Annotated in this window: 88 protein-coding genes, 6 pseudogenes and 1 riboswitch (2 of these 95 only partly in view); of the genes and pseudogenes, 33 read left to right on the top strand and 61 right to left on the bottom strand. The window is 71.3% G+C overall.

Annotated features, from left to right (window positions below):
• The 6 genes and pseudogenes from AB0N81_RS12440 to AB0N81_RS12415 all read right to left on the bottom strand — a co-directional run.
• Positions 1-808, bottom strand: a pseudogene (locus AB0N81_RS12440) (MFS transporter) (its annotated part extends 719 nt beyond the left edge of the window); the annotation flags it as partial.
• Positions 809-965: 157 nt separating this feature from the next.
• Positions 966-1877 carry an aromatic prenyltransferase gene (locus AB0N81_RS12435; protein ID WP_365357727.1) on the bottom strand — a complete coding sequence of 304 codons (912 nt, stop codon included), beginning with the start codon at positions 1875-1877 and terminating at the stop codon, positions 966-968.
• 142 nt (positions 1878-2019) lie between these two features.
• The gene (gene sigJ / locus AB0N81_RS12430) at positions 2020-2964 is read right to left on the bottom strand and encodes an RNA polymerase sigma factor SigJ (protein ID WP_365357726.1); all 945 of its coding nucleotides are present in this window, start codon (positions 2962-2964) and stop codon (positions 2020-2022) included.
• Between the two features lie 182 nt (positions 2965-3146).
• Positions 3147-3599 carry a hypothetical protein gene (locus tag AB0N81_RS12425; RefSeq protein WP_365357725.1) on the bottom strand — a complete coding sequence of 151 codons (453 nt, stop codon included), beginning with the start codon at positions 3597-3599 and terminating at the stop codon, positions 3147-3149.
• A 130-nt stretch (positions 3600-3729) separates the two neighbouring features.
• Positions 3730-5322 carry a prenyltransferase/squalene oxidase repeat-containing protein gene (locus AB0N81_RS12420; protein ID WP_365357724.1) on the bottom strand — a complete coding sequence of 531 codons (1593 nt, stop codon included), beginning with the start codon at positions 5320-5322 and terminating at the stop codon, positions 3730-3732.
• A 499-nt stretch (positions 5323-5821) separates the two neighbouring features.
• Positions 5822-6679 carry an aromatic prenyltransferase gene (locus tag AB0N81_RS12415; protein ID WP_365357723.1) on the bottom strand — a complete coding sequence of 286 codons (858 nt, stop codon included), beginning with the start codon at positions 6677-6679 and terminating at the stop codon, positions 5822-5824.
• Positions 6680-6965: 286 nt separating this feature from the next.
• Here AB0N81_RS12415 and AB0N81_RS12410 point away from each other — a divergent pair, with 286 nt between their 5' ends.
• Complete coding sequence (locus AB0N81_RS12410) at positions 6966-8021, top strand: ArsR family transcriptional regulator (protein WP_365357722.1); 1056 nt, start codon at positions 6966-6968, stop codon at positions 8019-8021.
• Positions 8022-8484: 463 nt separating this feature from the next.
• A complete protein-coding gene (locus AB0N81_RS12405; RefSeq protein ID WP_365357721.1) occupies positions 8485-9966 on the top strand; it encodes a multicopper oxidase domain-containing protein in 1482 nt (493 codons plus the stop codon).
• A 103-nt stretch (positions 9967-10069) separates the two neighbouring features.
• Here AB0N81_RS12405 and AB0N81_RS12400 read toward each other — a convergent pair whose 3' ends face one another.
• From AB0N81_RS12400 to AB0N81_RS12350, 11 genes are all read right to left on the bottom strand, one after another.
• A complete protein-coding gene (locus AB0N81_RS12400; RefSeq protein ID WP_365357720.1) occupies positions 10070-11164 on the bottom strand; it encodes a polyprenyl synthetase family protein in 1095 nt (364 codons plus the stop codon).
• 485 nt (positions 11165-11649) lie between these two features.
• On the bottom strand, positions 11650-12024 hold the full coding sequence (locus tag AB0N81_RS12395; RefSeq protein ID WP_365357719.1) for a DoxX family protein: 375 nt from the start codon (positions 12022-12024) through the stop codon (positions 11650-11652).
• Positions 12025-12154: 130 nt separating this feature from the next.
• Complete coding sequence (locus tag AB0N81_RS12390) at positions 12155-13057, bottom strand: aromatic prenyltransferase (protein WP_365357718.1); 903 nt, start codon at positions 13055-13057, stop codon at positions 12155-12157.
• 207 nt (positions 13058-13264) lie between these two features.
• On the bottom strand, positions 13265-14182 hold the full coding sequence (locus tag AB0N81_RS12385) for an aromatic prenyltransferase (protein WP_365357717.1): 918 nt from the start codon (positions 14180-14182) through the stop codon (positions 13265-13267).
• Between the two features lie 137 nt (positions 14183-14319).
• Positions 14320-16251, bottom strand: a complete 1932-nt coding sequence (locus AB0N81_RS12380) for a chorismate-binding protein (protein ID WP_365357716.1) — start codon at positions 16249-16251, stop codon at positions 14320-14322.
• Positions 16248-16871, bottom strand: a complete 624-nt coding sequence (locus AB0N81_RS12375; RefSeq protein ID WP_365357715.1) for an isochorismatase family protein — start codon at positions 16869-16871, stop codon at positions 16248-16250. Before AB0N81_RS12375 ends, AB0N81_RS12380 begins: the two co-directional genes overlap by 4 nt.
• A gap of 95 nt (positions 16872-16966) precedes the next feature.
• The gene (locus tag AB0N81_RS12370) at positions 16967-18142 is read right to left on the bottom strand and encodes a 3-deoxy-7-phosphoheptulonate synthase (protein ID WP_365357714.1); all 1176 of its coding nucleotides are present in this window, start codon (positions 18140-18142) and stop codon (positions 16967-16969) included.
• 47 nt (positions 18143-18189) lie between these two features.
• Complete coding sequence (locus AB0N81_RS12365) at positions 18190-18678, bottom strand: PhzA/PhzB family protein (protein WP_365357713.1); 489 nt, start codon at positions 18676-18678, stop codon at positions 18190-18192.
• A 664-nt stretch (positions 18679-19342) separates the two neighbouring features.
• Positions 19343-21046 carry a cytochrome bc complex cytochrome b subunit gene (locus AB0N81_RS12360; protein ID WP_365357712.1) on the bottom strand — a complete coding sequence of 568 codons (1704 nt, stop codon included), beginning with the start codon at positions 21044-21046 and terminating at the stop codon, positions 19343-19345.
• 344 nt (positions 21047-21390) lie between these two features.
• The gene (locus AB0N81_RS12355; RefSeq protein WP_365357711.1) at positions 21391-22959 is read right to left on the bottom strand and encodes an FAD-dependent oxidoreductase; all 1569 of its coding nucleotides are present in this window, start codon (positions 22957-22959) and stop codon (positions 21391-21393) included.
• Positions 22960-23373: 414 nt separating this feature from the next.
• Positions 23374-24450: a polyprenyl synthetase family protein gene (locus tag AB0N81_RS12350; RefSeq protein WP_365357710.1), complete on the bottom strand. Its 1077-nt coding sequence runs from the start codon at positions 24448-24450 to the stop codon at positions 23374-23376.
• Between the two features lie 610 nt (positions 24451-25060).
• On the opposite strand from AB0N81_RS12350, the gene AB0N81_RS12345 reads away from it, so the two are divergent.
• Both AB0N81_RS12345 and AB0N81_RS12340 read left to right on the top strand, forming a co-directional pair.
• Positions 25061-25687, top strand: coding sequence for a hypothetical protein (locus tag AB0N81_RS12345; protein WP_365357709.1), 627 nt, complete (start codon positions 25061-25063; stop codon positions 25685-25687).
• On the top strand, positions 25684-25866 hold the full coding sequence (locus tag AB0N81_RS12340; protein ID WP_365357708.1) for a hypothetical protein: 183 nt from the start codon (positions 25684-25686) through the stop codon (positions 25864-25866). Before AB0N81_RS12345 ends, AB0N81_RS12340 begins: the two co-directional genes overlap by 4 nt.
• Here the strand turns inward: AB0N81_RS12340 and AB0N81_RS12335 are convergent.
• The 21 genes and pseudogenes from AB0N81_RS12335 to AB0N81_RS12235 all read right to left on the bottom strand — a co-directional run bounded on the left by AB0N81_RS12335 (position 25857) and on the right by AB0N81_RS12235 (position 55993).
• Positions 25857-27284: an adenylosuccinate lyase family protein gene (locus AB0N81_RS12335; protein WP_365357707.1), complete on the bottom strand. Its 1428-nt coding sequence runs from the start codon at positions 27282-27284 to the stop codon at positions 25857-25859. The genes AB0N81_RS12340 and AB0N81_RS12335 overlap by 10 nt on opposite strands.
• A gap of 700 nt (positions 27285-27984) precedes the next feature.
• Positions 27985-29883, bottom strand: a pseudogene (locus tag AB0N81_RS12330) (FAD/NAD(P)-binding protein); the annotation flags it as partial.
• Between the two features lie 353 nt (positions 29884-30236).
• Positions 30237-31226, bottom strand: a complete 990-nt coding sequence (locus AB0N81_RS12325) for a ketoacyl-ACP synthase III (RefSeq protein WP_365357706.1) — start codon at positions 31224-31226, stop codon at positions 30237-30239.
• 88 nt (positions 31227-31314) lie between these two features.
• Positions 31315-32490 carry a hydroxymethylglutaryl-CoA synthase gene (locus tag AB0N81_RS12320; RefSeq protein ID WP_365357705.1) on the bottom strand — a complete coding sequence of 392 codons (1176 nt, stop codon included), beginning with the start codon at positions 32488-32490 and terminating at the stop codon, positions 31315-31317.
• Positions 32491-32576: 86 nt separating this feature from the next.
• Positions 32577-33584, bottom strand: coding sequence for a mevalonate kinase (gene mvk, locus AB0N81_RS12315; protein ID WP_365357704.1), 1008 nt, complete (start codon positions 33582-33584; stop codon positions 32577-32579).
• 736 nt (positions 33585-34320) lie between these two features.
• Positions 34321-34461 (bottom strand): hypothetical protein, encoded by a 141-nt coding sequence (locus AB0N81_RS12310; RefSeq protein ID WP_365357703.1) that lies wholly within the window; start codon positions 34459-34461, stop codon positions 34321-34323.
• A 60-nt stretch (positions 34462-34521) separates the two neighbouring features.
• On the bottom strand, positions 34522-35427 hold the full coding sequence (gene metF / locus AB0N81_RS12305) for a methylenetetrahydrofolate reductase [NAD(P)H] (protein ID WP_365357702.1): 906 nt from the start codon (positions 35425-35427) through the stop codon (positions 34522-34524).
• A 679-nt stretch (positions 35428-36106) separates the two neighbouring features.
• Positions 36107-37090, bottom strand: coding sequence for a carbohydrate kinase family protein (locus AB0N81_RS12300; protein ID WP_365357701.1), 984 nt, complete (start codon positions 37088-37090; stop codon positions 36107-36109).
• 203 nt (positions 37091-37293) lie between these two features.
• Positions 37294-38508 (bottom strand): methionine adenosyltransferase, encoded by a 1215-nt coding sequence (metK, locus tag AB0N81_RS12295; protein ID WP_365357700.1) that lies wholly within the window; start codon positions 38506-38508, stop codon positions 37294-37296.
• A 1426-nt stretch (positions 38509-39934) separates the two neighbouring features.
• Positions 39935-40936 (bottom strand): AvrD family protein, encoded by a 1002-nt coding sequence (locus AB0N81_RS12290; RefSeq protein WP_365357699.1) that lies wholly within the window; start codon positions 40934-40936, stop codon positions 39935-39937.
• 240 nt (positions 40937-41176) lie between these two features.
• Positions 41177-41656: a hypothetical protein gene (locus AB0N81_RS12285; RefSeq protein WP_365357698.1), complete on the bottom strand. Its 480-nt coding sequence runs from the start codon at positions 41654-41656 to the stop codon at positions 41177-41179.
• 535 nt (positions 41657-42191) lie between these two features.
• On the bottom strand, positions 42192-42815 hold the full coding sequence (gene wrbA, locus AB0N81_RS12280; protein ID WP_365357697.1) for an NAD(P)H:quinone oxidoreductase: 624 nt from the start codon (positions 42813-42815) through the stop codon (positions 42192-42194).
• A gap of 23 nt (positions 42816-42838) precedes the next feature.
• On the bottom strand, positions 42839-43834 hold the full coding sequence (locus tag AB0N81_RS12275; protein ID WP_365357696.1) for a methyltransferase: 996 nt from the start codon (positions 43832-43834) through the stop codon (positions 42839-42841).
• The gene (locus AB0N81_RS12270; RefSeq protein ID WP_365357695.1) at positions 43831-45045 is read right to left on the bottom strand and encodes a DegT/DnrJ/EryC1/StrS family aminotransferase; all 1215 of its coding nucleotides are present in this window, start codon (positions 45043-45045) and stop codon (positions 43831-43833) included. The genes AB0N81_RS12275 and AB0N81_RS12270 overlap by 4 nt, the downstream gene beginning before the upstream one ends.
• A 122-nt stretch (positions 45046-45167) precedes the next feature.
• Positions 45168-45677: pseudogene (locus tag AB0N81_RS12265) on the bottom strand (cupin domain-containing protein); the annotation flags it as partial.
• A 194-nt stretch (positions 45678-45871) separates the two neighbouring features.
• Complete coding sequence (locus AB0N81_RS12260) at positions 45872-46939, bottom strand: type III polyketide synthase (RefSeq protein WP_365357694.1); 1068 nt, start codon at positions 46937-46939, stop codon at positions 45872-45874.
• Between the two features lie 3524 nt (positions 46940-50463).
• Positions 50464-51405 carry an SRPBCC family protein gene (locus AB0N81_RS12255; protein ID WP_365357693.1) on the bottom strand — a complete coding sequence of 314 codons (942 nt, stop codon included), beginning with the start codon at positions 51403-51405 and terminating at the stop codon, positions 50464-50466.
• Positions 51406-52522: 1117 nt separating this feature from the next.
• Positions 52523-53389 (bottom strand): GNAT family N-acetyltransferase, encoded by an 867-nt coding sequence (locus AB0N81_RS12250; RefSeq protein ID WP_365357692.1) that lies wholly within the window; start codon positions 53387-53389, stop codon positions 52523-52525.
• Between the two features lie 747 nt (positions 53390-54136).
• Entirely contained in the window at positions 54137-54616 is a 480-nt protein-coding gene (locus AB0N81_RS12245) for a carboxymuconolactone decarboxylase family protein (protein WP_365357691.1), read from the bottom strand.
• A gap of 71 nt (positions 54617-54687) precedes the next feature.
• Positions 54688-55089 (bottom strand): annotated as a pseudogene (locus tag AB0N81_RS12240) (SgcJ/EcaC family oxidoreductase).
• Between the two features lie 55 nt (positions 55090-55144).
• Positions 55145-55993, bottom strand: a complete 849-nt coding sequence (locus AB0N81_RS12235; protein ID WP_365357690.1) for an NmrA family NAD(P)-binding protein — start codon at positions 55991-55993, stop codon at positions 55145-55147.
• A 95-nt stretch (positions 55994-56088) separates the two neighbouring features.
• Here AB0N81_RS12235 and AB0N81_RS12230 point away from each other — a divergent pair, with 95 nt between their 5' ends.
• Entirely contained in the window at positions 56089-56760 is a 672-nt protein-coding gene (locus AB0N81_RS12230; RefSeq protein ID WP_365357689.1) for a helix-turn-helix domain-containing protein, read from the top strand.
• 929 nt (positions 56761-57689) lie between these two features.
• Positions 57690-58157 (top strand): hypothetical protein, encoded by a 468-nt coding sequence (locus AB0N81_RS12225; protein ID WP_365357688.1) that lies wholly within the window; start codon positions 57690-57692, stop codon positions 58155-58157.
• A 14-nt stretch (positions 58158-58171) separates the two neighbouring features.
• Here AB0N81_RS12225 and AB0N81_RS12220 read toward each other — a convergent pair whose 3' ends face one another.
• Positions 58172-59242 carry a protein kinase family protein gene (locus AB0N81_RS12220; protein ID WP_365357687.1) on the bottom strand — a complete coding sequence of 357 codons (1071 nt, stop codon included), beginning with the start codon at positions 59240-59242 and terminating at the stop codon, positions 58172-58174.
• Between the two features lie 500 nt (positions 59243-59742).
• On the opposite strand from AB0N81_RS12220, the gene AB0N81_RS12215 reads away from it, so the two are divergent.
• Positions 59743-60276 carry a transposase family protein gene (locus AB0N81_RS12215; RefSeq protein ID WP_365357840.1) on the top strand — a complete coding sequence of 178 codons (534 nt, stop codon included), beginning with the start codon at positions 59743-59745 and terminating at the stop codon, positions 60274-60276.
• 370 nt (positions 60277-60646) lie between these two features.
• On the opposite strand, the gene AB0N81_RS12210 is transcribed toward AB0N81_RS12215, so the two are convergent.
• The 5 genes from AB0N81_RS12210 to AB0N81_RS12190 all read right to left on the bottom strand — a co-directional run bounded on the left by AB0N81_RS12210 (position 60647) and on the right by AB0N81_RS12190 (position 68038).
• Positions 60647-61468, bottom strand: a complete 822-nt coding sequence (locus AB0N81_RS12210) for an AfsR/SARP family transcriptional regulator (RefSeq protein WP_365357686.1) — start codon at positions 61466-61468, stop codon at positions 60647-60649.
• A 1590-nt stretch (positions 61469-63058) separates the two neighbouring features.
• On the bottom strand, positions 63059-63886 hold the full coding sequence (locus AB0N81_RS12205) for an AfsR/SARP family transcriptional regulator (RefSeq protein ID WP_365357839.1): 828 nt from the start codon (positions 63884-63886) through the stop codon (positions 63059-63061).
• Positions 63887-64258: 372 nt separating this feature from the next.
• Positions 64259-64870 (bottom strand): ScbR family autoregulator-binding transcription factor, encoded by a 612-nt coding sequence (locus AB0N81_RS12200; RefSeq protein ID WP_365357685.1) that lies wholly within the window; start codon positions 64868-64870, stop codon positions 64259-64261.
• Between the two features lie 974 nt (positions 64871-65844).
• Positions 65845-67437, bottom strand: a complete 1593-nt coding sequence (locus AB0N81_RS12195) for an acyl-CoA carboxylase subunit beta (protein WP_365357684.1) — start codon at positions 67435-67437, stop codon at positions 65845-65847.
• A gap of 424 nt (positions 67438-67861) precedes the next feature.
• A complete protein-coding gene (locus AB0N81_RS12190) occupies positions 67862-68038 on the bottom strand; it encodes an acyl-CoA carboxylase subunit epsilon (protein ID WP_365357838.1) in 177 nt (58 codons plus the stop codon).
• A 409-nt stretch (positions 68039-68447) separates the two neighbouring features.
• Here AB0N81_RS12190 and AB0N81_RS12185 point away from each other — a divergent pair, with 409 nt between their 5' ends.
• Positions 68448-69218 (top strand): glucose 1-dehydrogenase, encoded by a 771-nt coding sequence (locus AB0N81_RS12185; protein WP_365357683.1) that lies wholly within the window; start codon positions 68448-68450, stop codon positions 69216-69218.
• An 89-nt stretch (positions 69219-69307) separates the two neighbouring features.
• Here AB0N81_RS12185 and AB0N81_RS12180 read toward each other — a convergent pair whose 3' ends face one another.
• Positions 69308-69970 carry a ScbR family autoregulator-binding transcription factor gene (locus AB0N81_RS12180; RefSeq protein ID WP_365357682.1) on the bottom strand — a complete coding sequence of 221 codons (663 nt, stop codon included), beginning with the start codon at positions 69968-69970 and terminating at the stop codon, positions 69308-69310.
• Between the two features lie 735 nt (positions 69971-70705).
• A complete protein-coding gene (locus AB0N81_RS12175; RefSeq protein WP_365357681.1) occupies positions 70706-71587 on the bottom strand; it encodes an HAD family hydrolase in 882 nt (293 codons plus the stop codon).
• A gap of 483 nt (positions 71588-72070) precedes the next feature.
• Between AB0N81_RS12175 and AB0N81_RS12170 the strand changes: the two genes are divergently transcribed.
• The gene (locus AB0N81_RS12170) at positions 72071-73096 is read left to right on the top strand and encodes a ScbA/BarX family gamma-butyrolactone biosynthesis protein (protein ID WP_365357680.1); all 1026 of its coding nucleotides are present in this window, start codon (positions 72071-72073) and stop codon (positions 73094-73096) included.
• A 238-nt stretch (positions 73097-73334) separates the two neighbouring features.
• On the opposite strand, the gene AB0N81_RS12165 is transcribed toward AB0N81_RS12170, so the two are convergent.
• On the bottom strand, positions 73335-74069 hold the full coding sequence (locus AB0N81_RS12165; RefSeq protein WP_365357837.1) for an SDR family oxidoreductase: 735 nt from the start codon (positions 74067-74069) through the stop codon (positions 73335-73337).
• Between the two features lie 388 nt (positions 74070-74457).
• Between AB0N81_RS12165 and AB0N81_RS12160 the strand changes: the two genes are divergently transcribed.
• From AB0N81_RS12160 to AB0N81_RS12145, 4 genes are all read left to right on the top strand, one after another.
• Positions 74458-75066: an HPP family protein gene (locus AB0N81_RS12160; RefSeq protein WP_365357679.1), complete on the top strand. Its 609-nt coding sequence runs from the start codon at positions 74458-74460 to the stop codon at positions 75064-75066.
• Between the two features lie 103 nt (positions 75067-75169).
• A complete protein-coding gene (locus AB0N81_RS12155; RefSeq protein ID WP_365357678.1) occupies positions 75170-75757 on the top strand; it encodes a carboxymuconolactone decarboxylase family protein in 588 nt (195 codons plus the stop codon).
• Complete coding sequence (locus AB0N81_RS12150; protein WP_365357677.1) at positions 75754-76605, top strand: RNA polymerase sigma-70 factor; 852 nt, start codon at positions 75754-75756, stop codon at positions 76603-76605. Before AB0N81_RS12155 ends, AB0N81_RS12150 begins: the two co-directional genes overlap by 4 nt.
• Before the next feature lie 488 nt (positions 76606-77093).
• A complete protein-coding gene (locus AB0N81_RS12145) occupies positions 77094-78281 on the top strand; it encodes an alanine--tRNA ligase-related protein (protein ID WP_365357676.1) in 1188 nt (395 codons plus the stop codon).
• Here the strand turns inward: AB0N81_RS12145 and AB0N81_RS12140 are convergent.
• Positions 78254-79141, bottom strand: a complete 888-nt coding sequence (locus AB0N81_RS12140) for an SDR family oxidoreductase (RefSeq protein ID WP_365357675.1) — start codon at positions 79139-79141, stop codon at positions 78254-78256. The two genes, AB0N81_RS12145 and AB0N81_RS12140, sit on opposite strands and share 28 nt — an antisense overlap.
• A gap of 19 nt (positions 79142-79160) precedes the next feature.
• On the opposite strand from AB0N81_RS12140, the gene AB0N81_RS12135 reads away from it, so the two are divergent.
• A complete protein-coding gene (locus AB0N81_RS12135) occupies positions 79161-79418 on the top strand; it encodes a hypothetical protein (RefSeq protein WP_365357674.1) in 258 nt (85 codons plus the stop codon).
• On the opposite strand, the gene AB0N81_RS12130 is transcribed toward AB0N81_RS12135, so the two are convergent.
• From AB0N81_RS12130 to AB0N81_RS12120, 3 genes are all read right to left on the bottom strand, one after another.
• Positions 79402-79950: a TetR/AcrR family transcriptional regulator gene (locus AB0N81_RS12130; protein WP_365357836.1), complete on the bottom strand. Its 549-nt coding sequence runs from the start codon at positions 79948-79950 to the stop codon at positions 79402-79404. The genes AB0N81_RS12135 and AB0N81_RS12130 overlap by 17 nt on opposite strands.
• A gap of 68 nt (positions 79951-80018) precedes the next feature.
• The gene (locus AB0N81_RS12125; protein ID WP_365357673.1) at positions 80019-81467 is read right to left on the bottom strand and encodes an amidase; all 1449 of its coding nucleotides are present in this window, start codon (positions 81465-81467) and stop codon (positions 80019-80021) included.
• On the bottom strand, positions 81454-81666 hold the full coding sequence (locus AB0N81_RS12120; protein ID WP_365357672.1) for a hypothetical protein: 213 nt from the start codon (positions 81664-81666) through the stop codon (positions 81454-81456). The genes AB0N81_RS12125 and AB0N81_RS12120 overlap by 14 nt, the downstream gene beginning before the upstream one ends.
• Positions 81667-81798: 132 nt before the next feature.
• Between AB0N81_RS12120 and AB0N81_RS12115 the strand changes: the two genes are divergently transcribed.
• Complete coding sequence (locus tag AB0N81_RS12115) at positions 81799-82734, top strand: MBL fold metallo-hydrolase (RefSeq protein WP_365357671.1); 936 nt, start codon at positions 81799-81801, stop codon at positions 82732-82734.
• A gap of 407 nt (positions 82735-83141) precedes the next feature.
• Positions 83142-83304, top strand: a riboswitch (cyclic di-AMP (ydaO/yuaA leader).
• Between the two features lie 4 nt (positions 83305-83308).
• A complete protein-coding gene (locus AB0N81_RS12110) occupies positions 83309-84043 on the top strand; it encodes a LysM peptidoglycan-binding domain-containing protein (protein WP_365357670.1) in 735 nt (244 codons plus the stop codon).
• On the opposite strand, the gene AB0N81_RS12105 is transcribed toward AB0N81_RS12110, so the two are convergent.
• The 3 genes from AB0N81_RS12105 to AB0N81_RS12095 all read right to left on the bottom strand — a co-directional run bounded on the left by AB0N81_RS12105 (position 84040) and on the right by AB0N81_RS12095 (position 87396).
• A complete protein-coding gene (locus AB0N81_RS12105; RefSeq protein WP_365357669.1) occupies positions 84040-84894 on the bottom strand; it encodes a hypothetical protein in 855 nt (284 codons plus the stop codon). The genes AB0N81_RS12110 and AB0N81_RS12105 overlap by 4 nt on opposite strands.
• 141 nt (positions 84895-85035) lie before the next feature.
• Positions 85036-85272 carry a hypothetical protein gene (locus AB0N81_RS12100; protein WP_365357668.1) on the bottom strand — a complete coding sequence of 79 codons (237 nt, stop codon included), beginning with the start codon at positions 85270-85272 and terminating at the stop codon, positions 85036-85038.
• Between the two features lie 42 nt (positions 85273-85314).
• Positions 85315-87396 (bottom strand): BTAD domain-containing putative transcriptional regulator, encoded by a 2082-nt coding sequence (locus tag AB0N81_RS12095; RefSeq protein ID WP_365357835.1) that lies wholly within the window; start codon positions 87394-87396, stop codon positions 85315-85317.
• A gap of 148 nt (positions 87397-87544) precedes the next feature.
• Between AB0N81_RS12095 and AB0N81_RS12090 the strand changes: the two genes are divergently transcribed.
• Positions 87545-88423 (top strand): alpha/beta hydrolase, encoded by an 879-nt coding sequence (locus AB0N81_RS12090; protein WP_365357667.1) that lies wholly within the window; start codon positions 87545-87547, stop codon positions 88421-88423.
• Between the two features lie 100 nt (positions 88424-88523).
• Complete coding sequence (locus tag AB0N81_RS12085) at positions 88524-91181, top strand: tetratricopeptide repeat protein (protein WP_365357666.1); 2658 nt, start codon at positions 88524-88526, stop codon at positions 91179-91181.
• Between the two features lie 35 nt (positions 91182-91216).
• On the opposite strand, the gene AB0N81_RS12080 is transcribed toward AB0N81_RS12085, so the two are convergent.
• Positions 91217-92560 (bottom strand): hypothetical protein, encoded by a 1344-nt coding sequence (locus AB0N81_RS12080; protein WP_365357665.1) that lies wholly within the window; start codon positions 92558-92560, stop codon positions 91217-91219.
• A gap of 416 nt (positions 92561-92976) precedes the next feature.
• Between AB0N81_RS12080 and AB0N81_RS12075 the strand changes: the two genes are divergently transcribed.
• The 5 genes from AB0N81_RS12075 to rox all read left to right on the top strand — a co-directional run bounded on the left by AB0N81_RS12075 (position 92977) and on the right by rox (position 100031).
• On the top strand, positions 92977-93831 hold the full coding sequence (locus AB0N81_RS12075) for an alpha/beta hydrolase (RefSeq protein WP_365357834.1): 855 nt from the start codon (positions 92977-92979) through the stop codon (positions 93829-93831).
• 197 nt (positions 93832-94028) lie between these two features.
• Positions 94029-96701 carry a LuxR C-terminal-related transcriptional regulator gene (locus AB0N81_RS12070; protein WP_365357664.1) on the top strand — a complete coding sequence of 891 codons (2673 nt, stop codon included), beginning with the start codon at positions 94029-94031 and terminating at the stop codon, positions 96699-96701.
• A gap of 125 nt (positions 96702-96826) precedes the next feature.
• A complete protein-coding gene (locus AB0N81_RS12065) occupies positions 96827-97057 on the top strand; it encodes a hypothetical protein (protein WP_365357663.1) in 231 nt (76 codons plus the stop codon).
• Entirely contained in the window at positions 97050-98285 is a 1236-nt protein-coding gene (locus tag AB0N81_RS12060) for a sigma-70 family RNA polymerase sigma factor (protein WP_365357662.1), read from the top strand. The genes AB0N81_RS12065 and AB0N81_RS12060 overlap by 8 nt, the downstream gene beginning before the upstream one ends.
• A gap of 297 nt (positions 98286-98582) precedes the next feature.
• The gene (gene rox / locus AB0N81_RS12055; protein ID WP_365357833.1) at positions 98583-100031 is read left to right on the top strand and encodes a rifampin monooxygenase; all 1449 of its coding nucleotides are present in this window, start codon (positions 98583-98585) and stop codon (positions 100029-100031) included.
• Positions 100032-100139: 108 nt separating this feature from the next.
• On the opposite strand, the gene AB0N81_RS12050 is transcribed toward rox, so the two are convergent.
• The 3 genes from AB0N81_RS12050 to AB0N81_RS12040 all read right to left on the bottom strand — a co-directional run bounded on the left by AB0N81_RS12050 (position 100140) and on the right by AB0N81_RS12040 (position 102624).
• Complete coding sequence (locus AB0N81_RS12050; RefSeq protein WP_365357661.1) at positions 100140-101081, bottom strand: cytochrome c oxidase assembly protein; 942 nt, start codon at positions 101079-101081, stop codon at positions 100140-100142.
• Positions 101078-101635: a DUF2243 domain-containing protein gene (locus AB0N81_RS12045; RefSeq protein WP_365357660.1), complete on the bottom strand. Its 558-nt coding sequence runs from the start codon at positions 101633-101635 to the stop codon at positions 101078-101080. Before AB0N81_RS12045 ends, AB0N81_RS12050 begins: the two co-directional genes overlap by 4 nt.
• Positions 101636-101844: 209 nt before the next feature.
• Entirely contained in the window at positions 101845-102624 is a 780-nt protein-coding gene (locus AB0N81_RS12040) for a VOC family protein (RefSeq protein ID WP_365357659.1), read from the bottom strand.
• Between the two features lie 251 nt (positions 102625-102875).
• Here AB0N81_RS12040 and AB0N81_RS12035 point away from each other — a divergent pair, with 251 nt between their 5' ends.
• The 4 genes and pseudogenes from AB0N81_RS12035 (at position 102876) to AB0N81_RS12020 (ending at position 107291) form a co-directional block, all read left to right on the top strand.
• On the top strand, positions 102876-103667 hold the full coding sequence (locus AB0N81_RS12035) for a VOC family protein (RefSeq protein ID WP_365357658.1): 792 nt from the start codon (positions 102876-102878) through the stop codon (positions 103665-103667).
• A gap of 145 nt (positions 103668-103812) precedes the next feature.
• Positions 103813-104367 (top strand): hypothetical protein, encoded by a 555-nt coding sequence (locus AB0N81_RS12030; RefSeq protein ID WP_365357657.1) that lies wholly within the window; start codon positions 103813-103815, stop codon positions 104365-104367.
• Between the two features lie 38 nt (positions 104368-104405).
• Positions 104406-106307, top strand: coding sequence for a tetratricopeptide repeat protein (locus AB0N81_RS12025; protein WP_365357656.1), 1902 nt, complete (start codon positions 104406-104408; stop codon positions 106305-106307).
• A gap of 110 nt (positions 106308-106417) precedes the next feature.
• Positions 106418-107291, top strand: a pseudogene (locus AB0N81_RS12020) (IS5 family transposase).
• A gap of 9 nt (positions 107292-107300) precedes the next feature.
• On the opposite strand, the gene AB0N81_RS12015 reads toward AB0N81_RS12020, so the two are convergent.
• Positions 107301-107762 (bottom strand): MarR family transcriptional regulator, encoded by a 462-nt coding sequence (locus tag AB0N81_RS12015; protein WP_365357655.1) that lies wholly within the window; start codon positions 107760-107762, stop codon positions 107301-107303.
• 1044 nt (positions 107763-108806) lie between these two features.
• Between AB0N81_RS12015 and AB0N81_RS12010 the strand changes: the two genes are divergently transcribed.
• The 4 genes from AB0N81_RS12010 (at position 108807) to AB0N81_RS11995 (ending at position 111552) form a co-directional block, all read left to right on the top strand.
• The gene (locus AB0N81_RS12010) at positions 108807-109220 is read left to right on the top strand and encodes a pyridoxamine 5'-phosphate oxidase family protein (RefSeq protein ID WP_365357832.1); all 414 of its coding nucleotides are present in this window, start codon (positions 108807-108809) and stop codon (positions 109218-109220) included.
• A complete protein-coding gene (locus AB0N81_RS12005; protein WP_365357654.1) occupies positions 109220-109354 on the top strand; it encodes a hypothetical protein in 135 nt (44 codons plus the stop codon). The genes AB0N81_RS12010 and AB0N81_RS12005 overlap by 1 nt, the downstream gene beginning before the upstream one ends.
• Positions 109355-110395: 1041 nt before the next feature.
• The gene (locus tag AB0N81_RS12000; protein WP_365357653.1) at positions 110396-110623 is read left to right on the top strand and encodes a hypothetical protein; all 228 of its coding nucleotides are present in this window, start codon (positions 110396-110398) and stop codon (positions 110621-110623) included.
• A gap of 359 nt (positions 110624-110982) precedes the next feature.
• The gene (locus AB0N81_RS11995) at positions 110983-111552 is read left to right on the top strand and encodes a DinB family protein (RefSeq protein WP_365357652.1); all 570 of its coding nucleotides are present in this window, start codon (positions 110983-110985) and stop codon (positions 111550-111552) included.
• 216 nt (positions 111553-111768) lie between these two features.
• Here the strand turns inward: AB0N81_RS11995 and AB0N81_RS11990 are convergent.
• A pseudogene (locus AB0N81_RS11990) lies at positions 111769-111900 on the bottom strand (transposase family protein); the annotation flags it as partial.
• Between the two features lie 889 nt (positions 111901-112789).
• On the opposite strand from AB0N81_RS11990, the gene AB0N81_RS11985 reads away from it, so the two are divergent.
• A complete protein-coding gene (locus AB0N81_RS11985) occupies positions 112790-113536 on the top strand; it encodes a hypothetical protein (RefSeq protein WP_365357651.1) in 747 nt (248 codons plus the stop codon).
• A 212-nt stretch (positions 113537-113748) separates the two neighbouring features.
• Complete coding sequence (locus AB0N81_RS11980) at positions 113749-114198, top strand: nuclear transport factor 2 family protein (RefSeq protein ID WP_365357650.1); 450 nt, start codon at positions 113749-113751, stop codon at positions 114196-114198.
• An 860-nt stretch (positions 114199-115058) separates the two neighbouring features.
• Here AB0N81_RS11980 and AB0N81_RS11975 read toward each other — a convergent pair.
• Positions 115059-115343: the 3' portion of a tetratricopeptide repeat protein gene (locus tag AB0N81_RS11975; RefSeq protein WP_365357649.1), read on the bottom strand. It continues 1308 nt past the right edge of the window; the window shows 285 of its 1593 coding nt (coding positions 1309-1593); its start codon lies off the right edge, out of view; it ends in the stop codon at positions 115059-115061.

The raw sequence follows: 115343 nt of genomic DNA, 5'->3' as shown, positions 1-115343 counted from the left end.
GCAGCAGCGGGTTGGCGGCGCGTGTCTGCCAGGCCCAGAAGGCGCTCAGCAGCACGACGCCGGCCACCAGGAAGCCCCACGTGGAGATTCCGCTCCAGCCGTCCTCGGCGTTGGCGAAGCCGTAGACCAGGCAGAACAGGCCGGCGGATGCGGCGACCATGCCGGGGACGTCCATCTGGGCGCCCTGCTTGGGCTGCTTGGTCAGCAGGGCCGCGCTGCCGATGAAGGCGACGCCGGCGAAGAGCAGGTTGATGTACATGCACCAGCGCCAGTCGAGGCCGGACGTCAGCGCACCGCCGATGATCAGGCCCATGCTGCCGCCGATGGCCATGACGCCGCCGACCGCGCCGAAGGCCTTGCCGCGCTCGTTGGGGCTGGTGAAGGTGGTGGCCACCACCGACATGCAGGCCGGTGACAGCAGCGCGGCGAAGACGCCCTGCAGGACCCGGGCCGCCACCAGCAGGCCGAAGCTGTTCGCGGCGCCGCCCAGGGCGGAGGCGACCGCGAAGCCGATCAGCGCGAAGAGAACGGCCTGCTTGCGGCCCATCACGTCGGTCAGCCGTCCGCAGAACAGCAGCAGGCTGCCCATCGGCAGCGCGTACCCGGTGACGATCCACTGCCGGTCGCCGTCCGAGAAGCCCAGGTCTGCTTGCGCGTCGGGAAGTGCGACGTTCATCACGGCCAGGTCAAGACCGATCATGAGGTAAGCACAACAGACGGCGGCGAGGATGAGCCACCGTTTGGGGTCCGCAGCCTTCCCTGAGCCCGGCCCAGCCGTGGAAGCTGCGCTCTGTGTTGCCATGATCTTCTCCTCGTTCCGGTTCTCGAACTCTCAAGGCCTCACTGCTACGACGACGCAGCGCCCGGCTTTGTGAGGTCGCGGCACGCCCCGGGGAGGAACGCCGTGTCGCGCCGAGGGCCGGGGCCGTCCGGCCGGGCCGCCGCCGGGGCGGGCGGGCGGCTGTTCAGCTGTCCTGGTCCTCGGCGATGTCGGACTCCAGCATCGGGTTCAGCCAGGGCTTGAACCGGTAGTACGACTGGATCTTGTAGATCTCCTCGCCGGTCGATGACGCGGCGGCGTAGTAGAAGAACTTGTCGTCGGCGGCGCGGTGGCGGATTCCGGTCAGGAACTTCTCGATCTCCGGTTCCATCGGAACGGGCAGGTCCGCGGGGCTCTGGGCCACGATGGAGAAGGAGAACCGCTCGATCCTGGAGGACTCCCAGCCCAGGGTGGCGTAGGCGCCGATGGCCCGTTCGCTCAGGGTGAGCAGCTGCTCGCTGGGTTGGGGCAGCTGCAGGTCGTCGAAGATGGACCGGACGGCGTCCTTGTCGGTGGGCAGCCCGTTGAAGTACAGGTTCACCGTGCGGTGCCGGTAGTCGATCGAGAGGGTGGGGATCTGCTTGCCGTCCATGCCGTGCCGGGTGAAGAAGTCGCGGTTGGCGGCCACGCTGGGCGCCATGGAGGGCAGGTCCAGCAGCGCGGACAGGCGCAGCCAGCCGTCGGCGGGGAAGGCCACGTACATCTTCTTCAGGCCGCCGGCGACGCCGAAGTCGACGCCGAAGAAGTTGACGTCGTGCCGCTCGGCGACTTCCTGGAGCAGGGTGGACACGGGGTGGTCGGTGCGCTCCAGCAGGCCGTGCTCCAAGGCGACGGCGTAGGGGCTGACGTCGCCGGGGGGCACCGTGAAGCGCCAGTCGACGTCATTGGAATAGCGCTTTCCGGTGCCCATCCTGAAGGCGATCGACGAGTTGGGAATCGCGTCCTGGTATGCGGTCAGGATCGACTGCACCTTGTCGTGCGCGTACGGCACCTCGAAAAGACGGGCCGATTCTTCAATGGCCGCGTAGAGCTCTGTCAATTCACTGGTCTGGGACATGTATCCTCCGCGGGTCCGTATGGTCCATGGGCGGACCTGATTATGGGGCGGGCAGCTGGAGTTCGGGTTGAGGGTGCGGGCGTGCGGGAATGCGGGGCGCGCTCGTGTGGCGGCGGGTATTTGCCGCGGGCGCGCCGCCCGGTCAGTCCTGCGGTTCCCTGCGCCATTCCCGCAGTTTCTCGGGATTGCGCATGACCCACATGTGGGTGATGCGGTCGTCGGTCGCCTCCATCGCCAGGACGGTGACGATGACGCCTTTCTGCTCGATCACCAGGCCGGGGCGGCCGTTGACCATCCGTTCCACGATGGCCAGGTCGGGCAGCCTGCCCAGCAGGGCGACCAGGCCGTGGGCGATGGGCTCGGGGCCCTCGATGGAGCGGGCGCCGGCCTCGACCAGGCCGCCGGTGTCGGCGACGGAGACGGCGCTGGGGTCCAGGAAGCCGATGAGGGCGGCGATGTCCTTGGCCTCCCAGGCCTGTTTGAAGTTGCGTACGACGTCGGCCTGTTGGCGGCTGGGCCGGCTGGGCACGTGGGTGTCGCGGATGCGGCGGCGGGCCGAGGTGGCCAGCTGGCGGCAGGAGCCGGGGGTGCGGCCGACGATGTCGGCGATGTCGTTGAAGGGGTAGCGGAAGACGTCGTGCAGGATGAACGCGACGCGTTCGGCCGGGGTGAGCGATTCCAGGACGACGAGGAAGGCCATGTTGACCGACTCGTCCAGGGTGATCCGGTCGGCGGGGTCACTCGCGGTGCCCGTGGGGCGCACGGTGGTCCATTCCATGCGGTCGGGCACGGGTTCGGGGATCCATTCGCCCACGTAGCTCTCGCGGCGCATCCGCGCGGAGCCGAGCAGGTCCAGGCAGATGCGGCTGGCGGCCTTGGTCAGCCAGGCGCCCGGGGAGACGATGGCCTCCTGCTGGGCGGGCGTCATGGCGTACCAGCGCACGTAGGTCTCCTGCACGACGTCCTCGGCGTCGGCCAGTGAACCCAGCAGCCGGTAGGCGAGGTTGATCAGCCGGCGCCGCTCGTTCATGATCGCGTTCAGGCTCGGGTCGAGCTGGTCGTCGTCCTGCGGGGGTCGGCTGCTCATGGTGGGGGGTCTCCTCGGGTTCGCATCTGGCGTCACTGGTTACGACGAGACAGCGCACCCGGCTGTGAGCAGGCGTTGCGCGGGGCGGGGCCGGCGGGCGCAACGGCGAAAGGCGGCCGCGGGGCAAGGTGCCGCCGCGGCCGCCGGAAGGTGTGCCGGTGCCCTTGTGCCCGTCGGCGGGTTCAGGCGGGGGTGGCGGTGTCCTGCGTGCGGAGCATGAAGGCGCGCATGACCAGTCCCATCTCCATGCCGCACAGGGCCACGCCGAGGGTGACGTGCGCGGCCAGCGAGCTCTCCAGGCCCAGGAAGGTCTGGGTGAAGGTGAACAGCAGGATGCCGATGGTCGCCTTGAGCGGCCACGTCAGCCAGCGGTTGCGGCGCCACAGCAGGACGGCGGCCACGACCTGCAGGAGCACCACGAGTTCGAAGATGTAGGCGTTGGCGCCGTGCGGGTCGATCGAGTCGACGTCGCCGTTGAGCAGCATCCCGGCCAGCAGGCCTTGCACCAGGGTCTCAAGGCAGGCGATGGCCGCCACGACCCGCAGCAGCGTGACCAAGCCACGACCGTCCACCACCCGGGCCGTCGTGACCGCCCCGGCCTGGGAGGGCGCACCCTTGGAAGAGGTGTCGTGCATCGAAGTCCCCATTTCTTTCCGTTGCTTGGCCATACAGCACACGTGCTCGGCCATTCATCACACTTGACTGACGATGCGGCTCTCTGGTTTGTGAGGTCTCCCGCGGCGCCAGGTGGTGTCCCGGTCTTGATCAGGCGGTGGTGGCGGCCACCACGCGGTTGAGGGCGGTCAGGACGTGCACGTCGGCAAGGACGGGGAAGTCGAAGGGCAGCGGGCGCGGGCCCACCTGGTCGGGGGTGGAGGTGAATCCGCCGTCCGCGTGCTGGCGGCTCTCCAGGAAGGCCAGCGCTCCGGCCAGGTCGGCGTCGGGGGCGTGCCGTACGAGGGTGGCCAGGGCCTGGGCGGTGGAGAGCACGTCGCTGTCCTTGCCCGGGGTGTGGCCCCAGCCGCCGTCGCCGCCCTGGGCCTTGGCCAGGTAGGCCAGGGCGCGGTCGGTGCAGGCGGCGGCGCGTTCGCGCAGCTCGCTCTCGGAGTCGGGCACCTGGGCCAGGGCGTCCAGGACGCGCAGGATGACGCTGGGCAGGCTCAGGGTCCAGCTGGGGTCGAAGCTGCCGTCCTCGTCCTGGGCGTCGATGAGCACCTGGACGGCGGGGCGCAGCAGGTGGGCGTGGCTCTCCCAGGGCAGGGCGATGACGGCGCCCGCGGTCATGTCCAGGTCCCAGGGGTGGCCGCGCAGGTAGGTGGGGAAGCCGCCTTCTTCGTTGGCGCGGGCGCGCAGGTAGGACTCGCCGCCCTGGATGCTGTGGCGGAAGCGGCCGGCGTCGAGCATCCGCAGGAGTTCCACGCAGCGGGCGGTGTCGTCGACGTCGGTCTGGGTGGTGGTCTCGTTGTAGCCCCAGCCGCCGTCGGCCTGCTGGCGCGAGGCGATGTACTCCCCCATCCGGGCGGCCAGGCGCGCGTGTCCGGGGGCGGGGGCCAGTGCGACGCCGGCCAGGGCGGTCACGAAGACCTCCTGTCCGTCGATGAAGGGCACGCCGCCGTCCGGGCCGCGCAGCTGGACCAGCGTCTCGATGCCCTCGCGCATCAGGTCGCAGCCGGGCCGGTAGGTGTGCAGGGCGTGCAGGGCCACCAGGTGGGCCAGGGCGTTTCCTTCCCACACCTGCCGGGCGGGGAAGGCGGCCAGGCGGCGCACCAGCAGGTTCTGGTGCTCGAGGAGTTCTTGCTGGTGGGTGGCGTCGGCGGCGGCGGGTGCGGGGGTGCCCCAGCCGGCGTGCGCGTGCAGGATGGTGGCCGCGCACAGGGTCAGCTCCGTCCACACCGCCTGGGGGCGCGGGCCGATGTCGCGCGGGTCGGGGCGTGCGCCGTCCGAGAGGAGTCCGCACAGGCCCAGGATGGTGTCCAGCAGCAGCCGCTTGCGGGCGCCGGTGCCGTGCCGGGACTTGCCCAGGCCCTTGAGTACGGCGTTGGCGTCGCAGGGCCGGCCCAGCAGCGCGTCGACGACCACGCCTTCCAGGGCGCCCTTGGGGCGGGCCTGCTGGAGGTAGTCCTGCAGTTCCTTCTGGGCCCGGGGCAGCGCGCGTTCCTTGCGCAGCAGGAGCAGCAGCAGCGCGGATTCGATGATCCGGCCGGCGCACCGGTCCTTGAGGGCGCCCTCGCCGTCCACCTGCACGGCCAGGTGGCGTGCCACACGGTTGCGCATCGCCTCGGCCCCTAAGTGCTGCCCCTGGCCGGCCGCCGGGCGGGGCGCGGAGCCGGCTGGGGAGTCAACCAGACGATCACTCATGCTCAGTTTCCTTTCGAAGGTCCCATCGCACGGGGGCTGCCCATGCGGTGGCCCGTGCCGGGGTGCCGGGCACAGAGGGGAAGGGCGGGGTGGCGCGGGCGCCGAAGAGGGCCCGGGGCGCCCGGGATGCGGGCCGCCGACACCGGGTGACGGGGTGTCAGGTGGGGTGCGGGCAGGCCGGGTTGCCCGGCCTTGCGCCCAGGGCGCAGCACCGGGCGGAGGCCGCTCGGCGGCCGGCTCGGGCGGGCCGCGCCTGAGGTGGGGAGAGAAAAAAAGCGCCGAGCGTGGTGGGAGGGGAACCTCAACCACCGCTCAGCGCAATGTGGGCAGGGAAAGCGTGCCGACAGTGTGACACGGTCGGCTGGGCGGGGACAAGGGCGTCCTGGAGGCGAGCGGGCACTGGCGCACGGCGGGGCGCGGCGGGCACCGGCGGCCGGTGCCGCGGGCCGCTCCCGCGCTCCGGCGCCCCTTGGGGTGCGGGCGCCGGAGCGGGGCCGGGTCAGCTCGCGGGGCGCACCCGGTCGTGCGCGGCGGAGACCATCTGGTGGTAGGTGGCGAGCTTGTAGTACTCCTTGCCGGGCGCCAGCGCGCCGGCGTAGACCAGGACCCGCTCGCCGTCGTAGGTGTAGGGGGCGTTCCTGGCGAGTTTCTCCAGGCGCGGTTCGATGTGCGGGGCCAGGGCCGCCGGGTCGGTGGTGCGCAGGGAGAAGCAGATCCGCTCGACCCTCGGGGAGTCCCAGGCGAAGGTGGGATACAGCGCGCCCGAGGCCCCGGCGAAGTCCAGCATCTGCTCGCTGGGCTCGGGCAGGCCGAAGTCGCGCAGCATCGCGCGGACGGTGCCGCGCTCCAGGTGCTGGGCGGAGAGCGCGTTGAAGTACACGTTCCAGGTGCGGCGCGCGTAGTCCACGGCCAGGGCCGACACCTTGGCGTCCAGGCCGTACCTGGTGAAGGTGTCCAGGTGGGCGGCCAGGCCCGGCGGCATGGCGGGGATGCCGGCGAGGTGGGCCAGGCTCTGCAGGTCGCCCATGGCGAAGAAGGCGTAGGTCTTGTTGAAGTGGCCGCCGATCCCGTAGTCCACGCCGTAGGAGTGCACGGGAAGGCGCTCCTGGACCTGGGAGAACAGGGCGCGCACCGGGTGGTGCGTCTCTTGGACCAGGTGGTGGGCGAGGGCGTGTTCGTAGGGGTCGCCGGCGGACAGGGGCGTGGTGAAGTCGAAGGAGAGGCCGCCGCCGGCCACCGTGTTGAAGACGACCGGTGAGACGATCAGGTCCTCGAAGGCGGTCAGGGCGGGCCACATCCGCTCGCGCGAGCAGGCGGTGTCCACCAGCCCGGCCGCTTCCTCCACCGCCAGGTACAAACTTTCAATATCGGCTTTTCCAGACATCGAGCCCCCCGAGTGTGTGGCGTGAAACGGTGCGTCCGCCGCGCGGCCCGCGCTGGCTGTCATGCACCGTTGTGGCTCAATATCGTTGCCGTGACCCGCTGCCAGGTCAAGGAACGCTGAACTGCCCCTGGGGATGCACTCTTGCGGCGCTCGAGCGGAATCCGATGGACCGCACAGAGGCTGGACTTCCCCCCACCAGGTCTCGTGCACGCCCTCGTGCGCCCCCTGGAATCGGACAGATGAGAGAAGGACCTTGTCGATGGCAGTCACACAGTCCGGGGCCGCAGAAGGCCCGCAGGCGTCCGCGTCCGCCGAGGCGACGAGCGAGCTGCTCGAACTCTCCCTGGGCTACATGTACTCGGCGGCGCTGAACAGCGCCGCGCGCTTCGGGATCGCCGATCACCTGGTGGACGGTCCCCGCACGGCCGGGGAACTCGCCGAGGCGGTGGGGGTCAACGCCTCGCACCTCTACCGGATCCTGCGCTACCTGGCCACCAAGGAGGTCTTCCGCGAGGACGAGGCGGGCCGCTTCCACCTCACCCCGCGCGCCCAGCCGCTGCGTTCGGACTCCGAGCGTTCGCTGCGCGAGTACATCACGGTGTGCGGCGAGGCCCCCTTCTGGGAGCCGGCGGGCCGGCTGCACGAGGCCGTGCGCACCGGCACGACCGCCTTCGAGGGGCAGTACGGCAGCTCCTTCTACAACTATGTCGCCACCCACCCCGACTTCGGGCAGGCCTTCAACTCCGCCATGGCGTCGGTCTCCGAGGCCATGAGCGACGACATCGCCGATGCCTGCGACTTCTCCCAGGCCAAGACGCTGGTGGATGTGGGCGGCGGGCAGGGCGGGCTGCTGCGCTCCATCCTGCGGCGCAACCCGCAGCTGACGGGCACCCTGTTCGACCTGGAGAACGTGGTGGCCGGGCACGTCCTGGACACCCCGGACCTGGCGGGCCGCTGGCACACCGAGGCCGGGGACTTCTTCGTCTCGGTGCCCGCGGGCGCCGACGTCTACTTCCTCAAGCAGGTGCTGGCCAGCTGGCCCGACGAGCAGTGTCTGAGCATCCTGCGCACCTGCCGCAGCGCCATGCCCGCGCACGGCCGGCTCCTGGTCGCCAACCCCATGATCCCCGCGGGCAACGAGCCGCACCCCGGCAAGACGGTGGACATGATGATGATGACGGTCCTCAACGGGCGCAACCGCACCCGCGCGGAGTACGAGGAGCTGCTGACGGCCACCGGCTTTGAGGTCACGCGCTTCCTGGAGCCCTCGCCGCACGCCTCCGTGGTCGAGGCGGTCCTGACCGCCGAGTCCTGAGAGAGCCGGGGCCAGGGACAGCCAAGGCCCCAGGCAGCCGGGGCCCGAGAGGGCCGGAATCCCGGCCGGCGCCGCCCGCCGGCCGGTGTTCCCCGGCGCCCGGCCGGGCCCCTACCACCACCCGCCGCCACCGTGCCGGCCTGCGGGCGCAGAGGGCCCGGCCGCAAGGAGGGCCCTGCCGGCCCGCCCGGATTCCCGCCCCGCACCGACCACCGGAGGCCGGGGGCCGGCACCACGCCTGTGTCCGGGGCGAGTTGATTCTGACGCGCACGGCCGCCCCCTTTTCTTCGCGGCCGTGCGGCGCGGCCGGGCACCGCACGCCGCTTCGCCACCCGCCGCTTCGCCGGCCCCGCCGCGCGCCCCGCGCCCCGGCGGGGCCGGCCCCACCCAGTACGGCCATTCACGTCGCGGGCCACGCCCTTGTGCGCCCGCCCCTTCGCAAGCACTCCTCGGGGGAAGAAACATGATCCAGCGCAGAACCGTCCTCAAGACGGGCGCCGCTTTGACCGGTGCCATCGGCAGCGCCGGCCTGCTGGTGCCGGCCATGGCCGACACCGCACCCGCCCAGGCCGCCGACCTGGACCCCACCACCATCCCGCAGTTCGAGCAGGCGATGCCGCTGCCCAAGGTGCTCCAGCCCAGCTCGGTGTCCAGCACGACCAGCTACTACCGGATCACCATGAAGGAGGCGGACGCGCAGATCCTGCCCGGCCGCCTGACCCGGGTGCGCACCTTCAACGGGAGCTTTCCCGGCCCCCTGATCAAGGCGGTCTCCGGGCGGCGCGTGGTGGTCCAGCAGACCAACCAGCTGAGCGTGCCCACCTCGGTCCACCTGCACGGCGCGCACGTGCCCGAGAGCAGCGACGGCGCCCCCATGGACCTGGTCGCGGCCGGCGGCGGCACCAAGACCTACACCTACCCCAACAGCCAGCCGCACGCGAACATGTGGTTCCACGACCACGCCCACCACTACGAGTCGGAGACCGTCTACCGCGGGCTGACCGGCTTCTACCTGCTCACCGACACCGTGGAGCAGAAGCTGAACCTGCCCACCGGCGCCTATGACGTGCCGATCGCGCTGAGCGACGCGCGCTTCGACGACAGCGGCCAGCTCGTGTACGCCATGGGTGACCGCATGCGCCGGGTGCTGCTGGCCAACGGCAAGCCCTGGCCCTACTTCCAGGTCGCCGCCCGCAAGTACCGCCTGCGGCTGTACAACACGTCCAACATGCGCTTCTACACGCTCAAGCTGTCCGACGGCTCGGCGATGCAGCAGATCGGCTCGGACGGCGGGCTGCTGGAGAAGCCGGTGGAGGTGACCTCGGTGCCGCTGTCGCCCGGCGAGCGCGCCGACCTGGTCGTGGACTTCTCCCGGTATCCGGCCGGCACCCGGCTCATCCTGGAGAACACCGCGGCCCGCTATCCCGACGATCCCGCCGAGCAGATCGGCAAGGTCCTGCAGTTCCGGGTGGGCGCGCCGGTCGCCGACTCCAGCACCGTGCCCGCCACGCTGCGCACGCTGCCCGCGCTGGGCACCGCCACGGTCAACCGCAGCTTCGAGCTGAGCATGGACGAGAGCGGGGCCAGCGCCGACTCGTTCATCAACGGCAAGGCCTACGACATGGACCGGGTCGACACCGAGGTCGAGTACGGGGCCACGGAGATCTGGACCGTGCGCAACACCAACACCCGTGTCCCGCACAACTTCCACATGCACCTGGTGCAGTTCCGGGTGCTGGAGCGCGGCGGCAAGCCCGTCACCTCCGGGCCCGAGAGCGGGCTGAAGGACACCGTCTCCCTGATGCCCGGTGAGACGGTCAAGCTGCAGGCGACGTTCACCGGCTACGAGGGCACCTACGTGTACCACTGCCACATGTTCGACCACGCGGCGATGGGCATGATGGCCAACTTCCGGGTCACCAAGACCCCGAGCGCCCGCCGCTGAGCGGACAAACAAAAAAAGGCGGTCCTGGAAGACCAGGACCGCCGGGTCGAAGGGCCCCTCGCGGTGGCTGGTGCACCGCGGGGGGGCCTGCTGGTGTGCGGGGTCAGGAGGTGCGCTGGGTCGCGCTGACGGCCATGGCGCGCAGCCGCTGTTTGGCGTAGTCGCCGGCGCTGCTGTTCTCCAGGGCGGCCAGGGCGCGGTCGGTGCGGGCGGTGATGTCGCGTTCGACGTGGGCCACGGCGCCGACGTCGGTGATGATGGCGCGCATCGTGGCGAGTTCCTCGAGGCTGAGGTCGGTGCCGATCCTGGTGCGCAGGAACTTCGCGGCGTCCGGGTCGCGTTCGTCGGCGTACTGCAGCGCGGCCGCGAACAGCACCGTGCGTTTGCCCTGGATGAGGTCGCCGCCGGAGGGCTTGCCGGTGGTGTCCGGGGCGCCGAACACGCCCAGCAGGTCGTCGCGCAGCTGGAAGGCGATGCCGATGTCCAGGCCGAACGCCCGGTAGGCGGCGATGAGTTCGTCGTCCGCGCCGGCGATCGCGGCGCCGATGTGCAGCGGGCGTTCCACCGTGTAGGAGGCGGTCTTGTAGTGGTCGACCAGCAGCGGGGTCTCGATGTCCTCGGCGGCGCCGGCCTCGGCGCTCAGGTCCAGGAGCTGTCCGCACAGCACCTCGGTGCGCAGCGCCGACCAGACGGGCGAGATCCGCTGCTGGGCGGGTGCGGGCAGCCCGCCGGTGCGGATCATGTCATCGGCCCAGCCCTGGGCGAGGTCGCCGATCAGGATGGCGGCGCCGGTGCCGTACAGGTCCGCGTCGCCGCTCAGGCACTGCGCGCGGTGCCGGTCGGCGAACATGACGTGGGCGGCGGGCGCGCCCCGGCGGGTGGGGGCGGCGTCGATGACGTCGTCGTGGATCAGGGCGGAGGCGTGCAGGAGTTCCAGGGCGGCGCAGGTGCGCAGGACGGCCGGGGCGCCGGGGTCCTCGGGCCGGCCGCCGGCGCCGAGCCAGCCGAGCCAGGCGAAGGTGGGCCGCACGCGTTTGCCGCCGCGCAGCACATAGCTCTCCAGCTCGGCGACGGCGCCGGCGTAGGCCGGGCTGATCGCCTTCGCCTCGGCGCGGCGGCCGGCGAAGAACTCCTTGAGTGCGGCATCGAAGACGTCGGTGCCCGGGTCCGCCCCGGGACGGGGTCGGGTACTGGTCATGCTGTCCCTTCTGTGCGAGGACGGAGCGTTGGCGTGCGGAGCGCACCGAGGTGACGCGGGTCACCTCACATTTCAACGGCCTGTTTCGTCGTAAGGAGAAGAGATCGGAAATTCCGGGTCGGGCTCCATCCCCCGGCAGCCCGATCCGGAATTTGCGATCTCCGCTTCTTGGCCTCTGCGGCTGAGAATGCCGCGCAGGCTTTGCGCGGCCCGTCCCGATGCACCGGCTTCTTTTACCAAAATGGGGCCGGTGCGGCGTGCGGTGCGATGTCACCGCGGCCATCCGTGACAGCCCTGAGCCGGGCCCATGCCGTACTGTCCGGCTCCCCCGCCCTGCTGCGGCGGCCCGGCTCAGGGCATTTGTTTTTCCCGTAAAAAAGGGGTCCGGTCGTTCGGGCCCGTATACGCCGAACCGGCCCTGTCGGGCCGGCACCGGGAATCCCGGCGCCGGCCCGACAGGGCCGGTTCGCTCAAGTGGTGTCGGTTCAGAAGGAGTGGGGGCCGAAGCGGCCCCACACCACGAAGAGGGACACGCCCAGCAGGACCGCGTTGACCACGATTCCCTCGATCTCCTGGCGCCGCAGGTGGGTGATGGCGGCGCCGATCATGAGGGCCGCCAGGCCCAGGGCGGCCACCGGCACCATCACCGGTGCGATGTCGAGCACCGCGGGCAGGATCAGGCCCACGCCGGCCAGCATCTCCAGGGCGCCGATGGTCTTGACGGTGTTGCCGCTGAAGTCCTCCACCCAGCCGAAGCCGGAGGCGGCCAGCTTCTCGGTGGGCTGGGCGACTTTCATGGCACCGCCGGCCAGGCAGGCTGCGCCCAGCACCGAGGCGACGATCCATAGTGCGATGTTCACGAGAGTTCTCCTTGCAGGATTTCGGCCGGTATGCGGATCCCCACCCAGGGGCAGGCGGGTCGGTCGGGCAGGGTCTCAACTGCAGGGATTCCAGCGGGACTTCACCGCGCCGGGGCGGCGAAGGGCGCCGTCATCCGTTGCCGGTCACCAGCAGAGTGTTCTCCACCTGAGAATGCCACTTGTAGTACGACTGGAGCTTGTGGTACTCCCCCGTGGGCGCCGAGGTGATCGCGTAGACGAACTGGCGGTCCTCGGTGCTGTAGGGCGCCTTGTTCACGTAGTGCTCGATCTTCTCTTCGATGCGCACGGGCAGCGCCGTGGGGTCGGGGGTCATGGCGGCGATGGTGATCCGCTCGACCTTCGCGGACTCCCAGCTCAGCGTGGCGTAGATGCCAAAGGCCCGGGCGCCGAAGCCGAGCAGGCGCTCGCTGGGGGCGGGCAGTCCGGCATCGCGCAGGATCGCGGTGATGCCCTCGGGCTCGAAGGTGGCCGCGGGGGCCGCGCCGAAGTACAGGTTCAGCGACTTGTGCGGATAGTCGATCCCCACCAGGCTCACCCGGTCGGCCAGGTCGTAGCGGGTGAAGAAGTCGAGGTTCTCCGCGGCGGAGGCCGGCATCGACTCCAGGCGGACCAGCTCGGACAGCGACTGGAGGCTGTCGGTGGGAAAGAAGGACCAGGTCTTCTTGAAGCCGCCGACGACACCGAAGTCGATACCGCCGCTTTCGACGGGGAATTCCCGGCAGAGTTCTTCCAGGAGGCTGCCCACCGGGTGATCCGTCGGCGCGGTCAGGCCGTTGGCCAGTGCCACGGCATAGGGGTCGAGGCCCTTGGGAAGCATGGTGAAGCGGCAGTCGAAATCTCCCGCGTTGCGCTCCCCCGTCGCCACCCTGAAGGCGATGACGGCCTGCGCGAGCGTATCTTCGAACGCGGTCAGGATCGGCCAGACCGTGTCCCGTGCGCAGGGCACGTCCACGAGCCGGGAAGATTCCTCGATGACCGAGTAGAGCCCTGACAGGTCGGTGTTCTTCGACATACCTCTCCACATTTAATTGTTGGCGCGGTTTTCATCAGGCAGATCGGGGCAGGCATCGGGAGGGACGTGTGTGATCGCCGGATTCGGCGCCCGCACTCCCCCGTCCGTCTGCAGCCGTTGATCATGTCCGGGCTCGGGGGACCATCATCGCTCGCGCCCGCTCGAGACTGGCTCGAGCCGGGCGGCGGCCGCGACGTGGGCCGATGCTCAGGCCGGTTTCTGGGTGAGCTCCTGCAACAGCTTGCGCATCAGCGGCGAGAGCCGGATGTAGGGGCCGAGGTTCACATAGGCCCCCTGGGGTGTCCACTTGGCGGCCGCGATGACGATGGGCCGCCCGGCGTAGGTGCGCCGGGCCCGGTGGATGAAGTCGTGGATCGCCGGGGCCAGGGGCCGGGGCAGGGCCGCGGGGTCGAAGCCGCGGACCGGGGTATGGGCGTAGCAGATCCGCTCGATGGCCAGGGAGTCCCAGCTGAGGGTGACATAGACGCGGAACGCTTTTTGGGCGAAGTCCCGCATCGCCCCGTCGGGTTCGGGCAGGCCGATCGCGCGGTGCAGTGAACGGAGGTTGCTCGCCTGGCGAAAGGCGTCGGCGAGGTGGGCGAAGTACAGGTTCACCGTCTTGCGCCGGTAGTCGATGCCCACCATCGCCACCTCGTTCAGGTGGTGGCGTGCGAAGAGCGCCGCGTGGTGGGCCAGCGAGCGCGGCATGGAGGGCAGCTCCGCTAGTGCGGAGGCCTCCTGCGTGTCGAAGGGGAAGTGGGCGTAGATCTTGCTGAAGCCGCCGACGACTCCGCTGTCGATGAAGTGCTCGCTGACGGGGATGCGGTTTCTGAGGTCGCTGAGCAGGCCGGCCGCGGGGTGGTGTGCGCTGTGCGGGATGAAGCCGCCGGCCAGGGCGAGGGCGTAGGGGTCGCTGCCGCCCGGGGGCACCGTGATGGTGTAGTCGAGGTCGGCCGGGGGGTGGGTGTCGCTGGACACGCTCAGGACGATCCCGGCGTCGGCGAGGTCGTCGCCGAAGGCGGTCAGGACCGGCCACAGCTGCTCGCGTGAGCAGGGCACTCCCACCTGCCGGGCTGATTCCTCGATGGCCGAGTACACCTCTTGGACCACAGCGATATCGGGCATGGCTCCCCCTGGTTCCCACGGTTCGTCGGTGAGTTGCATGGCGGCCCGGCGGCGGTTCGGGGTGGCGCCGGGCGGAAAACGAGGTGAAGGGGGCCGGGCCGGCGCTCGGGGGGTGGCGCCGGCCCGGCCGGGGCAGGTCAGGCCGGGTCGGGGGTGCGGGCCGGGGCCATCAGGTCGGCCAGGACCGTGCCCACGATGCGGGGCCCTTCCCGGGTCAGGACGGATTCGGGATGGAACTGCAGGGAGGCGAAGCCCGGTCCGCGCAGGGCGTGCACCTCGCCGGTGGCCGCATCCCGGCTGACCTGGACCCGGCCGGCGCCGGTGGGGTCCAGGGTGACTTCGTCGTGCTCGCTGAGCAGGGCGAAGGTGTTGTAGTAGCCGACGTGTTCGGCGGCGCCGAACAGGTCGATCTGCTTCTGTACGCCCTGGTTGGGCACCGTCCTGCGGCGCAGCGGCAGGCCCAGCTGCAGGCCAAGGACCTGGTGGCTGAGGCAGACGGCCAAGAAGGGCCGCTGTTCGCGCAGGAGGGTGGCGACGGCGGTGTGCAGGTGGCGCATCTTGGGGTGGGCCACCTCCTGCGGGTCGCCGGGGCCCGGGCCCATCACGATGAGGTCGTGGCCCTCGAAGGTGTAGGCCTCGTCGTAGCGGCGCACCGTCACGTGCAGGCCCAGGGAGCGCAGCTGCTGGTCGATCATCGAGGTGAAGGTGTCCTCGGCGTCGATCACCAGCACCCGGCGTCCGGCCAGTTGGGGCAGTGCGGCGGCGCGGGCGCCGGTGTCGGTCAGCCAGAACCCGGCGATGGAGTCGTTGCGCAGTTCCAGGGCGCGGCGCACGCTGGGGTGATCGGCGAAGCGTTCCTTGGTGTCGCCGTTGAGGGCGGCGACCAGTCCGGCGGCCTTGGCGCGGGTCTCCTCGGCCTCCGAGGCGGGGTCGGAGTGGCGCACGATGGTCGCGCCGACCCCGATGGACAGGCGTCCTTGCGGGCTGATGTCGGCGGTACGGATCAGGATCGCGGAGTCCAGCACGCGCTGTCCGTCCGCGTCCCGGCCGATCAGGGCGGCGGCGCCGCTGTAGTAGCCGCGGCCGCCGGGCTCGTACTGCTGGATGATGCGGCAGGCGCTCTGCAGGGGGCTGCCGGTGACGGTGGGGGCGAACATCGTCTCGCGCAGGATGTCGCGCACGTCGCGGTCGCTGCGTCCCTCGATGAAGTACTCGGTGTGCGCGACCTTGGCCATTTCCTTGAGGTAGGGGCCCACCACGCGGCCGCCGCCCTCGCAGATGCGGGCCATCATCTTCAGTTCCTCGTCCAGCACCATGTACAGCTCGTCGGTCTCCTTGCGGTCCTCGAGGAAGGCCAGGACGCCCGAGAGGGTGGAGCCCGAGGGCGGGTAGCGGTAGGTGCCGCTGATCGGGTTCATCACCGCCAGGCCGTCCTGCAGGCTGATGTGCCGCTCGGGTGAGGCGCCCACCAGGATGCGGCTGCCGGTGTTGATCAGAAACGTCCAGTGGGCGCCCGACTCGCGTTCCAGCAGGCGGCGGAAGAGGGCCGGGGCGCTGCGCGGCCCGTAGGAGGTGATGTCGGCGACGAAGGTGCGTTTGATGACGAAGTTCGCGCCCTCCCCGGTGCCGATCATCTCCTTGGCGATGCGGCGCACCACGTCCTCGTACGCCGCGTCGTCGACGTCGAAGTCGCCGCCGGCCAGCGCGGTGGGCACGTCGGCGATGCGGGACAGGGCCTGGGCCAGCGGCAGTTGCTGCTGGCCGGTCACGGTCATGGCCACCAGCGGGGTGCCGTCGTCGGCGCAGGCGAAGCCGCGTTCGGCCAGCTGCCGGTAGGGCATGACGACCAGCGTCTCGTGACGGGCCTGCCCGGCGGGCCCGGGGTGCTCGGGCAGCGGGATGTCGGCCAGGGTGTCGGGGTGGGAGACGGTGCCGGTCAGCACCTCCACCACGTCCGGGCCGGTGGCGCCGGGCCGGTGCAGCAGGGCGAACGCCTCGCTGTGGCCGGCAAGGGCCGTGCTCAGCAGGTCCGGGGCCTCATCGGGGCCGGAGGTCGGGTGTGCGCTCATGTGAACAGCCCCTTGACGGTGGTGACCCGGGCGCACCGTTCGGCGGCGTAGGTGAGGGCCGAGCGGTGGTAGTCCTGGGAGAAGTCGGCGGTGGCGTCGGCGATGAGGAAGGGCTGGATGTCGTGGGTGAAGGCGTCCACGGCGGTGGCCAGCACGCCCACGTGGGCGTAGACGCCGCACAGGATGAGCTGGTCGCGGCCGGCGGCGCGCATCCGCTGGAGCAGGTCGGTCTTGAAGAAGGCGCTGTAGCGCCACTTGGTGAGCAGCCAGTCCTGTCCGGTGGGGGCCAGGGCGTCGACGACCTGGCGGTCCTCGGGTTCGGGGCGCATGCCCGGGCCCCAGAAGTCCTTGAGCAGGCCGCGCTGTTGTTCGCTCATGCCGCCGGGCTGGGCGGTGTAGGCGACCGGGATGCCCAGGGCGGCGCACTGGTCGCGCAACTGGGCGGCGTTGGCGGTGAGTTGGCCGCGCAGCGGGTCGGGGAAGGGCTTGAGGAAGTAGCGCTGCATGTCGTGGACCAACAGGACCGAGCGGTCGGCCCGGGCGGTCCAGGACACGGCGGCCGGGGGCAGATCGCCCTGGGCGGGCAACGGGTAGGGGGTGATGGCGGGTATGCCGGTCATGGCTCAGTCCTCGGCTTGGTGCGTGGGCGCGTGCCGGCGCCCGGGCGGGGGCGTGGTCGGGGCCGGCCCGCCCGGTGGGGTGGCCGGGTGGCGGCTCAGGCGGTCCAGGCGGAGACGACCGACTGGGCCTGGGCGGGGTTGAGGCGGGGGTCGCAGCACGAGAGGTAGCGCTCGCCGACCCGCTCCAGGTCGGCCTCGCCGGTGGCGCACTCGGTGACGTCCTCGGGGGTGGCCTCCAGGTGCAGGCCGCCGGCGGTGCCGCCCGCTTCCCTGACCGCGTGGGTGAAGGCGGCGACCTCGCGGGCGACCGTCTGCACCATCCGGGTCTTGTAGCCGCCGGGCGCGGTGACGGTGTTGCCGTGCACCGGATCGCTCAGCCAGATGACCGGGTGCCCGGCCTCGCGGACGGCTTCCACCAGCGGCGGCAGCCGGTCGGCGACCGCGTTCACGCCCATCCGGGCGATCAGAGTCAGGCGTCCGGGCTCGCGCCAGGGATCCAGCCGCTCGCACAGGGCCAGCAGTTCGGCGGGGTCCATGGAGGGGCCCACCTTGCAGGCCACCGGGTTGCTCACCTGGGACAGCAGCGCCACGTGCGCGCCCTCCACCTGGCGGGTGCGCTCCCCGATCCAGGGCCAGTGCGTGGAGCCCAGGAACATGGCGCCCTTGTCGTCCATGCGCAGCATGGGCATCTCGTAGTCCAGCAGCAGCGCCTCGTGGCTGGTCCACACCGGCGGCTCGACCACGGCGCGACCGGCGGCCCGCTCCCGCCAGCCCAGGTGTTCCACGATGTCCTTGGCGGCCATGTAGCCGGTCAGGATGCGCAGCGGGTCCGGGCGGCGGCTCTCCGCGTCCGGTTCGGGTCCGTTGACCATGTGCCCGCGGAACACCGGCAGTTCCACGCCGTCGACGTGCTCGGTGGGCTTGGAGCGCGGCTTGGCGAACTGCCCGGCGATGCGTCCCACGCGCAGCACCGGCTTGCCGGTGATCAGGCCCAGCGAGCCGGCCAGCAGGTCCAGCAGGGCGGCCTTGCGGGCCACGTGGGGGCGGGTGCACTCCTGCGGGTCCTCGGCGCAGTCGCCGGACTGCAGCACCATCGCCTCGCCCTGGGCGACCTTGCCCAGCAGGGTGCGCAGGGTGGCCAGGTCCTCGCCCCGCACCAGGGCGGGGCGGGCGGCCAGTGCCTCGCCGACCCGGTTCAGCTGGGACAGGTCGCTCCACTCGGGTTGCTGTAATGCCCCGCGGATACGAATCTCCCGTATGACGTCTTCCATGACGCAACTCCGATCCAGCGGTGGTATCGAATTTCAGGTGTTCATGTTCAGGTGGGTATTCCTGTGCGCTTGATCTCGGGCACCGGGATGCCGAGTGCGCGCAGCTGCTGGAACGGGTTCATGAATTCGCGATTACGCTTGATCTTCCCGTTCTCCAGTTCGAAGGAGTGCAGGAAGTGGTTCTCGTAGTAGCCCTCGGGGTAGTCGCCGAAGCGGATCTTGCCGCGTCCGTCGCACTCCACCCAGATGTGGTTGGGGTCCTGCGTCTCGAAGATCTGGATGTTGTACCACTCCCAGTCCGGGAAGCACTCCAGCGACCACACCGCGTGCTCGGCCAGCCGGTCGCGGCCCACCGTCTCCACCGGGGAGCCGGTGTCGGTGGTCCACAGGCCGCCGCGGCCGTCCTCGGTGAACAGCTCGTGGCGGCGCAGCCGGTCCTGACCCCGGGTGTGCATGTACTGCTCGACGGTGGCGCGGTTGGCGCGGCGCAGCTCGGCGGCGTCGGAAAAACCCTCGGCCGGTACGGAATCGGACATGGCTGTCCCCCTTTTTTTTTGTTTTCGATGCTGGGTGAGTGAATCTGAGTGAGTGAATGGGGGGACGCGCAGCAGGCGCCGGAAGCCCCCCGTCGGTGTTGATTGATCTTGCCCGGTCCGGTGGGGCGGATCAATCGTCTTTTCACCGTCCTGCTCATGACATGACGCAGTGTTCGATGTGCCGGCGTGTGCCGGTGCATTCGGCGTTCCCGGGTGTTTTCGGGGCCTGGCGCAGGGCGCGTGCGCTCTTCGGCCAAAAGGCGTGCGGGCGCGGGCGGGTGAGCCTGTGTCAGGCCGGTGGGGGTGGTGTGCGGGCCCGGCGTGGGGGCCCGGCTCGCCTGCGCCGCCGGGGGCCCCGCGCTCCGTCGGGAGGGGGCATCTGTTTTCGGGCAGGGGAGGCTTGCGGAAATAGTGACACGGGCGGCGCCCGCACACCAAGGGCCCTCCAAGGTGACGTGGGTCACGGCCATGGAGGGGGGTGTACGGCGGCGGGGGCGGGGTCAACGCCCGTACGGGGGCCCGGGATCGGCGCGGCGCGGGGCCGTGGTGGGCGGGCCGGCGCGGGGGCGGTGGGGGTGCGGGTATGGCCGGCGGGGGCGACCCGTCCCCTGGTCGCCCCCGCCGGTCGTTCATGGCCTGCCCGGCGCTGTGCCGCGCCGCCGGGTCAGTGCAGTTGCTGGTCCGCCTCGCGTTCCTGCTCGGGGGCGGCGGGGGCGATCTGCGGGTGGTGGCCGCCCGCGGAGGGCTCCAGGTGTTCCAGGGCCTGCTGCATCTCCTGCGGGCTGGGGTTGGGGACCTGTCCGTCGCTCAGCCAGCGGCTGAGGCGGTGGCGCACCATCTGCGTGCGGGACTTGGGGTTGGGGATGCCCTCGTCGTCCTCGCGGGCGGGGGCGGGCAGGGCCTTGGGGACCTCGCGGGAGAGCAGCATGTACTCCTGCTCGCGGTCCACGCGCTCGTGGACCTCGATGAACTCGCCGTGCGGCAGGCGCTTGATGCGTCCGGTCTCGCGGCCGTGCAGGAGCTTGTCGCGGTCGCGCAGCTGCAGGCCGATGCAGATCCGCTTGGTGATGACGTAGGTCAGGGCCGGGACGACGAAGACGCCGACGCGGACCGCCCAGGTGATCGCGTTCATGGACAGGTGGAAGCGCTCGGCCAGGATGTCGTTGGAGCCGCCGAAGAACAGCACCAGGTAGAAGGCGGTCAGCGAGCAGACGAACGCGGTGCGGGTGGGCTGTTCGCGCGGGCGGTCCAGCAGGTGGTGCTCGCGTTTGTCGCCGGTGATCCACGATTCCAGGAAGGGCCACAGGGCGGCGATGGCGATCAGGATCGTGGGCAGGATGACGGCCGGGACCAGGACGCCCATGTTGACGGTGTAGCCGGCGATCACGAACTCCCAGGCGGGGAAGGCGCGCAGGGCTCCTTCCAAAAAGCCCATGTACCAGTCGGGCTGGGAGCCCTGGGAGATCTGGTCGGGCCGGTAGGGCCCGTACACCCATACGGCGTTGATCTGGGCGATGCCCGCCATCAGGGCCAGGACGCCGGAGACCAGGAAGAAGAAGCCGCCGGCCTTGGCCGCGTAGTGCGGCATCAGGGGCTGGCCCACGACGTTGTTCTGGGTGCGGCCCGGGCCGCGGAACTGGGTGTGCTTCTGGTAGAAGACCAGGATCAGGTGGAGGGTGACCAGGGCCAGGATGAGGCCCGGCAGCAGCAGGATGTGCAGGCTGTAAAAGCGTGGGATGACGTCCGTGCTGGGGAACTCGCCGCCGAACAGGAACAGGGTCGCATAGGTGCCGACCAGCGGGATGGCCAGCGTGACGCCCTCGGCGATGCGCAGGCCGGTGCCCGAGAGGAGGTCGTCGGGCAGCGAGTAGCCCAGGAAGCCTTCCAGGGTGACCACGACCAGCAGGACCACGCCGATGAGCCAGTTGAGCTCGCGGGGCTTGCGGAACGAGCCGGTCAGGAAGTGCCGCAGGGTGTGCGCCATGGTCGCGGCGATCATGGTCAGGGCGGCCCAGTGGTGCAGCTGGCGGATGAACAGTCCGCCGCGCACCTCGAAGCTGATCCTGAGGGTGGAGGCGTAGGCCTCCGACATCTGCACGCCCTGCAGCGGGGTGTGCGGGCCGTCGTAGACGGTGTGGGCCATGCTCGGGTTGAAGAACATGGTCAGGTAGAGACCGGTGAGGATCAGGATGATGAAGCTGTAGAGCGCGATCTCGCCGAACATGAAGGACCAGTGTTCGGGGAAGACCTTGCGCATCAGGGTGCGCCCTTGGTAGATCCCGAGCCGTCCGTCGACATAGTCGGCGATGCGTTCGCCCTTGGGCGCCGTGGCCCGCCCGCGCTGCGGCGCCTTTTCGGTGATGCTCATGCCCGCGCGCCCTCCCCTCGCCGCTCAGTCGTCACAGGCACACCCGCGCCGGCCGGTGAACGGTCGGTGGTGGGGGCGGCCTGCAGCGGCGCAAACGGGCCCGTGCCCTGAAGCGGATCGAACGGTATCGACACCCGCGGTCGCGGGACAACCGCGCTCGAGCGGGACTCCAGCGGCAACTCGAGTGTTTCTCCAGCGAGTTTCGAGCCGGTCTGTGGGGAGGTTGCCTTGGGTGCGCCCAACAGGGCGTATGTGCCAGTCGAGTTATTACCGCGCACCCACCTCGGGTCGCCCAAGTCGGCCTTTACAGCGGGTAGTTGCTGCGCTCTTGTCATGACCGAAGCCTATGTGGCGGCCTTTCCCCGTCCGCGGTCGGCTCCCCCCTCCAGCGGCCCGGCCGGCCACTGGGCCGAGGAGCCGGCGGGGCGGGGGCGCAGTGAGCCGGTGGCGACCCCGATGGCGGGTGCCGGCGGCGCGGTGCGGCGCCGGCGGGCGTGAGGGCCGTGGGTGGTGCTGGGCGGCGCGGCGGGGGCCGGCGCTGCGGGGGTGCGCGCGGTGCGCGGCGCCCTGGGGTGCGGGACGGCGGCGAGCGGGCCGGCCGCCTGGAGGCGGGCGACCAGCAAGGTCGCCGCGTGCGGGTCATTGGGTGCGGCGGCCGCGATGCGGGCGGTGTAGCGCCGGGCCAGGCGGGCGCGCAGGCCGGTGGGTGCGGCGGGGCCGCCGGTGGTGGTGTGCAGGTGGCGGGTGCTGGAGTGCCAGGCGGGGGCCAGGCGGTGGGCCAGGGCGCGGCGCAGCCGGTAGGTCAGGCCCACCGTGGTGCCGTGGCCGGCCAGGACCTGGTCCAGGACCAGGGCGCTTTGCACGGCGAGGGTCATGCCCTGGCCGTGGGCGGGGTCCAGGACGGCCAGCGCGTCGCCGACGACGAGGAACTGGTCGGGCCAGCGGCGCAGTTTCTCGTAGTGGCGCCAGCGGTTCTCGGTGCGGGCGCAGGTGTAGAGGGGGCCCAGCGGGGTGGCGGCCTCGATGACGTCGCGCAGCAGGGGGTGGCGCAGGTCGCCGGCGGCGCGCAGCAGTGCGGCGTGGTCGGTGGGCGGGCGTTCGCCGTCGGCGGCGCACAGCGTCACCGACCAGCGGCCGCCCTCGATGGGCTGCAGGGTGCCCTGGCGGGGGTTGTCGGGTGAGGCCATGAGCAACAGGGCGCGCCAGTCGGCGACATGGCCGGCGGGCGGGGCGAACACGGTGGAGGCGTAGGTGGTGCGGGCGGGTGTGATGCTCTCCTGGGGTGGCTGGTAGCCCAGTTCGGCCAGCCAGTGCGGGGCGCGGGAGCCGCTTCCGGAGGCGTCCACCACGAAGTCGGCGGATATCAGGTGTGCGGGGCCCCAGCCGTCGGGGGCCTGCCGGTCGCGGGGGCGGGCCCATACGCCGGTGACGGTGTCGTTGCGGTCGGGCGCCAGGGCCAGCACCTCGTGGCCGGGCAGGAAGCGCACCCGGGCATCGGCGCGCAGCCGCCGGCGCAGCACCGCGTCGATCAGGTCGCGGCCGGCGCTGAGCACCGACAGGCCCGCGTCGAAGCGGGGCAGCCAGCCGTGCGGGCCGAGCAGCAGCAGGTCCTGGGGCATGCGCAGCAGGATCGCGCCGGCGCGGGTGAGGTCCGATCCGATGCCGGGGAAGAGGTGTTCCAGGCCCTGCAGGGCGGCGGCGGTCAGGGTGTGGGTGTGCCGGGCCTGGGGCACGCCGGGGCGCCGGGCGGGGCCTGCGGGCGTGTGGTCGCGGTCGATGACGGTGACCCGGTCCATGGAGTTGGCCAGGGCCCGTGCCGCGGTGAGTCCGGCCAGGCCGGATCCGATCACCACGGCGTGGCCGCGGCCCGCAAGGCGCTCGCGGCCGTCGGCGGGGCGTGCGTGCGGACTCATCTTGGCCGCCCTTTCGGTGCATCTGTGGTTGCATCATGCGGCGTGCGGCCGCCGCCGCGGCGGGGTTTGCCCGGCCGGCCCGCCGGGCGCGGGGGGTGTCTGCGGGCGGGGTGGTCGGGCGCGGGGGCCGTGCGGGCGGCGGGTGCGGGCGTCGATGTGCCTGGTGGGGGCGGGTGCGCGGGGAACGGGAGGGGGGCGCGGGGGCCGGGGCGGGGCCGGGGGCGGGCCGGGGTGCGGCTCGAGCGGGACTCGAGGTGGTTGCGACGGAGGCTGTGGCGGGCATCGAGCGGGCGCGGCGCGGGACATGAGCGGGCCCGGGGTGCGGGCGCCGGCCGCAGGGCGGGTGCGGGGCGCCGGCGGGGGGCCGGCCGCCGGCGTCGTGGCGGCCGGCCTGTGCGCGGGCCGGCGGAGGGGTTATGCGCTCCGGTAGGCGACGCGGTTGGCCATGTGGGTCAGTTCGTTGCGCCACACCGGGTCGATGGGCACGTCGTCGATGGCCCGGCAGCCCTGTTCGACCAGGGCGCTGATGTGCTTTTCGACGTCGTCCAGGACGCCGGTGTCCACCAGGCGCCGGCGGACCTCGTCGGGGGTGTGGCCCGGCTCGGTGATCAGCTGGTGGATGCGTTCGTCGCGCTGCATCGCCCAGCCCAAAAGCAGGGTCATCTTGTGCTGGCTGAAGTCCAGGCCGGCCGGCTTGCCGGTGTCGGCGGAGTCGCCGAAGGCGTCCAGCAGGTCGTCGCGGAGCTGGAAGGCCTCGCCCACCGCCTCGCCGTACTTCTCGAAGGCGGGGGCCAGGTCGGCGCGTCCGGCCGCGCTGGCCCCCACCACCAGGGGGCGGTGGATGGTGTAGTGGCCGGACTTGATCAGGGCGATCCAGCGGGAGAGCTCGGGGTCCACGGAGAACTCGGCGGCCGCGGTCATGTCCATGTACTGGCCGATCATCACCTCCGAGCGCAGCTTGCTCCACACCGGGATGACCGCCGGGGGTGCCTGGGACATCAGCTGGTCGGAGTAGACCAGGGCCAGGTCGCCGACCAGCAGGGCCACGCCCTCGCCGAACCGGCGTGACTCGCCCTGCCAGGCGCGGCGCTCGTGCAGCGCGGTGTGCTTGGCGTGGACGGTGGGCATCCCGCGCCGGTGGCTGGAGGCGTCGATGATGTCGTCGTGGATGAGGCCGGAGGCGTGCAGCATCTCCACCGCCGCGGCGGCCGAGATGATGCCGGGGTGCTGCGGGTCGCCGCCGGCGGCGAGGTAGCCGGTGATGCAAAAGGCGGGCCGGATGCGTTTGCCGCCCGCCGTGACGAGATCGCTGACCGCATCGACGGCGCCGGCCGCCCGCTCGTCCGCCCGCTGCCACACCTCGCGTTCGGCGGCCAGGAAGGAGCGCAGCCGTTCCTCCATGGTGTGCAGGAGTTTTTCGGTGGTGCGGCGCGCGGCGGCGGACAATTCCTGGCCGCCCGTATCGGTGCCGGCCGTCTTTTCGTTAACCATGCCTATCTCCTTGGGTTGTTGTGGGCGTGTGCGGCGGCGGCATGCGGCACACACCGCGGGTATTCACAAGGGCGGACACTGCGCGGTCACGCCGGAACCTGAAGGAGACTGGAGTTCCCCTTCAGAAAAGAGGAACCTAGAGTTCCCCTTTAGGGGCGATCGATTACGAAAAGAAAAATTTACACGCCCTGGATTAACGCTCTCTCCCCGGCCGGAGGCACGTTGACACCCCCGACCGCTCATGGAACTCTCCCAAGTGCGCCCCCGACTGCATCTCGGCAGCACCGGGGATCTGCGCAACAGCGGGGGGACGGAACGCGCATGGCAGCCGTATTCACTGAAAATGCCATGGCCTGCACGCGGCGGGCCAGATGTAAATCCTTTGCCGGAGTTTCCTGACCAGGACCGTGGCGGCAGCCGGCAGTTGGCAGTTGGCAGTTGGCAGTTGCCCATGGTGGTCCTTTCGGCGGCCTTCGCACGGGGGATCCGGCCCCACTCCCCTCCCCCATGGGCCACTCGTCCGGCATTCACCGCACATACCGGCATGGGCGTTTTCGCGGGCCCGTGGCGGTGGCGGGGCGCGCGCCGGCTCATGAAGGAGATTCGTTCGATGGAGTTCCACTCACGCCCCAGGGACCACGCCGGGGACGTCCGTGCCGCCGCCGGGCCGGTGCTGTGCCGCCCGTGCGTGCGCCGGCTGGAAGGCGACCTGCGCGCCCTTCCCGGCCTGCACCAGGAGGGGCTGTACCACATTTTGCCGGCGTCCCGGCGGCGGAACCCGACAAAGGTGTCGGGCAGCCGCAAGCGGGATCATCTGAACCTTTCCGCGCTCGATGCGCGGAACAACAGCCTGGCCGTTCTCGAGGCGTGGTGCCGTTTCGTCGCGGAAAAGACCGGGGCGGTGGTCCCCGACCGCCATGTCCCGGCCCTTGCCGGTTTCCTGCTGGGCCATCTGGAGTGGCTGGCCCGCCAGGCGCCGGCCGCCGAATTCGCCGATGAGATCGAAGCCCTCCACCGGGAATTGCTGCGGGCCATCGACCCCGAGCCGGGTGATCACAATGCGGTCCTCGTCGCGTGCGTCGAGACCGGCTGCCCCGGAAAGATCAATGTCTCGCCGCAGCGGGCGGCAACCACCCAAAAGAGCGGCATCGGCTGCTCGGCGGGTCATTTCTGGGAAATGCGCGAACTGCTTGCCGTACGGCATCTCATGAATCACCAGCGAAAGGACGCCGCATGAACAGGCCCCCACGCCACCGGCTCGTTCCCACGAACGTGGCCGCGCTGGCCGCGGGTGTTTCCGAGGCGACCATCAGAAAGTGGGTGAGCCGGGGGAAGATAACCCGTTACGGCACACCGGGACGCTCGGAGTTCGACATCGAAGAACTCACGGTGATCGCCCTGCAGCGTCAGCGCTGAGCCGGCCGGCGCCTGAGCGCCGCTTCGCTCAGCGCGCCGGCGGCCCCGGTGTAGGCCTGCGGGTCGAACAGGTCGGCGCAGGAGTCCTGCGCCAGCAGGTCCGCGGCCTGCGCGTCCTCGCCCAGCAGGGCGGCCAGGGGCCGGCCGGTGCGCGCCGCGGCGGCCGACGCCTGGTTCAGCAGGTCGCGGGCCCTGGCCTTGCCCATGTGGGGGGCCAGGACGGCGGCGATCCGCTCGGAGACGATCTGTCCCCCGGTGAGCGCGGCGTTGGCGCGCATGCGCTGCGGGTCGACCGCCAGCCGGCCCGTGAGCTCCACCGCCTGGTGGGCCGCTCCCCCGGCCAGCCGCAACAGGGCGCGCAGCGGCTCCCATTCGGCGTGCCAGGCGCCGGCGGAGCGCTCGTCCTCGCTGAGCATGCAGCCCAGCACGGTGGCCGCCAGCTGCGGGGCCTGCAGGGCGGCGGAGCGGATGGCGGTGGCCAGCACGGGGTTGCGTTTGTGCGGCATCGCCGAGGAGGCGCCCCGTCCCGCGGGGGCCGGCTCGTGCACCTCGCCGACCTCGGTGCGGGTCAGCGACAGCACGTCCACGGCGATCTTGCCCAGGGCCGTGCAGGTGAACGCGGCGCCCTGGGCCAGGTCGGCGACGGGGGTGCGCAGCACGTGCCAGGGCAACAGCGGGGCGGCCAGGCCCAGTTCGTCCGCGAAGGCCCGGGTGAGGTCGGTGGCGTAGGCGGCCGGCTCCGCGCCGTGCGGGGCGTGCTGGAGGTATCCGGCCAGGGTGCCGGCGGCCCCGCCGAGCTGGACGGGGCCCCGCGCGTGCAGGGTGTGCAGTCTGTCGGCCGCGTCCAGGACCAGGTGGCGCCAGCCCGCCGCCTTCAGGCCGAAGGTGGTGGGCACCGCGTGCAGGGCCAGGGTGCGGCCCGCCATCAGGGTGTCCCGGTGGGTGGCGGCCCGCTCGGCCAGGGCCTGCTCGGTGCGTTCCAGGTCGGCGTGGATCAGCCGCAGGGCCCGGCCGGCGACCAGCACGGTCGCCGTGTCCAGGATGTCCTGGCTGGTGGACCCGCGGTGCACATAGCGGGCCGCCTGTGCGTCCTTGGCCGCCACCAGGGCGGTGAACTCGCCCACCAGGGCCACCACCGGGTTGGCGGACTCGCGGGCCCGGTGGGCCAGCGCCGTCAGGTCCAGGTGCTCGGCCCGGGCCGCCCGGGTGATCACGCGGGCGGCCGCCTCGGGCACCGTGCCCAGCCGGGCCTGGGCCCGGCTCAGCGCCGCCTCGGCGTCCAGCATCGCCTGCAGCCAGGCCCCGTCGGACACCGCGGCCGCCACCGGGGTCCCGGCCCAGACCGGCGCGAGCAGCCCCGGCTCCAGCTCCGCCGGCACGGGGCCGGCGGCCGCGGCGGGCGAAAGGTCAGCGGACATGAGTGACTCCTCCTCCGGTACGAACTCCCGGGCCGGGCTGGACCGTTGCGGCGCCGGGGCCCGGCGCGGAGGCGGTGGCGGTGGCGGTGGCCGGGGCGGGGGCGGTGCTCGGGACCGGGGCGGTGCCCGGCGCGGTGGCGGGGCCCATTCCGGGCCTGGGGTCCGGGTCGGTGGCGGGGCCCGGGTCGGTGGCGCTGTCCAGCTCGGCGCCGGTGTCCGTGTCGGTGGCCGCGTCCGGCTCGGCGCCGGTATCCGGGTCGGTGGCCGCCTCCGGCCCACCGCCGGTATCCGGGTCGGTGGCCGCCTCCGGCTCACCGCCGGTATCCGGCTCACCGCCGGTGTTCATGTCGATGGTGATGTCCGTCGCGATGGTGATGTCCGTCGCGGTGGCGGTGTCCGTCGCGGTGGCGGGGCCCAGCTCGGTGACGGTGTCCAGCCCGCCACCAGGGCCCGCCTCGGCCCTGGTCTCCATCTCGCCAGCGGCGTCCAGCTCACCGTCAAGGTTCGTGCCGGCGTCGGTTTCTGCGCCGGTGACGATGTCCGGCCCGGTGGCCGGGGCCAGCCCGGTGACCGGGCCCGGGCCGGTGGCGGCATCCCGCCCTGCGCCGGTGTCCGGCTCACCGCCGGTGTCCGGCTCACCGCCGGTGTCCCGCTCGGCGTCGGGGTCCGGGCCGGCGTCGGGGTCCGGGCCGGTGGTGCAGGACAGGGCGGCGCGGGCGATGGCGTCGGCGTCGGTGAGGGTCACCGAGTTGACGCCGGGGCGGATGCCGGCGGCGGTCACCCAGTGCACCGCCTCGGTGGGCACGCCGAAGGCGAAACGCCTCGGGTGGGCGCGGCCGGCCGCGTCGATGAGGTGGAACGGCCGCCGGGTGACGGCCAGTCCGTCGGTTTCGAAGGGGGTGCCGGAGCGGGTGGGGATGCGGTGGGCGGTGCACTGGCCGCTGTCCAGCAGGTGGCGCAGGAGCGCGTCTTGGGTGCGGCGCAGGGTGATGGCGGGCAGCCGTGCCTCGATGAGCGCGTCCACCCGCACGGTGGAGCCGGGCACCAGCGGGGAGTGGGCGGTGTATCCGGCGGCCTGCGCGCTGACCCGCAGGCCGGGTCCGATGACGTGCAGCACGCCGGCCTCGATCAGCGCGGTCATCTCCTCCACGCGGCGGGCGGGCGGGCCGATCGAGAGGTGCGCGTTCAGCGGGGTGTACCAGCCGTCCAGGTCGTTGCGGTAGGAGTCGCCGTGCAGGCCGCCGTGGTCGACGGCCAGGCGGATCTCGTTGCGCAGGTCCCGCAGGACGTCCAGGGCCGCCTTGAGGGGTCCGTTGACGTTGCCGGCGCGGGCCTCGGCGACGTCCTGGCGCAGGTGGTCCAGGAGCCAGCCGGTGAAGTCGTGCGGGCCGGTGAACTGCCGGTCCCGGTAGGGGCGGGCCAGCAGATCCCAGTCCCACCGGTCCTTCTCGCCGATGCCGTAGGCCTCCAGGACGGCCTCGCTGTGCCCGGGGTGCCGGCCGGCCGCCAGGTAGTCGCGCTGGAAGTGGGCGGCCTGCGGGGTGTCGCCGCGTGAGGTGAGCAGCGTCGTGTAGTAGACGGTCTCGGCCTCGCGGGCGATCAGCGGCCACAGGTCGCGGCGGAAGTCCAGGCCGTCGTGGCGGTGCTCGTGGCGCAGGCGGGCGATGCGGTCGGGGGTGAGCAGGAGCGGTTCGTGGCGGCCGTGGGGGCCCTTCTCGTTCTCGCCGCGGGCCTGGTAGGGGATGCCGCGCCGGGAGCCCGCGTACAGCTGGGGCTCTTGTCCGCTGGGGTGGTAGACCAGGCGTCCCTGGGGGCGGCTGAAGGTGCCGGCGCGGCCGGCGGTGAGCTGGGCCATGTAGTCGAAGAAGTTCAGCCCGAGGCCGCGCAGCAGGACCGGCGTGCCCGGGGCCAGTGCGCTGAGGTCGACGTCGGCCGGGTTGGCCGGCGCCAGGTGGCGCAGCCCCAGCCGGCGGGTGCGGGCGGTGAAGTCCTGCTCGGTGGCGGCGGGCTTGGCCGGCAGGTGTCCCTGGCACAGGATCACCGCGTCCAGGCCGTCCAGGCGGGTGCCGTCGGCGAGCTGGACGCGCTGGCGTGGCCGGCCGGCCGGGCCCAGGGTGTCGTCCAGGGTCAGGGCCAGCGAGCGGTGGACGCTCACGCGCAGGCCGGGCGGTGCGCCCTGGATGACGCGCCGGTGGGCCCAGCGCAGGTAGTGGCCGTAAAAGGCGCGGGTGGGGTAGGTGTCGGGGCCCAGCGTGCGGGCCTGCTCCAGGACGGGCGCGGGGTAGTGGCCCTGGATCTGTCCGGCGGCCAGGGCGCGGGCCCATGCGTGCAGGCTCGGTCCCGGCTCCAGGGGTCCCTCGAGGTCCACGCTGGCGTCGGTGAACACCGAGATCTGTCCGGCCACGGTGTTCATCAGCAGGTGGGGCGACTGGTCGGTGCGCCATACCTTGCCGGGCCCGGCCGGGTAGGGGTCGACCACGTGGACGTGGACGGTGTGGCCGTGGGGCAGGTGACGGGCGTTGGCGCACAGCCGCTCGAGCACGGACAGTCCGCGCGGGCCGGCACCGATCACGCACACCGTCTTGTGTGGTGCTGTCATGTCTACCGTTTCTGCTGGGTCACGCAACGGGGCGAGACCGCACGCAGGAGCGCATCGGCGCGCTGGCGCCGGCACAGGGCCTGCGTGGGGCCGGGGAGCAGCCGCCCGTGGCCCGCAAAGGGGCCGGGGGTGCTCCTGCGCACGCCCCGCCGGCCCGGGAGAGTCCTCGACCGGGCGGCGGTCCCAGCCCGTGGTGCCGCAGGGCACACGGGGGTGGGCGCGGGGGTGCGGAAGGGGGGAGCGTGCGGCGGGCGGGGCCGCTCGCGGCGGGGGTGGTCTGCCCCGCGCGGGCCCTGCGCGTCCGTCCTGCGCCGCCGGCCCTCATCCGCTGTCGCGGGGCGGGCGGTAGCCGTTCACCATTGCAGCAGGGCGAAGCCCGCGGACATGCCGCCTCCAAAGCCGGCCAGGAGCACCAGGTCTCCGGTGCGGAAGGCGCCCCGGCGGGCGGCCGCGTCCAGGGTGATGGGCACGGAGGCCGAGCCGGTGTTGCCGTAGGTCTCCAGGGTCAGGTGGGTGGTGGCGCGGGGCAGCACCAGGTCCTCCAGGCCGGTGTCGAGCATGACGCCGTTGGCCTGGTGGGGGACGAAGTGGGCGATGTCCTCGGCCGCCACGCCCGCCTCGTGGAGGAACTCCTTGGTCAGTTGCGGGAGTTGTTCGACCACGAAGCGGCGCACCTCGCGTCCTTGCATCGCGAAGTACTGTGCTCCGTCGTCCAGGGCCGCCCGGTCGGCGGGCCGGCGGCTGCCGCCGGCGGGCACCTCGATCAGGTCCGACAGTTCCCCGAAGGTGTGCAGGGCGATGTGCCGGATCCGGGCGCCCGCACCGCGGGGGCCGGGGCCGGTGCCCAGGACCATCGCGCCGGCGCCGTCGCCGAACAGGATGACGGTGCGCCGGTCGGTGGGGTCCAGGATGCGGGAGTACACGTCCGCGCCGATGACCAGGGCGTGGCCGCCGCGGCGGGCCAGCATGCTCGCGGCCACCGACAGGGCGAACACGCTGCCCGAGCAGACGGCGTTGACGTCGAAGGCCGCCGCGCTCATCGCGCCCAGCTGCTGCTGCACGTAGGCGGCGGTGGGCGGCTGCGGCCGGTCGGGGGTGGAGGTGGCCACCACGATCAGCGACAGGTCCCCGGCGCTGAGGCCGGCCGCTTCCAGGGCGGTGCGTCCGGCGGCCACCGCCAGGTCGGAGGTGGCCTGCCCGGGTGCGGCCCAACGCCGCTGTCTGATCTTGGTCTTGCGGATGATCCAGTCTCCGTCGACGCCGGCCGGGGCGCCGACCTCGTCGCTGGAGACGATCCGCTCGGGCACATAGGCACCCGTGCCCAGGACGGTGATGTCGCTCATGTGCCTGCTCCTCTCCGCTCGGGTGCGCACGGTGGCGCCGGTGACGCCGGTGGGCGCCGGCAGGTCCGCTGGGGTTCGCACGGTGGGGTCAGCGCCGTTCGTAGATGCGCTTGTGGCCGCGCAGCGCGGCCAGCCGGAAGTCGCCGCTGGTCTGCACCGGCGTGGGATAACCCCCGCCGTCGGTGGGGAAGGACCGCTCGTGCAGCTCCCGGTACCCCGCGTAATCCACCGGCCGGCGCCGCTCGATCACCGCCCGGTGCTCCGCCGTACGCAACCGCTCCCGATAGCCGTCCACGACCTGGCCCGCGAAGAACTCCGCGACACTGCCCGAGCCGTAACTCAAGAACCCCACCGACCGCCCCGACAGATCCTCCGCCTGGTCCAGCAGCGCCGCCAGACCCAGATACACCGACGCCGTGTAACTGTTGCCGATCACCCGGTTGTAGGCCGTCGTCAGCCCCAGCGCCCGCTCGATGACCGTCTTGTCCGTGTCATACCCGCAGTAATTCAGCAGGTGCCGGTGCGCCTTGTACGCCATCTTCGTGAACGGCTGGTGATAGCAGAACGCCGCGAACTCCTCCAGCGCACGCCCACCCTGCTCGCTGTAATCCTTCCAGCAGCCCTCCACCGCCTGCAGATACGCGTTGATCGACTCCTGGCCGTCCACCAGCGCCGCATCCCGGTAGTTCGGCCGCCAGAAATCCATCACATCCGCGGTGAACAGCCCCGAAGGACCCTCGATCCGCACCAGATCCGGCTCCGCGCCCACCAGCATCGCCACCGCCGCCGCACCCTGCGTCGCCTCACCAGGACTATCCAGCTCGTACTTGGACACATCACTGGCAATCACAAGCACCTGCTGCGAGGGATCCCGCACCACCAGACCCAGCGCGAACTGCAGCCCCGCCGTCGCCCCGTAACAGGCCTGCTTCAGCTCCACCACCCGCGCCGCCGAGGGCAGCCCCAGCAGCGAATGCACATACACCCCCGCCGCCTTGGCCTGATCGATCGAGGACTCGGTGGCGAACACCACCGTACGAATCCGCTCATGACCATGCCGCTCCACAATGGGCGCGGCCGCCGCGGCGGCCAGCGTCACGATGTCCTCATCAGCCGCCGGCACACTCATCGACTCCTGGCCGATGCCCACGTGATACTTGCCGAGCTCCGTCCCGTTGTACGCCGCGAGCTCCGCATGCGACAGCACGAACTCGGTCGTCGCGAACGACAGATCATGAATACCTATGCCCGAACCACTGGCCATGCCTTACACACCGACCTTTTTTTCTGGTTGCCGTGCTGCGGGTGGACGTGCGCGCTCCAGGGCCCGGCCGGGGCCGGCCCTGGAGGTCACCGGGCCTGGCCGGCGCGTGCTTTGAGCGGGAGCACCCAGGTCTGGACGGCGCCGGCCTCGTGCAGCTGCCGGGTGACGGCGCCGGCCTGCTCGGACTCGCTCAGCGCGATCATGCAGCCGCCCATCCCGCCGCCGGTGATCTTCGCGCCGAGGCTGCCGGCCGCCAGGGCCGTCTTGACCAGCGTGTCGATGAGCGGGGTGCTCAACGAGGCGGCGCGCAGCAGTTCGTGATACTCCGTCAGCCTGCTGCCCAGTTCCTGCGGTTTGCCCTCGGCCAGCGCGAGCCGTGCCTCGTGGGTCAGTTCCGTGGCCCGGCGCACGAAGTGTTCCTGGGCGCCGGCGTGCCGCTGGAAGCCCTCGCGCAGCAGGGCGACCGCGTCCTTGGTGCGGCCCACCTCGCCGCTGTCGGCGATGATGAACAGTCCGTCGCAGCCGATGGGCAGTTCCTGGGCGTGGCCCGCCTGGAACAGCAGCGGCCCGCCGGCGCCCACGGCGCGCGCGTCGACGCCGCTGGCCCGGCCGTGCGTCACGTTCTCGGCCGTCTGCACCAGCTCGAAGGCCTCCTGCGCACTGACCTCGCGGCCGAACAGATCGGCCAGCGCGAGGACCACCGCCTGCGCGCACGCCGCGCTGGAGCCGAGCCCGCGGCCCGGCGGCACCGCGCAGTCCAGGATCACGTCCAGATGCACGTCGTCGGCGATCCCCGTGGTGGCCCGGAACTCGGCGGTCAGCCGCCGCAGCCAGTCCGAGGCCTGCGTGCCCACCGGCCGGGACGGGGAGCCGGTCATGGTCAGCGACACATCGCCGGTGTCCCCGGGGGCGCGCTCGAACCATCCGGCGCTCGCGGTGACCGGCAGCTGCGGCACCGGCAGGGCCAGGGCCGGGGCGCCGTAGACCACCGCGTGCTCCCCCAGCAGGATGGCCTTGGCGTGGGCGCGGCCGACACCGACCGAGCGGGCCCGGCGCAGGTGTGCCGCCCGCTGTGCTGAGGTCGGTGGCGTCAACGCACTCAGCTCCCTTTGTCTTTTCTGCATGGAGATCGCGTCATCCAGACTGTGAGGAAGGAATGAAGCAGGGCATCGGATGCGTGGCGCACCGCGTCGTCGCGGGCGGCGTCCGGGCGGTGGGCCAGAGGTGCGGGGCGCCGGCATGCGGGCCGCGGCAGCAGGAGCTGCGGCTGCGGGCTGCGGGCTGCGGGCTGCGGGCTGCGGGCTGCTCAAGAGCGTGCCCGCCGACGGCGGTTGGAGGCATCCGGAACGTCACCGCAACACCATCTGGGGTGCGGCACTGCACACCGAGGGGCCGGAACATGCGGGGGCCTGGGCCGGATCGGGCCGGACGGGCAGGGGTGCCGGATGAGGCGGGGCGCCGGACGGGGCGCCCGGCTTTCCTGGCCGCGCAGCGGCTTTCGGGCAGGGCTGACGCACCGGAATAGTGACACGGGCGGTGCGCGCGCGCCTAGAGCACCGGGAAGTGGCGTGGCTCACACCGGGCGGCGGGGCGGGGCCCAACCGGTCCCGGAAGAAGGCGAGTTGACATCCGCTGACCTCCGGGCTCCAGGCATCCGAGGCACTGGGCTCCGGGCTCCGGGCTCCGGGCTCCGGGCTCCGGGCTCCGGGCTCCGGCTACTGGCTACCGCTGCCGGCCGGTGCGCCGCGCCACGCCGCTCCTCCCCTCCCCTTCCCTTCCCTCCCCTCTCCCCCGCCTCCTTGTCGTCTCTTCCCTCTGGGTGCTGGGGGGTCAGTCGATGCCGCGTACTACGTGGGGTTCCCAGGACTCGTCCTCGTCGATGCCGGCCAGCCGCAGTGGCGGCGGGCGGGGCGGGGCAAGGACGGGAACGTCCCGGGACAGCCTGCTGTCCTCCTCCTCGGTGTCGTGCATCTGCTCCTCCTTCTCGGGTCGGCCCCGGTGTCAGGGCAGGTGCGCGGGAGGTCCGTGCTCTCAGCGCCGGGCGGCCAGGCCGTGTCGCGCACGGTCCGCGCCCTGGACGTTGCGGTGGATCTCCAGCGTCGCCGTCGAGCGGTTGAGGGTGATGTAGTGCAGTCCGGGGGCGCCTTCGGCCAGCAGTCGTTCGGCCATGGCGGTGGCGTACTCGACGCCGATGCGGTGGCCCTCGGCCGGGTCGTCGCGCACGGCGTCCAGGCGGTGGGCCAGGTGTTCGGGGAAGGCGGCGCCGCTCAGCGCGGCGAAGCGGCTGATCTGGCGCACGTCGGTGGCCGGCATGATCTCCGGGATGATCGGGGTGGTGCAGCCCGCGGCGCTCACCTTGTCGCGCAGCCGCAGGTAGTCCTCGACGTGGAAGAACATCTGGGTGATGGCGTAGTCGGCGCCGGCCCGGCACTTGGCGACGAAGTGGCTGATGTCGCTGTCCCAGTCCCTCGAGCGCGGGTGGCGTTCGGGAAAGGCCGCCACGCCGACGCTGAAGGCGCCCGACTCCTTGACCAGGCGCACCAGTTGGTGGGCGTGGGTGAAGCCGTCGGGGTGCGGGATCCAGGGGGCGTTGGGATCGCCCGGCGGGTCGCCGCGCACGGCCAGGATGTCGCGGACCCCGGCGTCGGCGTACTGGCCGATGATGTGGCGCAGTTCGGCCACCGAGTGGCCGACCGCGGTCAGGTGGGCGACGGGGCGCAGGGTCGTCTCGGCCGCGATCCGTTTGGTCACCTCCACGGTGCGGTCCCGGGAGGAGCCGCCGGCCCCGTAGGTGACCGAGACGAAGGTGGGGGCCAGGGCCTCGACCCGGCGGATGGTGTGCCACAGGGTGCGGGCCGCGGCGTCGGTCTTGGGCGGAAAGAACTCGAAGGAGAAGGACGGGGCCTTCTCCTCCAGCATGTCGCGCAGGGTGTTCACTGCCGGCCTCCGGCGTTGAAGTGGCTGGCCACAAGGGGGTGGTGCGGGTCGGGTGCAGGGGCGCCGGGACGCGGCAGGTGTGCGCCGGGGCCCGGGCCAGACGCGGGCCAGGCGCGGGCCACCGGTTCCGGTACGTGGCGGGTGGCCCGGCGGGCGGCTGCGGTTTCGGTACGTGGCGGGGCGGGTGGCCCGGCGGGCGTGATGGCGGTCCCGGTACGTGGTGGGTGTCCCGCGGCGAGGTCCCGGTAGGTGTCAGGCGTGGTCCGGCGGTGGTCCCGGTACGTGGTGGGGGTCCGCGGCGAGACCCCCGGTGGGTGCCGGGTGTGGTCCGGCGGCGGTCCCGGTGGGGCGGTAGGTGTGTGTCCGGGCCCCTCGCGGGGGGGGGCGTCCGGGGTGCTCGCGTCGTGGCGGGTTTGGCGCGGAAGCGGGGTGTGCCGGGATGTGGCGGGGGTCCGACAGGCTCCGGGTGCGGCGGAGTTGACGGAGTGTGGGGTCGCCGGGGGTGCGGGGGTGCGGGCCTTGGGCGGCCGGGCCGCTCTTGCGCCGTGCCGTGCGTGGCGCGAGAGCGGCCCGGCCGGCCCCGTCCCTGGGGGTTGGGGGTCCGCCCGGGGGCGGGGCCGTCGGTGGGGTCAGGCGGTGGCTTCGGGTGAGGGGGTGCGGGCGGCCGGGCGGGGGTGGTTCACGGGGCCGGGGCGAGGTGGGTCTCGATGGCGCGGGCCGCCCCGTGGCCGTAGGTCTGGTCGATGCGGGTGATCAGGTCGGCGGGGATGAGCTTGTACTCCTGGGTGCCGACCGATTCCAGGACGGTGGTGGCCAGGGCGCAGCCGAGCTGGGCGGCCCGTTCGTGGGGCAGCTGCCAGGCGGTGCCGGCCAGGAAGCCGGAACGGAAGGCGTCGCCCGCCCCGGTGGGGTCGGCGATCTCCTTGGTGGGGACGGCCGGGACGTGCAGGCGCTGCGCGCCGGCGCGCAGGAGGTGGACGCCGCCCTCGCCCAGGGTGGTGATCCAGGTGCCGACCCGGTCCAGGAGCTGTGGCCGGCTCCAGCCGGTGCGCTCCAGCAGCAGGGCGGCCTCGTACTCGTTGGTGAACAGCCAGCGGGCGCCGTCGACGAGTTGGCGGGCCTGGTCGCGGTCCAGGCGGGCCAGTTGCTGGGAGGGGTCGGCGGCCACCGGCAGGCCCAGGCGGTGGGCGGTGGCGGTGTGGCGCAGCATGGCGTCGGGGTCGTCGGCGCCGATCAGGACGAGGCCCGGGGTGGTGGTGCGGGCGGTGAGCGCGGCCAGGTCGATGCGGGCGGCCTCGGCCATGGCGCCGGCGTAGAAGGTGGCGATCTGGTTCTGGTCCTGGTCGGTGGTGCACACGAAGCGGGCGGTGTGCAGGGTGTCGCTGACCTGGACGCCGCTGGTGTCGACGCCGTGTTCACGCAGCCAGGTGCCGTACTCGGCGAAGTCGGTGCCCGCGGCGCCGATGAGCAGGGGGTTCAGGTCGAGCAGGCCCAGGCCGAAGGCGATGTTGGCGGCGACGCCGCCGCGGCGGATCTCGAGGCGGTCGGCGAGGAAGGACAGGGAGACCCGCTCCAGTTGTTCCTTGATCAGCTGCTCGGCGAAGCGGCCGGGAAAGACCATCAGGTGGTCGGTCGCTATCGAGCCGGTCACGGCGATACGCACGGAAGAAGCACTCCTTGGACCTTGGGTCGGCGAGCAGAAGAGACACAGCGGCGGTACACGGCCGGGCCGCGGCGGGGGGGTACGGCGGGCGGAGGGCCACGGCGGGAGCCGCGGCGGGCCGGGGCGGGCCGGGGCTACGGCAGGCGGCGGGGGGCAAGCCCGCCGCCGCCCGCCGCCTGCCGCCTGCCGTGGCCCGGGGGCGCTCAGCCCGCGTCCGCCGCCTTGCGCAGGGCGTCGGCGCGGTCGGTGCGCTCCCAGGTGAAGTCGGGCAGCTCGCGGCCGAAGTGGCCGTAGGCGGCGGTCTGCGCGTAGATGGGGCGCAGCAGGTCCAGGTCGCGGATGATGGCGGCCGGGCGCAGGTCGAAGACCTCGGTGACGGCCCGCTCGATCTGGGCCTGGGGGACGGTGGCGGTGTTGAAGGTCTCGATGAACAGGCCGACCGGTTCGGCCTTGCCGATGGCGTAGGCGACCTGGACCTCGCAGCGGGTGGCCAGGCCGGCGGCGACGATGTTCTTGGCGACCCAGCGCATCGCGTACGCGGCGGAGCGGTCGACCTTGGAGGGGTCCTTGCCGGAGAAGGCGCCGCCGCCGTGGCGGGCCATGCCGCCGTAGGTGTCGACGATGATTTTGCGGCCGGTCAGGCCGGCGTCGCCCATCGGGCCGCCGATCTCGAAGCGTCCTGTCGGGTTGACGAACAGGCGGTGCTCGTCGGTGTCCAGCTTGATGCCGTCCTCGGCGAGCCGGGCCAGGACCGGCTCGATGACGTGGGTGCGGATGTCGGGGGTGAGCTGGGAGTCCAGGTCGATGTCGGCGGCGTGCTGGGAGGAGACCACGATGGTGTCCAGGCGGGCGGGGCGGCTGCCCTGGTACTCGATGGTGACCTGGGTCTTGCCGTCGGGGCGCAGGTAGGGGACGGTGCCGTCCTTGCGGACCTCGCTCAGGCGGCGCGAGAGGCAGTGGGCCAGCTCGATGGGCAGCGGCATCAAGGTGGGTGTCTCGGCGGTCGCGTAGCCGAACATCAGGCCCTGGTCGCCGGCGCCCTGCGCGTCCAGCGCGTCGCCCTGCTCGCCCTGCACGCGCTGTTCGTAGGCGGTGTCGACGCCCTGGGCGATGTCGGGCGACTGCGCGCCGATGGACACCGAGACGCCGCAGGAGGCGCCGTCGAAGCCCTTGGCCGAGGAGTCGTAGCCGATGTCGAGGATCTTCTGGCGCACCAGGGTGGCGACATCGGCGTAGGCGGCGGTGGTCACCTCGCCCGCGATGTGCACCTGGCCGGTGGTGATCAGTGTTTCGACCGCGACGCGGGAGGCGGGGTCCTGGCGCAGCAGGGCGTCCAGGATGGTGTCGCTGATCTGGTCGGCGATCTTGTCGGGGTGGCCCTCGGTCACGGATTCCGAGGTGAACAGGCGGCGGGACATGACACTCCAGGGCGGTGGCGGATGAGCGGATGAATGGGGCGGGTTGGTCGGTGGCGGCCGGGCGGGATGCGTGTGGTTTCCTGCCGGGGGCCGGGGGGGGCGCCGGTGCCGGCCGCGTGATGGCGGGCCGGGCCGGGGCGGCGCGCGCTGCGGCTGCGGCCGGTGAGGCCGGCGCCGCCGCTGCCACTGCCGTGCCGGCGGCCCCGCGCGCCCGGCCGGGACGAGCCCGAGCCCGGGGCCGGGCAGTGGTGCGCCCGCCGGGGCGCCGCCGGAGATCTCCGGGTGTGGCGGTCGGCAGGGCTGCGGACCTCCGGAGAAGGTCTGCGCACCAACGCCCAGGACGTGTCCGGCACGGGCGGTGTACCCGGCACGGGTGATGTACCCGGCACGGGTGATGTACCCGGCACGGGTGATGTACCCGGCACGGGCGCAGCTGGCGTGCTGGACACAGCGGTTGGTGGACGCGGCGGTCTCGGTGGCCTCGCCGGCCCTCGGTGGCCGCGGCGCTCAGCGACGGCCGGGCGCCGGGCAGTCGGCCACGGGGCCCGTGGGGCCGTGGGGCCGTGGGTCACGCCCCCGCAGGGCGGCCCTCTTGGGGGGCCTGGCGGTACGTCGGTCTGCGGGGCCCGGTGCACCGCACGGGCGGCGTTCACGGGGGCGTTCCCGGTGCCGGTGTGCCGGCTGAGCCACGGCGGCCGGGAACTCCTGGCGGAGGCAGCGCAGTTGGGGTGGCAGATCCGCCCGGGACGGCCACGGATGGTCCGGGCCGTGAGGCCACGATCAGCCGGGCGCCCCCCTCGGGGCCTGCCGGTGCGTCGGTTCGTGGGCCTGGTGGCCCGCCCGCACGGACCGGCGTCCGCTGGGGTGCGCCCCGGCGTCGATGCCGGATGCCGGCGTGCCGGCGGGCGACGCATCGCCGGTGCCCAGGCGGGCGGCCGAGAACCCCTCGCGGGCCAGGCACCGGCAGTCCCGGGGCCCCGCGTCCGAGGGAACACACGGTGCCCCGCCGGCACGGACGGCAGCCGTCCGTGAGGGTGCCCCGGATACCGGATGCCGACGTGCCGAACAAGCCCCGCCACTGGCGTGCCAACGGCCGAGAACCCCTCGCGGGCCAGGCACCGGCAGCCCCGGCGCCCCGAGCCGAGGGAACACGCGGTGGCCCGCCGGCACGGGCGGCGTTCGCGAGGGTGCGTATCCCCGGCGCCGCCGGATGCCGAGGTGCGGGCAGAGCCGCGCCGCCGTGCGGGCAGGCGGTCTGGAACCCCGCGCGGCGCGGCAGACCCCTCGGGGGCCGTGCGGCCCCGATCAGGCCGGCGGCCCGCCCGCACGCACAGCGGCGCTCACGGGGGCGCGCCCCGGTGCCGCTGCCGGATGCCGGTGTGCCGGCGGCCGAGGGCCCCGCGCGGCGCGGCGCGGGGGTCGTTGGCTACGGGCCGGGCCGGTCGTGGCCGGGCCAGGCGGCGGGCAGCAGGTGCGCGACGCCGGCCTGTACCTGGATGCCGTGCAGGGCTCCCCTGACCTCGGCGGTGCGCCAGATGCCGGCCGGTGAGGGCACCAGTTGGGCCTGGGCCAGGGCGGCGCTCACCTGGTCGGTGGGGCGCGCGGCGGGTGCACCGGCGGCGGTGATACGGATCCGCCGCATGCGCAGGTCGTCGCCGTGGGCGTGGTCGAGGCCGTCCAGCGCGTACAGCAGGACCTGGCCGAGCTGGAGGACGGCGACCAGCGCGTCGATCATGGTGGCCGGGCTGCCGGCGGGGATGGCCGCGGCCCGGTGCGGGGCCAGCGTGGCGCGGGCGCAGGCCCGGCCCTGGGCGATGCTGGCGCTCACCTGGGTGAGCAGTTGCTGCCGCGCGGTGTGCGCGATGCCGTACGGGGCCTCGTTCCAGGGTCCGGGCAGTTCCTGCGGCAGGTCGTAGACCTGCTCGGGGCCCGGTGGGCTGTCCGTGGGGGCGGGGCTGTGGCGGGCGTGCACCCGGGCCGTCAGGGAGCCGATGCGGCACTCCAGCGTGGTCGCCGTGCGCGGGCCGGGGTGCGGGCCGTCCACGGGCCGGCCGCTGACCGGGAACTTCGCCGGCTCGTCCTGGCCCTGGCCGGTCTTGGCCCGCAACTCCAGGTGCTGCACGGCGAAGCGGGCATCGGGCGGCAGCTGCAGGGTGTGCGCCGCGTACAGGCCGGTGAGCTGGGCGCCGAAGAGCATCGCGTCGATGGCGCTCAGGCGGGCCGGGATGTCGTCCCTGTCGTCCTGGCGGGTTCGGCCGGCGGGCGGGGTGAGGTGGGCCGTGGCGGTGATGCCCGCATCGGCCTGGGGCCGCGGGGCGATGGTGATGCCGCTCAGTGAGTGCGTGGCCCGCTTGAAGCCCTCGCCCAGGAACCGGCCGGCTCGCGGGCCCAGGACGTCGTCCACGCAGGAAAGTTCCAGAGGGGGCACGAGCGCTCCTTGTCCGGCCGCGGAACGGCTGCCCGGGCCTTCGGCCGCAAAAGAGGGGGCAGCGCCCTTTGGCGCGTCACTGGGGGTACGTCGGTGAAGGAAGGCCGCTCCGGTACGGGGCGGCACAGTGCGGGATACGTGGCGGGGCCGCATCCGACGCCGCATCCGGCGCCGTGTCCGGCGCTGTGCGGGCGGCCCGGCGGCCGGGGCCCGGCCCCCTGTCCGGCCCCGGAAGGGGTGTCAGGTCCGGGTGGCGGGGATGTGGTCCGAGCCGCTCGGCCAGGCGCGGCGCCAGGCTTTGAGCGGGGCGGTGCGGGGCAGTTCGGCCTGCGGGAGCTGGACGGGGCCGGCGAGCTGGGGGAAGGCGGCGACACCCCGCCAGCGGGCGGGGTCCAGCGGCTTGTCCTCGACGGTGCAGATGACCGGCACCGGCTCGGCGTCGGGGCCCGGCACCACGACCAGTTCGGTCAGCCCGGGCCGCCGCCGGGCCGGAACGATGTCCTCCATCTCCAGGGAGCCGCGTACTGCGGCGATCATGTCGACCTCGCGGTCGAGCATGTGCAGGCACCCGAAGCGGGTGCGGTAGCCGACATCGCCGGTGCACCACCAGTCGCCGTCGCGGTGGATGCCGTCGCGGTCCTGCTCGGCGAAACAGGCCCCCGCCAGACCGTCCCAGGCCACCTCGACGGAGCCGGAGCTGTCCTTGGAGGGTGTCTGCATGGCCAGCCCACACAGCGCCCGCTGGCCTTGTACGCGAAGTGGCCGAAGCAGGCGCGGCCCACCGCCGGGCCCACCTCGCTCCGCCCCTGGACCTGGAAGAACAGAGCGCACGGATCGTAGGTGAGGTCCTCCCCTGCGGTCAGGGAGTTGGACAGGGCTTCGACGAGGGCCGGCCGGTGGCCTCACATTGCGCGGGGCTACGTCGTCATATGAAGGAGAAGCAGCCGCAGCGACCGGAGGGAGGGCAGCGCCGACCATGATGATCACAGGCCAGTCGTGGCGTACGCAGCGGGCAGCCGCCGGCGGTGTGCTGCCCTCCCCCGGGCGGATCGCCCCGCCCCCCGGCCGGGACATGGGGTCCCGGCCGCCGCGACGATGTCCCGAAGGCGCGGCCGGACACCCCGAAACGCCCCGTCCGCACACGCCCCGTCCGCAGACGATCCACCCCCGAGGAGCCCGTCCGCAGACGATCCGCCTCCGGGCATTCCGCCTCCGGGGATTCCGGCTGCGGGCGATGCGGCTGCGGGCGGACGGGTCAGCCGGTGGGGCGGCCGTTCTTGAGGGCCTGGGCCACCTCGACCACTCGCTGGGCCTGGTAGGCCGCCGCCTGGAGGGTGACCTCGCTGGGCGCGGACGGGCTGACCGGGCCCCCCACCACGTGGGAGGTGCCGTAGGGGTTGCCGGTCTGGAACTGCACCGGGTCGGTGTAGCCGGGCGGCACGATCACCCCGCCCCAGTGGTAGAAGGTGTTGGCCAGCGCCAGGATCGTCGACTCCTGCCCGCCGTGGGCGGTGTTGCTGGAGGTGAACGCCGAGTACACCTTGCCCGCCAGCTGGCCCTGCGCCCACAGCGGACCCGTGGTCTCTATGAACGCCCGCAGCTGGCTGGCCGGGTTGCCGAACCGGGTGGGGGTGCCCCACAGCACCGCGTCCGCCCACACCAGGTCCTCGTGTACGGGCTCGGGGATGTCCGCGTGGTCTGTGCGGTACTGCTCCCAGGCCGGGTTGGAGGCCACCGCCGCCGCCGGCGCCGTCTCGGCCACCCGGCGCACCCGCACCCGGGCGCCCGCCTTCTCCGCGCCCTCGGCCGCCGCATGCGCCAGCGCATGCACATTGCCCAGCGAACTGTAATAAACGATCGCGACGTTCACAGATGTCACAACTGACGTCCTTTACGGGGTGGTTAGCGGGCGATGACCACGGTGGCGGGAGGCGCCGCGTGGAAGGTGACGTCCTGGAAGCCGGCTTTGGTGAGCCAGGTGTGGTAGTCGCTCTGGCGCCAGGTGCCGCCCTGTTTACTCTTGAGGAGCATTTCCGCGGCGAACAGCAGCGGGAAGGCGGGGCCGCTGCGGTCGTCCTGGACGATGTAGTCGCACACGACCAGGGCGCCGCCGGGTTTGAGGGCGTCCTTGAGGCGGGTGAAGACCGCCACGTTGTCCTGGGGTCCTTCCTGGTGGGCGATGTGGGAGTAGATGGCCACGTCGTAGGCGGCGGTGCCCAGGTGGGTGGTGTGGAAGTCGCCGTCGATGCAGGTGAACCGGTCGGCCAGCTGGTGTTCGGCCAGCAGCCGGCGGGCGATCTCGTTGATCGGCGCCCAGTCGAGCTGGGTGGCGCGGGCGGCCGGGTTGCGGGCCAGCCAGGTGGAGGTGTAGATGCCCGAGCCGCCGCCCACGTCCAGGATGGAGATCTCGCCGGCCTCGTCCAGGTTCAGGGCGTCGGCGGCGACCTGGGCGGCGGGCACCGACTGGGCGGCGATGGCGGGCACCACGTGGGTCCAGTGGGGGCTGTCGGCCACCTCGGCGGCGGCCTGGCGCACCGGTCCCCCGGCGCGGACCACCTCGGGCAGTTCGGCCAGGCTGCCCAGCTGGGTCAGTTTGAGCCGGGCCAGGCCGGTGAGGTCCACGGGCCGGCCCTGGACCAGGAAGGCGGCGGCCTCGGGGGTGTTGCGGTAGCGGCCCTCGTGCAGTTCGACCAGGCCCATGCTCAGCAGGCCGTCCAGGAGGGTCTGGGCGCCCCGGTCGGAGATCTGGGCGCGGTCGGCCAGCTGCACGGCGGTGTCGGCGCCGGCTTCCAGGTGGGTGAACAGCGCGTGGCCGGCCGCCGCGCCGAGGATGGCGGTGGCCCAGTAGCCGTTGATGAGCTGCAGGATCCTGTCCGGGGTGGGCCCGCTGGTGTTCATGCTGTTCCTCTCCTGGCCGCGGCGTGGGTGCGCAGCCCGGTGCGCAGGGCCGCCACGACGCGTTCGACCTGCTCGGTGCTGAGTTCGGCGTGCATGGGGATCGCCAGGTGGCGGTGAAAGAGGTCGGCGGAGACGGGGCAGGTCTGCTTGGCCTCGAAGACCGGCTGCAGGTGGCTGGCCCAGGTGCCGTGTCCGCAGCCGATGCCCTGGCCGCGCAGGTCGGCGGCGAGGGCGGCGCGGTCCACCCGCTCGTCCAGGCGGACCAGGTAGGACTGCCAGGCATGGGTGCGGTCGGCCGGCACCTGGGGCAGGCGCAGCAGTTCCTCGTCCGCCAGGAGGCGGGCGTAGTGGTCGGCGACCGTCGCGCGGCGGGCCAGCAGTTCCTCGATCCGGCCGATCTGCACCTGCAGGATCGCAGCCGCGATGTCGGAGAGCTTGAAGTTGTAGCCGATCTCGGTGAATTCCGGGACGGGCAGGCCCACGATCTTGGACTGGTCGAAGATGCTGCCGATGCCGAAGGAGGACCGCAGCCGGGCATCGGCGGCCACGGCCGCATCGGTGGCGATCAGTGCGCCGCCCTCGCCGCTGGTGGCGCCCTTGCGGCCGTGGAAGGACAGGCAGGCCACCTCGGCCAGCGCGCCGGCCTGGCGGCCCTGGTAGGTGGCGCCGACCGCGCAGGCGGCGTCCTCGATGAGGAACAGGCCGTGCCGGTCGGCCAGGGCCTGCAGTTCGCTGTAGTCGGCGGGCAGGCCCACGGTGTCCACCGCGATGATCCCGACGGTCTTGGGGCCGATCAGGTCGGCGACCGCCTGCGGGTCCACGGTGTGGGTGTCGGGGCGCACGTCGGCGAACAGCGGCACGGCGTCCAGGTAGCGCACCGCGTGGGCGGGGGCGGGGAAGGTGTAGTCGGCGACGATGACCTCATCGCCCGCGCTGACGCCCAGCGCGAGCAGCGCCAGGTGCAGGGCGGCCCCGCAGTTGCTGACGGCGACCGCGTGGGCGTCGTAGCGGGCGGCCAGCTGGGCTTCCAGGGCCTTGCCCTTGGGTCCCTGGCCGGCCGGCCAGCCCGAGGCGAACACCTCGGCGACGGCGGCCAGTTCCTTCTCGCCCAGACTGGCGTGCACCAGCGGCACAGGACCCGGGCCGGAGCCGGGGACCGGACCGGGGCCGGGGCCGGGGCTGGTGCTGGTGCTGGGGTTGGGGTTGTTCATGGGGCTCACTTCCCGTTGTCCGCGGTGGCCGCGGTGGCAGCGTTGGCAGCGTTGTCCGCAGGAGCCGCGGTGGCCGCGGCCGTCGCGGGGGCAGCGGGGTTCGCGGGGTTCGCAGTGGGCGGCTGGTAGCGCAGGGGGGTGAGTTCCTCCACGTCGTAGCGCTTGCGCATCTCCTCGACGGCGGCGGGGTCCACCGTGGTGCCGCGCGACCAGATCTCGGCGATCTCTTCGAAGTAGTGCTCGTGGTCGGGCGAGGGGTAGCTCTGGAAGAGCATCTTGACCGGTTTGTCGGTGGCGTTGCGAAAGGCGTGCGGGGTGCCGGGCGGCACGAACATGCAGCCGCCCTCGGCGGCCTTGATGACCCGCTCGCCGCTCGCGGACTTCCAGTGGTGCCAGGTGTCCTTGGTACGTTCGGTCGGCTCGAAGCACAGCAGGTCCAGCTCGCCCTCGAGGACGTAGAAGAACTCCTGGGACTCGTGGTGCACGTGCGCGCCGACATCGAAGCCGGGCGGCACGATGACCTCGAAGATGGAGATGGAGGAGCCCTGCGCCTGGGTGGCCTTGAACGTCACTTCCTGCGCCGGGGTGATCAGCTTGCGTCCCTGACCGGGCGGGACGATCAAACCAGTCATGTGGTGGATTTCCTTCGTTCGTACGGACATCTCGCCTGCCGCGCCCTGCCGTGCGGGCCTGCCGCACCGCGCTGGGAGCGGGCTGTCGCACCGTCCTCGCGTGGGTGGGCTGTCGCACCGTCCTCGCGGAGCGGGCTGTCGCACCGTCCTCGCGTGGGTGGGCTGTCGTAGGGCCCTTGCGGAGGGGGTGCGGGTCAGCCGGCGGCGGGCGGGGTGTCGCTGTTCCAGCGGCCCAGGGCCATCTCGGCGGTGATGCCGGGGCCGAAACCGGCGATCAGCCCGGTGGCGTCGGGCATCGGGGTGTCCTCTTCGAACAGGCGCAGCGCCGCGTCCAGGACGACGGCGCTGGCGATGTTGCCGTATTCGGTCAGCGTCGACCAGCTGTGGCGGAACACCTTGCGGTCCACGTCCAGGAACTTGGCCAGGTCGTTGAGGATGCGCGGGCCGCCGGCGTGGATGATGTAGAAGTCGAGGTTGGAGGCGTCCCACTGGTGGCCGGCGGCGAACTCGCGCAGCACCGGCGCGAGCGGCTCCATGGTGCCGGGCACCCGGCGGTCCAGCTGGAAGTGGAAGCCGGTGTCGCGCACCGAGTAGGAGATCCAGTCCTCGGTGTTCGGGATGAGGTAGGAGGAGTTGCTCTCCAGTTCGATGCCGGTGCCGCCGTTGCCGCGGACCACGGCGGCGGCGACCGCGTCGCCGAACAGGCCGTCGGAGAGCAGCGAGCCGATGTCGTCCATGTCGGGCTGGTAGCACAGCGAGCACAGCTCGCAGGAGACGATCAGGACGTTGCTGCCGGGGTGGGCCAGGCAGAAGTCGTGGGCCCGGTTGATGGCGGCGCCGCCGGCCGCGCAGCCCAGCTGCGCGATGGGGATCTGGCGGGTGTCGGAGCGAAAGCCCATCTTGTTGATGAGCCAGGCGGTCAGCGAGGGCATGAGGAACCCGGTGCACGACACGTAGATGATCGCGTCGATGTCCCGCGCGGCGACCTCGGCGTTGGCCAGGGCCTCCTCGACGACCTCGGGGGTGCGCTTTTTCGACTCGGCCTCGTAGATGCGGTTGCGTTCGGTCAGGCCGGGGTGCTTGAGCGTCTGCTCGATGGGCTGCACGATATGCCGCTTCAGCACCCCCGTGTTGCGGATCAGGCGCAGTGCCAGGGGAAGCTGCGGCTTTCCGGCATGGACCCGCTCGGCGAAGTCCAGTGTCTCCTCGGCCGTGATGACGTATTCCGGCACACGCACTGACGGCTTGCATAGCCTGGGCATATCGGGAATCCACTTTCTCTAGAGTCTGCCTTTGGCACGTGAAGATGCATGTCGCGCACTCCCCGCGCCGCCCGGTCGGGCAGCGGCAAGGGCAGCTGGGACGGCGCCTGCCGCGCCGCCTTCACCGCACCCGCCCACCAGCCCCCTCCCCTTCCCGGAAGGGGGGCTGGTGCGGGCGGGTGCGGTGAAGGCGGCGCGGAAGAAAACGACTGGGAAACCCCACCCCCGGCCGCAGGCCGCCCGGCCCTGGCCCGGTGGGCCGGTGGGCCCGGTCGGTGGGCCCGGTGGGCCCGGTAAGCCGGGTCGGTGGGTCGGTGAGCCCGGTGGGTCGGTGAGCCCGGTGGGTCGGTGAGCCCGGTGGGCCGGGGTCGGTGAGCCGGTGGGTCGGTGAGATCGGTGAGCCAGGGGGTCGGTGGGCTAGGGGCCGGTGAGCCGGGGCCGGCTACGGCCTCCTTCGACCGGCCGCCTCTCCCGGCCCTTGCCCGGGCCCCGCTCCGGAAGGAGCAACAGGCTGGCGGGGTACGGGAGTTGGTTGACGATCAGGGCTCGGGCGAAGGACAACGGGCGGGCAGGGGCGGACCGTTGGCCCGGCAGGGTGCCGGGAACGGCCAGGGGTGGCGAGGTAGGCCCGGGTGACCGGGGACCGGCGGAGCAGGCCTGGATGACCGGCCCCTACGGCCGGCCCGCGTGACGGGTACAGATGCGCCCGGCCCGCGTGACGGGGCCGGGAGGAACGGATCCGGCGCTACGGGCCGATGCGGCAAGGCCGCGTAGAACGGGCCCGGAGCGAGGGGACCGAGCGGAACAGATCCAGTGGTACGGGCCGGTTACGGACCGGCGTGATGGGGCCGGCGGAACAGGTCCAGCGCTCACGGGACGGGCAGTACGGGTCGGCGTGATGGAGCCGGGACGGAACAGGTCCGGCACGTCGGGCCGGCGCAATGGGGCCGGGCGCAACGGGTCCGGCACTACAGGCCGGCGTAATGGGGCCGGGCGCAACAGGTCCGGCTACAGGCCGGCGTAACGGGGCCGGGCGCAACAGGTCCGGCACTACAGGCCGGCGTAACGGGGCCAGACGGAAGGGGTCCGTCGTGCGTGCCAGGATCGGTGTGACCGGGTGACCGGGCAACCGGGCAACCGGGGGTGCGGGTAACCGGGGGGCCGGATGCCCGCAGGGCGGGCCTGCCCGGCGGGCGGTGTCCGGCGGGCGGTGTCCGGCGGGCGGTGTCCGGCGGGCGGTGTCCGGCGGGCGGTGTCCGGCCGTGCGGCGCGCCGGCCATGCGGCCGGAACAGACGGTGCGGGCCGCCCCGATGCCACTCCCCCTCGGCCGCGCCCCGCTCCCTTCACTCACCCCTCGCCCCTCGCCCCCGCTCCGCCCCTCTTCCCGGCTCCGGGCCGGCCTGGCGGGCCGTCCGGGGGGAGAAGGGAAGAAGGAAACGGAAGAGGCAAGCGGGAGGAGGCGAGCGGCAAGCGGGGAAGGGGAAGATGCGGGCAGGGGCAGGAGGGGTGGAGCGGGGGCTGCCTGGGTCGCACTGTGCGGTCGCCGGGTAATTCGGCTGGATGCGGAGGCGGTCGGGCCGCGCGCACCCCGTCTCCCGCCGGGTGCGGATCAGGTGGCGCCAGGCGCCGGGGGAAGCTCCCACCGTGGCTCGCGACCTGCGGGCCGAGACACCGGGCGTCACGGCATACGGGCGCAAACCTTGCGATCGGGGGGTGCGGCGCCGCGGGGGCCTGGACTCGGCACAGCCCGTACAGGGCGGCGATACGACGCTCAACCCACCGCCTCAGAACCGGCTTTGGGCAGGGAAGTCGTGCGGAAATAGTGACACGGATGCCGTCCTCGCACCAAGGGCCTCCGAAAGTGACGTAGGTCACGGAGCGGGGTGGGGTAGGTGGCGGGATTACGGGGGCGGCGCCAGGCGGCCCGCGGAGCCTGCGGGTCCGCATCCGCCCCGCCCCGAGGGTGAGGCCGGGCGGGACGGCGGGGCCACCACCGGCGGGCGCCCGGGGCCGAAACACCCCGGGTGCGGCAACCGGCCCACGCCGCCCCGCACAGGGGCCACTCCCCTGCCCCGCCCCTTTCCCGCCCTCGCCCTTGATGCCGACCGCACGGCCGACCGCCTCACCCCGGGCGGGCAGGCAACCGGCCCGCCCCTCCAGGGAACATGAGCCCCCCCTCCTCCCCCCACCCGGGCCCTGACCCTGGCCCTAGCCGTGGCCGCGCGGTTCACCTAACCGCTGCAGGGCTGGCAGGGCAGGCAGCCGGCCCGGCCCCTCTCCGGCATGGGGTCACCCGGCCCTCCTCACACCCCGGGCCCAGCCTGCGGGCGGGGTGTCCTCATATCGAGGCAGGCGCGGGCCAGTTGCCCGGCCGGGCCGCCGGCGGCCGAACCACGGGGCGGCACTTGGGGGCGCGGCGCCCCTACCGGCCGGCGGACCCCTCAGGGCCCGGGGGCGGCGCAGTCCACCTTCACCCCAAGGCCCAACGCCTTGCCGCAGCGGGGGTGTTGGGGGCGAGCGGAGGTGGTGGCCTCGCGCCGGAGCGGGGACGGGCCGGTCGCCGGTGTCAGGGCGGCGCTGTTTCACCCGTCGCCGTGCGACCCGCATACGGCCGCCGGGGGGGGCAGGGGCAGCGTCCGGCGTGGCACCAGGGCCGGGCCGGACAGGACAGGGCGGACCGGCGAGGGCGGACCGGCAACCCCCGAGGGATGCCCAACAGTCTCTTGGAACACGGTGGTTGAGGCGTTCCGTGTGCTCGGCCTCGTTGAGGTTTCATCCGCGGCGCGGCAGGCGGAGGCGGGGCCAGGCCGGCGGAAGGTCGCGAAGACTCGGCCGGTGCAGGGCGGGGGCGGTGTGGAGGTTCGGGCCGGCTCCCGCTTCGGTTTCCGGCCCGGCTCATTGGCCCATGACACAGCTAATCCGTCGCTAAGGGCGTTCCGAGGGAGCGAGTGTTCCTCGGGATGTTCGAGTACCGGATCGTGACGTCTAGGGCAGCCGGGCGAGTAACGCCTCAACGTAGATCGGCGCACGGTCTGGTGCTGTTGGGGTGGTGGCGGTCTCGTGGACGCCGGGCGGATGTCTATGACACAGCCGGCACGCGATGCCCCTGAGAAGATCGGCGGCGTTCGCGTCTTCGTGGACGCCACCACCCTCCTGCGTGATCCCTCGCTGGTGTTCGTAGTACGAGCCCACTGCGTGGTGACCTCTCGCAACGCGCGAGCCGCCTGAGCTCTCCTATAAGACCGAGGCCCGCGTGGTCCGCTGGCGCCACGAACGGCTAGTTGAGGTGGAGGCCGGGGGCCCGTGCTCGCCCGGCGGGCAGGGGAGGGCGGGGTGGGGCGGGGGTGGCGGTGCGGGGAACAAGGGTGGGCCAGGTGCGGGTGGTTCATCCGGGTGCGGGACGGGGGCGAGTGCACAACGGACCGAAGAGGCGCGGCCAAGCCGGGCGGGCAACGGAGGGTGGGCCGGGTGCGGGGCGGGGCGGGCCGAAGGAGGTGCCCGCGGCCGGGCGGGGCGGGGCGGGTTACAGGGTGCGGATGGCGGATTCGGCGTGGCGGCGGGCCGCTCGCAGGATCTGGCGGCTTTCGTGGGTGAGGGCGGCACGGACCTGGCGGCGGGCCTCGGCCAGGCCCGCGCCGGGGCCCAGGACCTGCTCGATGGTGTCCTCGCGCAGCAGGACGTGGTGCTGGCACACGACGCTCACCCCGTACTCGTCGGGCAGCACCGACCACTCGCCGCAGTGCGCGGCGAGCAGCGGGCGGGGCACGGTCGCCTTGTGCACGATGCGCCCGGCGTGCGGGAAACAGATACGGATGCCGGCCACCGTGGGCGTGCCGCCCTCGGCCGCGGCCAGTTCCAGGGCCACCTTCTGGATGCCCAGGCAGTCCTCCTCCACGACGGCCCGGCGCACGTGCGCAACCTGCCCGGGCCAGTCGGCCACCTCATACAAGAAGCCATAGACCAGCTCGGCGGGCCCCTTGACCCGCACCGTCTCGGCGAAGGACAGCGACACCTCCCCCAGCCGGGACCACCGCTCGGCCCAAAAACGCAGACTCTCCAGCGCCGAACGGCTGGTGGCCTCCACCACCTCACGCAGGTAGGCCGCATCCTGCGGCCGGGCGGGCGCGACAGCAAACACATGCTCCAGATCCACCCGGCAACGCCCGACCGCCACCTCCCGCACCTGCCAGCAGCCGGCCATCGACTCCGCCGGTGCCACCGGCAGCTCCTGACGGAACGTGATCCGCCGGCCCGCACCGTCCAGGACCCGCCCCGACGTCCAGGCCATCACCTGCCCCTCGGCCAGCCCCCACATCCGCACCCGCTCATCCACCCCGTCGGCATCCAGCCGCTGGGCATAAACGGTGCGCGGCAAAAACAACGGCCACCGCTCCGGATCAGCGATCAGCGCGTAGACGACCTGCGCAGGCGCGGCCACCTCCACCCCCCGCACCAGCCGCTGCACACCCACACCCCTCACCAAAACCCCCACCCCCCACCCAGCCACACCCCCACCCCCGCAAGGCGGTGGACGACGGCGCCCCCGCACGCCAGAACCGGCAGCGGACCAGCCCACCATCACCCCGCCCGCTCGATCCCCACCCGCACACCACTCAAGCCCGCCCGAAACACCACGCAACCCTCCGTGCGGAACACGGCCCCAGCCCACCCGGGCCCACGCGAGCCCCCGCCCGGAACACGACCTGCAGCCCCCGCCCGGAACACGGTGCCGGCCGCCCGGACACCACTCCACTCTCCGCCCGGGCCCCGGCAGACCGGGACAGGCGGACTCCCGCCGGCACACCCCACCACTCCCGGCACCCGGCACCCGGCACCCGGCACCCGGCACCCGGCACCCGGCACGAAAACGAACTCCCTGCCGAACACCGCGCCCGCGAACCGACGACACGGCCACGGCAAGGGCCGAACACCGCCACCACCCCGCCGCACCCGTCGGCCTCCTGCTGCCCGCAGCAGACCCCCTCGCACCAGCCGCCGGCCGAGCTCATGCCCCTACACCGCGCCCCCTGCGCCACCCGCACCAGCCCCCGCACCCGCACCACAAGGCGACGGCACACGGCCCCCTCCCCCTCCCTCCCCCCTCAACTGCCCGGCAAGACAAGGTGAGGCGGCGCACCGCCGCCAGATGCCCTGCCCTGCCGTGCCGTGCACCGCGGGGCGAAACACCGCCGTGTCCTGCCGGACGACGATGCCGCGCTGCTGCTGACTGCTGACTGCTGACTGCTGACGCCTTCCGGGCTGGGAAAGCACTCAGCGCCTCAGACCTCAGGGAGCCACCTGCGCAGGAGCCGCCTGCGCTGGAGCCGCCTGCACGGCCGGCTGCCGACTGGGGGAGCGCCGCACTTGGCGAGTGGCGCCAGGTGCGGCGCTGACGTCACAGTCCTTGTGACGTCAAGAAGCCGCCCCCGAACAAGACCGTCACACGCATGCCCCGGCGCGGTGCGTGAACGGGAGGAGCGGTGCGAGAACCCTCGATCCGAGGATGAGCAACGCGGGCGAGCGACAGGGCCCTCAGCTTGCCCGGGGAGACACGAACTGCCCCCGGCCGGATCTCCGCATGCTCACGAGAACGTGTACCCGGTGAAATGAGCAACGGGGACGTATCCGATGCGCCGGTAGAGGGCATTGCTGGTGGGGTTGTCCGGGTCCGCGAACAGAACGACGTCCCTCGCGCCCGCGGTCAGCGCAGCCCGGCTCGCCGCGACCGTCACGGCTCCCGCGTAACCGCGGCCCCGGAAACGGGCCGGGGTGTAGAGGGGATCCAACCGGACCATACCGCCGACCACCGAGGTCGCAGCCACCATCGAGACAGGAGTGGCGTGCGGGGTCTGCCAGAACGTGAAGTGCCGGTCGCCGAAACGTGAGTCGTCCCAGGAGCCGGCGTCGATCAAGTCGATGGAGGGCTGCTCCCCGACGTCGGCACAGAACTCACGGCACCAGCGCACGACTTGCTCACGGTCCCTCGCGCCCGTGATGCGTCCTTGGCCCTGCGGGCGCGGCTGCGGCGGGGTGAGCGTGCCGAGACGATATAGACGCGCCCGCCAGAAAGGTACCGGCGCTGCGCTCGTGTGCCGCTGCCAGGACGCGGCAAAAGCGTCGGCGGTCGCGTCATCCGCGATGACGTGGGAGGGCCGGTGGCCAAGGCGGGCCAGGCGAGCGGCGAGGGTGTCGGCCTGCCCGGCAGACAGGCGGGTGAGGGCCAGGCGGCCGCGCGCGGTGAGACAGAAGACCGCGCGGACTTCGCCTCCTGCCTCCAGGCGGCCCAGGACGGGGACGCCGGCGTCGTGTCCGGCCGCCCCGTGTCTTCGCAGCTTGTCGAGGTCCGTCAGCGGCATGCTGTGCAGGGCAGGGCGTGAGCGCAGGAAGTCTCCCGCCCGGGCCAGGAAGTCTTCGACGCCGTGGGTGAGGTGCCAGCCATCGGGGAGCATGCTTCATGCTCCCCGATGCCCTCGCCCCGGCAAGCACGGGCTCCACGCCTTTCCACCTCGTGAGGTGACCGCCCCCCACACACAGCAGCCGCGGGCCCGGCGTGATCGCAGGACACACCCCGGGGCTGCTCCCCACGCCGGCCCAGCACCCGCCACGGGCATACCGGCCTCCCCCCTCCCCCCTCCCCCCGGCCACTCCTCACACGCTGCTGCTGCTCGGCACGCCGCTGCAGGGCGAAGTCGGGCCCCCGGCGCGGGGCAGGTGGGCCGGGAGGAGGCGAGGTTCGCTTCTGGCATCGGCGGCTGCCGGCCGTTGTGGCGGAACCGCCGCGGTGACGTGGTGCGCGAGCATGCACATCGCCTGCGTCATCTTGCCGGCCGGACCCTGGCGAGCGGACGCCGACGAGCGGGTGGACGGCCCGGGGCCCTCAGGAGGAGGAGTGGTCCGGTGACGGCCCGGCCCCCAGCCCTGTTCGGCTTCGGGCGAGGCCCAGATCAGCCACCCAGTTCTCGGCTTCGAGGGCCAGGCCCAGATCAGCCACCACCAGCTCGACGAGGCCCCCCCGGCTCGACGCGAGCCCGGCGCCAGGCGGCCGACCACCACTCCAACGCTCCTGCCCGCAACGGGGTGCCGGCCCGGCAGGTACGGCATCGGCAGGGGAGCCGGGCGGGCAGGTACGGCATCGGCGCGAAAGGGGGCTGCGCCGATCGGCGCAGCCCCCTTCGCGGGCGGCCGGCGCCCTCCTTCTATCCGGTGAACTGGCCGGGTGTGTAGTTGCCGCCCGGCACAGCGGCGATGACACCGAGCCGGTTGCTGGCGTTGATCAGTGCGATCAGGCAGGTCAGCGCGGCCAGCTGTTCCGCGTTGTAGTGCTTGGCGGCGTTCGCCCACACCTCGTCCGGCACGCCGCCGGCGGCGTCGGCGATCCGGGTTCCCTGCTCGGCCAGTTCAAGGGCCGCCCGTTCCTCTTCGGTGAAGACCGTGGCCTCGCGCCAGACCGCGACCAGGTTCACCCGGGTGGCGCTCTGCCCGGCGTGCAGCAGGTCCTTGCCGTGGATGTCGGTGCAAAATCCGCAACCGTTGACCTGGCTCACGCGTAACAGCACCAGGTCGATCGTGGCTTGGGGCAGCAGGCCGCTGTTGATCACAGCCATGCTCGCCGTGTTGATGCCCTTCATGGCCTTGCCGGCGATCTTGTCGCCCATAAGATTTACGCGCGCGGACACAGTGCACTCCTCAAGTGGTATTGCTGCGGTTCCCGTTGCCGCCGCGCCGTGTCCCGGCGCGGTGGTGTTGCTCAGCCGGATCGGACCGGGGTGTTCTGGCAGGCGTGCAGCAGCCAGGTGCCGTCGCCCGCTTGGTCATGACATACAGCGGGGCGCCCTGCCCATCGCCGTCGGGCGCGTGGCAGACCTGCCTGACCTTGACGGCTGCCACGTCCGGTCGCAGGAATGTGGTGTGGAGGACCTCGTAGGTGACCTCTGCGTCCCAGTCGTCCTTCGCCAGCACGGCGCGGGTGAATGCGGCGATGGCCTCAAGACCGGCCAGAACCTTGCCGTGGGCGGCCGTCCACAGTGCGCCGGGAGGGAACAGGGACAAAAAAACCCTCGGCGTCCTTGGCCCGCCGGGCCCTCTCGACGGCCGTCACGGCCTGCGCGAGGGCGCCGGCGTCGGCGCACGGAGCGTCTTCGGTGTTCACGGCGGTCTCGCTCTCCGGTCGTGCAGGCGGGAGAAAAGGGGGGAGTCAGGGCGAGTCAGGTGCGGGCATGAGCCGGGGCCAGGGCCTCTTCCAGAAAGGCGTCGAAGCGCTGCAGCCAGGGGAAATCGGCGCGCAGGGCGGGGATGTCGGCCCGGTAGCCGTCCTCGGCGAACCATTCGTACATCCGCTCCTGGATCGGCTGGGCCACCACACGCGTGCGGACACCGGTGACCCGTTCGTAAATGGCCGCCACCTGCTCGAAGCTGATCGCGTCTGCGGCGATCGCCAGCCGGGCGCCGCGGTAGGTCCCGGGTCTGGCGAACACCGCGGCGGCGATCCGGCCGATGTCCGCCGCGGCGATCATCTGCAGGGGCCGGCCCGCGATCACCGGCAGCTCCATGACGCGTTCACCGGCGGCACCGGCCTCGGCGTACCCCAGCAGGTTGTCCATGAAGAACACCGGCCGCAGGACCGTCGCCGTCGGGAAGGTGGCGGCGAGGTGCTCCTCGATGCGGGCCTTGGACTCGAAGTGGCCGATGCCGGTGGCCCGTTCGGCCCCGTCGACGGAGCTGTAGACCAAGTGCGCCGCCCCCGCGGCCCGGGCGGCGTCCGCCATGGCGATGCCGCGGCGGACCTCGGTGGCCAGTTCCTCCTCGGTGACGGCCAGCGGCTGGACACTGAACACGCCGTGGACGCCGGCGGCAGCCCGGGCAAGGGAGCCCGCGTCATCGAGATCGCCGCGCACCAGCACCGCCCCGGCCCGTGCCAGGGCGCGGGCCGGGGCCGCGTCCGTGTCGCGCACCAGGGCCCGCACGTTCCAGCCGTCGGCCAGCAGCGCCCGGGCGGCGGCGCCGCCCTGGTGTCCGGTCGCTCCGGCGACCAGCACCGTCTTGTTCGGGTTCACAGGATCCTCCACCCCCTCAGTGCGGAGCAATCTGCTCCGCACACCGATGACAGTACTGCGGAGCAAATCGCTCCGCAAGGTCTAGGATGGCGGGCATGAACGTCTCCAAACGGCAGCTGGCCCGCCAGGCCGAGGTCGCCCGCAACGACGAAGCCCTGCTGCGGGCCGCCCGCACGGTCTTCGCCCGCGACGGCGAGCGCGCCTCGGTCAACGCGATCGCCGAGGCCGCCGGCGTCGGCATGGGCACGCTCTACCGCCGCTACAGCAGCAAGACAGCCCTGTACGAGCGGCTGCTGGTGCTGTCCAACCAGCAGTGGAACGCGGCCGTGCGCACCGCCGCCGAGCACCCCGACCCCTGGCAGGGGCTGCAGGACCTGGTGACCGAGAGCGTCGAGTACGGCCAGGGCACCCTCGCTCCGCTGCGGAAACTCACCTCACTGCCCCCGCCCACAGCCGATCTCGCCTCCACCGCGGACCGGGACTTCGCCGCGCTCGTGGACCGCGCGCACGCCTGTGGCGCACTCCGCCGGGACGTGACGGCCACCGACGTCCTCCTCCTCATCGAACAGCTGGGCCGCTCCCCCCTGGTCGAACAGATCGAGGAACTGGGCCAGGACGCGCTCACCACCGAGGCGCGGGCGGCCCGGCGCCGCCTGATCGCGATCGCCCTGGGCGGCCTGGCCGCCGCACCGCCCACCGACCTGCCCGGACCGCCCCCCGGACACCACCTGCTGACGGCACGCTGGCCCACCGCCGCCGCCGACTAAAAAGACCCGCCACACCCCGTACACACCGCGACCAGCGATCACGCGGACGGCGAGCGCGGCGATCACGCGGCCGGCAAGTGCGGCGATCAGCCGGACGGCGGGTGCGGTGATCAGGCGGGCGGCGGGTGGGAGGAAGGCTTCGTGGATGTCATCGCGGCACTCCCCCGCCGATGCGCCGGCGCCGCCAACCGCTGAGCCGGAAGAGGGTGCGCTCAACCACGCAGCCCAAGACACCCGGGCCGATCTCGCGGGCCCGGCCTCGCACCGCGATCACCGGGCGCGGGCCCGCACCGCCGGCAGGCGCCGGCAGTGCCCGCAGCCGGCCGGCAGCGGCTGCGGCCGCCGGCGCGCTCTGCCCACCCGGCCCGCGACAACCGGCAACCGGCAACCTGCCGGACAGCGGCAGGAACGGGGACACGCCGCCGCGCTCTTCGCCGCGCAGCGACCCCGCCAGCACGATGCCCTGCCCCGCGGCCATGAGGCGGCGTACGCGGCCCGCACACACACGCCCGAGCGGGCCAAACCCGCTTTCCGGCCCGCCGGACCGCGCGGACACGCCAGGAGACGACGAGCAAACTTTTACACCCCGCCAGGCCACGCGGACACGCCAGGAGACGAGCACCGCCCGAGAAAAGTCCAGCAAGCCCTTCGAACACAGCCTCTCCAGCAGCACGACACGGCACCGCCTCGCGAACACCGCACCGCCCTGCCATGCACCGCGGTACCAGACACCGCACCGCCCTGCCGTGCAAGACGGTGCGAGACCCTGAGCCTCCGCCTCCCTGAAGAAGCAGGTCAGTGGTCTGGTGTGACCGGCTCTCGAAATGAGCACACTGGTCGTGGGCGGTTGTCTGCGGAGTAGATCATCTGACGGAGCCGGACGTTTCGCTGGTTTCTGCTCGCTGGGGTCAGGCGGCCGTTTACGATCCGTGCATGATCCCGAACTGCTGGAACGGATCACCGCGCGACGTGCGGAACTGGACGAACTCGCAGAACGGCTGGCCAAGCAGCTGACGGAGGTACGGGCCGAGCGAGACGAACTCGCTGTCGCCGAACGAGTCCTTGGGCGGGTGAGCGAACAGATCGCTGGTGAGCGCGTCTCGGCCTCGACGGTGCCCGCGCAGGTGGGCGGGCAGGTGGGCGGGCGGGCGGTCATGCTGATCCTACACCGCACCTCCGATGTGGAGGAGAGCGTGCTCCGCGCCGGCTACCAGCGCATCCTCGCCAGCGTGCGGCAGGCCGCAGGACCGGTCACAGCCCGGCAGGTCGGCGAGTTGCCGGCAGTGGACATCAACGTCCGGCCCAAGCTGGAACCGCGGCGCGGGAAGCTGGTCACACTCCTCGACCGCGGCCGGCTGCGGAAACTACCCGACGGCCGGTTCACCACCCGCCTGTGACCGGCTGCTGGTCATCACGTGCTTCGCCCCATCCGGCAGATCGTTGCCAGCGGATAGGGAACTGCTCGGCTCTCCTGCTGAAACTCGCGGTAGAAGGTGCCCATCACCGCGGCGACCGGTGCGTAACGGACAAGGAGCGCCGCGACCGACGCGGGAACCCCCTGCGGGGGCACCCCCTGGGCGCACGCCTTCACAAACGTCCTGCGTTCTTCGGGTGTGTATCCGTAGAGAGCGACGGCCAGCCAGTTCACCAGGTGGGTGACGGCGTAGCACTGGTCGTAGGTGCGGTGCTCCTCGAAGAAGTCGGCCTCATCCCGTGTGAGGTCGAAGCGTGAGGAGACCGCGAGGCCGTAGTCGGTGAAGAAGAGCTGCCGGCCGTCGGTGAGGATGTTCTCGAAGTGCGCGTCGAAGTGCAAAAGCCCGCGAGCGTTCAGGAACGAGATGCCGGCTTTCAGCTCGTCGTCGACCATGGCGCAGGCCCGCTCGGCCACCTCGTCACCAGCCCCGATCTGGACGCCCAACCAGTCGTGCAGGTTCTGCGGGATGTACTCCAGGAACAGCACGAGGCTTGCCGTGGACTGCTGGAGAGCTTCGATCCGTCGGTGTACCGCCGGTCCGCCTCCCCAGTAGGCGACAGCTCGATCCACATCGGCCAGTTCCTCGGGCAGCGGCCGGCCAGAGTCTGGGATCACCCGCCAGTGGTACATCAGGGGGAAGCCCTCGTAGTCTCCCCCAACCACCCAGTTCGTCGTCATGGTGTGCGCGCTCAGCTCCCGCCAGGCCCCGAACCCCGGGGCGCCGATGGTACCGATGCCGTAATGACAAAAGGCCGGGAGTCCGAACAGATTCGCGGTGGAGTGAACATGCTCCGGCCGTCGCTCCAGATCGGTCAGCCGCACCTGCTTGACGAAGACCCGCGTTCCCTCGACCTCCAGCAGGACCCTCTTCCCGCCGATGCCTGACCCCAGCGGTGCGCCGGCGTCCACGAACTCGCGCAGACTGCGGTCACTGCGCAGCGCCAGCGATGTGGAAACCGAGCCGTGGGCGGCCAGACGAGCACCGCGGGACATATCAGGGCCGTTCACTCACGCCTCCAACCGTGCCCCGCCTCCTGTTCAACGGCTTCAGCAGACACCGGGACGGGGGCCAAAGACCACCCTCCCACGTCGCAGACGGTGAGATGCGGCGTAACTGGGGGCCCTCCAGAGGCTGTTGAGGGCTGTGTGACGAAAACCAAAAGAGCCTGCCGAGAAAGCCTGCGCACCCGCCTACCAGTGCCGTCTGCCTCTGTCCACGCGCACCATCAGCCACCCCGCCGCTCTACTGCGACGCCCTCTGAAGATGATCCGCTCCAGGCGGCGGATCCTGCCGCCCGGAAGGACCACGGTGATCGCCCTGACCGTACTGCGGCACGACCAGCGCCTGGCCGGCATGGCCGATCTGGCCGGCATGGCCGACGGCAACGACGTGTCCGAGTCCGCCGTCCGCCGCTGGCGCGACGAGCTGATCACCCTGCTCGCCTCGCAGGCTCCGCGCCTGGACCGCGCTCTGAAGAAGGTTCGCCAGGCAGGCCGCAGAGGCGGTCCTGACCGACGGCACCCTCATCCGCACCCAGCGTCGCACCGGGAAGGCCGACCGGCGGAACTACTCCGGCAAGCACCACCGCCATGGCCTGCCCTTCCTCGCCCTGACCCACGACAAGGGCCGCCTGATCCGGAGATCCGCCGCCCGGCCCGGCCACACCCACCACAACACCGCCGCCCGCCACGACCCCATCCTGGCCCACCTGCGCGCCGCCGGCCCCGGGGCGCTGGCTGACCTCGGCCTCCGCGGACTGGACAACGACATCCTCGACACCGTGATTGTCACCGGCCACACCGCCAGCCGCACTCACCAGCTCACCCCGGGCGAGAAGGAAGCCAACCGCCTCCCCGCGATCGGACGGGCACCGGTCGAGCACGGCTTCGCCCACCTCAAGAACTGGCAGATCCTCACCAAGCCCCGTACCGGTCCCGCCCGCGCCACCCGACTTCTGCGAACTCTGCCCGTGGCTGACGAACCTCGAAGTCAACCACTGACAGATGATCTTCATCGCCGCTCCCGACCACGACCAGCGTGAGCATGCCGAGAATCAGTCACACCAGCCCTTAGAACCGCGACTTCACGTTGACGGAGGCTCCCAGGCAGCGCAGTCCCCGGGCGGTGCGGTGCCCGGGCGACGCAGTCCCGGCGACGCGGTACCCGGGCGGTGCAGTGCCCAGGCAGCGCAAGTCCCCGGGCGACGCAGTGCCCAGGCAGCGCAAGTCCCCGGGCGGTGCGGTGCCCAGGCAGTGCAGCCCCCGGGCGGTGCGGTGCCCGGGGACTGCGGTGCGCTGCGACGCGTGGCGCTGGCGCAGGGCGGCAGCGTGCCGCAGTCCCGTGCGGGGCACGGGACTGCGGCGGGGCGCCGGAGGATGCCCGGCGCGGCCCGGTGGTGCGGGGCGGGTGGTTCAGGCGGCGTAGAGGTCGAAGGTCGAACCGCGCCGCGGCCCGGCCACCACATCCAGCTGCGGATCCACCGCCAGCATGGCCTGATGCAGACGCTGCACCTGCGGAGAGGGCTCCACCCCCAGCCCCTCGATCATCCGGATCCGCAGCTTGCGGTAGATCTCCAGCGCCGACGCCTGCCGACCCGACCGGTACAACGCCACCATGGCCTGCGAATGCAGCCCCTCGTGCTGCGGATAACGGGCCGTCAACTCCGTGAGCTCCGCGATCAGTTCGGAATGCCGGCCCAGCCGCAGATCGGCATCGATACGCCGCTCCACCGTGCCCAGCCGCGACTCCTCCAGCCGCATCACCTCGATCTCCAGGATCGGCCCCACCCGCACATCCACCAGAGCCGGCCCCCGCCACAGCGCCAGCGCCTGACGGAACCGGTCGGCCGCGGTGGCATCATCACCACTGTCAAAAGCGGCACGCCCCTCGGTGGCCAGCCGCTGATACAGATGCACATCCACACTCTCGGCCGGTATCTGCATCAGATACCCGCCGTGCCGGGTCGCCAGCACCTCCTTGGCCGAACCAGGCGCATCCGGCCCCAACGCCGTCCCCAGATGCCGGCGCAACTGCAGAATGTAGGTCTGCAACGTGGTGAGCGCACTCTGCGGCGGCTCCGTACCCCACAACTCCTCCATGAGCGTGGGAACGGGCATCACCCGTCCGGGGTAGAGGGCAAAAAGGGACAGAATCTGCCGCGGCTTACTCGCCGTCGGAACAATCGATCCCCCGTTGACCTCGGCGCTCAACGGACCCAGAACCTGAATCTTCATGGGTTTCCTCCGTACATCGTCGAGTTCCTGCTCTTGACTGCACTCCGTCGCCGCGGACACCACCCCGCCCCAAACGCATCCCCCCTCCCCCTACAGCCAGTTGAAAACCCGTCAGCCACCCGGCACGAGCCGCACCCTAAACACCCCACACCAGAGACACACCAACGGGAGTGACGTCCACACGGCAGACGAGAAAATGTTCAACTCCCCCCTCCCAGCCACTCCCACCACCCACACAACAAAGCGGTACAGGCGGTACAGGCAGGACAAGCAGCACAGGCAGCACAGGCGGTACGGCACCACCCCCACCGCCAACCCCACTGACGCAGACACTCCCCACCCCGCCTGACACCACGGACCGCGGTCCGCGGTCCGCGGTCCGCGGTCCGCGGACCGTGGACCGTGGACCGTGGACCGTGGACCGTGGACCGTGGACCGTGGACCGTGGACCGTGGACCGTGGACCGTGGACCGCGCCACGGCGCGGCGCGGAACCGAACCCCCGACACCCGGCGCGAACACCACCGGCGATACGAGAGTGGTGCGGGTGGTGCGGGTGACGCATCGTGCGCGGCGCGGGGAACACGCCATACCCAGCGCGCATGAACGGGACGCCCGGTGGTACACGGTGCCCGGTGCAGTGCGGATGGAACCTGGTGCGAAAGAGGCAGGACGCCCGGCCGTACAAGGTGCTCGATCGTGCACAGGACACACCGCGCTCAGCGCGCCCCGTACCCGACACCCATCGCGCGCAACACTCACCGGCACCAGGCGCCCACCCGGGCGGGCAGTTGACACCCGCCGGCGCAAGCAGCGGACGCCCGACGAGGCGAGCAGCCGATACCCGCTCCTGCGGGAAGTACAAGACGCGGACGCCCCATTGTGCCCGGCGCGCAGGACACGGATGACGCGGATGACGCATCGCGCCTGGCGCGCACCGTGCGCGACGTCCGCCGATACACGGCGCCCGGCGGTGCCCGTAGTACCTGTACGTGACGCCCGGTGCTGCAGAAGACACGACGCGCCCCGCGCGGGCGGCGCCCCGCCCCCCGCGCACACGCCCTGCGCCGCCCGCACAGTGCCCGACACCCCGCAGCACACCACACCCGGCGAAACAGATGACACACCGTGCACACGACCCCGGCGCCCGACCCTGCACATGCAGGCACCACGCCAGGACACCGGACAAGAACACGCACCCACCGGCCCACCCCGATCCCGCCGCCCCCGCACACACGGCGCAGCAAACGAACAGCCCACCACAGCGACCAGCCGGCAACCCACCACCCACAACACCCCCCACAGCCACCGGCCCGCCCCCCTCCCGCCGAAGACACCCCACCCCAGACGCCCCGCCCACGGCATCCCACCAAGAACACCCCACCCCAGGCGCCCGCCGACGGCATCCCACCAAAGGCACCCCACCGCAGACGCTCCCGCAGACAGCCCCCCGCCCAAGACGCCCCGCCGCAAAAACGGCCCGCCGCCGGCATCCCGCCCGGCATCTCCCGCCGGCCACCGGCCCTCACAGGCCACCCGGCCCACCCGGAAGCACAGGGCAGGGCATGGGGGTGGGGGTGGAGATGGGGGGTCACCCGGTGGGAGCCAGCCGCTCCCCACCCGCCCCGGACAGCCGCGGCGCAGCCACCTCATGCCCGGCACTCAAAATAGAACGCTGCAGATGCCGCAACCGCGCCGAAGGCTCCAAACCCAGATCACGCACCAGCGTCGTCCGCAGCCGCTGATAAGCATCCAGCGCCTCCCCACGCCGCCCCGAACGGTGCAACGCCAGCATGAACTGCGCATGCAGACTCTCATGCGTGCGATACCCATTGACCAGCACCGTCAACTCCGCCAGCAACTCCCGGTGCCGGCCCAACCGCAGATCCGCCTCGATCCGCCGGTCCAACGCACACAACCGGCTCTCATCCAGCCGCTTGATCTCCATCTCCAACTGCGGACCCGCCTGCACATCCGCAAACGCCGTCCCCCTCCACAACCCCAACGCCTCACGAAGACGCCGCGCACCCCCTACACAATCCCCCGCATCCACCGCCCGATACCCCGCACCCGCCAACTCCTCAAAAGCCCGCACATCACTGCCCCCACCCCCACCAGCCAGCAGATACCCACCCGGCAACGTCACCAGCACATCCTTGGCACCACACCCCCCACCCCCACCCTCCGCCAGCGCCCCACCAATCAACTCCCGCAACTGCAACACATACGTCTGCAACGTCGTACGCGCACTACGCGGCGGCGCCCCACCCCACAACTCCTCCGCCAACGCCGACACCGACACCAACCGGTCCGCATGCAACGCCAACAACGCCAACACCTGCCGCGGCTTCGGAGCCGACGGCACCACCGACCGCCCACCCACCCGCACCGCCAACGACCCCAAAACCTCAACATCCAACACCACAAAACCCCCCACACCACTCACCAGAACACGCCCCCTACCGCAACCAGATTCAAATAGATCCACCCCACCCTGTCAATACAAAACCGCACAGCTGGTTTCTACCCGCCCTACACCCACCCCCCACCACCCCACAAGCCAACCTCAAGCAACCACACCCACCCCAACCCACCCACCACAGACACACCAGACACCCCACCCAAGCCCAGAACAAGAACGCACCCACGTCCAGGGCCAGGTCCGGAGCACAGGACACGGTCCGAGGCGGCAGGGCCCAAGTCGGGGCTGAGGCAGCGCAGACCGACCCGGGGGGTGGTAGAAGTGGGCCCCCGGGGGAAAGTCCGTGGGCGGGGCACCCGAGGGAAGGGCCTACACAGTTGAGGTGAGGGTGGGCGGCTCGTCGTCCGGAGTGAGGCGGGGCAGTATCAGGTCCCAGTACTGGGTCAGGGTGGGGCGGGAGATCCAGACGGGGTCCTTGAGCCCGAGGGCGGCGAAGCCGACGGTGGCCGCGACGACGGCAGCCGAGGCCCGGGCGGGCGAGACCTCACGGGCGAGGGCGCCCTGACGGCGGGCGGTGTGCAGCAGCGACTCCACCCAGCGCTGCCAGGCGCCACGCAGGTCCATCGGACCGGTACGCCAGGCAGCGGGACCCACGAGCTGGAAACCGGCCCGCACCACCGCGTCCTCCTCCACGGCGCGCAGCAGGGCATGCCCGGCCCCGACGAGACGCTGCAACGCGTCGGCGTGACCCTCCTCGGCGTCACGGACGATCCGGTGCAAGGCAGCAAGCGCGGCAGCCTCCACCGCACGGGCCAGAGCATGCTTGTTCGCGAAGTGGAAATGCAGCGCCCCTGGACTGACCCCGGCCCGGCGGCTGATACCGCTGATCGTGGCCGGCGCGAAGCCCTCCTCGGCGAACAGCTCGGCCGCCGCCTGCATCAGCGCCTCCCGCGTACGCGCGGCCCGTTCCTGCTGCACCATCAGCCCTCCTGAACTGCCGTGACACGCCTGAACCGAAATGATCCCCACCACCAGATCGACGGGCCCCCGCCGCGCAGAAGGGCGGCCCCGCCTAGAGGAAAAGGGCCCAGCCGGACGGGAAGAGAGCAGTGAACGGAATCGGGCCCTGCCGAAGGGGAGGAACCCTGCCCGAACGGAAAGGCCCTGCCGAACTGGTCCCCCTGCCCGACGGGTAGGCGGAGCCTGCCCGTCGAGGGGCCAGAAGCCCGCAACCCCGCCCTCCCCCAGGGCCCTCACGGACCCAAGGCCCTCCCGGGGGCAGCCTGCACAGCACTCTGCCGCCTGCCGCGAGGCCACCCGCCCAGCCCGGACAACTCACAGCTCACAGCTCACAGCTCACAGCTCACAGGGAGACGGCGGCCGAGCGTACAGCCACCCCCGCGCCGGACGCCCCAATCAACCACCCCGTCAGCCCTGCCCCGCCCCACCCCGCCGACCCCATCCCATCCCAGGCCCCCTGCCCAGGTCCCGCCTCACTCCACGCCGCCGGGTCGCCCCGCCCGGGCCAGGCAAGGGTGGCAGCAGACACCGGGCGTACGGGGGTGAGCGACAGAAGCATGTGACCGGCAGACCCACCACGTCCCCGCCACGAAGGCCCCCGACGCACAGCGGCGCCGGCACGAGGCCCCCAGAACAATCGTGGGTGGACGCCCAGAGCCTGCCGCTGCGCAACACGCCAGCCACCAGCCACCAGCCACGGCCACCCCGGCACCCCGGGCCTCCGACATACCGACGTACGGACATAGGCATACCGACATACCGACATACCGAGCCTGATATGCAAGCCCGCCCCAAGAACCCCCGCACCCACCCCCCCCCAACGCACAGGACAGCAGCGCCAAACAGGGGGGCGAGACCGGCGAAGGATGGGAGCGGAGCAACTGCCCTGGCGCACGGCACGGAGCGCAGGCCGCCGAGAGGGGGCAGCCGCAGGGCTACTGCGGAGGATTCCCGTGCTTGCGCGACGGCAACTCCGCATGCTTCGTCCGCAACATCGCCAACGACTGGATCAGAACCGTGCGGGTGGTGGCCGGATCGATGACATCGTCGACCAGGCCGCGCTCGGCGGCGTAGTAGGGATGCATCAGCTCGGCCCGGTACTCCTTGGCGACCCTCGCACGCACTGCCTCGGGATCCTCCGCCGCCGCGATCTGCTTGCGGAAGATGACATTGGCGGCGCCTTCCGCGCCCATCACCGCGATCTCGTTGGTCGGCCAGGCATACGTCAGGTCCGCCCCGATCGACTGGCTGTCCATGACGATGTAGGCGCCGCCGTACGCTTTGCGCAGCACCAGCGAGATCCGCGGCACACTCGCGTTGCAGTACGCATACAGCAGCTTCGCCCCGTGTCGGATGATCCCGCCGTGCTCCTGGTCCACTCCGGGCAGGAAGCCCGGCACGTCCAGCAGTGTCACAAGCGGAATGTTGAAGGCGTCGCAGAACTGCACGAACCGTGCGGCCTTCTCCGACGCCTCGATGTCCAGCACGCCCGCCAGGACCTGCGGTTGGTTCGCGACGATCCCCACCACCTGGCCGTCCATCCTGGCCAGCGCGCAGATGATGTTGCGCGCCCACCGCTCGTGGACCTCCAGCATCTCCCCGTCGTCCACCAGCTCCTCGATGACCGCGGCCATGTCGTACGGGCGGTTCCCGTCCCCCGGCACCACCTCCAGCAACCCTTCGGTGGGCCGCTCGGCCGGATCACCCGCCACCACCGCCGGTGGTGCCTCGCGGTTGTTCGAGGGCAGCATCGAGATCAGATACCGCACCTCCGCCAGGCACGTCTCCTCGTCGTCGTACGCGAAGTGACACACCCCCGACGTCTCGGCGTGCACGTCCGCGCCCCCCAGCCCGTCCTGGGACACCTCTTCGCCCGTGACCGCCCGCACCACATCAGGACCCGTGATGAACATCTGCGACGTCTGGCGCACCATGAACACGAAATCCGTCAACGCCGGGCTGTAAGCAGCGCCCCCCGCACACGGGCCCAGCATCACGCTGATCTGCGGGATGACTCCGGACGCCTTGGTATTGCGCTGGAAGATCCCCCCGTAACCGGCAAGCGCCGCCACACCCTCCTGGATCCGCGCTCCTGCTCCGTCGTTCAGCGACACCAGCGGCGCACCCGCCGCCAGTGCCATGTCCATCACCTTATGGATCTTCGCCGCATGCGCCTCACCCAGCGCACCGCCGAAGATCCGGAAGTCATGCGCGTACACGAAGACGGTCCGGCCCTCCACCGTCCCCCAGCCCGTCACCACCCCGTCCGTGTAGGGCCTGCGCGCCTCCATCCCGAATCCCGTCGCCCGGTGTCGGCGCAACTGCTCGACCTCACAGAACGACCCCTCATCCAGCAACAGCGCGATCCGCTCCCGCGCCGTCAACTTCCCCCGCGCGTACTGCGCAGCCGTCGCCGCCTCTCCCGGCCCTGCCACCGCCACCCCACGGATCGCCGCCAACTCGGCCACCCGCCCCTGCACCCCGGCCGGCCCCACATCCGCCACAGCAGACTCCCCCACCCTCACCATGACAACCCCCGCCTCTCAGTCCCAAACCCGGACAAGACCAACAACTCAATGCAGCACAGCCGGTACGGCCGGTCAGTCCAGCCGCCTGAAACAACCCGGCCGGCCCAGCCAGCTCGGGCAGTCCGCCCAGCGCTGCCACCGACGCGAACAACCTCACCGGCCGGGCCACCCGACCGGTGCGAGCAGTACGAGGTACGTGCGGTACGAGGTACGTGCGGTACGAGGTACGTGGTAAGTGCGGTACTCAAGCCCAACCAGCCCCTACGACCCGGACCGGCAGGCCGCAGGAGGCGTCAGAACCCAGTCGTCACACAAACCGCTGCAGCGGTTTTGTTGCTGCCCCACTTCACCGTCAATCACCGACCACCGACCGCCGACTTCCGGCGGCCCGGCCCGGTCCGGCCCGGCGGCGCAGCCCCACAGCTCACCGCCAGCTCAACGGAGCCCGGTACACCCCAGCCGGCACCGACGGACGCCACCCGGCACGGGAACCCTGACCCTTCCCACCCACAACCCGGCCTTCGGCCCGCCCACCGGAGGCCAGCGACAACAACGTCACGGTCACCGCCGCAAGCTCCGCCTCACTGGCGCAGCCCCGCACGACCCTGAACACGACAGCCTCGCCGCCGGTAGCGTCCACGATCCCACCCCCTCATTACGCCCCACCGTGAAACGCCCGCCTCAAAACAGACTCGGATATCCCTCAATCACACCCACCAGCGCCCCCGAACCCGGCCATCACTCACCCACGCCCGCAGGCAATTCCAGCCATACCCGCAAACCCGCCGCCCCGCCGCGCGACCCATGTCCGACCCTGCTCGCCCTCGCTCGACCCCGCTCAAATCTGGGCGCACGGCCGCAACAGCGCAGGCCAGAAAGGGTGGCGCTCAAGATCTGGGAACTCGGCCCTAGTTATCGAACAGGCACGCTAAGCTACCGACAAGCCGCCATACCCGGGCGGGAGCGGCACCCCGTGACGTGTGCCGCACGATGCAAGGAGAACGCGCCAGATGACGCAGCGTCAGGGTTCGCTCGAGGGGAAGGTCGCCCTCATCACCGGGGCGAGCAGTGGGATCGGCGCGGCAGCGGCCCGGGTGTTCACCCGTGAGGGCGCGCGGGTGGTGCTCATATCCCGGCGCGAGGACCGACTCCAGGGTCTGGTCAAGGAGTTGAGCGCCGACGGGGCGGAGGCCTCCTACTGCACCGCGGACGTCCAGGTCGCCGCCGACACGCGGCGGGCCGTCGCCTTCGCGGTGGACACCTACGGACGTCTGGACGTGGCGTTCAACAACGCGGGAGCGGCCGTGGAGAAAAGCCCGCTGCACCTGATGGACGACGCGGCCTACGACCTGATCATGGACACCAACGTCCGCGGGGTGTGGAACTGTCTGCGCTCCGAGATCGGGGCGATGCTCGAGACCGGTGGCGGGGCCATCGTGAACACGAGCAGTGTGGCCGGTCTGGTCGCGACCTCCGTCGCAGCTCCCTACATCGCCTCCAAGCACGCCGTCGTCGGGCTGACCAAGGTCGCCGCGGTCGAGTACGCGCCCAGCAACATCCGTGTCAACGCCATCGCCCCGGGCCTGGCCCGCTCGGAAATGGTCGAGGACTGGTTCGCCCGCTTCCCCGGGCAGGAGGCCAAGAGCAAAGCCTCCTCCCCGCAGAACCGCATGGCCGAACCCGAGGAGATCGCCGAAGCCGCCGCCTGGCTGTGCAGCGACCGCGCCTCCTTCGTCACCGGCGCGACCATGCCCGTCGACGGCGGCGCCACCACCTGGTAGCCCGAGTCCCGACGCGGCACGCGTCCGTCCCGCTACGGGACGGACGCGGCGCAACGCAGGACCGGGCGGGGCGGAGCAGGCGAGCAGGTTCAGCTGCTGGTGGGCACCAGGGCGGGATGAGGGACAGAAACCGCCTGTGCATACAGACGTGCTCCCCGGTCGGGGGCCAGGTCGAGACGGGCCAGCACCGCGGGCACCGTGATCGCCGGTATCACGTGGTCGTAGAGAACCGAGATGCGCCGCTCGACGTCCGCCAGTCCGCACTCGAGCTGGGAGAAGAGCTGCACCCCGTGAAAACAGCTGACGATGAGCTCCGCGGTCTGGCGCGGCACCACGTGGGAGAGAATCTCGCCGCGGTCCTTGGCCTCGGCGAGCGTCTGGGCGGACAGCTCTATCCAGGCCGGCCAGGCACTGCCATAGTGTTCGCGGCCCTGCGGGTCGGAAGAGAGCACCGCCCCGGCCCGCACCACCGGATCACGCGGCAGCCGGTGCGCGAGCAACAGCCCTGCGTCCACCCACTCCTGGACCTTGAGATCCTGCGGCGGCCCCGCGAACGCGACCTGCGCCTGCAGCACCCCTCGCGCCAAGGCTTCCTTGGAGTCGAAGTGGAAGTACAAGGCGCCCTTGGTCACTCCGGCCACCTGGAGGATGTCCGACACCGTTGCCGCCGAATACCCATGCTCCGCAAAGACAGCCGCAGCCGCCTCCAACACCGCGCGGCGTGTTCTGACAGCACGCTCCTGCTGCGCCATGTGACCTCCCCTGCACTCCGTGCCGTATCGGGTATGCAGCGGACCCGAAAAGAAACCGTCGTGGCAGTACCTTACCCACAACGCCCCCTTCGGACCCCGGGAAGGATCTTGTCCCAGCGCGCTCACCAGCCCCGCTGACCCGACAAACCCCCGCCCAACCCACCAAGCTTCCCTCCCACGGCTACAACTCCCCTCACCCCCATCACCGCACTCACACACCACCCCTTCGGCGCAGACCCATGCCCGGGGCCACCGGCTCTCCCTCGCCCCCCTCGTTCCCCACGGTCCCGGTTCGCGATACGCCCCCGCCGCCGACGGCAACAGCAGTCAGGGCAACGCAACTACGGGAAAGCGCCTGCTTATTCGGGCCGTCGGCGCATGACGCCCACCTGCGCGGCACCCATCGGCGACGGTCCAGAGGGAAGGTCCAGCTCAGCGGAAGACCCCACCCGCGCCCGCCGGTCAGCCCGCGGCACGAGGGCTCGCCGGCCACCTCATCAGCGGGTCAGCACCTCGCGGAGCAGCCCACGCAAAGCAGTGGATTCCTCCCAGGGAACGTTCGCCTCAGCGGGCCACGCGTCAAGCCGCACGCAGGGGCAGCAGTCAATCAACTCTTGAGGGGACGTCAAGCAGTTCACGAGAATGACCACGTCAGCACTCCCCCGGCCCGCGCCGAACGGGCCACCGGGCCCCACCACGTGCCCAACCGTCCAAGGTGGCGGGTTGGACAGGCAGTCAGGCCCGTGGGTCTTCGTCCGGCCAGTTGCGTCCGGCCGCCGCCTCCGCGTCCACCCTGCGCAGCAGGCCCTCATCGATCTCGTCCAGCGAACGGACCACATGCCGCACCCCGGCCTGCTCCATCAACGGCCGCTGGTACCCGTGCTCGTAGTCACTTGGGTGTCCGATGTACGCCACGCCCAACGCCCGCGCCGCCTGCGCGACCCGCGCCACGTCGTCGATGAACAGGACCTGGTCGAAACGGAGCCGGAACACGTCCTCGGTGATCTCCCGGATACCCGGACGGAAATCATTGGTACACACATATACCGGCTCGTCGAAGTAGCCTGCCAAATCGCCCAGATGACGGTCGAAGTGCACACGCTCCAACCCGCCGTAACACACCGTACGCACGCCAAGAGACCGCAGCCTTTCCAGCAGCCGCTCCGCCCCCGGAAGCACTCGTACCGGATGCTCCAGCAGATACCGGTCCCGCTCCTGGAAATACGCCGACAGGAGCTCCTCCGCGGTGCCTCCCAAAACCTCCGCCGCCGCCTGCGCCGCCACGCGCTGCGACTGCGACAACAGCGCCTGTTCCAACTCCGGTCCGTATCGGCCGCCCCGCGACTCCACCAGCCGACGGATCACCGGGCCGAAAGTATCGTTCAACAATACTCCGTCGATATTCACCGCCACCAGACTCAGGTGCTGCAACCCCACTTCACGTCCTTCCTCTTGAACACCCGAGCCCGCAACGAGAAAGCCCGAACTCGCCTCGCCCGATGCCTCACGACTCACCACGACAACCCCCAAAATCAGACGATCAACAACAAACCCAAACCACGCCACTCCGACCCGGCATGCCCCGGTTCCCAGCCGGCCGCCCAGCCAGCCCTTCATCCAGTGAACCAACACGGCCCGAGCAAACCGGAGCGAAACAATCCCCTCATTCCCGCAACCACCTCACCCGCCTTCCTTACCCTGCTCACGTGCAACCATCGCAACAAGGGCCCGGGCGAATCGACTCACCAGCAAACGGCAAACCGGCAAAGTCGACCAGAACCATAAGTGGAAGCAACGGATGAAACGGGCGCAGGGGTGACGTAGGGACGGCCCAGGCAACGCGAAAGCATAACAAGAGAACCGGTCGGCCGGTTTTCCTTCGATAAACGGACGGAAGAATTCCCTTTTCCCCGCAGATCCGGAACCGCCTCCCACCAGGAACGCAACTCCCGGACGCTACTCAGCGTCACAGAAACCGAATCCCCACAGAGATCCTTTTCCCTCCACTCGGCCCGTGTAATCACCATCGAACCTTGAAAAGGAAACCGGTGGGTATGTATGTTATGGCGTCACTTTCATTCACCTCCGGGGGAGAGGTTCATGAGCAGCAGTCTTGTACTGCCCCAGTCGAAAGACGCCCAGGGCACCCGCAGCAACGACACCACCCGCACCGACGGATCGCCGGCCCAGCTACCCCGGCTCACCACCACCGTCCCCGCGGAATACGTCCACCGCGCCGCCCTCGCCGAGGTGTTCCTCACCGACTGCGAGAAGACCGGCGAGAGCACCTTCGTCCTGACCGGCCAGTGGCCTCGCGCCCACACCTTTTTCAGCACTCCGGACGGACGCCACCACGACCACCTCCAGGCCTGCGAGACCCTCCGCCAGACCGGCATCTACCTCGCCCACGCCGAGTTCGGCATACCTCTGGGCCACCACTTCGTCATGCAGGACATGACCGTCACCACGCGGCCCGAGCACCTCGCCATCGGCACCGCCCCCACTCGACTCACGCTGAACACGACGCTCACCCGCACCCGTCGCAGCCCGAATTTCACCATCAGCCTCACCATCACCAACGAGCACGGGGACACGCTCTCCACGGGCTACGGGCACTTCACCTGCATCTCCCCCGCGGCCTACCAGCGGCTACGCGCAGCCAACCCCACGAATCCCCACCCCACCGACCCCACCGCCCACACCCTCGACGCCCTGCGCCACATACCCACCCACCAGGACCCGACCACGTACGGCCGCGTCCACCCCCGCGACCTCGTCCTGGCGCCCACCCACCAGCCCCACCTCTACCGCCTCAACCCCGACCCGGCGCATCCGATCCTCTTCGACCACGACGGCGACCACATTCCCGGCATGGTCCTCATCGAGGCCGCCCGCCAAGCCACCCACCCGCACCCGGACCCCGCCAACACCCATCTCACCCACACCCACACCGAGTTCCACCACTACGTCGAACTCATCACCCCGTGCCACGTCACCTCCACCGCGCCCGTCACCACACCCACCGCAACCGGTTACACCACCACCCACACCATCACCAGCCACCAGAACAACCACCCCACCCACACCACCACTCTCACCCACACGACCACCCACCCGCCCGCGTAGGTCCACAGCCACGACGTGTCCCCCCACCCCCATCGCGGCCCCACCGACTTCGGAGACGCAGCCACCCCCCACGCCGGGCACCAAGGCCCCACAGCAACACTCAGCGGCAATCGATTCCGTGTGGCACGAACCGACGGAATCCCTCGCCGCCGCTACGCCTTGATGCTCGCGCAGGCGCACCGAAGTCGCCGCGATGCAGTGCCAGATGACGTACTCGCCCGCACGGAACGGCCGACGCCTACGCAAGCCCGCCGTTGCTCATCAGCAGTTGACCGTTGATCCACTCGCCTTCCTTGGAGCACAGGAAGTCGACGAGGTGCGCGGTGTCCTGCGGAGTGCCCAGCCGGCCGAGCGGGGTGCTGCGGACGCAGTGCTCCCGGACTTCCTCGGGCATCCAGCCGGTGTCGACCGGCCCGGGATTGATCGCGTTGGCGGTCACGCCGAGGTGGGCGAGTTCCTGGGCGGCGGCCAGGGTGACGCGGTCGAGGGCGCCCTTGCTCGCCCCATAGGGCAGGTTGCCGACGGTGTGATCGCTGGTGAGGCTGATGATCCGGCCGGTTCCACGTTCCGCGGCGAAGCGGCGGCCGAACTCGCGGATGAGCAGCCAGGTGGCGCGCGCGTTGACGGCGAAGTGCCGGTCGAAACTCTCGACGGTGGTGTCGAGCAGCCCGGAGTCGACGGACTCGCAGTGGCTCATCACCAGCGCGGTGACGCCACCGAGCCGTTGTTCCACCTCGTCGAAGACGCGTGACGGGGTCTCCGGGTCGGCGAGGTCCGCCTCTACCGCGGTGGTGGAGGCGCCCTGTTCGGCCAGAGCCCGGCTGATCGCTTCGGTCGCGCCGGGCTCGCCGCCCCAGCTCATGCGTTCGTCATAAGGCGTCCAGTAGGTGAATGCGATGTCCCAGCCCGACGCGGCTAGCCGGCGGGCGATGCCCGCCCCGATTCCGACGGTACGGCCCACCCCGGTGATCAAGGCGAGCGGGCGGCCGGCCGGAGGAGGCCCTTGTCGGTGGGTGGGCTCGTCTTGATCGGCGGTGTCAGTCGTCACGGTTCGGATTGGCTCACGTACGGCACCGCAGCGTCAATTGCTTTGCGTCGTCTGCCTCTCGACGGATCGGCGACCTGGTGGCAGACACGTACGACGACGACGTCGGCATGCCGCATCTTGCGATCAACAAGACCCTGACCTGCAGTGACGAGACATCGCCTCTTAGAATTGCGGGCGAGTACGCGGATATCCCGACCCCGGACCGCCGCCGGTGCCCACGTCCCTGCCGACCGCGAGGGAAGCCGGGCCGTCTCCTGCCCACTGTCTCCGCCGTCCGGGTCTCCCGTCGGCCCAGCCCCGGAATCCCACTGTCTTGAGCACCGACGACGTCATCGACATGCCCGCTGTCGACATGCCCGCTCCTGCCCGATCCGCCGCACCCGCCGAGTCCCTCGCACCCGTCCCCTCCCCCCGGCGCTCCCGGATCCGCACGCGTCTCGCCGGTCGCGCGCCCGCGCCGCCCTCGCCCGGGGCCGCGCTGCACAACGTCAGCGTCGCCACCGCCGTCCTGCTGGCCTTGGTGGCCATCGGGTCCCTCATCCACGAGCCCGTCCTCATACCGCCGCTGGCCGCGTCCGCCGCGATCATTCACGGTGCGCCGAGGCTGCCGCTGGCGCAGCCGCGCAGCGTGATCGCCGGGCATCTGCTGTGCGCCGCCGTCGGATACGCGGTCGTCGCCGCTTCCGGCAGCTCACCGTGGGCGGCGGCGTTGGCCGCCGGGATCAGCCTGGCCGTGATGACTGTGGCCCGTACCCCGCACTCCCCCGCGTGTGCGACCGCCGTTGTCATCGTCCTCAACACACCGCGGCCCGCGACCTTCGTGCCTCTGCTCGCGGGTTCCGCCGCGCTGCTCGTCCTTGTGGGCTGGGCCGCCTCGTACGCCCGCCCGAGCGCTCCGCGCTACCCCGCCTACTGGTGGTGAGCACGCCCGGACAGCACTCCCACTTGGTGGGTGTGTCACACACGTGGGCCGGTCGGTGTCTTCATGGCGAACAAGCAGACGCACAAGGAGGACTTAGGACACCATGGCGCTACGTATGACGAAGGCCGAACTCCCCGCCGAGCTCAGCGAGAACATGATCAAGCAGTTCGGTGCCGTCCCCGAGCCCGTCGAGGTGGTGTGGCACAACCCCGCGGCCGGTGCGGACACCTTGGAGTTCGGCGGCAAGGTGGGCGCGTGGGACACGGCCGACGCAAGCCTCAAGACGTTCGCACACATGGCAGTCGCGGCCCAGGTCGGCTGCAGCTGGTGCCTCGACGTCAACTACTTCCACGCGCAGAATCAGGACCTCGACCTGACCAAGGCGAGTCAGGTGCCGCGCTGGAGGGAGTCGGACGTGTTCACGCCGCTGGAGCGGGACGTCCTGGAGTACGCGGAGGCCATGACGAACACGCCGACGACCGTCACCGACGAACTGCACGCGAGCCTGCTCGACCGGCTCGGCGCGGCGGCGCTGGTCGAACTCACCGCGTTCATCGCCTTCACCAACATGTCGACGAGGAACAACACCGCACACGGGATCACGTCGCAGGGCTTCTCCGACTCCTGCGAGATTCCGTTGGCCGGCCGCCCGGACGTCGCTGAGCGGTCCGGCGCGGCGTCGACGGTATGAACGCGGATCCGTTCGTCGCCCACCGCAGCCTGCTGTTCACGGTCGCCTACGAGATGCTCGGCTCGGCGGCCGACGCGGAGGACGTGCTGCAGGACTCCTGGCTGCGGTGGGCCGACGTCGACCAGGCGCAGGTGAGCGACCCGCGCGCGTACCTCGTCAGGGTCGTCACACGGCAAGCGCTCAACCGCATGCGCACGTTGTCGCGCCGCCGCGAGGACTATGTGGGCGAGTGGCTGCCGGAGCCGTTGCTGACAAGTCCCGATGTCGCCGAGGACGTCGAACTCGCGGAGAGCGTCTCCATCGCGATGCTCACCGTCCTCGAAACGCTCGGGCCGACGGAGCGTGCGGTGTTCGTGCTCCGCGAGGTGTTCGACATGCCGTACGGCGAGATCGCCGAGGCCGTCGGCAAGTCCGCGGCGGCCGTGCGGCAGACCGCTCGTCGGGCGCGCGAGCATGTGGCGGCCCGGCGGCCGCGGGTGGAGGTGAGCAGGTCCGAGCAGCAGGCCGTGGTGGAGCGGTTCCTGGCCGCGCTGCGCACCGGCAGGGTGCAGGAGCTGTTGGAGGTCATGGCTCCGGACGTGGTCCTGATCGCCGACGGCGGCGGCATCGCCAACGCCGTCCGCGTTCCCGTCCGCGGAGCCGAGCTGGTCGCGAACGCGCTCGCCCGTCCCGACCGGGTGGTGTCGACCGTGATACTCAACGGAGCGCCCGCCGGCCGGACGGAGGTCGACGGCCGGGTGGCCGCGGTGAGCTTCGTGGTGGAGAACGGGCGGATCGTCCGGATCTACGCGATGGCGAACCCGCGGAAACTGACGCGTCTGGACGAGCCGGCCGAACTCACCAGGTAGGGCGCGCCCGCCACTCTTGTGCAGCGCGTGACGCGGCATGCGTGGTGTGGGGAGCGGTATGTGCGATGTGGGGAGCCGCATGTGTGGTGTGGGGTGCGTGGTCCAGGTGGTGTCGACTGCCTGGACCGCGCGCTCCGCGCAGCGCCCCGCCGTCGGACGCCTGGGGGGGGGAGAGTCGAACGCCTCGGTGGAAATTCGTGTGACCTCGCGGACCGAGCGCGTTATCGTCGGTCTCATGAACGTCACCGGCCTCAGCATCACCGCGACCGCGCGAGCGACCAGCTCGCCTGTTGCCGCCGCCTGACGTCCTTCCGTCCATTCCATCGGCGACCGGAAACGGCCCGCCGATGCACCCGCGGCTCCAGTCCCGGATCCAGATGCCCTCTTCAGCTCTGGTTTCAGCTCTGACGCTCTCGCCGCGACCCGCGTCTCCGCGCGGACCCGTTGTCCGGTGCCTCTTCCGCTCGTACACGCGAAGGAGCCACCTCATGAACACCGACGACGTAGTCCGCACGTTCGTCGACTATTTCGAGGACCGCGGCCACCGCCGGATCACCGGTTCGACGCTGCTGCCGCCGCCCGGGGACCCCGTGCTGTTCACCACCTCAGGCATGCACCCCCTCACCCCTTATCTGGAGGGGCGGCCCCACCCTCTCGGCCGCCGGCTCGTCAATGTGCAGCGCTGTCTGCGCACCACGGACCTCGACGAAGTCGGCGATCCCACGCATCTGACCGTCTTCGAGATGCTCGGCACCTGGTCGCTCGGCGACTACGAAGGGCCGCAAAGTCTCCGCTGGGGGTATGAGCTGTTCACTGAGGGCCTCGGCATCGATCCCCGCATGATGCACGCCACGGTCTTCGGCGGCGACGACCGGACCGGCCCCGACACCGCTGCCTTGGAAGTGTGGGAGGAACTCGGGATTCCGGTGGAACCGACCATCGAGGACAACTGGTGGTCCAACGGGCCCACCGGCCCGTGCGGTCCCGATTCCGAGTTCTTCCTGTGGACCGGCGACACCCCGCCGCGGTCGACGCCCACGCGCGACGACCGCTGGGTGGAGGTGTGGAACCACGTCACGATGCGCTACCGCAGGCTCGCCGACGGTTCGCTCGTGCCGCTCCCCCAGCGCAATGTCGACACGGGAATGGGACTGGAGCGGCTGGTCTCACGGCTCCAAGGCAAGTCCTCGGTGTTCGAGTGCGATGTCTTCGCCCCCTGGCGGCTGCTCGTGCCGGGACTGTGGCAGCTCGACGGGACGTCGCTGCGCATCGTCTGCGATCACCTGCGTTCGGCCGTGGTGGTGATCGGCGACGGCGTACGACCGGGCAACACCGGTCGCGGCTACGTCCTGCGCCGTCTGGTCCGGCGCCTGCTCACCGTCCTGTGGCGCGACGACCCGACGCGCGGGCTCGTCGATCTGCCGGGTGACCTCATCCAGCACACCCTGGACCACTTCCGTCAGGACATGGACGTCGCCGGCGTCCGCGCCGTCCTGCTCGACGAGGAACGCCGGTTCCGTCGGCTTCTGGAGCGCGGCCGGCGGCTCCTCGCCCAGCCCCGCTTCCAGGGGCCGCTCGACGAGGAGCACTTGCACTACCTCCACGACACGCACGGGCTGCCGCGCGACCTGGTCCTGAGCCTGCGTGATCAGTCAGGGAGCGAGCGAGAGCACTGACTCGGCGGCCCGGGTGTGAAGGCGACGGATTCAGCGAGATCCTTCTGGGTCTCGAGTGCGGCGAGACGTTCGGTGAGTGCCGCGTGGATCGCCCCATAGGTGTCGGAGCCGAGAGTCAGGCGCAGGGGCGGGCTCGGGTGGCGGGTGGTGTCGTAGATGGCGGCGGCGAGCTTGGCCGGGTCACCGGTGAAGACGCTCTCGTCCGCGGTTTCCAGGTAGTGCCGGGTCCGGCCGACGGCATTGTCGCGGTAGACAGTCGTTTCGGTGGTGTATTGCAGGGCCGAAGCGAAGCCGGTGCGGGTGGCTCCGGGCTCGACCAGGGTGAGGTGGATGTCGAAGTCGCGGACCTCGCGGCTGACGCTCTCGGTGAAGCCTTCCAGTCCCCACTTGCCCGCGTGATAGGAGCTGTGAGTGGGGACAGCGACCTGGCCGCCCACGCTGGAGATCTGGATGATCCGGCCACCGCCCTGCTCACGCATCGGCTGCAGGAAGGCACGGGTGATCACCATCGGCGCGAGCAGGAGGACCTCGATCTGGTCGCGAATCTGCTCGACGGTCATTTCCTCGGCGGCGCCCACCACCGCGTATCCCGCGTTGTTGACCACAATGTCCACCGGCCCGGACCGGAGGGTCCTGCCGACCACCTTGCCCACGTCGGCCGGCTGCGTGAGGTCGAGGATCTCGACCGTCAGCCGGTCGCCGTACGTCGCGCGCAGGTCGTCCAGAGCGGCCGGGCGGCGGACCGTCGCCGTGACGCGGTCGCCGTTCCGGAGGGCGTGCGCGGTGAGATGGCGGCCCAGCCCACCGGAGGCTCCGGTGACGAACCAGTGACGTGAGGCCTTGTCGGAGGGAGCGGGCATGGAAGTCTCCTGAAGTAGAGTGATACCGGAACCCATTCCGGTTAAAGCTAAGCGGAACTCCGACAGCCGCGCGCTCCTCACCGACGCCGTCGCCACCCTCCTCACGGCCGGCGCCCGAGACGGAAGCCTGCGAACGGACGTGACCCCGGACAATGTCCTGCTCCTCATGGGCGGCATCGCCTATTCCGTGCGGCACGGCACCAAAGAGCAGACCCGTCCGCTCGTCGACCTCTTCATGGACGCGCTGACGACGCGGGGGTTCAAGGACAGGCTCTGAGCACTCCGGTCACCAAGAGGCGCGCGTACGCGGCGTCGTGGCCGGTCGGCCTGAAGAGGATGCGGTACATCATCGGGGCGACGACGTGGTCCAGCACCGTCTCTACGTCGGGGCCGGTCTCGCCGCGGTCGGCCGCGCGGGCGAGGATGACGTCGACCTGCTCGGCCGCGTAGGCCGAGCACTGGCCCGCGTTGCTGCCGTCCGGGTCGCCGAGCAGGGCGTCGCGAATGTAGGCGCGGCCCGCCGGGGAGGACATCTCGTCGAGGAACTGCTCCGCCCAGGCCTGGAGATCGGATCGCAGGTCCCCGTGGTCCTCCGGCGGCGCCTCGGGCCGCAGGCGTTCGACCGCCACGTCCGACAGGAGAGCCTGAAGGTCACCCCAGCGACGGTAGACCGTCGAGGGGGTGACTTCGGCACGGGCTGCGATCAGCGGAACCGTCAACGCGTCGCGGCCCACCTCGGCCGCGAGTTCGCGCACGGCGGTGTGCACCGCTTCCTGTACTCGGGCGCTGCGCCCGCCGGGGCGCGCCATCGGTCTACGACTCACGACATCACCTTAGAACGAAGCCGTCGGGCGCCTGCGCCCACGCCCGCCGAACCTCAGAGGGCGAGGGCCGCCGGGGTGAACGGATGGGCGGGGGCTGTCTGCTCGTAGGCGTGCCCGACCCGTAGGACCACAGCCTCGGCGAGAGGACGGCCCATCAGTTGCATGCCGATGGGCAGGCCCGCGCGGTCGTGGCCGACCGGTACGGACAGCGCCGGTACGCCGGTGATGTCGGCGGGGGCCGACAGACGTACATAGGCGTCGGAGACGCTCTCCGTCGTGCCGTCGGGCCACGTGATGGTCTCCTGGTCCGAGCGCACCGCGGTCGCGGGAACCGTCGGGGCGGCGATCACGTCGACCTCGTCCAGCATGTCCAACCAGGCCTGCCGCATGAGCGTGCGGGCCCGTTGGGCGCGCAGATAGTCGCCGGCGGGCATGAGTGCGCCGGCTTCCAGGAGGATCCTGATGTCGGCTCCGTACCGTTCGGGGGCCGATCGCAGGGTCTGCTCGTGATAGGCGGTGGCCTCCGGGACCATCAGGCCCCACTGGGTGGCCTGGACATAGCGGGTCATCGGGATCTCGACGTCGACGAGAGTCGCGCCGAGGGCTTCCAGGTGGGCGACGGCGGTCCGCACCGCGGTCTCGACCTCGGGGTCGACGTGGTCGAAGTAGTAGTTGCGGGGGACGCCGACCCGTAGCCCCGTCAGGTCCGCGCCGGGAGAGGGCCGGTAGTCCGCGGGAGGCAGGGACAGGCTGGCGGGGTCGCGCGGGTCGTGTCCCGCGAGGACGGACATCACCAGCGCCGCGTCCTCGACGGTACGGGTCAGGGGGCCGACGTGGTCCAGTGACCAGGACAGGGACGTGACGCCGTGCCGGGGAACGAGGCCGTACGTGGGCTTGAGGCCGACGACACCGTTCAACGCGGCAGGCACGCGGATCGATCCGCCCGTGTCGGTCCCCAGGGCGAAGGTCGCCGCGCCTGCCGCCACGGCGACGGCCGACCCTCCGCTGGAGCCGCCGGCCACCCGGTCCGCGTCCCAGGCGTTGTTGGTCTGCGGCGTCGTCAGTCCGTAGGCGAACTCGTGCGTGTGGGTCTTGCCCACCAGGGCGGTGCCGGCCGCGGCCAGGCGCGCCGCGACGGTGCTGTCGGTGTCCGCCCGATGGTCCGCCCGGACCCGGGAGCTGGCCGTGGTCGCCACACCGGCGACGTCGATCAGGTCCTTCAGCGCCACGGGGATCCCGCGCAGCGGGCCTCTCGCGTCTCCGGCTCCGGCTCTGACACCGGCACCGGCACCGGCACCGCGTCGGATGTCACGTTCGGCTTCGTGCGCCGCCTTGCGCGCCGCCTCGCGGGCCCGCTCCGCGGTCACCGTGACATAGGCCTGGAGGCGGGGCTCCGTCTGCTCGATCCGGTCCAGCACGGAGTCCACGAGCTCTACGGGTGAGAGGCGCCGTGCCTCCATCTCGGCCGCGGCGGCGGTGACGGACAGCTCATACGGCTGCATGGCGGCCCTCCTCTCCGGTGCGGTGGGCGGTGGGCGGGGTGTCGGCGAAGTCCAGTTCCCGCAGGACGGCGACAACGGAGTGGATGTGATCGGCCGTGGCCGCGACCGCCTGGTGGCGGTCACTTCCCAGCGGAAGCCCGGAGCGCGCGGCCCATCGGGCGGCCTCCAGCGGTGAGAGTCGTTCGGCGGTGGTGGGCATGGCGATGCCTTTCCTTGTCGTGCGGAGCAGCAGACGACTAAAAGCTAAGCGTTTGCGTTAGGACGACCGTAGGCCCTACGCTCACTTAACGCAAACGCTTAGCTTTTAAATCGGATGAAGGAAGGACCAGACATGCCGACCTCGACCGCCCACCAGGCCAGGCCGTCCGTCACGACCCCCTACTGGACCGTTGGCGACATCGCCGTACACCGCATCGACGAGATTCCCCTGCCACCCTCGACCGGCCCCTGGCTCCTGCCCGACGCCACGGCCGACGTGATTGCACAGCAGCCCTGGCTGCGCCCCGAATTCGCCGACGACGAGGGCGTCCTGCACCTCGACAGCCACAGCTTCGCGTTCACCTTGGGCACCCTGCGGGTGCTGGTCGACACCGGTATCGGCAACGGCAAGACGCGGGCCAACCCGGCATGGCACGACCTTCGCACCGACTACCTGCGGCGCCTGACCGACGCCGGCTTCCCACCGGAATCGGTCGACCTGGTCGTCCTGACCCATCTGCACACGGACCACGTCGGCTGGAACACCCGGGAGATGGAGGGCACTTGGGCCCCGACCTTCCCCAACGCCCGCTACCTCACCTCCCGGACCGAGTGGGACTTCTGGGCCGGGTACGACATGGACGAACCGCGGCGGCAGATGTTCCGCGACTCCGTGCACCCGATCGCGGACGCCGGACTGCTCGACCTCGTCGACGTCCCGGACGGCGGCGTCGACGTCGCCCCCGGCCTACGCCTCACGCCCACGCCCGGTCACACTCCGGGCCACATCGCCGTACAGGTGAGCAGCCGCGGAGAAACAGCGCTTATATCCGGCGACTTGGTCCACCACCCTGTCCAACTCCCCCACCCGCACATCGGCAGTTGCGTCGACATCGACCCGGAACAGGCCGAAGTGTCGCGCCGAAACCTGTTCGCCTCTCTCGCCGATACCGAAACCCTTATTCTGGGCACCCACTTCCCCGAGCCGACCGCCGGCCGCGTGATATCCCACGGCGATTCCTACCGACTGACACCCGTTCCGCCGAAGCGCCACCCTCTTTCCGAGTGATGACGCCGACGCGGAGTCGAGGCAAACCGATATTGACGGGGCGACAGGTTTTCGGTGCCGGATCGCCCCACTCCCACATTCCTCGACTGAGCAGCCATTCCTCAACTGAGCAGTCATCAGGCATCCATATGTCCATATTTGCGCAGAACGCAACCATCTAGACCTTTGGCTGCGTGTGCGGGACTTTCGCCCTCCTTGCGGAGTGCGCAAGTGAAATGAGTCACGCCATAGCCTCCCTCCCCACCGAGCATCGAGCGCGCTTCCGTTCCACGCAAAGAGAGTTGGGCTATTCGATCAAAGAGGGCCGCGCATTCTCCATTCGAATTCGCGCCTTGTTCCGTCCGGGCTTTCTCGCTTAACGTCAATGTCAATCCGGACGGAACGCCGAATCCTGCCGCTGTCCGGAAACTCTCCCACCACCCACTCACTTACGCACGGCAGGAGCGGGGGACCCAGGTAAGCCGCCGATCCGGATTCCGGAACGGCTCGGGGTGAAGTCACGCCCACCGTGTGACCGGACAGCTCCCGTCCGAACCCGACAGCTCACCTCGCAGGCGACGGAGAGGAATTCGTCATGCCCGCAAAGGGAAAGCACCGCCGTCCCAAGTCCAGCCCGCTCTCCCGGAGCGTCGCCGCCGCGGGCACGGGCGGAGCCGTGCTCGTTCTCCCGGTGCTCGGCGCGACCTCCGCCGGTGCGGCGGAGCCCGTCGCGGCCGCCAAGCCCGCCGCGGCCCCGAAGACCTACGTCGTCGTCGCGGGCGACTCCCTCGCCAAGATCGCCCAGGACCACTCCGTGAGCGGCGGCTGGCAGAAGCTGTACGAGGTCAACCGCGGCGCCCTCGGCAACGACCCGAAGCTGATCCACCCCGGCCTCGAGCTCACCCTTGGTGAGCAGGCCCCGGCCGAGAAGCCGGCCGCCGAGCGGGCGGACCGGTCCGAGCGCACGGCCGCCGCCGAGCCCGCCGCTGCCACGGCGCCGAAGTCCTACGCCGACAACCTCGACGGCTGGATCAAGGAGTCGCTCGACATCATGGCCGAGCGCGGCATCCCCGGCACGTACGAGGGCATCCACCGCAACATCATGCGCGAGTCCTCCGGCAACCCGCTGGCCATCAACAACTGGGACTCCAACGCCGCGGCCGGCATCCCCTCGAAGGGGCTCCTCCAGGTCATCGGCCCCACGTTCTCCGCCTACCACGTGCCCGGCACGTCGACGGACAGCTTCGACCCGGTCGCCAACATCACCGCCGCCTGCAACTACGCGGCCGACCGGTACGGCTCGATCGACAACGTGAACGGTCCGTACTAGACCGTCTCCGGTCCCGTCACCGGGGTCGCCCCCGCGTCGTACGGGAGGGTGGAGAGTACGTCGGCGTAGCCCCGTTCCAGGGCCTGCCGCTGCCGTGCGGTGTGCGGGCCCGCGGGGCGCGCGGCCAAGCGCGCCATCCGTTCCTCGTGTGCCTCGGTGATCTGGTCGGCGGTCCTCCGCCAGTCGGCGTCGTCCGGTACGCGGGCCAGTTCCACACAGTCCGGCTGTACGCCCTCCGCCAGCGCCGCCGCAGCCCTGTCGTGGCCGTCGAGGAGCAGCCAGCCGTCCAAGAAGGACACCCACCACAGCAGGACCGGGGCGAGGGTCTTCTCGCGGACGTATTTACGGTAGGCCTTCACCCGTGGGGCGTCCGGCGCCGGGAGCGGGCGCAGCGGCAGGACTCCGTGCCAGCCGCCCCCGCAGAGCAGCTCGAGGGTCGCGTCGGGCCAGTCGCGGACGAGGTCGCAGCTCCAGATGCCCGGAGCGAAGGCCGTGCGCGTGGTCAGGCGCCAGCGGCCGTGGTGGAGCGGACTGGGGCTCTCCTCTGCCAGCAGCCATCGCGCGTACCGGTGAGGCCAGTCGGTGCCGGCGCGCATCGCCGCGGCGGTCAGGGGCGGCAGCGGGGAGCGGTGGCCCGGCAGGCGGCGGAGGTGGAGGTCGCGGCAGCAGCCGTCGCCCTCCGACCGGGCCTGGATCAGCGGCTGTTCGCCCTGGAGGAGGTTCCACCCGCGGTCCGCAGCCCCCTCGAAGCGCAGTGGGGGCAGGCCCCGGTCGCCGTCCGGGACGGCGAGGACGAGTCCTCCCCCGGGCAGTGGTTCACGCGTCGCGCTGATCATGGGATCGCTGATCATGGGCTCAGTGTCGGCACGAAGGCTCTTTTCGGCAAGAAAGCACCTGACGCTCCGCTCCGGTGCCTCGGCCGTCGGCGCGCGCATCGCCCTCCCGCCCCTCCTCGCCGTCGCGCCGGGCGGGCGCGCCACCTCACGTCGGCGTCAGCCTGAGCTGCCACTCCGTCGACGCTCCCGCCAACGCAGCCCTGCTCGTTGCCCCTTGCCGTTCAGCCGTTCGCTGACCCAGGAGAGCATTAGAGCCAGCGGGGCGGCCACCAACCCGATCAGCAGGGCGGGGCCCCAGTCCATCCCGTCGCGCCGGAAGCGGAAGAGGAGCACGCAGAACGCGTACATCAGCAACAGGGCCAACGCGGTCTTCAGCGGCTTGGACAGATTCATGGGACGCCGAGTACCCCTGTTGTGACGGGTCATGACGCCTTGTCACCAGTCGAGCGCGTCCGTGATGCGGGCGAGCCAGCGGTCCACGGGGCCGGTGGTGAGTACGCCGCTGCCGGCACCGGCCACCTGCCCCGCGGCGGGCAGCAGGCGTGACCGGACCCTCGCGAGTGTGCTCCGGTCGTCCGATCGCAGGGCCGCCTCGGCCTCCACGCAGCAGAGTGCCTCGTACAGCAGGTCCGGGGGCGGTTCGGGCAAGGCGCGCAGTGCCGCGTGTGCCTGGTCGTGGCGGCCGGTCTCCGCGAGGGCGAGCGCTTCGGCCCAGGGGCGGTACGGGCCCCAGTCCGCGTTCAGGTCGACGTGGGGCGGCAGGAGCTGTGCCAGGCGCAGGGACACCAGTGCCAGCGGCAGGAGGCCCGTGCGCATGCCCGGCATGCCGGCGCCGTCCAGGCTCGCGGCGGCGGCGCGAGACGCGGACTCGGCCCGTTCCATCTCGCCCGACGCGGCCAGGCGCAGGGCGTCGTACCACTGCGTGAAGACGCCCACCAGCGGCAGTTCGTGCCGCTGGGAGAGCCGTGTCGCGGCGGCGGCGTGCGCGTCGGCGGCCGAGAAGTCGTCGAGTGCGGCGCGGGCTTGCAGACGGATGAGGTGGCCGAGCACTGCGAAGGTGACCAGGCCGTGCCGGGCGGAGAGCCCGACGAGTTCCGCGCCGATGGTGTCGCGCCGCGGGGCCAGGCCCGCGCGGGTGAAGGACTGCATGAACGTGCCGTTGAGCGCGAACGCGAGCAGCGCCGGGTCGTCGAGGTGGCGCGCGAGCCGCTCCGCTTCGCGTGCGGCATCGGGTCCGCGCGGTGTTCCGGCGCCGCGCGTCTCCACCGCGACGGTGGCGAGCAGGCGGCAGCGTGTCGCGTCGGACGCGTCGTCCGGCAGCCTCGCGAGGGTCCGTTCGGCGGCCGCGACGATCTGCCGGGCGAGCTCCGGGTCGTCGCCACGCGTCCAGATCGCGGGGACGTCGAACGCGCCGATCACACGGGCCGTCAGTTCCGTGTCGCCGTACTCCTCGGCCGCCTCGACGGCCGCCATGCGGTGGCTCCGGGCCGCCTCCAGGCCACCGGCTCCGGTCACGGCGAGGCTGCGGATGAGGCCGACCGTCGACTCCAGGCGGGCGCGGGCCCCGGCTCGGACGGTGCGGTCGTACGATGCGGCCGCCTCGCTCCAGAGCCGGGACGCCGTAGCGGACGGGCCGGAGCGGGCAGACGGTGCGAAGGGAACGGACAGGGCGGAGAAAGCAGACAGGGCGGAAGAAGCGGACAGGGCGGAGGGAGCGGGCGGGTCCAGGGTCGCGTCCTGCGCGAGGATGTCCGCCTCCAGGCGGCGCAGCCCCGGTCCGGGGTCGAGCCCCAGCTCCTCGGCCAGCGTGGCGCGGGCCCGGCGCAGCGTCGCGAGGGCGTCGCCCTGCCGTCCGGTCCGGTACAGCGCGAGGGCCAGCAGCCGCCAGGCGTCCTCTCGCCACGGGTGGCGGGCCACGTGCGCGTCGAGGTCGGGCACGGCGTCGGCGGCCCGGCCCAGTGCGAGTGATGCCTCGGCGCGTCGCTCGACGGCCAGTGCGCGCAGTTCGGCGAGCCGGGAACGTTCGGTGCGGGCCCAGTCCTCGTCCGCGTACTCGACGTAGGCGGGGCCCCGCCACAGGGTCAGTGCCTGGTCGAGGCGGTGCAGCGCGTCCGGTGGCGGCAGGTGTCCGGCCTCGGCCACGGCCGTCTCGAAGCGCCAGGCGTCCACCGCGTCCGGCCCGGCCCGCAGCACGTAACCGGGGCCCTCGGTCACGAGCAGCCGGGCGGGGGCCCGGCGCGGACGGTCGGGTTCCAGGACCTTGCGCAGCGCGGCGACGAAGGTCCGTACCGTCCCCAGGGCTCGTTCCGGTGGGTCTTCCCACAGGTCGTCGATGAGGCGCGTGACGGGCACGACGTGGCGGCGGGCCACGATCAGGCGAGCCAGGACGGCTCGCTGGCGCGGCCCCTGGAGGGCGAGCGGCTCGTCCGCGCGCCAGGCGGCCACCGGCCCGAGCACCCCGAATTCGACGCGCTCCGCTCCTGGCGCCGTTTCCGTCCTCGTCCCCGTCCCCGTCATGTCCGACACGTGCGGACCACCGCGCTCTCTCCGTACTGACCACTACTGACCACTACTGATCGCTACTGATCACTTGCTGATTCACCGGCGGGAGGCTGAAGTCGTCCGCCGCCCGGCGGGCTCGCCCCATCTTCCCGGAGAGCACACCATGACACCGACCGTCCCCGGCTTCGATCACCACCACGTCAACGTCGCCGACGGCGTACGCCTCCACGTGGCCGTCGGCGGCTCCGGCAGCCCCGTCGTGCTGCTGCACGGCTTCCCGCAGACGCACCTGATGTGGCGGCACGTCGCCACCGACCTCGCGAAAGAGCACACCGTGATCTGCCCGGACCTGCGCGGGTACGGCGCCAGCGACAAACCGGCCGACGTCGACGGAGCCACGTACTCCAAGCGCACGATGGCGGCCGACGTGGTCGCGCTCGCCCGTGCCCTCGGCCACGACCGGTTCGCCCTGGCCGGGCACGACCGCGGCGCCCTGGTCGCCCTGCGCGCCGCGCTCGACCACCCGCATGCGGTCACGCACTTCTTGTCCCTTGATGTACTGCCGACCCTGGACATGTGGGACGTCATGCGCGGCACGACGGCCGCCGTGGGCTTCCACCTGTACCTGATGGCCCAGCCGCCGGGCCTGCCGGAGCAGTTGATCGGCGCCGCCCCGGACGCGTTCTTCGGTCACTTCCTCGACATCTGGACGCGCGACGCGGCGGCGATCCCCGCCGACGTACGCACCGCCTACCTCGACGCGTCCCGCGAGGCCGTGCCGTCCATCGTCGCCGACTACCGCGCCTCCGCCCACATCGACGTCGAGCACGACCGGGCGGACCGTGACGCGGGCAACCGCCTCGTCATGCCGGTGTCCGTGCTCCAGCAGGACTGGGGCAAGGCCCTCGGCTTCGACGCCGCCGCCCTGTGGCGCGCCTGGGCCCCCGACCTGGACCACCGCACCGTCTCCTGCGGCCACTTCATGGCGGAGGAGGACCCCGCGGTGGTCAGCGGGGCGCTGCGCGATCTGCTGGGCCGATGAATACCACGCCGGACATCAACGCCCGGCCCCATTACGGGAGTTGACGAGCCCGGCAGCCGACGCTCCGACATGCTGGGAGCCGGGCGCGGAGGAGGCCGGAATGGCTGAGGAACCGGTGTCGCGGCAAGAGCTGATCCGGCGACGGCGCGGCGGTGGTTTCGTGGGGCGGCGGCGTGAGCTGGCGGTGTTCCGGGAAAACCTGGCTCGGGCCCCGGGGGCCGACACCTATCAGTTCCTCTTCCACATCCACGGTCTCGCCGGCGTCGGCAAGTCGACGCTGACGCGGCGGTGGGAGGAGGTGGCGCGGGAAGCGGGCGCGGCCACCGCTGTCGTCGGCGACGACGTCCAGAGCGCGGTGGAGGTGATGGAGGCGATCAGCGGCCAGTTGGGACGCCAGGGCTGCGCGCTGAAGTCGTTCGACAAGCACCTGGTCGTCTACCGGCAGAAGCGCCACGAAGCCGATGCCGCCCTGGCCGTCCGTGGGGCGGGCGACAACGAAGGCGGTCCGGTTGCGCCCGGAGGGCCCGGGTCGTCTGCGCGGCGGGCCGAGCCCTCCTCCTCCAGCGTGCTCGTGGCGCAGGCCGGAGTGGCCGGTCTCGGACTGGTGCCGGGGGTCGGCGCTTTCAGCGGCGCGGTCCGTCCGGAACAGATGGCCGCAGGTCTCGATCGGGCGCGTGCGACGCTCGGCGCCCTGCTGCGCAGCCACGACGACGTGCGGTTGGTGCTGTCACCGCTCAAGGTGCTCACGCCGCGGTTCCTGACGGATCTTGCCGAGGTGGCCGGACGCCGGCCGCAGGTGGTGCTGTTCTTCGACACCTACGAGCGCACGGCGTCGTTGCTCGACGTCTGGCTGCGGGACATGCTGATCGCCGAGGCGTACGGCACGGTGCCGCTGAACGTCCAAGCGGTGCTGTCCGGGCAGGGCGCGCTGAACCCCGCCTGCTGGGGCGACAGCCTCGACCTGGTCACCGAGGTCGCGTTGGAGCCGTTCGCCGAGGACGAGGCCCGCGCGCTGCTCGCGGCGCGCGCGGTGACGGACGAGCGCGTGGTGCAGGTGATCCTGCGCCTGTCCGGGCGGCTGCCGGTGCTGCTTGACGCTCTCGCGAGGAGTCGCCCGCAGGACGTGGACGCGGTGGGCGACCCGTCCGACACGGCCGTCGACCGATTCCTCAAGTGGGAGACGGACCCGGTCCGCCGCGACACGATTCTCGCCTGCGCCTTGCCGCGCCGCGTTGACGAGGACATCTGCCGGGCCATCGCGCCGGCCTCCGAGGCGGACGGCCTTCGGTGGCTGCGCGCGCTCCCCTTCCTCACCGACCAGGCGGGGCAGTACCGCTACCACGACGTCATCCGCGCCCCGATGCTGCGCGTCCAGCGCTCCCGTTCCCCCGCTCGCTGGTGCCGGGACCACGCCCACCTCGCGTCGGTCTTCGGCGCCTGGCGCCGTGACCGTGAGGAAGGCCGGTCCGCCGACGAGTTCTGGGACGACGCCGGCTGGCGGGAGCACCGGCTCGACGAGACGTATCACCTTCTCTGCGCGAGGGGCCGCTCCGCGCTGCCCGATGCCCTGCACGACGCGGTGCGTGCCTGCGGGCACAGCGTCGAGTCCCTGCGCCGCTGGGCCCGGCTGTTCGTCCAGGCCGGGCAGGACACCGACAACACCGCCACCGACGACCTGATCCTGGTAGGCAGCCGCCTCCTGGAATGCACCGGTCAAGCCGCTCCCAGCGGGAGGAGCGGCGTGTCCGCACTGGCGGTCCTGTTGAGCACACCGGGACTCGGGACGGACGGCCGGGCCCTCGCCTACGCCCTGCGTGGCCGCCGACACCTGCTCGACGGCCGGTACGACCTGGCGATCGCCGACTACGACGCCGCCCTGGCGCTGGAACCGAATCTTGCCCGCGCCCACACAGGCCGGGGCCGCACGCACCAGATGATGCGCCTCTACGAGCAGGCCCTGACGGACTACGACCACGCCGTCCGCCTCGATCCGCACGTCCCGAGGCATCTCATTCACCGCATCTCCGCCTACTACAACCTGCGCCGCTACGAGGAAGCCCTCGCGGACGCCGACCGCGTTCTCGGCCTTGATCCGCACGACTCCGCGGCGATGATGTACCGCGGCATGATCCGTCACCGCATGCACCGTCACGAGCAGGCACTCGAGGACCTCACCCACGCCATCACCGTCGATTCGGGATACGCGTGGGCATATGCCGTGCGCGGCGACGTCCGTCACACCCTGGGCCACGACGAGGACGCCCTCGCGGATCTCGACCGCTCCCTCACCCTGGATCCTCACTCCCCCTGGCCACACTGCTGGCGCGCAGAGGTCTACCGTGCTCTGGGCCGTTACGAGGAGGCCCTGGCCGACTTCGACAAGGCCGTCGAACTCGGGCCCGCCTGCGGCTGGTTCCCGTACCAGAGTGCTCTGACCATGAGACTGACCGGCTCCCGCGACGAGGCCGACCGCTGGCAGCGTGCCCTCGACATCTATGAGGCACAGGGAGTGGCCGGCCCCGGCGGCACGGACCTCGGGCGCAGCAATCTGCTCGTGGTGCTGTGCGCGCTCCCCGACTGGGCACGTGCCGAGGAGCAGTTGCACCGCTTCCTGTCGCACGCCCCCTCACGGCATCAGATCGCGGAAGCCCTGGAGGACTTGGCGGACCTGGCGGACCTGCAACGGGCCGTAGGGGGCGAGGCGGGCCGTCTGGCGGTGGTCGTCGGCCGGCTCCGCGGCGCGCTGGGTCCGGTGTGAGGAGGCGGTGCTTCGCACACGGGGACGGCCGGGCGTCAGCGCAGGTGGCGTAGGAAGACGTCGGTCGTGGCGTTCGTGTCGTCGGGGACGAGGTTTCCGGCCGGGGAGTCGAACACCACCGTGCCGCCGTCTTCGCTGACGCCGGTCCGTGGGCCCGGCTTCGTGTCCTCGGACACCGGCTCGCTCTCGACGCTGACGAGGCGCACCTCCCCGGTCAGCATGTCGCGCAGGAAGACGTCCGCGCTGCTGTCGTCGCCGTCGGCTGTGAGGTTGGAGGCGGCGGAGGTGAACGCGGCGTAGCGCCCGTCGCGGCTCAGTGAGACGTCGCCGCTGTTCTGGTCGGCCGGTGTGCCGTCCTGGGCGGCGCTGACCAGCCGCATGCGTTTCGTCTCGCGGTCGTAGAGGAAGACGTTGTGCGGGCTGGTCGGGGCCGGTCCTTCGGGCCGGAGCACCCGGGAGGCCGAGGTGAACGCCACGTAGCGGGCGTCGCCGCTGAGGGCGGCGTCCCAGGACGGGGTCTTGCGGTTGTAGGCGTGCGGGACGGAGACGAGTTCGGTCGTGTTCTTCTCACGGTCGCGCAGGAAGACGTCCGTCGCCAAGGCGTGGTCCTCGACGTCGGTCAGGCCGGAGGCGTTGGAGGTGAAGGCGAGGTACCGGCCGCCGGAGTCGCCCGCGAACGCGGGGGCGAACGCGTCGCCTTCGCCGTGCCGGCCGTCGTCGGTGAGCTGTGCCAGCTCCGTGGTCTTCTTCTTGCGGTCGTAGAGGAAGACGTCGTCCCGCTTGTTGGTGTCCCCCGCGACGAGGTCCTCCGCACCGGACGCGTACGCGATGTAGCGGCCGTCTCCGCTGACCGCGGGGTCGTACGTCAGGTGGGTGCGCAGCCCGTCGTAGGACGCGCCGGTGGGGCTGATCCGCTGGGTCCTGCCGGTGTCCCGGTCGTGCAGGAAGACGTCGTCCAGGTCGTTGGGGTCGTCGCGTACGAGATCGTCGGCCGTGGAGGTGAAGACCACGTACCGGCCGTCGGGGCTGAGCGAGACCTCCCGTACGACGCCGTGGCTCGCCTTTCCGTTGCTCTTGACGCTGACGCGTTCCGTCGTGCCGGTGCGCAGGTCCCGGACGAAGGCGTCGGGCGTGCCGTTGGTGTCGTTCGCGACCAGGTTCCGGGAAGCGGAGACGAACGCGACGTAGCGGCCGTCGGCGCTGAGGGCGGGGCTCGTGGAAGCGGCGTTGCCCTGGGCACCCTGCGGGCCGACGCTCACCCGCTCGGTGCGCGGCGCGGCGGTGTGGGCCGCGGACGCGCCCGCGGGCGACAGCACGGTCACGGCGCAGAGGGCGGTGAGCGCGGCGCCGGCTGCCGTCACGCGCTGGTGAACGGTCATCGGTTTCTCCTTCGCGGGGCGGGCGTGGACGCTGCGCAGGCCGAGCGAACACCGTGGGGCTTCGGAGGTCAATGCGTCGCGTGGCCCGACCGGTGCGGATGCGCCGGTTGCATCAGCGGAGCAGGGCGGTTCGACGGACTTTTGTGCCGTACTCCTACGGAATGGGCAACCATCGGTGCTGATCGGCGGGCCGCGTACCCGTGGGTTCCGGGTGCACGACACCGGTGATTTCGCCGATGTCGGCACGCGGTCGGCGGCGCCACGGTGAGACCGCCAACGAACGAACACGGCGGCCTTCAACGGGAACCGGAGCGCACTCGTCTCCGCCGGCCTCCCGCCCCCAGCCGGCCGCCACGACCGAGAGGACCCCCTCCGTGCAACTGCACGCCTTCTCCCGCCCCGTGGTACGGGCCTGTCTGGCCGCCGCACTCGCCACCGCCGGTCTCCTCGGCACCGGCCTCGCACCCGGCGCCCAGGCCGCCGCGGACAATCCGTACGAACGCGGTCCCGCACCGACCGTCTCCAGCATCGAGGCCACGCGCGGCCATTACGCCGTCTCGCAGACCGACGTCTCCTCGCTCGGCGTGTCCGGTTTCGGCGGCGGCACCATCTACTACCCGACGTCGACCGCCGACGGCACGTTCGGCGCGGTCGTCATCTCGCCGGGCTTCACCGCCTATCAGTCGAGCATCGCCTGGCTCGGGCCGCGCCTCGCCTCCCAGGGCTTCGTGGTCTTCACGATCGACACCAACACCACCCTCGACCAGCCCGACAGCCGGGGCCGTCAACTCCTCGCCGCGCTGGACTACTTGACGAAGTCGAGCTCGGTGCGCGGCCGGGTCGACGCGTCCCGGCTCGGCGTGATGGGTCACTCGATGGGCGGCGGCGGCAGTCTGGAGGCGGCCAAGAGCCGCACCTCGCTGAAGGCCGCGATTCCGCTGACCGGCTGGAACACCGACAAGACCTGGCCCGAGCTGCGGACCCCGACGCTGGTCGTGGGCGCGGACGGTGACTCCGTGGCTCCCGTATCCAGTCACTCCGAACCGTTCTACGAGTCGCTGCCGGGCTCTCTGGACAAGGCGTACCTGGAGCTCAACAACGCCACCCACTTCACACCGAACTCGTCCAACACGACGATCGCGAAGTACAGCGTCTCCTGGCTGAAGCGGTTCATCGACGACGACACCCGCTACGAGCAGTTCCTCTGCCCGCTGCCGAGGCCGAGCCTCACGATCGAGGAGTACCGGGGCAACTGCCCGCACTCCGGCTGACCTTGACCGGCCATCACCTGCGGTACGTGACGTCGTCCGCCCCACCGGCTCCCGGTGCGGCGGACGACGTGCCTCTCCCCCGCTCCGGCACCCTCGATTGTGCACGCGCACATCCGGACGGGGGCGCGGCTGGTGGCGTGCCCAGCGCGGCGGACCCGGGGCTTCCGGGCGGTGTTACGCGGAAGTAACGTGCGGGCGTGACCCTTTCCACGTCCGTATCCAGCGCGCTCAGGGCCCCCGAGCTCCACGGTCGCCGCGAGGAAGTGGCCGCCGTGGAATCCCTGGTGGAAGGCGTACGAGCCGGTCGAGGCGGTGTGCTCGTCCTGACCGCGCCGCCCGGTCTCGGCCGTACCGCCCTGGTGGAGTACGCGCGGGCGATCTGCGACCCGATCCCGTCCGTTCAGCCGATCCCGTCCGTTCAGCCGATCCCGTCGGCACAACCGGTTCCCTCGGCACAAACGGTTCCCTCGGTACAGCCGGCTCTGTCCGTACAGTCGGCCGCACCGGAGCCCGCGCCGACGGCGTTCGAATGGGAGGGGCCTCGGCTGGTCTGCGTCGATGACGCGCACCGTTGGGACCCCGTCGCGCGGGCCGCCCTCGCGGCGCAGCTGCACCGACTGCCCTCCGCCGGCCCCGTGGGCGTACTCCTCACTCTCACCGAACACCGAGAGGGCGCGGGCGAGTTCACCGGGTTGCCGACCCTGCGCCTGGGACCGCTGGAAGACAGTGCGGCCGCCGCCCTGCTCGACCGGATCACCCGGGGCGCCGTCGACCCGGTCGTCGGAGCCTGGCTGATCCGCGAGGCCGTGGGCAACCCCCGGCTGCTCACCGCGCTCGTCACGGCCCTCACCCCCGACCAGCTGGCCGGACGCACCCGGCTGCCCGACCCCCTCCCCGGCGGGCAGGACGTCCTCGACGACTACGCGGCCACGACCCGAGTCGACGAACTGCCCAGCGCCGCTCGCACCCTGCTGCTGCTCGCCGCGGCGGCCGGGGAACACGAACCCGACGGGGCGGGCGCGGACCTCGCCCTGGTGCTGCGGGCCGGCGGCGACTCCTCGGGGCTCGCGGCAGCCGAGGCCGCCGGTGCCGTCGTCGGAGCGGGCGGCAGGCTCCACTTCACCCACCCGCTGCTGCGCCGAGCGGTGCTGCGCCGCGCCTCGCCGGCCGACCGAAGAGCCGCACACACGCGCCTCGCCGACGCCTGCCGGGACCGCCTCTCCCGCCTGGTCCAACTCGCCTGCGGCGCCGGGGACCACGATGCGCGGCTCGCCGGCCGCCTCGCCGCGGAGGCGACCGCGGACCGGCCGCACGCCGAGCGATCCGCCGCTCTGGCCCGCGCCGCCGAACTCACCGCCGACACGGAGTCGCGCACCGACCGGCTCGCCGAAGCGGCGGAAGCGGCCCGGCTGGCCGGAGATCCGGTACGAGCCCGTGCCCTGCTGGCACGCACCGAAGCCGTCCCCGCCCACGGCGGCGTCCACCGGGTGCGCGGCCTGCTCGCCCTCGCCGACGGACCGGCCGACGACGCCAGGGAGTCCCTGCTCACCGCCGCCGCGCTGCTCCCGCCCGACCGGGCCCGCGACGCGCTGATCGGTGCGGCGGAAGCGGCCTGGGCGATGGGCGACGCCACCGCCTATCGGGAGGCGCTGACGCGATGGCCCGTTTGCGCCGACGACCCGGTCCTGGAGGCGTACCGCGCCGGAATGTGCGCGGTCCTCGCGGGCCGCATCACCGAGGGCCACGGACTGCTGCGCCGCTGCCTGGACGCGCTGCCCGGCACGAACGAACCGGGCGCACTGATGCGCGCCGGGGTCGCCGCCCTGGTCGTCGGCGAGGTCGAGACCGCCTGCGAGGCCGGGGGCAGAGCGCTCGCGGCCGTACGGGCCTACGGCCCCGAAGTCCTTCTCCCACGCGCCCTGGAGCGCCTGGCCTACGGAGAGCTGCGCGCGGGCCGCCACACCGCCGCACGGGCACACGCCCTCGAAGGTCTCAGGGCCGCGCACCGCCTCGCGCAGCCCAATGCCGCGGTCTCCCTGCACGCCGTCCTCGCGCTCGCCGCGTCCATGGAGGGCGACGCCGAAGCCTGTGCCATGCACGCGGCCGCCGCGGCGGCGGGTGCGGGCCCGCACGGGCTCGTGCAGGCCGCCACCCTCGCCGTCTGGGCCGTCGCCCGCACGGATCTGTCGGCGGGGCGCCCGGCCGACGCGGCGGCGCGGCTCGCCCCGCTGGTGGCCCCGGGACCACGACGCGGCCACTTCGCCGTCAGGATGCTGGCCGTCCCCTGCTTCGTGGAGGCGGCCGTCCAGGCCGGGCGGACGGCGGAGGCCCGGTACGCCACAGCGGAGTTCACACGCTGGACCGAGGCCACGGCCGACCCGCTCGCACCGGCCCAACTGGCCCGCTGCCAGGCCCTGTTGGCACCGCCGCAGCAGGCTGCCGCGACCTACGAGAGGGCGCTCGCGCATCACGACCGGCTGCCGGGCGAGTTCGAGCGGGGTCGTACGCTGCTGCTGTACGGCCAGTGGCTGCGCCGCAGACGCCGCACCCGCGAGGCACGCGGCCCGCTGCGTGACGCGCTGGTCGCCTTCGAGCGGTGCGGGGCGCGGGCGTGGGCGGACCGCAGTCGCGGTGAACTGCGCGCCGCCGGCGAGGCGGTGGCGGGCGAGCCTGGGCCTGGACCGCTGGCGGCACTGACTCCTCAGCAGCAGCGCATCGCCCGGCACGTGGCGGAGGGCGCCACCAATCGGGAGGTGGCGGTGCGTCTCTCGGTGAGCCACCGCACCGTCGACCACCACCTGCGCAATGTGTTCGCCGCGCTGGGTGTACGTTCCCGCGTCGAGCTGTCGCGGTTGCTCACCGGGCGGTGACCGCCTCCCGAAAAAATCCCGGGACGGGTGTCATCAGAACGCCGGGCTCGCGGCTCTTCAGGGTGATCGGCCGCCGCTCGGTACCGGAGCGCTCAATGGCCGCACACTGAAGGAGAGGTTGGGCCGTGGAGCTCTTTGGCATTGTGGCGGTGGTGGTCCTGCTGCTGGTCCCGAGCCTGAAGAAGCTGCTGGACAGCGTGGCGTACCGCAACCGGGCCCGGGGCAGGGCCGAGATCATCCGCGCCGAGCGCGGCACCGGCGCCCCGCCACAGGTGACACAGGTGTCGCAGGTTCCGCGGGTGACGCGGGGCGTGCGGAAGAAGACGAAGCGGGGGGAGGAGCAGGCGGGTGGTTGAGCCGGAGGCGGTGACCGCCGAGTCGCTGGGCAGGGTGTTCGTGGAGTTCCGGGGCGAGATGACGGGGAAGGCGGCCCAACTGCTGCGGGACGCCGGCGTTCCGGCGTCGGTGGCGGACGCGGACGACATCGTCAGCAGTGCTCTCGCCACGGCACTGCGGGACCCGGGGGCCGTACGGCAGCCGCGCGCGTACCTGTACAAACTGATCCGCACCGAGGTCGTGCACCTCGCGGCACGCTGCGCGGAGCACCGCCGCCTGGACGAGAAGCACGCCGCCGACCCGCTGTGCCGCCCCGCGCCGGTGGTCGCCGACTTCAGCGCGCTGGTCGACAACCGCGAAGCGGTGCACCGGGCGGTACGGGAACTGTCGGTGCCGCAGCGCACCGCGGTGTGGGCGACCCACGCCCTGGACCACACCCGCAACGAGACGGCCGTCCTCATGGGGAAGCACCCCGGCACCGTGGCCCAGCACAGCAGACGCGCCCTGGCACTCTTGCGCGCGAGCATCGCCGCCGTGGTCGTGGGCGTCCTGACCGTCCTCGGTTTCGCGGCGGGAGGCGGGCTCGAACACACCACACCCGCCGACGACCCGGGCGGCGAAGCGACGCTGCCGCCGGGCCAGTGGTGGTCCCAGAACTGGACCGTCACGGTGGTCACGACGGTCGCGGGCATCGTCGGAGCCGTCGTGCTGTGGGGCCTGCGGCGCGGTGACCGTGACCTGGCGCGGCGGCTCGCCGCGGCCTCGGACACCTGGTCGCAGTGGGTCGGCAGGCGGGGGCGCGCACCGAGGCTGCGTGAAAGCGCCGCCGGGTGGGCGCCCCTGGCGACGGTGTTGTGCACCACGTGCCACCGGCGGATGGACGTCACAGGGCTGACGCCGGACGAGCACAACGCTCTGCTGCATCGGCAGGCGGAGCAAACGGCGCAGGCATCGCAGGCGGGCCACACCGAGCCGGCCTGCGTGCTCTGCGGCCGCAGCTCCTCAAAAGCGCCGCTCGAGGCCGCCCACATCGTCCCCGTCCACGGCGAGTCGTCCATGTTGCACGCGCGCATCCAGCGGGTGGGCCGGGGCCGCACGAGGCAGGTGACGCCGCCGGAAGGGCCTCTGCCCACCGTGACCTATCTCCCGTCCGCGGACGGCCCGTCGCACGCTCCGTGGGCGGATCCGACGGCCCGCTTCAGGCTGCGGGACGCCCTGGCCGAGCCGGTCGGCGAACGTCTGCCTTAACGCGACGCGGGGCCGGGTCGGGGGCGGGTCGGGGGCGGGTCGGGGGCCGGGAAAGGGTTGGCCGAGGAGATGCTCGGGCTTGTAGCGTGGAGTGGACCGTGACACCGCTTGAGGAGGTGAGACCCATGAACGCTGTGCGATGTGGGTGCTCCCCCCTTTTCCCGTCACGGCCGGGCGATTGACGTAGGTGTCGCCGGGAGCGCCTCGCCAACAAGGCTCTCCTGAAAGGCAACACCTATGCGCTTGAACTCTCCGCGATCCGCCGCCGAGCCGTCGTCGGCCCCCGGCGCCGATCGCATGCCCCTCGAATACGACGTGATCATTGCCGGGTGTGGGCCGACCGGCGCGATGCTGGCCGCCGAACTGCGTCTGCACGATGTGCGGGTACTCGTTCTGGAGCGGGAGACCCAGCCCGTATCGTTCGTCCGCATCGTCGGTCTGCACATCCGCAGTCTCGAACTGATGGCCATGCGCGGGCTGCTGGATCGCCTCCTCGAACACGGCAGACGGCGTCCGGCCGCCGGTTTCTTCGCCGCCATCGCCAAACCCGTGCCCAGCCTGGATTCCGCGCACGCCTATCTGCTCGGCATTCCGCAGCCGGTCGTCGTTCGCCTCCTCGAAGAGCACGCGATCGCACTGGGTGCGCAGGTCCGGCACGGTTGTGCGGTGGCCGGTCTCAAGCAGGACGACGAGGGTGTGACCGTCGAGCTGGCCGACGGTGAACAGCTGCGCTCGCGCTATCTCGTCGGCTGTGACGGCGGGCGCAGTACGGTGCGCAAGCTGCTCGGCGTCGGCTTCCCCGGTGAACCCTCGCGCACCGAGACGCTGATGGGTGAGATGGAAGTGGGGGTGTCGCAGGAGGAGATCGCCGCCAAGACGGCCGCGGTCCAAGAGACTCACGGGAGCCGCTGGACCCATCAGCGGTTCTGGCTCCGGCCGTTCGGTGAAGGGGCCTACAGCGTCGTGGTCCCCGCCGCGAACGTCAGCGACCGGACGGAACCTCCCACTCTCGAGGATTTCAGGCAACAGCTGCGCGCCGTCGCCGGAACGGATTTCGGCGTGCACTCCCCGCGCTGGTTGTCCCGCTTCGGGGACGCCACCCGGCTTGCCGACCGTTATCGGGTCGGGCGCGTGCTGCTGGCCGGCGATGCGGCACACATCCATCCGCCCACCGGCGGGCAAGGCCTCAACCTGGGCGTTCAGGACGCGTTCAACCTCGGCTGGAAACTGGCCGCACAGGTCCGTGGATGGGCGCCGGAAACCCTCCTTGACACCTATCAGGCCGAACGCCACCCGGTCGCCGAGGACGTGCTCGACAACACCCGCGCGCAGATGGAACTGCTGTCCGCCGAACCGGGCCCGCAGGCCGTGCGCAGGCTGCTCACGGAACTGATGGACTTCGACGAGGTGAACCGCTACCTGATCGAGAAGATCACCGCGACCGGCATCCGCTACGACTTCGGCGAAGGGCACCACCTGCTCGGTCGCCGCCTGCGCGACATCGACGTGAAGCAGGGCCACCTCTACGGCCTGCTGCACCGCGGCCGCGGCCTGCTCCTCGACCGCACCGAACGCCTGACCGTCGGCGGCTGGTCGGACCGGGTCGAGCACCTCGCGGATCCCACCGCGGAACTGGATGCTCCGTGCGTCCTGCTACGCCCCGACGGCCACGTCGCCTGGATCGGTGACGAGCAACAGGACCTGGACGAGCACCTCGCCCGCTGGTTCGGCAGGCCCACCGGCTGATGGGCGGGGGCCCGGTGTTCGTGCAGCCGTACGGCCGCGTACGCCGGTGCTCAGGCGACCGGGCCGGCGGCACCGGTGCTCAAGCGACCCGGCCGGCGGCACCGGTGCTCAGGCGACCCGGCCGGCGGCACCGGGCCTCGCCGCGTACGGATCGCGTGCCTCGCCCCGGACCGGGGTCCGCACCGCACCCCGGGCCGCTCGGCGGCGGCGCAGCTGGGCGCGGCCGGTGGCCCGGTACGAGGAGGCGGCCACGACGGTGGCGAGCGCGACTTCGACCAGGTCACCGCCGTAGTACATGACCTGCGCACCCATGTGCAGGTCGGCGGCGATGAACGAGGTGCCGGGCGGCGCCGTCGCATACAGCGTCTTGGCCAGCACGGCGTGCGCGGCACCGGCGGCCAGCAGGGTCGCCCCGCGCACGCCGAGGCTCCAACGGTGCCGCACCGGGTCGAGCCGGCAGACGGCGAAGGCGAACAGCAGTCCGGCCGCGAGGACGTGCGTGTGTACGACGGCGTGCAGCCACGGCTCGTGCCGCACGGCAGCGAACAGCTCCGTGCGATACAGCAGCCAGAGGCCTCCGATGTCGAGCAGGGCGGCCAGCGGGGGAAAGACGAGCCACCCGGCGGGACGGGAGCGGGAGAGGGCCAGCAGTCCCCGACGCGCGGGGCCGGGCGCCAGGGTGCGCAGGGCGAGGGTGAGGGGGCGGGCCAGGACGAGCAGCAGCGGGGCCGCCATGCCGACGATCAGGTGCTGGACCATGTGGACGGTGAACGGCCCGCCCGGCAGCGGGCCCACCGCCGCCCAGGCCACACCGGAACTGCCGAGGGAGAACGAGGCATCCCGCCACCAGGGCCACCCGTCCCCGCGCCGCCGCAGACGGCCCGCGGCCAGCAGGTAGACGGCGGCCGCAAGCAGCGCGGCCACCGCAGTGGCGAGCTCGGCCAAACCGGGACCGGCGCCGGGGCCAGCGCCGGGGCCGATGCCGGGGCCGATGCCGGGGCCGTGACCGGGTCCCCCGCCCGGGTGTGGATGGACATGCGCGAGGATCACGACAGCGACCCCGATCCCGATCCCGGCCTGGACTCAGCCCCCGACCCAGGCCCCAGTCCCGACCCCGACCCCGACCCCACGCTGCCGCGGCGTGCGGCGCGGAAGGTCAGCACAACACCCACCAGCAGCAACAGCAGGCCGGCGATGTTCCACGCCCACTCGTACGGGGTGACATCGACGCCGTAGCGGACCTGGTGCAGGCGCAGCAATTTGTGGTCCACGATCCCGTCGAACAACTGGAAGACCCCCAGCCCCAGGAAGAACCCGGCCCAGGCGTAGTCCGCGGCCAGGGCACGGCGGCGGCGCAGATCGGCGTACAGGAAGAATCCGGCGACCAGGGCCAGCAGTTCGCCGGTGTGCAGCAGCCCGTCCGACATCAGACCGATGCCGAGGGTGGACCGGTCGTAGAAGTGGTGCCAGTGGAGGATCTGATGGAAGACGATCTCGTCGACCGCGGCCATGACCGCCACCCCGACCAGGCCGCACACCACCATCGACCTGCGCGGCTCACGTCCCGTGCCGGGGGCCGGGTGCGAATGGGCCGATGCGTTCATGGGTCCGCCTTTCTGCCGTGCGGGGGCGTGCGACCCGGTCCAGTGCGTGCCGGGGCTCGTTCGGTGCGTACCGGGGGTCGTTCGGTGCGTACCGGGGCTCGTTCGGTGCCCCGTACGTCTACCCCCTGAGGCGTCCCGTGCGCCCGCGGATCACGGCATCCGGGTGAGCCAGCGCCCGGCGACCGGGGGCTGCCAAAGAGATAAGGAGGTCAGGAGGGGTCGAGAACGCAGAACTCGTGGCCCTCCGGGTCGGTCAGGCACGTCCACGGGACGTCGCCCTGGCCAACGTCGAGATCGGCGGCGCCGAGGGCTCGCAGCCGGGCCACCTCCCCCGCTCTGTCGGCACCGGGGTACGGCAACAGATCGAGATGGACGCGGTCCGGCTCGGTCTTCACGCCGGGAGTACGGAGGAACTCGAGATACGGGCCGACGCCCTCGGCAGAACGCAGCACCGCCTGGTCGTCGGTCACTTCGTGCAGGGTCCAGTCGATCGCCTCGCCCCAGAACCGTGCCATGGCGCGCGGATCCTCGCAGTCGACGACCACCGCGGCGATCGGTCCGGTGTCCCGGTAGATCTCCCGGGGCTCCAGCACGCAGAACTCGTTGCCCTCCGGGTCGGCGAGGACCGTCCATGGCACCTCGCCCTGCCCCACGTCGGCGGGTGTCGCGCCGAGGGCCTGGAGGCGTGCGACCAACTCCGCCTGCTGGGCTGCGGAGGTGGTGGCGAGGTCGATGTGCGTACGGTTCTTCGCCGTCCGCTTGTGCTCCTCCGGGACGGGAACGACGTCGATGCAGACGTAGACCGGGTCCGGCCAGACAGGGCCGCCGGCAGGGCCACCGGCGAGGTCGCCAGCGAGGTCGCCAGCGGGGCAAACGTAGGTGGTCACGCCGGGGCTGTGAGCGCTCCAGCCGAGTGCCTCCGCCCAGAACCGGCCGACTGCCGAGCTGTCAAGAGCCTTCATGTTCACTTGGACAGGTCGCAGTGTCATGCCGGTGACCCTACGCACGCGGCGCAACGGTGATCCATACGAGCGGCGCAACGAGCGACACAACGAGCGGCGCAGCCGTGATCCGCTGGGCAGCCGTGCCCGGCCGCCGCCCACCACCATGCCCCCGGCGACGCGGGGGCACCGTTAAGTCACACCAGTGCCATAGCGCGACGCGGGGCCCGACGGTGGAGATGATGGAGCAAGGCCGACGCCGCCACGGGGGCGTCCATCGACCTCGGAACGGTACTGAGATGAACAGCTCTAAGACTCCTGCGAGCGAGCACGTAACCAGCAGCTCGGTGTTCGGCGCCCCCTGCTGGGTCAACCTGACCACGCGCGACCTGCGGTCTGCGGAGAGTTTCTACCACGCCGTGTTGGGGTGGGACTGGCGCATCGGCAAGCTGGGCGACCAGTACCGGTTCGCCCATGTGGGCGAACTTCCGGTGGCGGGCGTATCCGTCGTGGAGGCCATGGGTCGGGCGGCCGTCGCCTGGACCCCCTTCTTCGCCGCGTCCGACGCGAACGAGACCGTGGCCCGCAGCCAGGAGCGGGGCGGGACCACCGCCGTGGGGCCCATCTCGTTCCCTCCGGGGCGGGCGGCACTCCTGGCCGATCGCGACGGAGCGGTCTTCGGCATCTGGGAGGGCGAGCTGGTGTCCAACTGGGAGGAATGGCGCCGCGCGGCTCCGGTCTCCGTACAGCTCCACACCCGGAACGCCTTCGACGCTGCCATCTTCTACGCGGAGGTCCTCGGCTGGGCGTCCACGGTCGCGGGCTGCTGCGAGGTCCACTACGAGGACGAGAAGGTCGTGCTGCGCAGCCAGGGCGAGGTCGTGGCACGCATTCACTCGGGCGCGGTGGAATCCGCACCCGACCCCGCGATCCGACCGCGCTGGCAGATCCACTTCACTGTCGACGACGTAGAGGCGTGCGCCCAGGCCGCAGTGGCCAACGGCGGTCGCGTCATCCAGCGGGCGGAGGGTGCGGCGGAGGCGATCCTGAGCGATCCCGACGGGGCTCGATTTGTGGTGAATGCCCGCTGACCACCCCAGCCCAGGCCGTTGGGTTCTTGCACGGCTTCTGACGAACCAAGCCGGGGCTGCGACGTTGCGGGGCGGCCGCCCGGCCAGCACGTCCGAACAGTCTGGAACCTTGGCGCCTCACGCAGTGTGTTAGAGGGAAAGCGGAGTGTGCTGCCTGGCGCATCGGTACGGTCGTTCTTCTTCAGGTCGGTCGTTCATCTTCATCTCAGGGGGTGGCGGGATGTTGCCGGAGTCTTTGACGGTGCTGGCCGCAACGGGTGGTGCCGCGGTAGTGCAAGCCGCGGGCACGGACGCGTGGACCGAGCTACGCAGCAAGGTTGCCGCATGGTTCGGACGCGGCAACCAGCCGCGTGAGCGGACAGAGCTGGAACGGCTGGACCGCAGCGCGGCCGAGCTCGCTGGAGCCGGCGAGGACACCGAGCGGGCACGCCTGCGCCAGGAGACGGTCTGGCAGACCCGCATTGAGGACTTCCTCGAGGAGCTTTCGGACGAGGAACGAGAAGGAGCAGCCGCCGCGCTACGAGCTGTACTTGAGGAAGCCGAGAAGGCCGGCGCGGTATCGGCCGGGGCCGGCAGTGCCGCCGTCGGACGGGACATGAACATCCAGGCTGACCGCGGTTCGTTCGGGGCGGGGACGGCCAACGTCGAGGGCGGCGTGCGGTTGGGAAACCCTCCACAGCCGGGTGCGGATCAGCCCTGACCGCACCCGGGAGCATGGCGGGGTCAGCCTCCGGCGTGATGGCTCACAACGGAGGGCTGGCTGCCAACTCCCTGTATGCCGACACTGTCTACGTCGGTGGCGCGGGGCCGGTGTCGGCGCCGGAGCGGGTCACGGTGGTACCGCCGCTGGGGCTGCGCGACCCCTCTCGCCCCCTGCGGGGCCGCGACGTACTGCTTCAGCACTTGGAGTCGGCACTCAGGACCGGGAGCAAGCGGCAGATACAGGTGCTGTGCGGCATGGGTGGATGCGGCAAAACTTCCCTGGCCCTCGAAGTAGCCCACCACCACACCAGCGCGGGGCAACGGGTGTGGTGGATCGACGCTCGCCAGGACACCACTTTGGAGGGCGGGTTCCGTGCTGTGGCCCGTCACGCCGGGGCCACGGACGATCAGTTGAGTGCCGGCGATGCCGTGGACGTGTTGTGGGCGCGTCTGTCCCAGCTGGCGACACCCTGGCTGCTCGTGGTGGACAACGCCGATGACCCCGCACTGCTGGACGGCCCCGGCAGCCTACGGGCCGGTACCGGCTGGCTCCGGCCCCATGTGAGTCCGGTCGGGAGCGTTCTGATCACCACCCGCGACAGCAGCGCCGGAATCTGGGGCAGCATGTGTGCTCTGCACCCCGTGCGCCCGCTGTCCGGTGACGACAAGATCGCCGACGCGGTACAGATCCTGCTGGACCACGCGTCAGCCTCCGTCGGCACGGCAGAGGATGCCCACCGGCTGGCTACTCGCCTCGGCGGCCTTCCACTGGCCCTCCGTCTGGCCGGCACGTATCTGGCCGAAGCCAATCAGATGCCGCCCGCCTACCGCAGCCCCAGTACCCCCACCGACTTCTCGTCCTACCTCAGAGCCCTCGACGAAGACCTGCGCCGAGTCGACCCCAGGAATGTGATCCATCGGACATGGGCCATGTCCATGGGCCTGCTGGAGAAGCGCGGGGACTTCCTCGCCCTGCCCCTGCTGGAACTGATCACCACGTTCGCCGACGCCCCACTGCCCTACACCCTGCTCCTCACCCCGACCACCCTGGCCGAAGCGGGAGAACTCGCCGGGCTGGACGGCCCCGGGCTCTGGAAGTTGTTGACGGCCCTCGCGAGCTTCGGCCTACTCGACCTCACCGAGTCCAATGCGACGGCCGGTGCCCCTCCGACGGCGCGAGTGCATCCCCTTGTCCGCGATGCCACCCGCAGTCAAACGTTGCTCGGAACAGCCGTCACCGCACTGCATAGTGCCGTATTCGCCAACGGGACAGAAATCCCGGAGGAGCCGGCCTCCTGGGACTCCTGGAGGCTGCTTCAGCCTCATGCCCAGTACCTGTTCCACAGCGCCCGCACCGCCGCTCCGTCTGGCCCCATCACGATGAAGGCTGCCGGGGCGGCTGGACTTGCAGCCCGATATCTCCGGGTCCGCGGCCTGTATCACCAGGCCCGCACGGGCCTGGAGGCTGTCCTCTCCGTACGTCGCGAACAGCTGGGTGAGACCCACCCTCAGACTCTGGCCACCCGGCACAGCCTTGCTCTGGCTCTGAGTCAGCAGGGAGAACTGAACTTAGCCCGCACCGAGTTCGAGGCCGTCCTCGCCCCACGCCGCAAGGACCTGGGCGAAACCCACCCGGACACTCTGGCCACCCGGCACAGCCTTGCTTCGGTGCTGAGCCAGCAGGGGGAGCTGGACGCGGCCCGCACCGAGTTCGAGGCCATCCTCGCCCTGGACCGCAAGCACCTGACCAACACCCATCCGTACACTCTGAGCGCCCGGCATGCGCTTGCCTCGGTGCTCAGCCGGCAAGGTGAGTTGCACGTGGCCCGCACGGAGTTCGCGGCCATCCTCGCCCTACGCCGCAAACAGCTGGGCGAAACCCACCCGGACACGATACGCACACGGGCCTGGGTGGAATGGCTCGATGGCCGTGCATGACGTTCATCTCGATGCTTCTGCGACCCAGTCCCCCCGCCCCACGGAAACGATATCGATGCCGTCTAGGGTCTGTTGCGAAAGTGGATCAAGGCCGTGGATGATCACTGCCCGTGGGGAGAGGTGATCTGACGAACGGCCAGTGGGCCCGGCTTGAGTCGCTGTTGCCGATGGCAAGAAGCCGGGCCGAGCGCCGGTGTGGACGCGGCGGCAGCTGATCGACGGCATACGGTGGCGGACCAGGACCGACGCGCCGTGGCGCGATCTCCCGGAGCGATACGGCCCGTGGGACCGGGCCTACGGCCTGTTCCGGCGCTGGCAGCGCGATGGCACCTGGCAGCGGATCTTCGAGCGGCTTCAAGCCGAAGCCGATGCGAAAGGCCTGATCACATGGGACGTGAGCGTGGACTCCACGATCGCCCGGGCTCACCAGCACGCCGCTGGGGCGCGTAAAAGGGGGATCTGCAGAAGGAGCCTCCCGGTGGCGTCGGCAGCGAACCCGACGACCACGGCCTCGGGCGCTCGCGCGGTGGGCTGACAACGAAGCTTGACCTGGCGGTCGAGCAGGGGCAGAAGCCGCTGCCCCTGCTCGTCACCGCCGGTCAGCGGCACGACAGCCCGCAGTTCCAGCCGGTCCTGGAGGGCATCCGCGTGCCCCGTATCGGCCCGGGTCGGCCGCGCAACAAGCCGGACAAGGTCCGCGCCGACAAGGCGTACGGCTCCCGCGCGAACCGCGCCTACCTGCGCAGACGCGGCATCCGCTGCACCATCCCGGAGAAGGCCGACCAGATCCGCAACCGCAAGGAACTCGGCTTCCGCAGCGGTCGCCCGCCCAAGTTCGACAAGGCCGACCACAAAGAGCGCCATGCGGTTGAATGCGGGATCAATCGACTCAAGCGCCACCGCGCCGTGGCAACGAGATACGACAAGCTTGCCGTTCGCTACGAGGCGACCGTGCTGGTCGCGGCCATCAACGAATGGCTGTGACCGGCACCTTCACAACAGCCCCTGGGCGAGGTTGTCGGTGACGCGCTGGAGCACGGAGACTGCAGTCGCGTACTCCTCCTCCGTGATGTCGCCGAGGAGCTCCGCGCGCACCTGGTCCATGTGTTCCTTCGCCGTCGCCAGGCCCTCGCGGCCCTGCTCCGTGAGGGTCAGCCGGCCGTCCGTGCCGACGCCGAGCCAGCCCCGGTGCACGAGGGCGTCGGAGGCGTGGACCATCACCTGGGTGCCCATGCCGTAGGGCACGGCCAAGGCGCGGATCTCCTCCCTGGTGAGGCCGTGCTCAGCCCGGACGATGTTGTTGAGCGCCCACCACTGGGGCTGGGTCACGTCGATGCGTGCCAGGGCGGCCTGCGAGTGCCGCAGGATCGCCTCGGTGGCGCCCCAGGCGACCAGGGCGACGGGCCGCTGGCCGAGTGTGGTGGTGCCGTTCTGTGGGGTGCTTACGGTCGTCATGATCGCTAAGCTAGGACCTCAAGTGTGGTTGAAGTCAAGACTGGTTGAGATCATCATGGCTGCGACGGCGCAGCGCCGGTGGGTGAACATGCGGGAGTATCGCCGGGGGCCCTGCATTTTCGCGATGGCTTTCCGTTCGGCCGCGAGTCGTTCGCACTTCCGGCGGGATCAAGGCAACGATCCCGGTTCCGGCGGACCGGGTCCGCAACCGTCAGAAGCTCCTGCGCGGTGGCGCTGCCGCCATGAGATACGAGGAACTTGCCGTGCATCATGTGGCAGCCATGCTGGTCGCAGTCCTCAACGAGCGCTGTGACCAGCACTTTCGCAACAGACCCTAGTGCCGTATCAGGCAATGTGCGCCTTGTCGTGATGCGTTGCCGTGGTGATCGCCGTGGGGCATGGACCCTCGAACCCACCCGAGAGCCTGACGACGAGCCGACGGTGTACGCCACGCAGTGTGCTGTGGACGGCAAGACTTACCCGCCCAGCCAGAACTTCACCGTGCCTCAAGTCTGGATCCGATCCTCGAGCACTGCGGCGCACATCCCTCGCACCACACGTTCCGCAAATAAACCCCACACACACTCATCAGCCCCGGTGGGGCGGGTCCCTGTTCTACATCCGGGCCGCCCGACACACGCGCTTCCGGCGCCCCGCCGGCGCCACCCGTGTCTTCCGCTCCGCCATGGGGGCACCACCCACTGACTAACGGGCGTGCCACACGCCGCGTCCCGGCTGTGCAAAGGGCTTTGAAGGCACCATCAACTGTGAGGACCGCGTGAGTTGCTGCTTCGGTGTCGCCATGGGTGAAGAGGGCAACTCGCACAATCGGCACGTTGCAGCGGCCCCCGTTGTGCTAAGTCCTTTGTCTCTTGGACATCTTCAATCGGCCTCGGGAAGCGGCTGCGCCAAACCCCTGGGGGCTCTTCGATCCTTTCCTCCCGCGGGCTCGGGTAGCTGAGGCTTTGGGCGTAGGTCGTAGGTCGGTGGTGAAGTGATCGGCGGCGCCGCAGGATTGGAGGCGTGGACTCTCTTGATTTTGATGTGGACGATTTCCTGAAGCAGCCGCTCACCGCTCGTATCGCGACGAGCGGGCCGACGGTACGTCCTGTCTGGTTCCTCTGGGAGGAGGGGGCCTTCTGGACCTTGACCGGTCCGTGGGCCCGATTGTTCGACCGCGTGAAGGATGACCCGAACGTCGCCCTCGTAGTGGACGAGTGCGATCTCACGACGGGATGTGTCCGGCAGGTGATCGCTCGGGGCCAGGCCGAGCTTGTGCCCTTCGATATACCGCGGGGGCGGCGCAAACTTGCCCGCTATCTGGGTGCGGACGAGGCTTTGTGGGACGTGCGTTTTGTGCGTTACCTGCACGATGATCCGGGCGAACGAGGCACGATGTGGCTGCGTTTGATGCCTGCCTCACTCACCGCGACCGATCTCAGCTACTCCGTTGCGTAGTGACGGCGCACTTCGCGGTGCTGTTCGACGCCGCCTTCATGGGCGTCATGGGCGGCATGGGCGGCATGGGCGGCATGGCCAGCAGGATGTCTGCCTCCCGTGCGATCCGCGATCCGCGATCGGCGATCAGCTGAGCAAGCGCCGCATCCGCGCGGTGATCTCCGTCGCGGAAGATGGACCTGGCCGTCGGCTGCGGCGGGGCAGCCGGGACGGAAGACCGCCTGCGTTCGACCGAGCAGCGGCGCGGCACTGCCACACGCTCTGAGCAGACCGCCACCATCTACCTGGCCGAACTTCCTAATCGATCGCTGGGAACTCCCTCTAATCCGCCTGCTGACTCAGGGAAGTTGTGTGATGCCAGCTGACGCGGCGCGGTACGCCCACTGTCAGACGTTGCTGGCAGCATCACCGCCATGAACGCCGTGCATGCCACCCCACCGCGGCCGGTCGACGTGACCGCGCTCTCCCCTCGACTGGCCCCGCCGGCGCGTACGGCGACTCGACTCCACCCGCGCCCCGGTGCCCCGGCGCCCCGACCGTGCGCGACAGCTCCGTCGGCGGCCCGCTGCGCTGGCCCGCCGACGAGCCGTGGCCGTACTGCGACGAGCCGCACGACAGTCGCGCGGCGCCTGTGGTCCACTCGCCGGAAGACATCCAGCTCCTCCGCCGCGTCCGTGCCGCATGGCCGAGCGGCTGCACCTCGACCCCGAGGCGGCCCAGTGGGCCCCGAGGAGTTGGAGGTCTTGAAGCGGATCAGCGCGGGCCGCCCGAGGTTCGACGGCCTGGTCCCTCTCCTCCCCGTTGCCCAGCTCTACGCCCGCAAAGTCCCCTCCCCCACCCACCCGACGCCGACCTCCGCCAGGTCCTGTGGTGCCGCTTCGACCACGCGGAACGCCCCCACCCCCGCACCGCACTGTTCTGGTGCAGAGGTTGGTCAAGTAGAGCTCCTGCGGGTCATACGCGTACGAGCTGTACAGCGCAGGGTCGACCGTCTTCCAGCAGCTCATATCCTCCAGCTGGTCACGAAGCTCCTTGTCCAGCTCCCGGGGGTTGGGGAATTCGGTGACCTTCTCCGGTGGGAGCAGGCACGGCTTCGGGAGGTAGTAGTCGAGCTCGACGACCGGCGGCGCCGGCGGCTGGACCGACTGGGCCGTCACCGACCCCGCAGACCGCCCGTGCCCGAGTGCGGCACCGCGACGGTCCCGCTCCTCACCATCGCCTCCTCGGAACGGGGCGGCGGCAGCGAGACCTGGATCCCTGAGGAGGGACGGACGATCCCGGGCCCGCCTCCCCTGGGCGCGCGGGACGGCAACTTCACCCGGATCGACATCGCCGGCGGCAACAACCTGCAACTCCACGTCCGCCCCGACTCTCCAACGGCAGCATCGCTCACTGCCGGATGACCCAAACGACGGGCCCTGGAGGCCGTCTGCTCGCTGACCGTCCGGCAGGTTCGCGGAGCGACACGCTCAGAGCCAGCACCGTTCAACCGCGCTGCGGTCACTGCGCCGTTGCGGCTCCGCCTTGGACGTCGCCGACGCGGACGCTGGGCGACAAGGCGTATTCCAGGCGGGCGATTCGCCTCCTGCTGCGGCGCGTGGGCATCGTTGCCACGATCCGCGAAGGCCGCGCCCCGGAGGCCAACCGGTTGTGCATGTGAAACAGCCGCTCGCGGCGGCGCGGGCCGAAGGGCACATCAGCCCCCAGCGGCATCCCCCGGCGCGGACCGCAGCCAGGTCTCCATTATATGTAGTGTGCGGAAATGACAAGAAGCGAGCGAATCGCGGACCAGCTGGACCGGCACTGGCAGAAGAACCTGCGGCCGCGGCTGCACGGTCTTGCCGACGAGGAGTACTTCTGGGAGCCGGTGCGCGGCTGCTGGAGCATCCGCCCAAGTGGCACGTCGGCCGCACCGATGTCGGAAGGTTCGGGCCAATGGACGATGGACTCCGCGTCCCCCGACCTGGTGCCAACGCCGGCACCGGTGACCACGATTGCCTGGCGGCTGGCGCACATCATCGTGTCCTGCCTGGGCTATCGGGTCGGATGGCACTTCGGCGGCCAGGACGTCGACTCCGAGACATTCGCCTACGCGGGGACCGCTGACGAGGCGCTGAAACAGCTCGATGAGATGTACGGGAGATGGAACGCGGGGGTCCGCGAGCTCTCGGACGCTGACCTGGAGAATCCACCCACGGTGGGTCCCGAGCGGTTTCCCATGGAGGGCATCGTCCTGCACGTCAACAGGGAGCTGATCCATCACGGCGCCGAGATTTCCCTGCTGCGCGACCTCTACCGCTGCCAGGACGGAGCCGTACCGCGCCGAACATGACTTTCCGGTGACCGACGATCGAGCTTCGGGGATCTACGTGGACGCCGTGATGCTCCGTGGCTGGGCTGCGAGCTTGCGGGCGTGGCCGGCCTTTTAGCCGGTGACGACCATGGGGTTATCCGGGTCGTTGTCCGGGCCCAGGAGGCCGAGATCGGCCAGGGCGGCGAGGCCGGCGGCGCGCGGCGCGTAGGTGGGGCAGGATGCGGTCACGGCACTGCGGGCGGCGGTGATGTCGTGAGTGCGGCCGGGCAGAGCCGCGGAGAACCAGATCATCCGGCCCCGTTCGTCGGCCAGGGCGAGGACGTGCAGGCCGTGGCAGTTGTGTTTGCCGGAGTAGTTCGGCCGGTCGCCGTCCCGGTGCGGTGGTGCGGCGCTGAGTGGGGGGCAGGGGCCATCGCTCAGGACTGTCTCGCCGCCCCGCACCGGTGATCTCCTTCAGGGCGCGGCCCAGTCGTGGGGCCCTGGCAGCCAGCAAGGTGATCAGCTCGTCTCGATCCGGCGCCGGCGCCGGATGGTGGTGTCGGAGACGTCGTTGCCACCGGCACAGCCGCCGGGGGCACCTTGGTCACGCCTGGCCCTCCGTGCGGGCCGGTCACGGACGGACAGTGAACTACCCATCGGGCCGTTTGCGCAGCCGGCTGCGGTTCGGCCGGCTTCGTCAACTTCATCAGCTTCGTCAACTTCCACGCAGCGGCGAGTTCGTTACGAACCGGCTCAGCCGGTAGGTGGTCGGCAGCGCCAAGCGCCCACACAGTGTGTCGATCCGGATCATCGACCCGTCGACTCCTGCCTCCCCGAGGCGGCGCAACTGCGCACGTACCTCCCCTTGCTCCCGAGTCTCAACGATCACTTCCCACTGACCCGCGCCCGGTGCGGTGCGAGCGGCAAGGCGCTGATTCTCCGCCTCCTGCCGCCGCCTTCTCTTCCCTCGTCCTGGCATCAGCCCAGACTCACTGACCGGCGGCAAGGCGGCAGGGCGATCGGGTCGAACATTCGCATTGTCGGCGTCGCCCGAGCCCCGCTCGGTGATTATTTGTCAGACACGCTAGGCAGTCCCCAGCATGTGCAAGGAGAATGGGCCACTCCGGTTGCCCGTACTATCGCCGTGTCAGGGCATCTGTGTACTGAATATTGCTGCCGCCCCGCAGACCTCGGCCCCAACCCCGGTCTCGTAAGGCACACATGTGCAGCAGGCTCCTCAACTCCGGTCTCAGGACCGGGAAGGGATGTGCGTCCCATGTCCGAGAACACTTCCACGACCGAACTGACCTCGCAGTACGCCGCTCAAGTACGTGCCGACCTCGAACGCAACGCCAAGGAACAGCACCGCCTCAGTGCGGAAATCGCCGCGTTGCAGGAGCAGTTGGCGGCTCACCAACGCGACCACGCGGTGCTGGTGAGCATCCAGCAGGCGCTCGGTGAGGCGCCGGCTTCCACACCGCCCACCACCCGGCCGGACCAGGCCGCGGTGCCCGCCCCCCGCAGCGGGAAGAAGACCTCAGGGTCCGGCGCAAACAAGCAGGAACGTTCGAAGAAGACCGCTCCCCAGCCCCGCCGTGCCACAGCCGGAAAGGCGACTGCCGACAAGGCGGCCGGCGGAAAGGGCAAGAGCTCGGGCACGGGCACGGGCACAGGCACAGGCACGGGCACAGGCACAGGCACGACCGGATCCGCGAAAGCGGCGCAGCCGACACTGGTCGAACTGATCCGCGGCCACCTCGCCGATCAGAGCGAGCCGCGCTCGGCGGCAGAGATCGCCACGGCCCTGGGCCAGGCCCATCCCAAGCGCAGTGTCAAGACGACCGTGGTGCGCACCACGCTCGAAGGGCTGGTGGCCAAGAGCCAGGCCCAGCGCAGCAAGCAGGGCTCATCCGTCTTCTACACCGCTGCTTCGGCGTCGGTGCCACAGCCGACGACACCGGCGCAGGCCGAGGAACAGGCCAAGGAGCAGACCAAGGAGCAGGCCGCACCAGCCGACGCATGACACCTCCGCGACACGCCCCCGCCCGGCCACTGTGCTTGGACCACGGGACATCCGCCGAGCGGCGTCCTCCTGGACTGTCCACATCGGCCTGGTCACCAAGGGCCGCGCGCACTGGGCGGAGCTAGGGCCTGTCGCGGGAGTGCGGGCCGACGCCGCACAACGATGTCTGATTGCCGCCAGCAGAATCCGTGCGTGATGCTCATGCTGGCGGTATGACGACATCATCCACTACGGACTCAATAGCAGTTCTCACCGGCATGTATGCGGCTGAGGCGGAGTACTTGGCGGCCGGAGGCCCTGGCGAGGCTTCGTTCGATGTGCTCGCCCCCTTCTTCGCGCCGGATGTAGAACTGCACCAAGCAGACGCGCTGCCCTACGGGGGCACTTGGCGCGGGCACATAGGCATGGCGCAGTTCTTCCTCGCGATGGGGCAGGTGTGGGAGTCGTTCGACATGGTGGCGCAGGAGTTTCTTGCCACCGGTGAGACCGCGGTCGTGCTCACACAGGTCCGTGCCCGCGCTCGTACGACCGGCCGTGAACTCAGCTTCCCGATCCTGCAGACGCTCACGGTCAAGGACGGGCGGATCACCGAGGTCCGTCCGTTCTACTGGGACACGCAGGCTGTCGCCGACGCCTGCACCGCGCCGTCACCGACAGACTGAATGTGCGGTCGTCGTACAGCTGGCAAGGCGCAGAGGTACGCGGCAGGCAGGGCCTCCCTGGACCGAGGCAGGATGTATGTTCCAGGTCCAGCCGGTCAGACGGTTGACCGACGGGTACGGCGGTGAGCCGGCGAAGGGCTCGTTCGGTGCGGCTCATGCGTTGGTGGCTGCGCGGTGGGAACCGACGGTGGAATATGCCAGGTCTGCGGACATGACGTCTCTCTGGTGGGACGCTGGAAATAGCCGGCCGCCGCCGCGCGGGAGCGGCAGCGGCCGGGCGCGAGGACCCCCGAGGCTCCCCCTCGATCGCTCCTCACGCGGAACACCCTCAGTGGGTGGCCTGGGCTGCGGGAATAGCCCTGTCGACCGCCACCCTCTGGCGGGCGGCGGCTGGAGCTGCGTAGTCGGTGATGCGGCTCCAACCGATCTTCGTGAACGTGCAGCCTGTCACGGCTCGGGGACCGGGAGCCTTCGGTGTGGGCCAGAGCCCGACTTCACCTGCTCTGAGAGTAGAAGAGAAGCCAGGTTGATCGGAAGCCGCTGGCCACGTTGCTCAGCCGGCCTCGGCTTGGGCCCTTGGTGTGGGCGGCTTCCCTGCTGAGAAACTGGCGGCTATTTCATTCGTGGCTACGTGGGGCTGTACCTGGCAGCAGTTGCCCACGGCGTCGTCCGTGCCGCCCGGGACGACTCAACGTACTCGCCGCACTCAACGTACTCGCCGCACTCAACGTACTCGGCGAGCTTGACGTGCTCGGCGCCCGCGGCAAGCAGGGCAGGGGCGGCGGTGATCGCCATCCCCGGACCGCTGATCGGCGCCGGTGGCAAGCGGAAGACGGCGGAAGACATCGCAAGTCCCCGGTCTACTCTCGAACGTACTCCCGCCGGAGCGCTTCGGCTTCACCTCCGCGGCCGAGCCACATGAGCATGCTGACGAAGTCCTCGACGGCGCCCGGGTGGCCGAGTTCCACGGCGACTCGGTAGAAGGGTTCCGCTTCGCTGTGCCGCCCCATCTTGCGCAGCAGGGCAGCGAGGGGTTGTGCCACCTGGCGGAAGCCCCCTGTGAACATGCGCCGGTACAGCGCGAGAGCCTCCGCGTGGCGCCCCGCGCCGACGAGGAGTTCGCCGAGGTTGCCTGCCGCATAGGG

The sequence above is a fragment of the Streptomyces sp. NPDC093510 genome (genome assembly GCF_040683555.1).
GTDB lineage: Bacteria > Actinomycetota > Actinomycetes > Streptomycetales > Streptomycetaceae > Streptomyces.
This window is presented reverse-complemented; position numbering and strand designations above follow the sequence as displayed.

Coding starts and splice junctions, on each gene's coding strand:
- AB0N81_RS12435 (WP_365357727.1), bottom strand. CDS start 1,877: ATGTCCCAGACCAGTGAATTGACAGAGCTCTACGCGGCCATTGAAGAA.
- sigJ (WP_365357726.1), bottom strand. CDS start 2,964: ATGAGCAGCCGACCCCCGCAGGACGACGACCAGCTCGACCCGAGCCTG.
- AB0N81_RS12425 (WP_365357725.1), bottom strand. CDS start 3,599: ATGCACGACACCTCTTCCAAGGGTGCGCCCTCCCAGGCCGGGGCGGTC.
- AB0N81_RS12420 (WP_365357724.1), bottom strand. CDS start 5,322: ATGAGTGATCGTCTGGTTGACTCCCCAGCCGGCTCCGCGCCCCGCCCG.
- AB0N81_RS12410 (WP_365357722.1), top strand. CDS start 6,966: ATGGCAGTCACACAGTCCGGGGCCGCAGAAGGCCCGCAGGCGTCCGCG.
- AB0N81_RS12405 (WP_365357721.1), top strand. CDS start 8,485: ATGATCCAGCGCAGAACCGTCCTCAAGACGGGCGCCGCTTTGACCGGT.
- AB0N81_RS12400 (WP_365357720.1), bottom strand. CDS start 11,164: ATGACCAGTACCCGACCCCGTCCCGGGGCGGACCCGGGCACCGACGTC.
- AB0N81_RS12390 (WP_365357718.1), bottom strand. CDS start 13,057: ATGTCGAAGAACACCGACCTGTCAGGGCTCTACTCGGTCATCGAGGAA.
- AB0N81_RS12385 (WP_365357717.1), bottom strand. CDS start 14,182: ATGCCCGATATCGCTGTGGTCCAAGAGGTGTACTCGGCCATCGAGGAA.
- AB0N81_RS12380 (WP_365357716.1), bottom strand. CDS start 16,251: ATGAGCGCACACCCGACCTCCGGCCCCGATGAGGCCCCGGACCTGCTG.
- AB0N81_RS12375 (WP_365357715.1), bottom strand. CDS start 16,871: ATGACCGGCATACCCGCCATCACCCCCTACCCGTTGCCCGCCCAGGGC.
- AB0N81_RS12370 (WP_365357714.1), bottom strand. CDS start 18,142: ATGGAAGACGTCATACGGGAGATTCGTATCCGCGGGGCATTACAGCAA.
- AB0N81_RS12365 (WP_365357713.1), bottom strand. CDS start 18,678: ATGTCCGATTCCGTACCGGCCGAGGGTTTTTCCGACGCCGCCGAGCTG.
- AB0N81_RS12360 (WP_365357712.1), bottom strand. CDS start 21,046: ATGAGCATCACCGAAAAGGCGCCGCAGCGCGGGCGGGCCACGGCGCCC.
- AB0N81_RS12355 (WP_365357711.1), bottom strand. CDS start 22,959: ATGAGTCCGCACGCACGCCCCGCCGACGGCCGCGAGCGCCTTGCGGGC.
- AB0N81_RS12350 (WP_365357710.1), bottom strand. CDS start 24,450: ATGGTTAACGAAAAGACGGCCGGCACCGATACGGGCGGCCAGGAATTG.
- AB0N81_RS12345 (WP_365357709.1), top strand. CDS start 25,061: ATGGAGTTCCACTCACGCCCCAGGGACCACGCCGGGGACGTCCGTGCC.
- AB0N81_RS12340 (WP_365357708.1), top strand. CDS start 25,684: ATGAACAGGCCCCCACGCCACCGGCTCGTTCCCACGAACGTGGCCGCG.
- AB0N81_RS12335 (WP_365357707.1), bottom strand. CDS start 27,284: ATGTCCGCTGACCTTTCGCCCGCCGCGGCCGCCGGCCCCGTGCCGGCG.
- AB0N81_RS12325 (WP_365357706.1), bottom strand. CDS start 31,226: ATGAGCGACATCACCGTCCTGGGCACGGGTGCCTATGTGCCCGAGCGG.
- AB0N81_RS12320 (WP_365357705.1), bottom strand. CDS start 32,490: ATGGCCAGTGGTTCGGGCATAGGTATTCATGATCTGTCGTTCGCGACG.
- AB0N81_RS12310 (WP_365357703.1), bottom strand. CDS start 34,461: ATGCACGACACCGAGGAGGAGGACAGCAGGCTGTCCCGGGACGTTCCC.
- metK (WP_365357700.1), bottom strand. CDS start 38,508: ATGTCCCGCCGCCTGTTCACCTCGGAATCCGTGACCGAGGGCCACCCC.
- AB0N81_RS12285 (WP_365357698.1), bottom strand. CDS start 41,656: ATGCAGACACCCTCCAAGGACAGCTCCGGCTCCGTCGAGGTGGCCTGG.
- AB0N81_RS12275 (WP_365357696.1), bottom strand. CDS start 43,834: ATGAACACCAGCGGGCCCACCCCGGACAGGATCCTGCAGCTCATCAAC.
- AB0N81_RS12270 (WP_365357695.1), bottom strand. CDS start 45,045: ATGAACAACCCCAACCCCAGCACCAGCACCAGCCCCGGCCCCGGCCCC.
- AB0N81_RS12260 (WP_365357694.1), bottom strand. CDS start 46,939: ATGCCCAGGCTATGCAAGCCGTCAGTGCGTGTGCCGGAATACGTCATC.
- AB0N81_RS12250 (WP_365357692.1), bottom strand. CDS start 53,389: ATGCTCCCCGATGGCTGGCACCTCACCCACGGCGTCGAAGACTTCCTG.
- AB0N81_RS12230 (WP_365357689.1), top strand. CDS start 56,089: ATGAACGTCTCCAAACGGCAGCTGGCCCGCCAGGCCGAGGTCGCCCGC.
- AB0N81_RS12210 (WP_365357686.1), bottom strand. CDS start 61,468: ATGAAGATTCAGGTTCTGGGTCCGTTGAGCGCCGAGGTCAACGGGGGA.
- AB0N81_RS12200 (WP_365357685.1), bottom strand. CDS start 64,870: ATGGTGCAGCAGGAACGGGCCGCGCGTACGCGGGAGGCGCTGATGCAG.
- AB0N81_RS12195 (WP_365357684.1), bottom strand. CDS start 67,437: ATGGTGAGGGTGGGGGAGTCTGCTGTGGCGGATGTGGGGCCGGCCGGG.
- AB0N81_RS12185 (WP_365357683.1), top strand. CDS start 68,448: ATGACGCAGCGTCAGGGTTCGCTCGAGGGGAAGGTCGCCCTCATCACC.
- AB0N81_RS12180 (WP_365357682.1), bottom strand. CDS start 69,970: ATGGCGCAGCAGGAGCGTGCTGTCAGAACACGCCGCGCGGTGTTGGAG.
- AB0N81_RS12175 (WP_365357681.1), bottom strand. CDS start 71,587: ATGAAGGGCTGGCTGGGCGGCCGGCTGGGAACCGGGGCATGCCGGGTC.
- AB0N81_RS12170 (WP_365357680.1), top strand. CDS start 72,071: ATGAGCAGCAGTCTTGTACTGCCCCAGTCGAAAGACGCCCAGGGCACC.
- AB0N81_RS12155 (WP_365357678.1), top strand. CDS start 75,170: ATGGCGCTACGTATGACGAAGGCCGAACTCCCCGCCGAGCTCAGCGAG.
- AB0N81_RS12150 (WP_365357677.1), top strand. CDS start 75,754: ATGAACGCGGATCCGTTCGTCGCCCACCGCAGCCTGCTGTTCACGGTC.
- AB0N81_RS12145 (WP_365357676.1), top strand. CDS start 77,094: ATGAACACCGACGACGTAGTCCGCACGTTCGTCGACTATTTCGAGGAC.
- AB0N81_RS12140 (WP_365357675.1), bottom strand. CDS start 79,141: ATGCCCGCTCCCTCCGACAAGGCCTCACGTCACTGGTTCGTCACCGGA.
- AB0N81_RS12130 (WP_365357836.1), bottom strand. CDS start 79,950: ATGGCGCGCCCCGGCGGGCGCAGCGCCCGAGTACAGGAAGCGGTGCAC.
- AB0N81_RS12125 (WP_365357673.1), bottom strand. CDS start 81,467: ATGCAGCCGTATGAGCTGTCCGTCACCGCCGCCGCGGCCGAGATGGAG.
- AB0N81_RS12120 (WP_365357672.1), bottom strand. CDS start 81,666: ATGCCCACCACCGCCGAACGACTCTCACCGCTGGAGGCCGCCCGATGG.
- AB0N81_RS12115 (WP_365357671.1), top strand. CDS start 81,799: ATGCCGACCTCGACCGCCCACCAGGCCAGGCCGTCCGTCACGACCCCC.
- AB0N81_RS12110 (WP_365357670.1), top strand. CDS start 83,309: ATGCCCGCAAAGGGAAAGCACCGCCGTCCCAAGTCCAGCCCGCTCTCC.
- AB0N81_RS12105 (WP_365357669.1), bottom strand. CDS start 84,894: ATGATCAGCGATCCCATGATCAGCGCGACGCGTGAACCACTGCCCGGG.
- AB0N81_RS12100 (WP_365357668.1), bottom strand. CDS start 85,272: ATGAATCTGTCCAAGCCGCTGAAGACCGCGTTGGCCCTGTTGCTGATG.
- AB0N81_RS12095 (WP_365357835.1), bottom strand. CDS start 87,396: ATGACGGGGACGGGGACGAGGACGGAAACGGCGCCAGGAGCGGAGCGC.
- AB0N81_RS12090 (WP_365357667.1), top strand. CDS start 87,545: ATGACACCGACCGTCCCCGGCTTCGATCACCACCACGTCAACGTCGCC.
- AB0N81_RS12085 (WP_365357666.1), top strand. CDS start 88,524: ATGGCTGAGGAACCGGTGTCGCGGCAAGAGCTGATCCGGCGACGGCGC.
- AB0N81_RS12080 (WP_365357665.1), bottom strand. CDS start 92,560: ATGACCGTTCACCAGCGCGTGACGGCAGCCGGCGCCGCGCTCACCGCC.
- rox (WP_365357833.1), top strand. CDS start 98,583: ATGCCCCTCGAATACGACGTGATCATTGCCGGGTGTGGGCCGACCGGC.
- AB0N81_RS12045 (WP_365357660.1), bottom strand. CDS start 101,635: ATGAACGCATCGGCCCATTCGCACCCGGCCCCCGGCACGGGACGTGAG.
- AB0N81_RS12040 (WP_365357659.1), bottom strand. CDS start 102,624: ATGACACTGCGACCTGTCCAAGTGAACATGAAGGCTCTTGACAGCTCG.
- AB0N81_RS12035 (WP_365357658.1), top strand. CDS start 102,876: ATGAACAGCTCTAAGACTCCTGCGAGCGAGCACGTAACCAGCAGCTCG.
- AB0N81_RS12025 (WP_365357656.1), top strand. CDS start 104,406: ATGGCTCACAACGGAGGGCTGGCTGCCAACTCCCTGTATGCCGACACT.
- AB0N81_RS12015 (WP_365357655.1), bottom strand. CDS start 107,762: ATGACGACCGTAAGCACCCCACAGAACGGCACCACCACACTCGGCCAG.
- AB0N81_RS11995 (WP_365357652.1), top strand. CDS start 110,983: ATGACAAGAAGCGAGCGAATCGCGGACCAGCTGGACCGGCACTGGCAG.
- AB0N81_RS11985 (WP_365357651.1), top strand. CDS start 112,790: ATGTCCGAGAACACTTCCACGACCGAACTGACCTCGCAGTACGCCGCT.
- AB0N81_RS11980 (WP_365357650.1), top strand. CDS start 113,749: ATGACGACATCATCCACTACGGACTCAATAGCAGTTCTCACCGGCATG.